Source organism: Kurthia huakuii LAM0618 (assembly GCF_000505545.1).
In the GTDB taxonomy this organism is placed as follows: Bacteria; Bacillota; Bacilli; order Bacillales_A; family Planococcaceae; genus Kurthia; species Kurthia huakuii.
Genome location: NZ_AYTB01000015.1, coordinates 115,343 through 230,685, shown reverse-complemented (window position 1 = coordinate 230,685; position 115,343 = coordinate 115,343). Strand labels below are relative to the sequence as shown.

Sequence of the window (115,343 nt, the reverse complement as noted above, 5' to 3'; positions counted from 1 at the left end):
ATACCAAATCGGATGAATGCTATAAATATCGTATGGGATATGGTATTTTTCAAAAATAATTTTCAACATTAATGGAATACTACTATAAATAATGAAAATTTGAATTAGAATTGGCGTGCCGCGCACAAATGATACGTAAACGCGAATGAGCTGTGAAATAACCGGAATATTGTGCACGCGAAGTGTCGCTAAGAAAAAACTTAATGGAAGCGAAATTAGTAAGGCGACAACGGTCACGCCGATCGTCACAGGAAGGCCGAGCAACGCAACGCGAATCGCTTCTCCTAGAAATTCACTATTAAAACTTGATTGCATTTAGGCCGCCTCCTTTTTACGCGTATACGCTGTATCCAATGTTTTTTTTCCTTTGCTAAACGTTTTTTCTAAGCCACTAAAGATTTTTTCAATAGTAATCGATAGTACCCAATAAATCGCGGCCAGTGCTAAATAAATTTCTAGCGCATGGGCATTCATATTCGCACCGATCATCAGATTCGCTTTACCGACAATGTCAATTAAACCAATTGTATATGCTAATGAGCCTTCTTGTAGCAAAATAATCACGCCATTGCCGATATTCGGTAATGCGACAACAAAAGCTTGTGGCACGATAATGCGGCGATACGCTTGAAATGGCGATAAACCGACGCTGACAGCCGCTTCATATTGCCCTTTATCTACCGCTAAGTAAGCACCACGCATAATTTCTGACATCATCGCTGTAAATTGCAGCGTAAATGTAATGATGACAAAGACGGCTGAATGGACGTTTTGTAAATCAATGTTCACGATTGCAAACAGCGCCGGTACGCCATAGTAAATTAAAAACAACAGCACAATCGATGGTGTACAACGAATAATGGTCGTATAGCCATTTGCTAGTGCTCGTAAAAATTTTGATTTTCCGAGCTTCATCGCCACTAATAAAACGGCAAATAGAATACCAAGCACAATCGATGAGCCAACTACTAGAAAGGTGACCCCTAAAAAGGGTAATAATTGCGGAAATGCATTCCATAAGTAACTACTGTCAAAATATTTATCCATGTCTTCACCTTCTTATATGTATAGATAGAAAAGGATTACCTCTAGATGTTTAACAATCCTTTTCATAGATTAGCGCTCGGCTTTATCTAATACTTTAAACAAATCGCGACCATAAAATTCTTCGCTTAACTGCGCTAATTTACCTTCGTCGCGTAATTCTTTAATCGCTTTGTCATATTCATCAGCCAATGTTTGTTGCTTCTTGTTGAATAAGGGCCATGTTTTAATAACGCCAAACTCATTGTAAACAACATCGTTTTTCAAGTTATGGTATGGTCCTTTTTCGCTCACAACTTGCTGCTCAAAAATTCCTTCAATCGTCACGCCACCATTTGCACGTCCTTCATTGACCCATTGCACAACATCTACTAAAAACTCATCGCCGGCTTTTAGTTTGACCGGATTGTCTGGATGCGCATCATTGTATTCTTTTACGACTGTATATTGCGCATTGTTTGCAGCAATCGGTGCTAATGTATAACCTTTATCTGCAAATTTTTCTAGAGAATCAATCTTTTTATCCGCTGTTTTTACTACTAAACCGATGCTACTTAATCCTAAGTATTCTTTAGGGAATAAAAACTTCGCTTGACGTTCTTCTGTAACGAAGGCATTTTTTACACCAACAGGAAACTTTCCTTGTTCAACGCCAATAAGTAAATCGTCGCTTGATGTGCCAACATATTCAAATTGATAATCTTTTAACTTTTCATCTACTAATTTCATAACTTCTACGTCATAACCCGTCGCATTGCCGTTGTCATCTGTGTAAGTCATCGGTTTGCTCGCCTGATCATATGCTACTTTGACAACTTGTACGCCTTCTTCAGCTGCTTGCCCTTTGTCATCTGAAGTACCGCATCCTGCAAGTACACCTGCTAATACAAACCCTGCTGCTAATCCGAAAAATTTACGTTTTTTCATCTATTCCATCTCCCTGCTTATGTATAATTTCTTAATTCCTATAATTCTGATAGGTTTTAAATTAAACAAAGTATATAATATTACTATGAATTAAACAAGACTTTTTTAAAATTTATTTTTACGCATAAAAAAGTCCCTCAGCGTTTCCACTGAGGGTCAAAGAGAAGAATATGAAAAGTACATTAATTATTTAACCTTTCCCTTCATAATTTAAACATATTTTCATTAAAAACATTATCTTTTATGAAATGAAATCGTTTTTTCTACTATATAATGAAAATATAAAAATTTTTCTGAAAATAAAAACTTTTATATTTTATGTTTCAAAAAAAATTCTACGGGAATACTATATATTGTTCACGTAAAAAATTTTTTACTACATACGAACAACCTCGAGTAACTATATTTTGTCGACAACAAAATCAGGATTTAAAAGATTGAGATTGTTGTTTTTCTTTTCCGCTATTTTATTTCCAACAATTTTATGCACTACATATCTTTTGCAATCCTCGAAAATAGCAAACCCAAAAGGAGCTGTTTAGAGAATATGCAACAACCCAATTTAGATATGGAGCCACAAGATATTAATATTGTGAGTTCCAAAAAGGCACGAAAAGCCGTCATCGCTACCGGTATAGGAAACGCGATGGAATGGTTTGATTTCGGTCTGTACGCGTACTTAGCTGTTATTATTAGTCAATTGTTTTTCGCAGGCGTTGACAATAGCAGTCTCCAGTTAGTCTTTACATTCGCTACGTTTGCCGTAGCGTTCTTAGTCCGTCCGATTGGCGGTATTTTCTTTGGTAAGATCGGCGATAAATACGGTCGTAAAATTGTCTTAAGTACAACGATTATCATTATGGCAATTGCTACATTATTAATCGGTTTATTACCTACGTATGAGCAAATCGGCATTTGGGCACCTATTTTATTATTAGTAGCCCGTATGATTCAAGGTTTCTCTACTGGTGGGGAGTACTCAGGCGCGATGGTCTATATTGCTGAATCATCTCCCGATAAAAAACGTGGGATGCTTGGTAGTGGTTTAGAAATCGGTTCATTATCTGGTTTTATTGCCGCTTCAGGTCTAGTTACCATTTTAACACTCGTTCTCTCAGATGCTCAAATGCTTGCATGGGGCTGGCGTATTCCTTTCTTCATTGCGGCACCAATTGGTCTTATCGGCTTGTATTTACGTCGCCATTTAGACGAATCGCCTATCTTTGAAGAAATGGAACAAACACAACAAGAAAGTGATGAAGAACCGTTAACATTTAAAGAAATTTTAAAACATTACAAAAAAGATATGTTATTAAGTGTCGTCATTGTCGCGTTCTTTAATATTACAAACTATATGGTGTTGTCTTATATGCCATCGTATTTAACCGAAGTCATTGGTATTGATAACACGACAAGTTTAATTATTTTATTAATTACGATGGTCTTAATGATGCCACTCGCTTTATTCTTTGGCCGTATGAGTGATAAGTTCGGGAACAAGCGTGTCGTGCAAATGGGGCTTGTCGGTCTAACATTTTTAGCCATTCCCGCCTTTATGTTAATGGGCATCGGTAGTATTGGTTTTATTTTTGCTGGCGTATTTTTATTAGGTTTCCTCTTAAGTTTCTACGAAGGAACACTGCCATCACTTCTACCAAGTCTCTTTTTCTCAGATGTTCGTTACCGTGCACTGGCATTAACATTTAACATTTCCGTTTCTATTTTTGGTGGTACAACACCACTTGTTTCTTCTTATTTAGTCCATGTTACAGGTGACCCACTTGCGCCAGCGTACTATTTAGCAGCCATTAGTGTCATTGGTCTCATTGTCTTTAGTGCGTTATTCGTTCAAACATCTGGTCGTGCTTTAAAAGGTTCATACCCGACAGTTGAATCAAAAAAAGAAGTACGCGAAGTTATGAAACAAGATCCCGAAGATGCCTTATGGTGGCATGAAGAAGCACCTGATATCGAGCTAGAAACATCTACCTCTTCTAAAACCATTTCACAATAAAGTCAAAAGTCGTGTCTACTAGGCACGACTTTTTTTCGTTGTAATCAAATCAAAAAAAAGACACCCAGGCGTCGGGTGTCTTTTTTAAAGGATAATGTACATTCATATGAACATACTTTCATTATTATATGGGAATACTACCAAAACTACATCGGTATGTACGCCTAATTTTCTATTTTAAAATAAGGTCATTTTACTTATTGCCATTATTTTTTGTAAAACCCGTGCAAATTCCATTGTTGGTCAAACATTTGAATCGTGTTCAAATAACTAAACGTCGCAATATCGGCTGGTAATGGCTCCCCTGTTCCTGCGACGAGTATATCAAAAGGCTCCGTCTGTAATTCGTTTGGGTCCACTAGCGCGTAAATATATACTTGGTCATATTGAAAGGCAATCGATAGTGGTTTGGCTCCGAGTGGTAACTTTACCGCCTCTCGTTTATTGACGCGCACTGGATATTTAAAAATTTTCATTATTTCACCCCTTTCGTACTATTTTTCCTCAATCATGCTCACTAAAACCTATTGTTTTTTTCCAATTTGCATAGTTCCTGTTAAAATAGAGTTATGCAATAACACTACACATTAAAGGATGTGACATATTGACGTATTTTTTCACGTATTTTTTTAAATCAGGCGCGTTAAGTGCGACGCTCCTAGCGATTAATATTATTCTCGCCATTACCATTATCTTTTTAGAGCGTAAAAAACCTTCTGCGGCGTGGGCTTGGATTTTCGTGCTATTCTTCTTACCATATGTCGGTTTCATTTTATACTTACTGATTGGTAAACCGTTGCGCCAAAAACATATGCAGCGATGGATACCAAAGAAAAGCATCGGTATTCAAGAAATGATTGACGATCAAAAACGTCGTGTCCTACAAGATGGCTTAAACATCGAAAATGTCGACAATGCACGTGAATTAATCCACATGAATTTACAAACAAATGACGCAGTAGTAACGAAAAACAACCATGTTGAACTGTTCGATGATGGCCGTGATAAGTTTGACTCCTTACTGCGAGATATTTCACGTGCAAATGATCATATTCATGTGCAATATTACATCTTCAAATTAGATGGCATCGGCCAACAAATCGTTGACGCCTTAACCGAACGTGCGAAAGCCGGTGTTGAAGTGCGCATTTTATATGATGCGCTTGGCTCGCGTAATGTACGCAAACGGCATTTTAAAAAATTATTGGATGCAGGTGGCGAAGTAGAAGTATTTTTTCCATCGATTTTACCACTCATCAATCCTCGAATGAATTATCGAAACCACCGAAAAATTGTTGTCATTGATGGACAAATTGGCTATCTCGGTGGCTTTAATGTCGGCGATGAATATTTAGGACTCGATAAAAAGTTCGGCTATTGGCGGGACACTCATATGCGCATTCAAGGTGCTGCTGTTCACGCCTTACAAGCGCGCTTTATGATGGACTGGAATCAAGCCGGAAACTCGCTTAATCTCGCATTTGCAACGCACTATTTCCCTGCGCATGACATTACAGGAGACGTGGCGATGCAAATTGTTTCTAGTGGACCTGATACGCATCATGCAAATATTGAAAACAGCTATATTAAAATGATTTTACAAGCAAAACGCTATGTTTATATTCAATCTCCCTACTTTATTCCAGATGATGCATTCCTAGAAGCAGTACGCATTGCTGTCTTATCAGGCATTGATGTACGCATTATGATTCCTGATAAGCCTGACCATCCATTTGTCTATATGGCGACGTGCTCTTATGCAGGTGATTTAATGGAATCTGGTGCGAAAGTATATCATTATGGCAATGGCTTTATTCATTCCAAAGTTGTGCTGATTGATGACCAAATCGCCTCGGTTGGTACAGCGAATGTTGATAATCGTAGTTTCCGTTTAAATTTTGAAGTGAATGGCTTTATTTACAATGAAAAGATAACAAAAGAATTAGCTGATATGTTCCATAAAGATTTAGAAGTTTGTATAGAAATGACAAAAGAATCCTATGAAGCACGCTCCCTATGGATTAAATTTAAAGAATCTGTATCGCGTATGCTATCGCCTATTTTATAACCTTTTCAAAGAAATCGTCCTACGGTGCGGTTTCTTTTTTTGTTTATTTCACTGTTTACCGGGCACAATGAATATAAGACGAAAAATAAAGGAGTTTTTCACTATGCAAAACGAACAACAGCAAATTATGAAAACATTAACGAAAATTATTGAGGATGCCGATATTGCGATGCTTGTAACCCAGCAGCAAGATGGGCGCCTCGTATCGCGTCCAATGCAATTGCAAAAAGTTGAATTTGATGGGGATATTTGGTTACTAACACGTACTGATACAGACAAATATGATGAAATTCATGTTCATAATCAAGTAAATGTCTCCATTGCAGGAAAATCCTATGCTTCGGTGAGTGGTACGGCAGAATTTGTAGACGACGAAGCACGTAAAAAAGAATTTTGGAATGCTGCTTACACGAAAATATTCGATATAGATTATACCGATCCACGATTGACATTAATTAAAGTTCATGCCGAATCTGCTGAGTATTGGGAAACCGGATCCATGGCTAAAAACGTCTATAATTTCGTGAAAAAAGTTGTCGGAAATGACGAAAAAGTGCAACCGTCTAAAGATATAAATCAATCGATCGATTTACCGTAACGCCTTACTGTTAACTGAAAATAAACACTATTTAAAATAGCGCTTATTTATTAAAAAATTTTACTTTTATCAAATTTATACTAAATACTTGAAAGTTAAGGTCCGTACCTCTACGATAATAGATGAAGCATTTCACAAAAATTAAATTGAGGTATCAACATGTCTATTTTAATCGGAATTTTAGGTTTAGCTGTCGTATTAGGCGCTGCTTACCTAATGAGTAACAACCGCAAAGCAATTGATTTCAAAGCGGTCGGTATTATGTTCGTGCTGCAAATCATTTTGACGTTAATTATGTTTAAAACGTCAATTGGGTTAACAGTAATCGAATCAGTAAGTAACGGCATTACAACCGTTATTAATTATGGTCGGGAAGGAATTTCATTCGTTGTAGACGGTTGGATTCCAGAAGGTGGTTCGCCATTTTTCATTAACGTGCTATTAATTATTATTTTCACATCGATGCTACTATCGATTTTGACGTATATTCGCGTCCTCCCTTTATTAATTAAATACGTCGGTGGATTTTTATCAAAAATCACAGGGGTATCGCCGGTTAAAACATTCCATGCGATCAACAATATCTTCTTTGGTCAATCTGAAGGTTTACTAGCAATTAAAGCGCAAATTTTGAAAATGGATGCCAACAAAGTCATCGTTATTTCCATTGCTTCAATGGCTTCTGTGTCTGCATCGATTATGGCTTCATACATTACGATGCTTCCTGCACAATATGTACTTGGCGCTATGGCGTTAAATGCGTTAACAAGTTTAATTATTGGCATTATTATTGCGCCAGATGTCGAAAAAGATGAAGAAAAAGTAGACGTGAAAGATGCTTCTCCTGCAAAATCATTATTTGAAGCAATTTCAATCGGGGCCTTAGATGGCGGTAAAGTAGCGCTCATCGTTGGTGCTATGTTAATTGCCTATGTTGGTTTAATGGCGTTAATCGATGGCGTATTCAACGCTGTTATCGGCATTTCGTTTACAGAAGTACTTGGCTATATCTTCGCGCCAATTGCGTGGCTGATGGGTATCCCTGCACAAGATATTTTAGTGGCAGGTCAAACGATGGGGACAAAATTAGCAACAAACGAATTTGTCGCCATGCTACAATTTAGAGAACATATGCCAGAGCTTTCTGAAAAAACAGTTGGGATTGTATCGGTATTCTTAATTAGTTTTGCAAACTTTAGCTCAATCGGTATTATCGCAGGCTCAATGCAAGCAATTAGTGGCGAAAAAGCTGCCATCGTATCAAAAAATGGCTTGAAAATCTTATTAGCTGCTACATTAGTATCGATTTTCACAGCGACATTAGTAGGTTTATTCCTTTAATGAGGAATCGGACAGTCTTTCAACAGGCTGTCCGATTTTTTTCTGTTCGTTCATTTCCAGTTCATGTAAAATACTATGTAGAGGAGGCGTATACATGAAAGAATTATCACTGGCGATGCTGCGAGCTGGCATTTTTGGCTTCGGTGGCGGTCCATCGGTGATGCCACTTTTCCGTCATGAGGCTGTGAAAAACTATCATTGGATGGACGATGATGAATTTAGTGAAATATTGGCGATTGCGAATGCACTGCCTGGGCCGATTGCAACGAAAATGGCCGGCTATCTTGGCTATCGGCTTCATGGTGTCACTGGCGCGATTTGGGGCATCATTTGTCATATTTTTCCGAGTTCGATTTTAATGATTGCGCTATTATCAATCGTCGGCTGGCTTAGCGGTTCAAAAGTCGTGCTCGGCATGATTGCAGCAGTAATGCCTGTTGTTGTCGTGATGCTACTAGAAATGGCCTTACAGTTTACGAAAAAATCGTTACAAGGACTTGGCATTGCCGCGAGTCTGTTATTCTTTGCACTTGCACTCATATTATTAGAAGTATTACATATTCATTCTGGTGTAGCGGTGCTATTATTTTTAGCATACGGGGCCGTTCACTTTAAACTACTCGCTCGACTGAAAAGGGGGAGCTCGTCATGATTCAGCTCTTTATCGGCTTCTTTATCGCCAATATTTTAGGCTATGGCGGTGGTCCTTCCACAATTCCGCTTATGTATGAAGAAATTGTCGAGCGCTACAAATGGCTCACGAATGAAGAATTTTCAAATGTGCTCGCGCTTGGCAATGCACTGCCGGGACCCATTGCGACAAAAATTGCCGCATTTGTTGGCTATGATACATACGGACTTGCCGGCGTACTCATTGCGCTAACAGCAACGATTGTGCCAACAGTTGTGCTGCTTATTATGTTAATGAATCTCTTGCAAAGACACCGTGCTTCACCGATTATTAAAGGTATGACACTTCTAATTCAGCCAATTTTAGCGATGATGATGTTCGTCATTATTATCCAAATGTCGCGTGATTCCCTGCAAACGATTGGTACGTTACAATTTCTCTTAATTGGTATCGTTGCCTATTGGGCACTGATGATGCGAAAGTTTCACCCAGCCTATGTCATTTTAGGTGCCTTTTTATATGGTGGCATCGTCCTACCATTTTTTATGAATTGAAAAAAGCTCCTAACTCGTATTTAAACGAGTCGGGAGCTTTTTTGGTTAATACGCTTCAAATACGGCGCGCGCATGTGAGAATGTTTTAAAGCCATGAATACCGTGGAAGTTACCAAGACCTGAATTATTGACGCCACCAAATGGCAACTCCATATACGTATTGTGCTGCACGATACCATTGATTGTCACACCACCTGATGATGTGTAGTGTAAGCAACGTTGTTGGAACGCTTCATCATCACTAAAAATATACATCGCAAGCGGTTTTGGGCGCTGCTGAATATACTGCAATACCCCATCAAGCGATGTATACGTTTTCAAAAATGTTAACGGACCAAAGATTTCCTCATGCGCGATATGCATATCCTCGGTTACATCGCCAAGTAGCGTCGGCTCAATCAAGCGATTGGCAACGTCAAATGTGCCACCACTTAATACGACAGCTCCTTTTGCAAGCGCATCATCATACAAATTCTTTAAGCGATTGAAATGCGCTTCATTGACAATTTGCGTACGCTCGGTTGTGCGAATTTCACCGTTATCATACAATAAACCTTGTGTTGTCGCGCGATATGCTGCCGCAAATACCTCGACATCATCCTCATGAACGAATAAGTAATCTGGACAAATACAGAACTGTCCACCCATCAGCACTTTTCCAAATGCTAATGACTGCGCTGCTTTTGCAACATCATAGCCTTTATCAATCACAACTGGTGACTTACCGCCAAGCTCTAATGTTACTGCTGACAAATGATTGGCCGCTTCTTTCATCACAATTTTGCCAACACGTGGACTTCCTGTGAAAAAGAAATGGCTAAATGGTAATTTTAATAGTTGCTCAGACGTTTCCGCTTCCCCTTGTACAAACGCCACTTGCTGCTCATCAAATGTCGCATCAACAATTTCTTGTAACACAGCATTATAATGAGGATTAAATTCACTTGGCTTAATGACTACGCAGTTCCCTGCCGCAAGCGCCTCTGTTAATGGATGAATTGTTACCGACATCGGTGAATTCCACGTGCCGAAAATGCAAACGGTACCGCGTGATTCGTATAAAATGTAAGCCCCTTTACCATCTGCTGGCTTTTCAACGCGCTCTGGCTTCATCCATTCCTCAACATGTGCACACGCATAATCAATCGCTTCGGTTGCGGCATAAATTTGATGCTCAGCCGTCAAACGCGGTGTTTTGTAATCTTGAATGCTTGCAGCAATTAAATCTTCTAAGCGCGCTAAAATATTCGCCTTTAAACGCTCCAGCATTTCAATGCGCTCAGTGGCGGTCGTTTGACGCATCTTCCATTGATGTTTCATTTGTTTATCAAAAATATCATGTATCTTTTCTACTGCAACTTGTATCATTTTAGCTCACCCTTTCCAATTGTTTAAATTTATTATAAAATAAAGAGAGTCGACTCTCAAGTTTTAACATACGAAAAGAGGTAAAAAAATATGACAACGAGACAACAAGCCAAAAATGTCCGTCACGAAAAAATTGTTGATGCGGCCTATACATTATTTTTGACGCATGGTATCGGCTCGGTGCAAATGCTTGAAATCGCGAAAGAAGCGGATGTCAGCAATGCAACGTTGTTCCGTTATTTTGCGAATAAATCAGCGGTGATTTTAGCAGTAATGGAGCGCTTTATGCAAGAAGCGGGACGCGATATGCAAAAAATTAAGGTGCTGCCACTGAGCGCATACGATAAACTCGAAAGAATGTTTAACTATTTTATCGCGACAACGCCCGAAATCACACAAAAGCTCGTGCGTTATTTAGAGGCTACGGAATATTTAGCTGCAGTTGAAGGATTAGATATACCAGCCTCTAGTGAATTATTTAGCGATGTTGTCGAGCATATTATTGATGCTGGTACGCGCGACCATTCGTTTAATACATCCCTTGATTTAAAGGTGTCGGTTCATACAGCCGTTACGACCTTTAGCTATATGAGTATGAAAGTCGCCAAGGATCAAACGCTCGCCTTTGCACAAAAAAACGCTCATTTTGACATTCAAATGAGCGCGTTAAAAGACATGTTATTGCGTGCATTAGCACCAATTAATTAATTGTAATATCAAAGCCAATGCGTTGCATCGCTAGTTTTTCAGCAATCATGCGTGAGCTAAAATTGTCCCATGATGTTGATTGAACTACCCCCACTTAGCGTTTTCACGAGCTCGCTTGAAATGAGGGATTCCTACGAACAGTGCCTGCTTGTTCCTACTTGCTCGAAACAGCGGCTTCACTTTTTTAGTAGGCGAGCCCCGTAGTCCCTACGGTTGGGTTGCTTCGAAAAGGCGTAATCCTTCTGCTAAAATGTTGCGACTCGCATTGATGTCGCGGTCGAGGGTCGTATGGCAGGATGGACAGACCCACTCGCGAATAGCTAATGGTTTTTTGCCATCACGGTGCCCACATACATGGCACAGTTGGCTTGATGGGAAGAAGCGATTGATTTTCACAATTGTTCGGCCATACCACTTCGCTTTGTACATCTGTTTTTGCACAAACGAAGACCACGACACGTCACGAATCGCTTTTGCTAGTTTGTGATTTTTCAGCATGCCTTTAGTGTTTAAATCTTCGACGCAAATGACATCGTACTGACGAATGAATGCCGTCGTCAACTTGTGTAAGAAGTCCTCTCGCTGAAACGCCACTTTTTCACGTAAACGCGCCACTTTGCGACGTTGTTTTTGGTAGTTCATGCAGTCACGTACATCCCGCTTGTCTTTTTTCGCTTGTTCGTAACGGCGTGAAAGTTTTCGTTGCGCGCATCATCCGTCCTTCGAGCGCGCGTGTTTGTTTGAATTTGACGCGTCCTAGTTTAGGTAACTTGATTTTGTTACCGACAATCGCGATATTGTCATTTGTATTTTTAGTCGTATAGCTTTGTACCGGGTTTTTCTTACTTTTAAAACGCGGATAACGGTTTTGTTTCTTGAAAAAACGACCGAATGCATCGATCAAATGTTCACAGGAAGTTTGTAAAGCCACACTATCTACATGGCGTAACCAGGCAGTGTCGTCTTGTTTTTTCAGCTTTGTCAGCATTTTAGACATACTGGAACGATTTAAGCCTTTTCCTTCTTCTTTATAGGCTGTATGCCACAATTCAAGAAAGTGGTTATAGACAAAACGACAATGGCCGTGCGTTTGATGAATCAACGCTTGTTGGTCTTTGTTCGGATAGAGACAGAATGGATACGCTTTGTAGAGCATGGCGAACACCTCCTTGTTTGTCATCTAGTTTAACACAAACAAACGTTCGTTATCCACTTTTAAGCACCGCAAAAATACGCATTCATACCCCACTTCAAGCGGATTCGTGAGCATGGCTAGTCGGAGGAAGTTATTTGTACTGAAAGAACAGAAAAAAACAGCTTAAAAAAGGAGAAATCGCTCATGTGGCGATTTCTCCTTTTTTTAATAAATAGCCGTTACGAGAATACTCGCAACAATAATAATCAGACCGACGATACTAATCGCACCCATCACCTTATTTTTCACGCGGAATTGATTCAATACAACAATCAATAGCACAAGCGCTAACACAATTTGTCCCCACATCGGCAGATTAAAGCCTTTTTGTAATGTGAAAAATGATACGACGACGTAAATCGTTAAAATGCTCATGAGTATGAAGCCAATTAGATTAAAAATTTTCATAAAATGCCTCCTTGCATGCGTATTCTACGAATGATGGCGAGGAAATGTTTCATTTTAAGCTCTTAAACACCAAAATGGATCATATATTGCTGCTTGCGCTGTGCCTCTATAATCATTGCTGACAATTCGCTCAGTTGCTTCACTGGCATAATAATATCTAAAAATGTCGCCAATGATGATGGTGGAATAATCGTTATTCCATAATAATTCAAACCAAGCCCTTCATGATGAAGTGCATGCGTATACGTTCGCATGATTGAGAATGACGTAATGATTGGTAGGATATTATCATCGTCCACTACAATACACTGTGGTTTTAGCTGTTCATAGCCTAACTCTGTCAAATCATCAATGATGCCAAACTCATGTACTAACGCCATTGCTGCCACTCCTCACGCAGTATACCCATGCGGATGGAATCATAATACTGCCCTTCATAATAACGTACTTTTCGAATACGTGCCTCTATTTGCATCCCTAACTTTTCACCGACACGAATCATTCGTTCATTACCAGACCATGTCGTAAAACCAACGCGCATCAGCGGCATTGTCTGAAACAAATGATTTATCCAAAGTTTCAATGTACGCGTGCCTAACCCTTGTCCCCAGTTTCCACTTTCGTAAAAAAGAATCCCCATCTCTAACCACTTGGATGGTTCATGCTCCCAATAATACGATACGGTGCCACATACGATACCATCGATTTCAATCGCAAAGCGCCGATCATGATGCACCCATTGTTCACGAGACGCTAAAAACGCGTCAAGTGACATCGTTTTATGCGGATAATACGGCGCATTCCACTTTTTCCATTCAGGATTTTGTTCTTTAAACTCTAATGCCCAAATACGTTGTAAATCCTTTTCTTCAATTGGACGAATGACTAAATTTTGATCGCGATACACACACTAACCTCCATGCTAAAATTTAAAAAAACAGATGTTTTCTTTTCTTCATAATTATCGATTACTAAAAATAAATCATCTGTCGCATCATGCAATGCCTCAAATAATGTTATCGCCTTCTCATAGACACGCGGCAAATAGCCGGACTCTTGATAAGACCTTCGCCGAGTTCAAAACACAACGCAAGCTCATTGTTGTAAAAAACAGCTCGTTGCAGCGTAACATTCGGTAGCTCTTCATGTTGAATTGTACGTTAAATCTTCCAGTAGAAAATCGCGTCCCAAATTAAATAGCCGCGTGGTCTGCGAAAAATCGTTGGAATTTTCGCCTTAAATGGTAACGGTTTCTCGACATCTTCTTTGTGTAAAATTGTAAAATGATGCTTCATGAACAAACGCTCCATTTTTTGTGCTAATTGTTTCAGCGACGTGGTCGGTAACACAAGTTCTGATGGCTCTGAAAGTATCGAATAACTTCCTCCTTCAAGCTCACCATCGTCTCCGTACAGCGTAATTTCTTCACCTTGACCAATTAACACAATAGGCGCAAGAAAGCTAATTAGTACATGAAGCCCATTAATCGTTTCTTCGCGCCCTACGACAATTTGGTGCTCATGTTCATAGCAGAGTAGTTGTACATAGGAAGCATAACTATCCCCAAAATGATTTTCTGATACACGACACTGGATACCGCTACGTGCCATTTCTGCTTGAATGAACTGTAAATAATTCACGAACGCTTGCTCATCTGCTGTATCATACGGATGCCGACTACTTATACGTTCACCGCGAATAAGCGCCTTCAATTGTGATTCTGTCAACATACACATCACTCCTTGTTTCTGTTGACCTTCACCCATTTACAATTATTCCCTTACAACTATAATAATGGAAACATGCGTTCGCAGTCAAGCGGCACATTATGAATAAACAAAAAAGACTACGCTTTCACGTAATCTCCGATGTCTACTGTACGCGCGCAAGCCCCATAATGTCGTACAATTTATCCATATCGACCGCTTGCTCAAATTGCTGTGCGGCAATATTATAGGCTTGTTCGCGCAGTTCTTTTTCCGATTGCACATCACTTGATAACGGTGCTAGACCCTTTTGTGTGCGCCACGCGTTAACCAGCTCGCGCGTAAAGTCGCGATTGTGAAAAACACCGTGGAAATATGTACCGAGCACATGGTCGCATACAGCGCCATCTGTACGTCCACCATCTAATAATAAAAATGGCGCGCAGTCTGCAATACGCTCGGTGCGCCCTAAATGAATTTCATAACCAGTCAGCACTTGCTCTGTGCCATAGCGCGTGCCGGACGTTTGAACGGTACGCTTTTCACCGACAAAGGTCGTCGTAATTGGCAACAAAGCAAGACCTGCCTCCTGTTGCCCATCGCCTTCAATCGCATCTGGGTCAAGTAATTGCTCACCTAACATTTGATAACCACCACAAATACCGATTGTTTGCTTTTTCTGCTGTGCATGATTTAAAATGCACGTTTCAAGCCCTTCTGCACGCAACCAGCGCAAGTCATCAATCGTACTTTTCGTACCTGGTATAATGACGACATCGGGCTTACCAAACGCAGCGGCCGTTTTCACAAAACGTACGCCAACGCCTGGCTCGTCCATTAACGGATCAATATCAGTAAAGTTTGAAATACGCGGCAGCTGAATAACTGCCACATCAATGTCAAATTCATCATGCTGCGGCTTTTTAAAACGCAGTGCCGATAACGCCAGTGAATCCTCCGCTTCAATTTGCACATTCATATACGGCACAACGCCAAGCACCGGAATCCCTGTATAATCTTCAAGCCACACAAGCCCATCATCAAGCAACTCTTTCATGCCACGAAATTTATTAATAATAATGCCTTTCACACGCGCTCGTTCGTCGGCATCAAGTAGCGCCAGCGTGCCAACAATCGATGCAAACACACCACCACGGTCAATGTCAGCAACGAGCAATACATCGGCATCCGCGGCATGTGCCATTTTCATATTCGCAATGTCGCGCGCCTTTAAATTAATTTCAGCGGGACTACCTGCGCCTTCTAGCACGATAACATCATAGTCCTGTTGCAAACGTTGAATGGCTGCCTCTGCAATCGGCAACGCCTCATCGACAAATCGATTGCGATAATCACTCGCCGTCATATCCACATAAGGCTTACCATGAACGATAATTTCTGACATCATATCATGCTTCGGTTTTAATAAAATCGGATTCATATCGGTCGTTGCATCGACGCGCGCCGCCTCTGCTTGTACCCCTTGCGCACGCCCGATTTCACCGCCCGTTGTTGTCACAAATGAATTCAGCGCCATATTTTGCGATTTAAACGGTGCGACGCGAAACCCAGCATTTGAAAAATGGCGACATAGTGCCGTCGCTAGCATACTTTTTCCGACATCAGATGAAGTCCCTTGTATCATCACTGCCTTTGCTGTCACGTGAATTCCCCCTTTAGAATTCGAGTCCTTTTACGGCTGGAATGCCTTCTTCATAATAATGCTTTGTCGCATCAATTGTCGAGACAAGGTCCGCTAAGTCGATAAGCTCCTGCTTGGCACTCCGCCCTGTCACAACCACATGCATCGACGCTGGGCGATTTTTAATGGCTTCGACCACTTCTGCCAGTGGCAATACATCATCAATTGGAAATTTTGAAATCGCTAGTGCATTGTTCAACTCATCTAGCACGAGTAAATCAATCGACTCATCCGCCAGCTTTTCTTTCGTAATCGCCCATGCTTTTTGAAGCGCTTCGCGGTGTTCCTCTGGCGTTTTCGTCCATGTAAAACCAATGCCCATCTGCTTCATATCGACGCCAAGCTTTTGGAGCGCGATTTGTTCACCATATGTACGTTGTGGATTTTTAATAAACTGTAAATATTCCACATGAAGACCTCGCCCAAGCGCACGTAACGTCACGCCAAGTGAAGCCGTTGTTTTTCCTTTGCCTTCGCCTGTGTAAAGTAACAATAAACCGCGTCTTACAGCCATGTCGTTTTTTCCTCAAATGGTGTACGCTTTGTTACTTTGACGTCGTCATCTGTCGGGTAGCCAATGAAAATTGTGCCGATGACTTTTTCATCACTATTCGCACCGATAAATTCAGGTAAACGCGCATCATGTACAAGCCCAACACCGCGTGTGCGCCACACAAAGCCAAGTCCTAATTCGCGTGCTGCAAGCCACATGGAATGTACCGCACAGCTCGTCGCAAAAATATCATCTTCGGTAGCATCTGCATCACCTTCTACTTGCTTTGCTGTTACGACAATAACCGTTGGCGTTGTAAGTACGACTTTCATTGAACTTTCAACAAGATGTGGTTTCGTTGGGAAACGTTCTTCTAAATACGTCGTTGCTAGTTTTTCATAAGCCTTTTTCTTGTCGGCACCGAGCACGTAAAAATGCCATGGCTCGCGTAAGCGGTCTGTCGGTGCATACGTTGCCACATCTAATAATTGCTCAATTTTTTCTTTTTCAACGCTGCGCTCGTCATAGTTACGAATCGCACGGCGTTGTTTAATTTCTTCAATGATGGACATAATTTGCTTCCTCCTCGACCCATGCCAATGTATCATGTAAGCTCGCAACCTCGCCAACAAGCACAAGTGCTGGGTTTTTAATGTGCTGCGCGACTGCTTCGTCTGCAATTTGTTCAAGCGTTGACGTAATCGTTCGTTGTTCAGCAGTCGTCCCTTTTTCAATAATTGCAACCGGCGTTGTACCAGCGCGACCATATGTCATTAATTGCCCAGTAATATAGCGTAAATTGCCAACCCCCATATAAAAGGCGAGCGTATCAATACCTGTCGCAATATGCTCCCATTTAATCGTATCTTGGCCTTTTGAATCACGTCCATGCCCGGTAATAATCGCAAAGCTTGATGCTAGCTCACGATGCGTCACTGAAATGCCCGCATAAGCTGGCGCCGCAATGCCTGCCGTAATGCCCGGCACGATCTCGTAGCGAATCCCTTCTGCGCGCAACACTTCCGCTTCCTCTGCACCGCGTCCAAAAACAAATGGATCGCCACCTTTTAAACGCGTCACCGTTTTGCCTTCTTTGGCCTTTTCAATCAGCAATTGATGAATTTCCTCTTGAATAAAATGATGACGCCCTGGTTCCTTACCGCAATAAATCAGCTCTGCATCAGCTTTCGCATGTGCTAGCAACTCCTTATTCACAAGGCGATCATATGCGATGACATCTGCCTGCTGAATACACTCTAGCCCTTTTACGGTAATTAACTTTGGGTCTCCCGGGCCTGCGCCAACTAAATAAACTGTTCCGTACATCTACTACTCCCCTTTTACGCAAGCACGAACAAAGCGCGCTGCAACTTCTGGATTCGAGGCAAAGTGGAAATGCGTATAACCTGCAACAAGATTAGGTTGCATATAGCCTTCCCCTGTCGCCTTAAATCGACTTTTTGTGTCATAAGCAAAATGCGCTTGTCCTTGCTCATATGTTGAATAATGGAATTCATGGCCCTTCGCTGTCATACCTTCATCAAGCAAGAAATTCCCGGCCTTGCCAAAAATCTCGCGATAGCCGAGTGCAACGCGCTTGCTTTGCATTTTCGTCGTTCCTGGAATCGCGCCAACCATATCAAAACGTCTACCATCGAGCGTTTCTATGGCTTCTGTTAAATACATAAAGCCGCCACATTCCGCAAAAACAGGCTTGTCTGCTGCGATAAATGCTTGAATCGATGCTTTCGCCTGTCCGTTCTCTGACAACGTCGTCGCAAATTCCTCTGGGAAGCCACCCCCGATATACAAGCCATCAGCCGCTTCTGGCACCGCTTCATTCGCAAGTGGTGAGAAATAAACAATCCGCGCGCCATTTGCTTGCAGTAGCTCGATATTTTCCTCGTAATAAAAATTAAATGCCGCATCATGGGCAACAGCAATCGTACAGCATGGTGCTTGCTGAGCATCAAAAACCGATGCCTCGACTGTCAAGTCACTCGCTTCTGTCAATGCAAGCAATGCTTCTAAATCAATCGTCTCGTTGACAAGTGCCGCAAGCTCATCAAAATACTTTTGCATCTCACCGCGCTCTAATGCTGGTATCAGTCCTAAATGACGGCTCGGCATATGAAGCTCACTATTTTTCTTTAAATAACCGATAACCGGTACACCACATTCCGCTTCAATCGCCTTTTTGACAATGTTAAAGTGGCTCGCACTGCCAACTTGATTAGCAATGACCGCGACGATGGTCGGCTTTTCCGATAATACTTGGAACCCTTTGACAATCGCCGCCGCACTGCGCGCCATCGCTGCGCAGTTAACGACTAACACGACGGGTGTTTCGGTTATAACGGCAATGTCTGCAGTCGAACCAACATCTGATAGCGGGTCCTTGCCATCGTAAAAACCCATGACCCCTTCGATGATGCCAACATCACTATCTTTTGTCGCGCGGCGCACAATATCGCGCACGACATTTGCTTCAAACATAAAGCTATCAATATTGCGCGATGGACGCCCGGTTACCGCTTTATGAAACGACGGGTCGATATAGTCCGGTCCGCATTTAAATCCTTGTACACGTAAGCCTCGTTGTTGTAATGCAGCCATTAAGCCGATTGTTAACGTCGTTTTACCGACACCACTGTTTGTTCCTGCAATGACAAAACGCTTCATCGTTAACTCCCCCTTAAAAATGGATTTCTGCGACCGAAATCGTCGTATTGCCTGATTTTTTCTTCACAAGTAATAGCTCATCATTGCCGCTATAAAGTCGGACGGCTGGTTCACTAACACCGTAAACACCTGTGTATTTAAACACCGTATCTGAAGGCTCTGTCACAAGCTGACTATTTAGCTCGTCCTTTGTGTACCATTTAAATTGCCAATCGTATTTTGACGTAATGTCATGAAAGCATGGCTCATCGCTTTTTAGCTCAAATGTAACAAGCGCCTTGACACTTTTAATCGATAAGCCAAGTTCTTGCAATGTTTCGCGAATAACGGTATCGACCTCTTCAGCCGATGTGCCGCGATTGCAGCCCATACCAATAACGAGTGATTTCGGACGATAAATGACGTGATTGTCAAGTAGCGTCGTCTCATCAATTAAACGATGACTAATAATGAGCGCGGCATCCGGCTTCGCAGCCATTGCCGCTTCAAGTGAGTCATATTCAATTAAACATGGCGGCATCGGTGTCTCATGCATCCACCAATCTTTTTCGCCCGCCTCTTGAATGATGGCCACGTGTTCCTCGTTGACAACCGATGCAGAAACCGGTGTTAATTGTTCCGCTGAATCCCATTGCCAACCAAATTTTGCGCCAAATAAATCGACCGGAATCGTTTTTTGTACGTCCGATGCCGTCGTAATAATCGCATTGGCATTAAGAGCTTCTGCGACGGTATGCGTTAACGCATTCGCGCCACCTAAATGACCCGACAGCATACTAATGACATTTTCGCCGCGGTCATCGATGACAACGATGGCTGGGTCGACTTTTTTATCGACGAGAAGCGGGCCAATCATGCGGACAACGGCGCCAAGCGAAATAATCGTAATGATGCCATCATACTGTTTGAACAGCGCTGGAAATAGCATGCGCACGCTATTTTTAAACAGCTGCACATTGTGCTCACGCTCATCCCCGCGCTCAAACTTACTCATATAATAAACGTCGGTGTTTGGAAAATTCGCATGTAAACGGCGCGCAATATCCACGCCATGCTTCGTAATCGCCACGACCGCATATTGATGCTTCACGTCAATTGGTGCTAGCATATCGTCGCGTAATTCGATAACCATTACTCTGTCACCGCTTTACGGAAACCATGCGTAAATGTTTTATCGTACAATTTTGAGCGATAATCTTTTTCATGAATATGCGGGTCAAGCGCCCAGCCAGCTAAAATCATCGCATGTTTACGGATACCATTTTTACGCATATCTTCGTCTAAATGAACGAGCGTTGTGCGGACGATTTTTTGGTCTGGCCATGTCGCACGTTGCACAACAGCGATTGGCGTATCATCGCGCCAACCAGCCGCTTGCAATTCCTTGACGATTTTTTTCGTTAGCGTCGCACTTAAAAATAATGCAATCGTACAATGATGGCTCGCTAAAGCTTTTAATTTCTCCATTTCAGGTACCGGTGTACGTCCCTCTGCACGCGTTAAAATGAGCGTTTGTGTTAAATCGGGAATCGTCAGTTCGGCCCCTACTGCTGCCGCTGACGCGAATACCGAGCTCACACCCGGAATAATTTCACATGTAATGTCATGCTGTTTTAAAATTGCCATTTGTTCCATAATGGCACCGTACATCGCCGGGTCACCAGTATGGACACGCGCCACGACTTTACCATCATTCACGCGGTCGACAATTGCTTGCACCATTTCATCCAAATGCATACCGGCTGTTTTGACAACTTCGGCTTCTGGTTTTGCTTTCGCAATCAACTCTTGGTTAACTAGTGAATCGGTATACATGACAACATCCGCCGTTTGAATCATCTTTAAACCTTTTACTGTTACTAAATCAGGATCTCCAGGACCTGCACCTACGATATAAATTTTCTTCATTATTTACGCACCACCATTAATGTTAAGTATTCAAGCTCGACACCATCAAGCTCCGATGTTTTCCAAATAACTTCCTCATCAGACGTCACTTTTGTCACAACATGTGCTTTGTCTAATAACTCCAAATCACGCAACACGCGCAACATTAAATCAATGACCTTCGCTACTTTAATAAAGACGACCGCATCATGGTCCTCAATCGCTTTACGCATTTGATCATAATCATCAACCGCTGGAATCATCGCGATATGGTCATCACCATCACCAAGCGCAATTCCTAGACGAGAGGCTGAGCCGTTGAATGATGAAATGCCCGGCACCATTTTAATGTCTACCTCTGAGTGGCGCTCCTGCATCAAGTTCATTAAATGAATAAATGTACTGTAAAGCATTGGGTCGCCCTCTGTTACAAATGCCACATCTTTCCCAGCTTTCAAGCGCGCATACACTTCATCGACTGCCTTATTCCATTCGCGATCTAGCGTTTCTTGATGCTTTGTCATTGGGAATACAAGCCCTAGCATTTCCTTCTCCATGCCACTAACATACACATCTACAATGCGCTGGGCATAACTTTTTTTGCCTTTCATCTTTTTCGGATACGCAATGACTGGTGATTCCTTCATAATGCGGAATGCTTTTACGGTAATTAATTCTGGGTCCCCAGGTCCTACCCCTAAGCCATACAATGTTGCCATGTTATTGTTCCTCCCTAACTGCTGTAATAATATAAATTGGGTTTAACGGTACGAAGCGTGTCATATTTAAAATCGGTTTACTACGCGCGATTTGCGCTTGCATAATCGACACGTGAAGTCCTAATTGTTTAAATGTTTCGACAGCTTTTGCTAAATTTTCAATCGTTGCTGCATTTAATACGATACGACCTTGTGGCTTTAAACGTGCTGCAATCGTCGCAAGTAAATCGGTCATATTGCCGCCGGTGCCACCAAGAAATACGGCATCAGGATTTGGAAATTCGTCCAAACGTTCCGGTGCCTTGCCATGAATCGCCGTCATATCAACGCGGAATTTACGCTGATTTTCGAGACAATTCGCTAAATCCGGCTCATTTTTTTCAATGGCATACACCGCACCATTTTTTGCGATACGCCCTGCTTCAATCCCCATCGAACCAGTGCATGTACCAATATCCCACACAATCGAATCGTCACGTAACTGAAGCTGCTGAAGCGACAACACGCGAATTTCTTTTTTCGTAATTAAGCCTTTATCGGGTTTTCGTTGTGAAAATTCGTCATCGTCAATGCCAAGTGGCCAGACTTTCGGTGCTTTCGTTGCGACTAAAATCACGACATTGAGCGGTGAAAATTCCGCCGTACGCATGTCCTCAAGTGACAGCGAACGACAGCGTTCATCAACCCCTTCTAAATTTTCGGCGACAAATGCCTCGTACTCATCAAAGCCAAAATCAATTAAATAATTAGCAATGGCATTTGGCGTATTCACGTCGTCCGTTAACAGGGCCACCTTTTTTTCGCCGTTGATTTTTTGAGCGAGTCCCTTTATCGGACGACCATGCAAGCTCACGACTGTCGCATCGTGCCACGCCAATTTACGGCGCGCGAATGCCAGCTGCACCGAGCTTACATGGGGATACACGTCAAGTGTCATTTTCGATGCTAAATAATGGCCAATGCCATAAAATAACGGGTCGCCTGATGCTAAAATGACGATGTTTCCTTGCGCCGCTAAAATTTCTGCGACGACCTGTTTTAAACCGCCTTTAATGACAATTTTTTTACCATGATATGTATTGAAGAACGCGAGAACACGCTCTCCTGCGACTAACACATCGCTCTGTTCGATGAATTGCTTCTTTTCTGCGCTTAATGATTCGACACCACTATCCCCGATGCCAATCAATTTGATCGATGTTGTCAATGTTCTCAGCCCTTCCTAGTTGTTCACCTTTCATTGAATAAATGAACGTGCTTAATTCGATGCCGCCGCCGACATGGTGAATCGCCGAGTAGCAGCACGCCTCGCATAGATGACTAAAAAAAGTATCGTAGCCATGTTCGGACATCATTTCGCCGACATGTGATGCGGTGTTGGCATCGCGTACTTGCTGCTGCAAATCTTCTGACACGCCAACATCACCGGCAAGCTCTGCAAGGAAATTAAAGTCGATTGGCGCGCTTTTTGAGTGCACCATCATAACCCCTTGTGCGACTTTTGAAAATTTCCCCATCATCCCAACGAGCGTTACTTTTTTAATGTCATGCTTTTTACAATGCTTTAGCGCATGACCGACAAAGTCACCCATTTCAATAAAGCATTCCTCAGCAAGTTCTGGAAATAGCGCCATCGCATAACGTTCACTGCGACCACCTGTTGTCAGCACTAAATGGTTTTGCCCTGCCGCATGCGCCACGCTAACCGCTTCAGAAATACTCGCCATATACGCGGCACTTGAAAATGGTACGACCGTGCCACGCGTACCGAGAATTGAAATACCTCCTACGATACCGAGGCGTCCATTCAATGTTTTTTTTGCTAATTCTTCACCCGCCGGTACAGAAATAACGACTTTGACGCCACGCTTGACGCCAAATTGTGCAAGTGTGTCATTTACGACTTCATGTAGCATCTTTCGCGGTACTGGATTGATGGCTGCCTCCCCTACAGGCACCGGCAAACCGGGCTTTGTCACGCGCCCGACGCCGATGCCACCATCTAGTACAACGTCCTCCCCATCAATAAATGATACGGTTGATTCGATAAGTGCTAAATGCGTCACATCCGGGTCATCACCGGCATCTTTAATCGTGCTGCATCGCACCGCATCCCCAACTTGTACGGTATGTTCCATCGTAAATGTCGCATGCTTGCCGACCGGTAAAAAAATCGTTACCGACTCTTGTTCCTCGCCCGTCAGTAGGGCAATCAGCGCCGCTTTTGTCGTCGCTGTTGCACAGGCGCCTGTCGTATAGCCAGAGCGCATATCCTTCGGGTCTTTTTTCTTGCGTTTTTCCACGTTAGTGTTGTCGATCCGCCAAAATTGAAATGGCATTTAGCGCCGCAACAGTTACCGTACTACCGCCTTTGCGCCCTAAATTCGTAATAAATGGTACTTCTGTTACTTTCGCAAGCTCTTCTTTTGATTCTGCAGCTGATACGAAGCCAACAGGCATACCGATAATTAAATCTGGTTTTGCGATGCCTTCACGAATTAAACGAATAAGTTCAAGTAACGCGGTTGGCGCATTGCCAATCGCATAAATGCCGCCCTCATGTAAGCGCGCCGCTTTTTGCATCGAAATAATGGCGCGCGTTGTATTATGTTCTTTTGCCATTTTTGAAACGTCGTCATCAGCAATGTGACAATACAAGTCGCCACCATGTTTTTGGAATCGTTTACGACCTGAACCACTTTGAATCATTTGCACATCGGCAATCACAGGACGGCCGGCACGAATCGATTCCACACCAGCGCGAATCGCATCCGGATGTAAAATCACGCTTTTCCCTAGTTCAAAGTCAGCCGATGCGTGGACGATACGACGGATAATCGACCATTCATCGTCGTTGTAGTCATGTGGGCCATACTCTTCTAAAATCGTTTCAAAACTAAATTCATAAATACGATTTGGCTCTACTGTTAGCGGCGTAAAATCGGTATTGAAGTTATCGGTATTTACGAATAATTCTTTTTCATCTGTATTGTTCGTCATGCAAAATTCCCCCTATAAATTGTTCGACGCCAATAAATGTGTCGAATGCGTTGTCATATTGAATTTTCGGTCTTGTAATCAGTACAACCTCGATGCCTAAGTCAAGCGCTGCCGTAATTTTTTCATCGACAGCGCCCGCTTTACCACTTTCCTTCGTAATCATCAGCGTCGTGTCAAATTGCTTGTAGAGCGCCTCATTTAAGTCACGTGAAAATGGTCCTTGCATCGCGATAATATTTTTTTGTTCAACGCCAAGCGCCGCACATTTTTCCATATTGTCTAAACGCGGTAACATACGCGCAATCATGCGAATGCCTTCGATACCGACTAATTTCTCAGCGAACACTTGTAGCGTCTTACTGCCTGTTAGTAGCATGACATTGCCTTTACGCGCCAGTGCCACCTCAGCCGCTTCGTCATATGTTTCAACCGGCGTAATGAGTGGATTTGCAAAATTTTCCGACGTCCGCTCATAGCGACAATACGGTACGCCGGCAAGTTTCGCGGCAGCTTGGGCATTTTTCGATGCTTCCTCTGCGAACGGATGACTCGCATCAACAATGATGCGGTCACCGCGTTCACGCACTTTCGTAGCCATTTCCTCGGCTGTCAAACGCCCAACAAATGTGGGAATTCCTTTGTCCGTTAAACTTTTTGCGGCCGAATCGGTCACAACCGTTGCGAGCACGTCATAGCGCGCTGCGAGACGAACGGCAAGTGCGCGTGCATCACTTGTTCCAGCTAAAAATAGCATCTTCTTAGCCTCCTAATCCCCACATGGTGCCGGGGCAATTTTAATTTTTGGTGTAATATCTTGATACGTAAAGTTGCCTAATTTTTTCACACGTTTGAAATATTTAAATAAACGTTCATTCGGATGCGCGTGCTCTTTATATTCAGCAATCAGCCCTTCAACCATTGGCACGAGCTGCTCTGTTGATAAGCCTTCGACAACTGGCTGCCCCGGGTGCGCTGTACGGCCAACTGGCTTGGCACCGATAAAGACATCAAAGGCACCCTTTCGGTAGACGATACCAATATCGTCCATGACGGCGCGGTAGCACGCCATACCACAGCCGTTAAAACCGATATTTAATTCTTTCGGTAACGCCATACCACCTAAGACATTCTGTAGCTCCTCTGCATATGGAATCGAATCGGCCTTTTCACCATCACAGAAATCACACGCCTTAATGCGTGCCACATCGCCATACGGTGCTACGAGCAATCCTACCTCTTTTAAGCGGTCGGTAATAAGCTCTGGTGCCGTCGTCGGAATACGCAAAATAAATTCATGCTCTGGCGTATATTCCATCGTCCCTTTGTCGCCCACAACGTCCGCTAGCGTCATCATTTGCTGTGGTGTAATTTTTTTATTGGCAACACCCGGACTCACAGCCAACTCAAAAATCGACTCCATTTTTTGATGGACATAGTGCTTTGGCTCAAATGCCTCGACACCTAAACAGCCTAATGCTTCCTCTGCTAAAGTCAGCGCATTTGCCGATTTAAGCGGCTCAGGCTTTTTTGGCAGTGGTGGTGCTAGTACTTGCTCATACGAACGCCCTGTTTCTTGGTCCATCGCCCATGGCTCCGCTTCTTTCTTCAAGCGTTGATGCGGTTTTAGCGGCTGCTTTTCCTCCCCTAACGTATATTTCTTTTGATAGCCACGCGGCGTAATCATTTTATTATCGTAGAAAAATGTAGAGGAATTCCCGATTACAACGGTCGTCAGCATACCAATGTCGTGCGTCAGCATTTCAGACAGCGTCGTCATCGTAATATGCTGTGAGTCACGATAGGCACTTTTCACTAGCCCCACTGGTGTATCCGGGTGCCGATACTCAAGTAAAATACGCTGTGCCTCGACGATTTGACGCGTACGGCGCCCACTTTTCGGGTTGTACAATGCGATAACAAAATCCGCCATCGCTGCCGCTTCAATGCGTTTTGAAATTAAATCCCACGGCGTTAAATGGTCACTTAAACTAATCGTGCACGAGTCATGCATGACCGGCGCGCCAAGTAGCGACGCGCAGGAGTTAATCGCGGAAATACCCGGTACGATTTCGACAGGTACACCGTTCGCCTCGGTCCACCCTTTTTCAATCAATACTTCATATACAAGCCCTGCCATGCCGTAAACACCGGCATCACCACTTGAAATCACCGACACAATTTGACCTGCTTCTGCTTGTTTTACCGCTTCTTGCGCACGCGATACTTCCTCGGTCATACCGGTACTGACAACTGCTTTTGCGGTAATTAAATCTTTAATTAAATCGACATACGTTTTGTAGCCGATCACGACATCACTCATTTTCAAAACATCGACGGCGCGATTTGTAATATGTTGAAAGTCCCCTGGTCCAAACCCGACGACAAATAATTTCCCTTGTGCCATGTTATGCCTCCATTTCTTATGTCACGCTATGTAAAAGGCCATAAAAAAAACCTTCTACTCCGGAGAGTAAAAGGCTGAACATACTGAAAATTCGCAAATCAATAAAAACTGCAAATAACGGTTGTCCAAAAGCTTCTCCCTCCGAAAAGTTTTGTCCGATTTTAAAAGCAGGTTTCCTGACTCGCGCGTTTGTGAGGCAATCCCTTCTCAGCGAAAGCCAATGGATTTGATTGTCTCAACACGCATACAGTAGCGGGGGCTGTAATGGCATCTCACCATTTTCCCTATTATCCTCTAAAGAGGCACTTTTAAAATATATCGTGAATATATAATTTTTTTAAAAATCTTGTTTTCATCATAGCGATAATTAAGTTACTTTTCAAATCTTTTTTTACTATGATGTTATAGTACAAAAGAAAATTCACAAAAATCGCTTGAAATCACAGCGTTTTCTCTGTATTGATACAGTTTTTTTAATTTCAAATAAATTGAAATAAAAATTGTTATTGGCAAATTTCCACGACAATGATAAGCTATTTTACGAAATGTCGAAAAATTATATACAATTTTACGGTGCGAATACTCAATTATTCGCTTAAAAGGGAAACTTGTGAAAAACAAGTGCTGTCCCGCAACTGTGATGCTGAGTTTCATTGCGTATGCCACTGTCTAAACGATGGGAAGGTGTAATGAAATGTTGACGCGAAGCCAGGAGACCTGCCGTAAAATCAATTCGGCCTACGAGGATAGGTGTACGAAAGACAAACTTAGATGAATGCTATGCTGTCTTTTTGTGCCTATTTCCGTTATGGAGATAGGCTTTTTTCGTACATTCCTCTACTTTTACAAGGAGGATTTCACATGAAGAAATTGTTAAAACTAATGTATTTCGCACCGATTCTACTACTTGTGCCAACGCGCGCTAACGCCATGCACATTATGGAAGGTTTTTTACCTGTAGAGTGGGCCATCTTTTGGTGGGTGCTTGCACTACCATTTATTATTTTAGGGATTCGCTCGATTTCAAAAACGATTAAAGAGCATCCCGAAACAAAAATGATGTTAGGGTTATCGGGTGCGTTCGCATTCGTGTTATCAGCATTAAAAATTCCATCGGTGACCGGTAGCTGCTCGCATCCAACCGGTGTCGGTCTCGGTACAGTGCTATTTGGACCACTCGCGATGAGTGTCATCGGCTCAATCGTCTTATTATTCCAAGCACTGCTACTCGCACATGGCGGACTCACAACACTCGGCGCTAACGCATTTTCAATGGCTGTCGTTGGGCCGATTATTGCGTGGTACGTCTTTAAAGGCGCACAAAAAGTTGGCTGGTCGTTTTCAGTAGCTGTCTTTTTAGCAGCAATGCTTGGCGACCTCGGCACGTATGTGATGACATCGTTCCAACTAGCACTAGCCTTCCCAGCTGAATCGGGTGGCATCGTCGCATCATTCAGTAAATTTGCGAGCATCTTCGCATTTACGCAAATTCCACTCGCTATTAGCGAAGGATTATTAACCGTTGTCATTATGAATTTCTTACGTAAATACAATGTTGCAGAATTAAACGCCTTGCATATGTTTAAAAAAAACAAGGAGGTCGCCTAGATGTTTAAAAAAAATCTTGTATTAATTGCGATTGTTATTATTTTGGCGATCATTCCGCTGTTCGTTCAAAAAGGCGCTGAATTTGGTGGTGCCGATGGTGAAGCAGAAGCGGCGATTACCGAAATCAATAAAGATTACGAGCCATGGTTTTCAAGTATTTGGGAACCGCCAAGTGGCGAAATTGAAAGTTTATTATTTGCACTACAAGCGGCAATTGGTGCAGGATTTATCGGCTATTTCTGCGGCCTCATGCGCGGACGCTCAAAAAAAGTAGACAACATCCATGATTCCCATTGATCAATACGCTTACGTTAATCGTTTAGCGATGGTGCATCCACTTGAAAAAATGGCATTTTCAGTTGTTTTTTTACTGTTTGCTATTACGACAAAAGATGTGCTAATTTCACTCATTACGTTTTTCGTAATGAGTGTTTTCATTTTAATTGCCGCAAAAATCCCGCTAAAAACGTATATCAAACTGTTATTGCTCCCTGGATTTTTCTTATTATCTAGCCTCGTGAGCATTTTACTCTCGTTCACAACAACTTCCGAACTGCCAAGTCACGTAGCACAGTGGCATATCGGCAATGTGACGATTTTTATTGGAACTGCTAGCATTGATACAGCGTACCATTTGTTTTTTTCTGTGCTTGCGAGTGTTAGCTGTCTGTATTTCTTAACGCTGACAACACCGATTACAGCGATTACGTACGCGATGCGCAAGCTAAAAATCCCAACGGTTTTCGTCGATTTATGCGACTTAACGTATCGCTTCATTTTCGTTTTTTTAACTAGTATGCAGCGAATTTATCAAGCACAGCAATCACGTCTTGGGTATCAACATAAAAAGCAGTGGCTCCAATCAGCTGGTTTTCTCGTCACCTCGATGTTTAAAGATGTTTTTAAACGAGCGCATGAACTTAACAACGCTATGCAATCGCGCTGTTATGATGAGTCGATTAGCGAGCCATTTTATCACTACAAAACATCAAGGCGCAATTGGTATGCGATCGCCGGCTGTTGTTGTTTATTACTGATTGTCTATTTCACATTAGGAGGGCTTTTGACATGACCATTTCATTTCAACATGTCACATTTCAATATGGCGATGGTACGACCGCGTTAGATGATTTATCACTCGACATTCCACAAGGGAAAAAAATCGCGTTGCTCGGCAATAATGGCGCCGGGAAATCAACATTATTCCAGCATATTAACGGCTTGTTGCGCCCAACAAGCGGCACAATTTCCTATAATGGCGCGCCGCTTAACTACAACCGCAAAGGACTGCAAACATTGCGGCAAAAAGTCGGTATCGTTTTTCAAGACCCTGATTCGCAATTATTTTCTGGTACTGTTGAGCAAGATATTGCATTTGGACCGACAAATCTCGGTTGGGACAAAGCGCGTATTCATGAAAAAGTGTCCGCAGTGATGGCGCTACTCGACATTGAAGAGCTGCGCAAAAAACCGCTTCATTTTTTAAGTCTCGGTCAGAAAAAACGTGTTGCCATCGCGGGTGTGCTCGCGATGGAGCCAGAATTTATGATTTTAGATGAACCATCTGCCGGACTCGACCGCTATTATACGAAGCAAATTATGACGATTTTATCCACGTTACGTACACCAGAGCGCACGATTATTTTATCGACGCACGACGTCAATTTTGCTTATGAATGGGCCGATGAAATTATCGTCGTGAGTGCTGGTAAACTGCTCTATCAAGGGGACCCCATCACGCTATTTACACAGGAGACAATCTTAGAGCAAGCCCATTTAGATGTGCCGTGGCTTTTTGAGACAACGATGGTGCTGCTTAACAAACAGATTATTGACACGCCTGACGTTTTTCCTCGTTCAAAGGAAGCGTTGTTTCATTTATTGCCGACTGCTCATGCGCCTGAAATTTGGGTATAGAATAAGTGAGGTGATGGCCGCATGAAAAACTTCCTTGCTGTGGCGTTGATAATGCCGCTACTTGCTAGTTGCACGACAACGCCAGCCGAAACGCCAACAACTGACAAACTCGCCTGGTATGATAGCCGCGAAGAAGCGTTGTTAAAAGGCTTAAAAAAAGAAGGCACGCGCAAAGAAAATATTTTAGAAACAATCCAACTAGGTTCGGAGCAATTTATTATTTATCGCGCGACGACAGCGCAAGGCGAAGGCATTGGCATTGCGGCGATGCAACACGAAAATGATAAAAAATTTGCATGGACGCGCGTCTCAAATAAACTAACGGTGCGCTTTATAGATGGGCAAACCGTCGATAGCCAGACGACATTCCGGAGTCCTGACGGCGTACATTATCGCTTGTATACCGGCATCATGCCTAAAAACAAAAAAACGCTGACGCTAAATGGTCACTCGATTCGACCAGTTATTGATGGCGAAACACGTATGTATTATTCCATTAAAAAAACTGCCCCTTAGCGGAGCAGTTTTTTTAAGTCGCCAAATCTCGGCGTCGATAGCCAACATAGCCAATCAACGCAAGGGCTAGCGCCACAACACTGACAACAAACGTGACACCCCAAGTCATGCTATCGACCGGCACATGCGGCAATACATTAAATACCGATAGCTGTTTGAGCGCATGTGGCATTTTTAATAAATCGCCCATATACATGACGAGAAAACAAAAAGCAAAATAGAGCCATACTGCTTGAATCGCGCGTGGCAACCACCCAAGTAACACGACGACCATACCCACAATAGACCAAATCGCTGGCAAATAAATGAGCGCGGCACCGACAACTGTCGCAAATGTCTCCTCTGGCGGTAGCGCATTTTTTCCAACTTGCCACATAACCGTTCCGATAATGAATTGGTTGACGATACTCCAAAGAACGCCCACGACTAAATACGTGCTAAGCATACGCCCACGCGACACCGTACGACTATACGCATGATCGATAAAATGCGATGTTTCATCATGATACAGGCGCAGCAACAATAAAATAATCGGAATCGTACTAATAAGCGCCATTATTTGCATTAATAACACGATAAACTGCGCCACAATGCCACCACTGACAACACCTAAAAATTCACGAATAAACGCCACTTTATCATAATAGCGTTGCAAATCGCCGAGCACCGAGCCATATGCGGCGGCAAGTACCGCTAATCCAAGCACCCACGCAATCATCGGCACGCGCTGCATCCGAAGCACGAGCCCAAGTGGTGTCGTCAAAGAGCGATGCGCCGATGCACGTCCTTTACGTGGTGCAATCAAACTTGCATCCATATCGCGACGCGCATAAAGCACAAAGCCCATAGCACAAAACGCGACGGCGCACACAAGAAGCGCTAGGACCGGCCACCAACGATTGTCCCAAAACACAACCGTTTTACTTAACCAACCAAACGGCGACAACTGGGATAACACCGAGCCATCGCGGTCTCCTACTGCGCGCACTAAATACGAGGCTAGCAATAAAAAAATGCTCCACATCAATGCACTACGCGCGGTTGCGACAAGTTGCGCTAACATAAATGTTACGCCGGCAAAAACAAAACCTAATGCCGCAAGCGCCGTACCATAAAGTAAACTACCTTGCCATGTAAAGCTCGCGTTCCCAACCGCATACAAACCGGTCGCTAACAAGAGCGCTAACAACACATCTACTACGACAACGACCGCTAATGCCGCAGCTCCTGGTGCAATCCGCCCTATTGCATGTGCGCGTAGCACTTCTAGTCGCCCGTCTTCTTCATCTGCACGCGTCATACGCACGATGAGCAAGCTATTCATCAGCGCAACGACAATCGCCGTAAATAACAACATTTCGTTCGCAAACACAACGGCGACTGATTGAATATAGGCCTTTAAAACATAGCCCGGGCCAAGCATCGCAATCATCGCTGGATTTTGCATCGTCATTTGCGCTGTCTGCCGTGCAATTGGGGTATCATAAACATTTGGGTAGGCGAGCGCGATAATTAATGTAACACCAACAATGCTCAGAAGCCAAATCGCGATTTTTAGACGCTGTTGTTTCATATAAAAGCGCCATAAAAAGAACCAATTGTGCATCGTCACACACCACCTTCATAGTGGCGTACAAATAATTCTTCGAGTGACGGCGGCTCCGTTTCCATCTGTGTAATACGAAGCGGTGCTAAATAACCCATCACTTGTGGCAAAGCATCTTTCTCTACATCAAAATGCCATACATTGCCTTGCTGCTCCACTGCAAACACACCGGCTAGTTGGTCGAGTTCAGAAGGCGATTCAACGGTTTCCACGCGCATCGTCACACGCGTCAAATGCCGCAAATCCTCTAACGTCCCCATCTCGACAATTTTACCATTATGAATGAGTGCAACGCGGTCACAAAGCGATTCAACTTCCGATAAAATATGGCTCGATAATAACACCGTTTTCCCTTCACGCTTCATATCGCGCACATATTCCTGGAACACACGCTCCATGAGTGGATCGAGCCCGGCAGTTGGTTCATCAAAAATATACAGTTCGACATCCATTGCGAGCGCAGCAATCAACGCCACTTTCTGACGATTCCCTTTCGAATACGTGCGACATTTTTTCGTAACATCTAGTTGAAAACGCTCAATCAATTGCTCACGCCGCTGCGGGTGATGTTGCCCATTCATGCGCATGAGCACATCAATAACTTCACCTCCCGTTAAATTTGGCCACAAACTCACATCCCCTGGCACATAAGCAAGCCGCTTATGAATCGCGACCGCATTCGCCCACGCATCTTCATCAAATAATAACGCTTCTCCCGAAGTTTTCCGCAGCATCCCAAGTAATACACGAATCGTCGTTGATTTGCCGGCACCATTAGGGCCAATAAAACCAAAAATTTCGCCTTGCTCTACCGCCAAATCGACGCCATCTAGCGCTGTCACATGTCCAAATGTTTTTGTCACATGATGCATTTCAATAATGCTCATAACGTGCACCTCCTTCACTATCTATGTACCCCAGAACGACAAAAAAACTACGCCGTGGCGTAGTTTCTGTTCATTTTAATTATTCTCTTACCCACGTCAAGCCAATTGTTCCTTCACCCGCATGGACACCTACTGCTGCTGATAACGGTGTTTTCACAAAATGAATGGCCGGATAACTCGCTTCAAGTTCAGCTTGCCATTTCGTCACTTCTTCATCATTATTACAATGAATAATCGCTACTTCTTTTACAGCCGATTTCGCAATCGCCGCATCTAATTTTTCCGTTACAGCTTTTTTTGCACGCTTCGTTGCGCGTACTTTATGAATCACATTGCAAACCCCTTCATCATCGTATGCAATGACTAATTTGACATTTAATAAGTTACTTAAAAACATCGCCGTACCAGATACACGCCCACTTTTATGCAGATTTTCTAAGCTTGCAGGAATAAATACTAGCTCTGAACGTGTCACCATATCTTCAATCGCTGCCACAATCGCTTCCGGTGTATGTTGTTTTTCCGCTAGCTCGATGCCGTATTCTAACATACGTTGCATTGGGTATGATCCAATTTTTGCATTGATTGGATACGTCTTAAAACCTGCTTGCTCTGCTGCCATCGTCGCACTCGCAAATGTACCCGATTGTTTTGCAGACGTATGAATAGCAATTGCACAATCATAGCCCTCTGCTTTTAATCGTTCGTATAATGCAACGTGCTCTCCAAAACTGGGCTGTGATGTTTTAGGGTGCTTTTTCGCCTCACGCAATTTCTCATAAAACTGTTGTTCCGTCATATCTACCGTTTCACGCAATGCCTCATTTTCAAAAACAACGTTGAGTGGTAACACGTTAATATGATGTTCTTCAATAAATTGTGCAGTCAAAAAAGCAGCTGTATCGGTAATCCAAGCAATTTTCATTTCATAATGCTCCTCGTATTCTCTAGTTACTTTCATCATATTTTCTGAAAGCGCTTTCCTATAGTGACAAATGTCATGTCATGTCATTTGTATATTTTTACCGTCATTTTTTAGACATTTTTAACGTAGCTATCGATAACTTCACAGCTCACAAAAAAGATCTATATTCAAAACGCTCATTCGTTCATGCTCATTTTTCATTCGCTTACAGCATTTTTTCGTTTGTTATGTACGTCAAGCGACAACTATGACAATTCTCTAAAAATTTCGACATGAAACAACTTCATTTCATGCACGAACTGATTTTTAAACGGCTGTCAGAAATGAGCGATTAGAAATTGCTTGTGAACCCAAGTAGCGTGTTTTCGATACAACATATTTAAAAATAAGGGACAATCCAAGACTATTGACCGGTACGTTTTCGCTATTTTTAACAACTATCACGTAAAAGCTGTCAACTAAACTTTTATTATGCGACAACAGCTCATATAACTATCATTTTTGATTCCCAAAAATGACTGATTTTGCGCAAAACGGGGTCTCTAACGGGCATTTTCTGTCCGAAATCGGCGGTTTTTTCACGTGAAATTGGCGCTATTTCTTAGGAACATGTCATTTATTCAAAAAAGAGTTTAATATACGCATTTTTTCTGTTGATCCGCTGCTGCACCACACAAAAAAGCTCATTTCACACGCTAAATGGGCAAAAAACACCCCTCAGAGCCGTAAAACAAGCCCATTTTTAGTAGCTTCTTTTGCAAAATTATAATAATTATCGACAAAAAACTTATAACTATCGCTCATTTTTATAACATAGCGCAAATAGATAGTAAAACTGTATGTCAATCAGCTTATAGCTTACGCTTATTACGAAATATGTTGTATCCAAAACACGCTTCATCAGCTTTTGTACGATTTCTACTAGCTGATTTTAAAATGGCGGTTAGAAATAGAAGGATGTATTGCTGTTGTATCAATTCGCTAGAGCAACAATCATTTGCTAATTAAAAAGCAGAAATCACTTACATGATTTCTGCTTTCATCGTGAACTTCATCTAATTTTTTTAGCAATAAACACAACATTTTCAGAATGTGCATCCGCCTCACGCCACGTAAAATCACCGTAGCATTCTACTTGAAAGCCCGCTTCCTCTAATGAAGCTTGCCACGCGTCAATTGGGCGGAAGCGTAGCTGAAGGTCGACCGCTTCGATTTCCGTTTCAGCGTCAAATACTGCTTCGTTGAATGAGAAAATATTATTTTTAAAGCCGCCATATGTCGTATGTACTTCATACGTTTTATCGTCTACATGCGCAATGTCTGGCGAGCTGTCGCGCATCCACTGCTCCCAAATACGCACATTCGGATTGCGCGTATCAAATGCAAAATGACCGCCCGGCTTTAGTGCACGATACGCATCGGCGACTACTTGATACCACGCCTCATCGGTTAAAAATACTTGCGATACATTGGCCGTCATGAGCACTAAATCATAGGCTGCTGTTTCAAGCGAGCGGCTATCCCCTTGAAGCCATGTCACGCGATCAGCGCCCGGTTTTTGTCTTGCAACTGTTAAAGCTGCCTTATTCGGATCTATGCCAACAACTTGTGCGTCGTCGGCAAATCGTACCGTCAAACGCCCCGTACCGCAGCCTAAATCAGCTACAGTTTCTGGTTCGTAACGTTTTACAAGCCCACTAAAAAAATCATCATCTTTTGCCCAGCGGTTGAGCACATCATATACTAATGGAATCATCGTCGAGCCCCCTTTGTTAGATTCTCCTTATTTTACAACATCACTCCCTTATTTTACAATTTTTAGAAATAAATTTAATCGTGTATTACCGCAATCACATATTGATGCACACGTGTCGCTTCGTCTGCATCATAATAAAATGTGAGTGCATCCGCGACACTTCTTGCTACTTCTTCAAACAAGGTCATCATCGTCGCCAAAGCTTGTTTTGTTTGCTCGCTTGCCTGATACGTTGCCATTAAACGCAGCCACCAATCAATAGATGTATAACGTGCTAAATATTTGTCATTTTTACCGACACTACATGAAAAGTTGGTTTCAATTCCAACATGCCAAACCATCATTAAGCGCACCATTTCGCGCAAGTCCTTTCGCGACATAGGTCGCAAGCCACCAAAATTCATTGCAACAATCATGAAACATCGGCACTGTCGGTTTTTTTACCCAATAGTCGCGGTCCGTTGGCGGGGGTAATGCCGGCAACGTACCATCTTTATCAAGTAAAATGACTGTTAAGCTATCTTCCACACAATAGCGCTCTTTTTCTTCTATTGGAATTAACATTAAATCGAGGCGTGTACCATCTTCAAATAACATTAAATAAGTGAAGCGACCACCGAGTTCTGGCGGAAATAATGTCATATTTTCCGGCGTTTGCATCATTATGCGTTTACCGAAAACTTCAACCCACGACTCATCTGCTAAAAAGCTTGCCATATCCGTTACTAAAAATACGATATCATAATCTTGAAAAGCATCACGCGGCGCATTGCGATTTGTGCGCGAGCCATTCATCGCAACGATGCGCACGCGGTCATCTGATTTGGCGATAGCTAAAACTTTTTCAATCATTATTTACAGTCGTTTCCCCTACAGTTGCATACATCATAACATGTCTTTCCACAACACTTTCTGCTATCTGTTGCCTAAGCAACAAAACGTGAGAGCTGTTCATTGCCGAAACGGAGAAAGCATTCTATAGTATAGCTATACAACAACTGTTGCTTATGTAAAAAAATAGAGGAGGCATTACACATGTTAGCTATTCAAACAATTCAATCAATCGCTCTACAACGTGGTGACGGACGCAATGTACGCTACGTTTTACAATTACGAGACCCGATGGAAAATGATCCATTTATCATTTTAGCTGATGATAAATTTGCGCATAACACATTTGCAGACCATCCACACAAAGGGATGCAAACGGTCACCTACGTATTAGAAGGCAGCTTGACGCATTATGATAGTAAAACAGGGACAGGTGGCAAGTTGTCAGAAGGTGATTTCCAAATTATGACGGCTGGGCGCGGCATTATTCATAATGAAAATCCCGATTACGGCAAAGAGGCGCGCGTGCTACAACTCTGGGTCAACTTATCACCCGAAAATAAAAAACAACCTGGTCATTATCAAGATTTACAAAATGCCCAAGCACCGGTAAAAGAAATTCCGGGTGGGCATGTGCAAGTATTTGCGGGTGACGTCGATGGGACAACCTCACCACTCGAACTCTTAACACCGTTTGTTTTTGCGGAGCTGCAGCTTGAAAAAGGGGCCACATACGACTTTCCTATTCATGCAGGCTTTAACACCTATATGTACGGTCTAAACGGGGCCTTTACGATTAATGGGGAGGCAGTCCAAGCATTTGATACGATTCATTTTGAAACGGTTGAACATGCAGAAACCATTTCAATCGAAGCGACTGAAAAGATGTCACTTGTTGTTTTTAGCGGCAAGCCGATTAAAGAACCAGTTGAAGCACAAGGTCCATTTGTAATGAATACGAAAGATGAGTTGCGCGAAGCATTTGCGAGCTATCGTAATGGCACATTTTTAGAAGGTGCCCCTTATTAATGAAAAAACAGGAATCGCGCTCGCGACTCCTGTTTTTTGTCGTTACATACCACCAAATGGCCCTTCTACATAATCAGCAGAAACATAGCCAATTTTTCCTTTATAGACGACTTGGTACCAATAGGGGTTATCGTAACTTGTGAGTGAAATCAATTGTCCATCTTTATATTTTCCAATGACTTTGTAGCCTGTCCCCGGACCTGAACGAATATTTAAGTTTGCCCCGCCCGTTCTGACATAGCCATTTGCGACAGCTACAGGCAAGCGCTTTACATACGCTTTACTCACATAACGTTTTGCCCCTTTATACGACACTTGATACCATTTAGAGCTATAGCTTTTCAGCACATTTACTTTGCTATTTTTATAATATTGACCGACAACTTTTGCTTTTGTACTAGGACTTGTACGAATATTTAAATAATCAACTTGCGAATACATGACGCTTGCTGCCTGTGCTTGCGTTACTGAGGACGGAGCGGCTGCTGTATAACTTAAACCAAATGCTGATGTTGTGAGCGTCGCTGCAACGAGCCACTTGCTAAACTTCTTCATGTGACACCCTCCTATAAAAATGTTAGTATTCCTTTTCCCTCTACACATAGAAGAAAACACATTTTTTATAGCATGCGATACATTAATATATCATCTACATAGTCATCATCTATTTTAAAAGCGCGCACTTTGCGGCCTTCTTGCTGAAATCCAAATTTTGTATATAATGCCATGGCGTCTAGGTTCGTTGAAAAGACATTCAATGCTATTTTATCGATTGTCGGATGTACTTCCACCCATTTTATAATGTGCGCAAGTAGCTGCGAACCTACACCTTTACCACGAGATGCGTGACAAACGACCATTGTTATATACCCCGCAACCGTCGAAGTCGTTTGAAATGATAACCACCCCATGATTTGTTGTGCATCTTCTGCCACAAAAACAATTTGTTGCGGTTTTTTAAGCCACTGCTGTATGGTAACGATTGTTTCTCGAAACTCTTCCGGCCTCGTAATAAAAGAATTTCCTTCGTCAATTGCTTCTTTATAAATATGTAAAATTTGGGCCGCATCTGTTAAATGTGCTTTTCGAATCATTATACCCATCACCTTCTAACCCTAATTTTACCTAAAATATAAATAAAAGTCACCAATAACCGATACTATGAGTAAACAAAGGAGGAGTTCCATGCTTACGAGTATTAACAGCACAAACCAGCTTTTTGCTAATCAGAATGTTTCCACGATAGAAACTAAAAAAAACAATGAAAATTTAGTAGAATCAGTTAAATCAGAGCAACCTGTAGAAGAGAAGAAAATTCAATATGACAAATATGGTCATACATATCTTGGGGGTATCAACTTAGGAAGATCTCTATTAGCCGATAAATTTTCTGAAGAAGATGTGGTCAGATGGAATGATATTGCTGAAAAACAAGGACCACTATTAACAGTTTTTGACCGTATTTGTTTCCCGCCATCTTCAAATCTTCCTAGTGGAACTATGTCAATGAACTTTTTTGACTTTATGTATCTCGTAGAAAAGGGAGATGTCGTCAATCCACAACAGGCATTAAGCGCAACAGATGCCAAGCAGCAAGTTGAAAATGGCAACTGGTCTACTTTTTTTAAGCATACGACGGTATATGGAAAAAATATAAATGCAGCGGAATATATGAAAAGTATTCCAATGATTCAACGTATTTATGAAATGGGCTTAGTAAAACCAAACGGCGGCTTAATGACTTCCGACGATATAACGTCATTACTGCAACAAAAAAAGGATGAAGAGCAAAAAATACGATTAGACCGCGCGCATATTTATCAAGTGGAAAAGCCTGTTATGGAAATGAATACGTCTGAAAAAATGAAGCAAGGGTATCGTAATTCAATTTAATGAACTAACTGATTTTATCTATATGAAAAATCCACAAACGTTGACAACGTTCGTGGATTTTTTTCGCTACATCGTTAATCAAATACAACTATTTCTCCAACATCGCTAAAGCCAAAACGTTTGTAAATGTTTTGGCCATCATCTGATGCTTATAAAACAACGGGTTTTTGTTTATCGGTTGTTTGTGTCAGCAAATAGTGAAACATTTCACTGCCATACCCTTTCCCTCTAAACCTTTCTTTTGTCATCACATCGTAAATTCCGTAACTTTCTGAGCTATCTATTAATAAACCTGTAGATACAGTTACTTCATCAACGCGCCCGATAAACATTTGCGCTGTAGAGCTGAGATTTTCTTCAGAAAATGTATTAAAGTATTGTGCTAACGCAATTTTTTCCATTGTACCTTCAAATAAACTTAAAAAAACCTCTTGATATTCATGAAATTCTTCAACATTTCTCACTGGCGTAATAATCAGTTGATGCGTTTTTCTGTCACCAACATGAAGTATATTTTCAAGTTTCATCATCGTATTACGTTCTGCTTCATTTAGCCTGTACTGCTGCATCAAATCTCGCCAACTAGTAGCCGTATTTTTTATAGGAGCAGCTTTTTTCAAAGGGACATTGAATGTATCCGTAGGTATTCCTGTATTTGCAAAAATAAAATCCGCTTCGTCTACAAGTTCCCCGTTCACTGCAGACGTGAATAGTTTTAATTTTTCTGCGAGATTATTTATCACTATTTGTTGATGGTTCATTATGGCTTGCTTCTTCCATATAGCACGGTTGCACAATATAAACAGTGTACATCGAGCGCTACACTGCGCTGCACACGCAGCATTCCATTATAACCTAGCTGTTATAAATAGCCCAGTATTTCACCTGTTTCATCTAAATAAACGGTAATTTTTTTCTTATTATTTTTCGGATTTATACCTTTAAAATCAATCGTTATGGTTTGAACATTTTTAATATCTTTTGTTTTTTTACCACGATCATCGTAAATTTTCCATTCAGAACCTGATTTAAAAGATGCAATTTTAGCGGTATCTTTATCAATACGTATATTTTCAGCAGTTAAATAATTTGAGGTTTTCGTAATTAATTCTTTTTCTTCTTTTGGAGTAAATGAAAAAACTTTAGACGTCACTTCGGTAGTTGAACACCCCATCATTACAACAGATGCCAACATAACGAACACTATTAAAAATGCGCTATTATTCAATTTCATTGTAATCATCCCTTCCGCTTGATTGACTTCTAACTAGAGCATTTAAGGTCAAATCTGTATGTATCTAGGCACGTTTATCATTTGATTCGGGAACCTTTTTTGAAATTATTTTGTAAACCTTATTAATTCTAATTTTTTCTCAACAGCATTTATTTTGTTCCAAAGTGCTTGACATTCCAAAGCATTGACTTCATATTTGTCTAACTCCAAAAACACGTTTATTAAAGTTTTTTTTGCTTCAATTACATTCGTCTTTTGAGTAGCTTCTCTATACATAATGAGATTTTCTTTGAAATTTTTTCGAGCCTCTTTCAGCGAATAATCTCCATTTGGGCCACCAAAAACTTTATGTGCATCTACATCACCTTGACCATCATCTTCCCAATCACAAAGTTCACATATTTCATAATAATTAAGCTCTTCTAATGTTGGAAATCCACAACAAGGACATTTTTCACAATCCATCCAAGTCCTCCTTAATTTTGTATATATTATTTAGTATGGTTAAAACCAAACAGACATAAAACTGGGATAAGGAACATCCGCCTTTTTAAAATCATTTGCGTCACATAAGGACGTAATTTCTTCCACATAATTGTACCTACTGTTAGTAAAAATAGGATAACAAACATTTCTGGATACACTAAAAAGAGTGTAATATCGCCCATCCCTAAAAGAATTTCTACTAATACCGCATAGCCCAGTAAACGTATTTTCCCTACATACAGTTGAATATTAAACCTTAATTTTATAAGCCATATTTTTATTTTCAAATTCAGCCTCCTGAAAATACAATATATACCATTTTATCACAGATACTGCAAGAAAGTGAAAATAGCGACAATTTTGCATATTTTTATGAATCATAATATTAATTAGAAAAGCCATGAGTATAGATCATGACTTCTTCGAATAATCCTAGACTTTGATTTGAGAACGTTATTTTAATACGAGGTGAATAAAATACACATAATTATTTAAAGTTAAATATTGACATAATACAAAATGTAAAGTATCCTTTACGTAAAGGATACTTTACATTGAGGCGGTGAATTATGAAGCATTGCATTAAAGAATTGCGTTCATCATTTGGTTGGACGCAGGAGCAATTTTCAAAAAGTATAGGCGTTTCAAGGCAAACCGTTATTTCGATTGAAAATGGTAAAACCCATCTTTAGAATTAGCATTTCGTATTTCAAAAGTATTTGGAAAGACAATTGAAGAAGTATTTATTTTCGAAGAAGGAAGTGGCGAATAATGAATTTGATGGCATTGTCAGGCATACTATTAGGAATTACTGGTGGTTTATTTGGATTAGTATATGGACGAAAAAAAGCAGCTCAAAGTAGAGGTTTAGATGAACGATATGAAGAAATCGCTAAAAAGGCGTTAGCTAATGGGTGGAAAGTAACTTTAGTTGCCATCTATGTATTTTGGTTTTTACTTGTAGTTGGTGTTCAAATTTCAGTAGCACAAGTTTTAGGACTATTATTATTAGTTCATATGATTGGCTGGGCAGGTTTTAGATTTTACTATCAATTTAAATATTAACATTTTCAAGAGGCTAGGACATAAGTGTAAAAACACCATCTCAGATGAGCATAAGAAAAACCGGAACCGCGCCACAGCGCGATTCCGGTTTTTTGTGGCGAACGCTAAAAAAGGAACATGAACTGTTTTGTCCCAGTCTCTTTTCGTTATCAAAGAGTCATTGGGAAACGTGAAACAAAATACTTATCTTAAATTGATAAAGTATTTAATTTCCATTTAAGTTCTTGAAGAGAGAGTTTATGATCTTTTACAATTTGATTATCCCAAAAATGATCATCACTATATCTTGGGATTAAATGAACGTGAAAATGTGTTCCTTCGTCCATAATTGGACCATTATTTTGAATGATACTTACACTTGTTATTGAAAAATGATTTTCCAGTATTTCAATTATTGATTTTTCCAGGTTCATCAATTCAATAAATTGGAGGTTATTTATTTCTCTTAAATCCATAATGTGACTTTTAGAGATAATGAGTAAATGACCTAATTGAACTGGGTCTATATCCAAAACAACTTTAAAATTTTTGGATTCTACAAGTATTTGTTCATATTTAATTTCATTACAAAATATACAATGCATACTAACACCTCTACATTAAATTCGAATAATGTTAAATTATACCATAAAAAATACCGAAGCGCTGTTTGGTAAACAAAAAGCAGCTGGACAATGTGATATCCTAGCTGCTTGATTTAATGTGCACAATAATTCATTTGGACGCGTTATTTATTTTTTAAAACTGTTATTACAAAAGATTTTCCATCAAGTGCTAATTATGAAATAACAATATATCATCAGTCAAATTCAATATCTCGAGTTGAAAAATTATATTTTAGCCCTTGAATAGATCTTTCGAACACCATTGATATTAAAACTCTATTTTCATCCGACGACCAAACAATATTATACCTTTCCCTATGATTAGATTCCATTAAACTAACATCAACTTTTTTAGTCTGCTTTGTTATTCCATCTTGTTTAAAATATATCTTAATCGTGTCTGAACCTCCAACAAAGTCATTTCCATACTCATTAATTACTACTTCACTTTTTCCTGAAGGAGATAACTTACTAGTCAATAAACTTTCTTCAAAAAAGCCCCAATAAACTACGTACGATAGTAAGATAAAGAATGCTACAAAAAATCCCAAAATCAACATTTTAAGAGTTTTCTTTATTCTTTTTTTTACATCTGCAACAATAAAATTTTCATTACTATTCAAATTATTCATAAAAACCTCCAAGTTATACTAAGACGTAATAAATTAGTGCTAGTTTCCAAAAGCTCTGTTTGAGAAACAAAATCACTCCAATTCCGTAACTACCGATCACACTTTTCCTTGGGTAGTTTCGTGAATCATAATGTTAACTAGAAAAGCCACGACTCATTGTTAAATCAATGAGTCGTGGCTTTTTTGATTGTCCCAAACTTTGATTTGGGAACGTTTTTTATTTAATATGGTTGAAACCAAACACAGTAATTCATAAAAATAAGACACGAAAACATACATAAAATTGGTGTAAGTAACATTCGTTTTTTTAAAATCATTTGCGTTAAACGGGGACGTAATTTCTTCCACATAACCGCGCCTAATGTTATTACGAAAAAAATAATAAACACTTCTGGATACACCAAAAAGAAAGCGACATCGCCTATTCCTACAAGGATCTCTAATAACACAGCATAGCCCAGTAAACGTATTTTCCCTACATACAATTGAATATTAAACATTAATTTTATAAACCACATCTTTACTTTCAAGTCCCATCCCCCAAATCAAAAAATATACAATATATACCATTTTATCATAGATACTGCAAGGGTGTGAAAGATATCCAAAGTTTCATTTGGAAACGTTATCTATATTTAGCTTGTATACTTTATAAACCCTTATTCCTCGTTGCTATTAATTAATGCCCATCTCGTGTGATCTTCCTATTTGCCATTTACTTTTATATATTTTTTAGAAAGACCTTCGTTTTCGAAGCCTAATTTACTGACAACTTTTATAGAAGCAGTGTTTATAGGTAAAATGGGTGCCTCGATTCTATGCAACTTTACTTCATCGAATACTACATCAATCGCTCGCTTTATCCCTTCTGTTATTAAGCCTTTATTGATTTCATCTTTGTCTAGTTTGTAACCTAAAATACAAGATTGTAGAACTCCCCGTACGATTAAATTAAATGTGATACACCCTATAATCTTTCGCTTATCATTTTTACTAGTAACCCATAATCTAAGTATTTTTCCGCTTTCATTAGCTTTAAAATCTTCTTGAAGAAAATTTCTTTGAAAATCCAGTGTATAAAATTCTTCCGAACGTTTTGGTTCCCAATCAGATAAGAAATGACGATTTCTATCGTAATATTGAAGAACTTCTTCTGACCAACTTTCGTCAATTTGTCTTAATATTAATCTTTGAGTTTCAAAAGATTTCAAACTATCCACTCCCTAAAAAAACTTCCCAAAGAATCCTTGGAAAGTTTTTTTGTTTAGTTATGTATATATTACTTGAAGTAAATAGAAAGTTTACATGCTCTCTATTACTGAATAAATAAGTAATATTACCAAAACGATACCTATTACATATTTAGAAAAATCTTTTAGTCTATCATTCTCAAATGTCTTAATTAACAAGTAAAAAAATCCAATTACCCAAATACCATTTTGAAAAAAAGTAACAATTATATTTCTAAACATATTGAAGTAAAAATATAAGTCCAATATTACACCCCTTTTAAAAAAAATGATCCATGACACTCTTTTATATTTGATTAATATTCCAAAATATAAATAGTGTCATTTTTTTGAATCCCTAACCCAAAATTCGCTACTATTATTAATAAAAGTAAAAATAACACCATCACTACTAATATTGCTAAATCTTTACTTGTAGAACCTATTTTTTTTCTCATTATTTCACTTTCCTCAATTTTAATTTTCTTTAAGCTAGGACACCCACAAACTTGCATTAAAAACCTTCCCAAAATTCAATTACTGGATAATTATAACATTATACGATATTTTAAATAAGCTCCCAAAAAATTGCAGGAAACTAAAACAACCAAATTCTGTAACTATTGCTAACGCTTTTTTGCGTACTTTCACGAATCGCCATAGGAACTAGAAAAGCCTTCGTTACTTTAAGTCAATAAAATCTAACTCTTTTGGTGTTTATTAACCTTATTTCTTAAATACGTTATCAATGAAAATAGCGCTACCTTTCAGAGTTCCAATTTCTTAATCCGTTTAAAATCTTTATTCATACAAGAAGTCTTTAATTTTCTATTTCTTAACAAACCTTTACTGTCAGAGATATTGTATGAGAGTTGCATATAAAAGTAGTTAATAAACTCTAAAATTGCAAAGATATATATAAAGAAGGCGATTGTTAAACCGCTTAATGGCAAAGATGGATACCATTCTATGAAATCAAAAGCAAATACAATGATCGTGCTTACAATTACAATTATATTCACTGTTTTTAAACTATGTAATTGTCGAACAACCTTAATGGGAGTTATAGGGTTATTCTCATTTCTTAATCTTTTAAGTTTTATATACCAATAAATCGTTCCTTGTAACAAAAGAAACTCTAAAAGGATAAAAGATACCCAAAATGAATATAGAGAATACAATTGTAGATTAGGAAATGCGTAATTTATTAGATAACTAGTAGGTACAAACATGATTAGAGAAAATAGTTCTCCTGAATATAAATAAGCCAACCTATTTTCTAACATTTTTTTCAAACTTACCACACACCTTTTTTCTTATTATTCAATCTACTTTTCTATATGAATTCACAATCTAAAAGTTACAAGCCTTCTAATTTTTTTTCTTTTCTTTAAGATAGTAAGAATGCCCTCAAAGCACTGGTTAGACCACAAAATCATTCCAATTCTCTAAGTGTTTTGCGTACTTTCACGAATCGCCATAGGAACTAAAAAAGCCACGAAGCAATAATCGTGACTTTTTTGATAGTCTCAAAACTCAATTTAGGGAACTTTTATTAAATTGAATTACGATACCCTTGCTTCATTTTTTCAGATGTATTCATTTCCATAACAGGCTTTTCCACTTGGTAAATATGCGCGCGGTCTAATCGTATTTTTTGCTCTTCATCCTTTTTTTGTTGCAGTAATGACGTCATATCGTCGAAGGTCATTAAGCCGCCATTTGGTTTTACTAAGCCCATTTCATAAATGCGTTGGATCGTTGGGAGACTCTTCATATATTCCGCTGCATTGACATTTTTGCCATACACCGTCGTATGCTTAAAAAAAGTAGACCAGTTGCCATTTTCAACTTGCTGTTTGGCATCTGCCGCATTTAATGCATGTTGTGGATTGACGACATCGCCCTTTTCTACGAGATACATAAAGTCATAAAAGCTCATCGACATAGTTCCACTAGGAAGGTTTGAAGAGGGCGGGAAACAAATACGGTTAAAAACGGTTGTTAGTGGTCCTCGACTTTCAAGAATACCCTTCCATCTGACCACATCTTCTTCAGAAAACTTATCGGCTAATACAGAGTTCGCTACGTTGATACCCCCAACATATGTATGACCATATTTGTCATATTGAATTTTTTTCTCTTCTACAGGTTGCTCTGATTTAACTGATTCTACTAAATTTTCATTGTTTTTTTTAGTTTCTGTCATAGAAACATTCTGATTAGCGAAAGGCTGGTTTGTGTTGTTAATACTCGTAAGCATGGAATTCCTCCTTTGTTTAATCATAGTATCGGTAAGTTTCTTTTTATGTTAAATGATTCCAATTTATGACGATATATAGGATATAGAAAGCGGTGATTTAAGTTGTTACAAAAGAAAACACTAGGAATTTTATTCGGCATACTCTTTACTATAAATTTTTCACTTAATTTATTTAATTTGTATGAAATTACTGTTGGTGCTGTATTCTTCATTGCCATCGTATCTTTTTTAATATCAGTAAGCTTAATTTTAGTAGTCTTATTTGTTTCGATTTTGTTTAGAAAAATTTCTAATTAATTCCATAATAAGGAATCTATTATGAAAAAGATTGGCTATGGTTGCTCTTTTTTCATTACCTTTTAACGTATCATATTTGTGCTTGCCCTGGTTAAAGTGCTATTTAAAAACAACTAATTCCTTCAACTTCCAATTACTATGCATTTTAGTTAAAAAAATTGCCACCTTTGATGGACATGTCTAACAAAGGTGGCAATTTTTAAATCAGTTCAAATTCTTGATACAACATCTCTTCATCATCCCATTGGCGTAATAACTCGTCCATTTCTGCCTCATTTAACATAATACTAGCCACGCCCCACTAATTCTTGACGCACAATTTCATACGCTTGCATAATGATTTGCTGCTGTTGTGGATTTCCTGTCACTAGTGCGTGTTGCATATCGCCGATTGTACGATAAGTTTCCGCTACTTGGTTGTTTAAAATCATTGCCCAAAATTGTTCTACATAAGTGCTTGTATTCATTCGTAAAACTCCTTGTTTTTTATTTAACATAAGCCAAACAAAAAACGCTATTTCAATAAAGAAATAGCGTCGGATTTTTATGCAAATTCAAATAAGCGGGGAAAAGCCCACTACAAATGTCGCACAAAACACCACCTATTTCCACGTAGGCATTTGGTGTGTACTAGAAACTGGCAGGTCTCCTGACTTCTCATCCACATCTTTTATGCCTTCCCAGAAATTCCAGTGGCTTCATATAAAAGACTCCGAATCACAGTTGCGGGACAGTGGCGGATTTTCACCGCACTTCCCTTTTAAGCATGCTCTCACACGCACCAGCTCATACACGTTATGTTATTAATTTTATTGTATCATATTTTTTCGTAAAATTTAAGTAAAAAAACACACACTAATGGGGTAATTAGTGTGTGCCTTTTAGGAGTGAGTTTTTTGTTATTTAACCGTTCATGTACGTTGGGGAGTTCATGTTCTGTAAATAATTATGCAAACTCAATTAGTAGATCATTTACCTCGATTGTATCCCCATTTTTCACAGGAATCGCTTTAACGAGGCCATTCATAGGAGCTTGAAGTGTTGTTTCCATCTTCATTGCTTCTGTAATCATTAACTGATCACCTTGTTTTACTTTTGTGCCTACATCAACTAAAACTTTCAACACCGTACCAGGCATTGTAGCACCGACATGATGTTTATTTTTTACGTCTGCTTTCGGCACAGCTTTTACATTTGATTTCACACGTTCATCCTTCACTTTTACAGAACGTGATTGACCATTTAACTCAAAATTAACATGGCGTGTTCCATCTGCTGCGGGTTCATCAATAGATAGTAGTTTAATAAATAATGTTTTTCCTTTTTCGATTTCGACGCTAATTTCTTCACCAACCTTCATTCCATAGAAGAATGTTGGTGTATCGAGACAAGAAATATCGCCGAATCGTTCATATGCCGCTTGATATTCAGTGAATACTTTTGGATAAAGCGCATAAGCCATTGTATCTTGCTCTGTTGGTACACTTCCTGTTTCCGTTGCTAGTTGCTTAGCCAAATCAGTAAAATCAACCGCTTCTAGCAACTCACCAGGGCGAACCGTAATTGGTTGCTTCCCTTTTAAAATAACTTGCTGTAATTGCTCAGGGAAACCACCTTCTGGTTGGCCTAAGTAACCGGCAAATAATTCAATAACTGAATCCGGAAAATCAATTGTTTGGCCACGCGTTAATACATCTTCTTCACTTAGATCGTTTTGTACCATAAATAGTGCCATATCACCAACAACTTTTGATGACGGTGTCACTTTAACAATATCACCAAATAATAAATTCACACGGCGATACATATCTTTTACATCATTCCAGCGCTCACCTAAGCCAACCGCTTTTGCCTGTTGACGTAAATTACTAAATTGACCGCCTGGCATTTCATGTTGATACACTTCAGTATTAGAAGCTTTTAAACCACTTTCAAAATCACTATAATACGTGCGTACATCTGCCCAGTAGTTTGAAAGCTTTTCTAATGATTGAATAGATACATCTGGTTGGCGTAAATTCCCTTCCAGTGCATAATACAATGATTGAATATTTGGTTGTGATGTCAGCCCTGAAAGAGAGCCAATTGCTGTATCAACAATATCGACACCTGCATCAATGGCTTCCTTGTATGTGATAATGCCATTGCCACTTGTATCATGTGAATGTAGGTGAATTGGAATATCTACTGTTTCTTTTAATTCCGTAATTAAGCGTTTTGCGGCAGTTGGTTTTAATAAACCTGCCATATCTTTAATGCCTAGAATATGCGCGCCTGCATTTTCTAGCTCTTTCGCCATTTTTTTATAATAAGCTAAATTGTATTTTGCACGTTTGGGGTCATTTAAATCCCCCGTATAGCAAATCGCTGCTTCAGCAATTTTCCCGGCATTACCTACTGCATCGATTGCGATTTCCATGCTTTTCACCCAATTTAAGCTATCAAAAATCCGGAAGACGTCAACGCCAGATGCTGCAGATTGTTTAACAAATTGCTGAATGACATTGTCTGGATAGTTTTTATATCCAACTGCATTTGATGCGCGCAGTAGCATTTGCAATAGCGTATTAGGTGCTAGTGCGCGAATCGCTTCTAATCGCTTCCATGGATCTTCTTTTAAGAAGCGATAGGCGACATCAAATGTTGCACCGCCCCATACCTCCATTGAGAATAGGTTTGGTAATAGCGTAGCAGTTGGTTTTGTTACATCAATTAAATCCTTTGAGCGAACACGGGTAGCAAGTAACGACTGATGCGCATCTCGGAATGTTGTATCGGTCACAAGTACTTTCTTATTCATTTGAACGAGCTTCGCAACCGCATCTGCACCTTGTTCATCTAAGATTTGCTTTAAATTTGGAGAAAAAGTAGCTGTAACCTTCGATGGTGGAATAATCGGCGTTTCAAAATGCGGCTTCTCGCGCTGCTCGATACCTGGGAAGCCATTGACCGTTACATTCGCAATGTACGATAACATTTTCGTACCGCGGTCCTTACTTTCCGCAAAATCGAATAATTCTGGTGTAACATCGATAAATGATGTGTTGTAAGCGCCACTTAAGAAGTCATGATGTTGTACCACATTTTTTAAAAATGGAATATTTGTTTTAATACCACGGATACGGAATTCACGTAAATTACGCAACATTTTACGTGCTGCTTGTTCAAATGTTGTCGCATGTGTCGAAACTTTTACAAGTAATGAATCGTAATACGGTGTAATCACCGCACCTTGGAAAGCATCGCCTGCATCGATTCGAACACCAAAGCCACCACCTGAGCGGTATGCTGAAATCTTCCCTGTATCAGGCATGAAATGATTTAATGGATCCTCTGTTGTAACACGTGATTGGATTGCAAAGCCATGCGTACGAATATTTGCTTGCAATGGGATGTTAATAACATCGCCATGTAATGAATACCCTTCCGCAATTAAAATTTGTGTTTGAACGATGTCGATATCGGTAATCATTTCGGTAATTGTGTGCTCAACCTGCACACGCGGGTTTACTTCAATGAAGAAAAACTCATCGCCCGACACTAAAAATTCAACTGTTCCTGCATTTACATATGCAACATTTTCAGCAAGTTGTACAGCTGCTTGGCAAATACGTTCACGTAATTCTAAAGATAAGGACACAGATGGTGCGATTTCTACAACCTTTTGGTGACGACGTTGCACCGAGCAATCACGTTCATATAAATGCACGATATTCCCGTGTGTATCAGCAATAATTTGTACTTCAATATGTTTTGGATTGTGTACAAATCGTTCAACATATACTTCATCACTACCGAATGCAGATTGTGCTTCAGATTTAGCACGTGTATAAGCTTCTTCTACTTCTGACGCTTCATGTACAATACGCATACCACGACCGCCACCGCCTAGTGCTGCTTTAATGATAATTGGATAACCGTGTGTAGTAGCAAATGCCATTACATCATCTAGCGAACTGACAGGTCCGTCACTCCCTGGAATGACAGGGATGTTCGCTAATTTCGCTTGTTCTTTTGCTTTCACTTTATCACCAAACATGTCTAAATGATCAACACGTGGCCCAATAAAAATGATGCCTTCTTCTTCACAACGTTCTGCTAAGTGAATATTTTCTGATAAAAATCCGTACCCTGGATGAATGGCATCCGCATTACTTTGTTTGGCAATACGAATAATATCATCAATATCCAAATACGCATCGATTGGTTTTTTATGTTCCCCGACTAGATATGCTTCATCTGCTTTATAACGATGATAAGAACCGGTATCCTCCTTCGAGTAAATAGCGACAGTCGCAATTTCTAGCTCCGTGCACGCACGGAAAATTCGTATTGCGATTTCGCCTCTATTTGCGACTAATACTTTTTTAATGTTTTTCATAGTTACCACCCATTCTATTCATTGAAGTCTAAGAGAATACCGTTATCTCGTTTATTGGCCTTGCTTTAGTACCGTTTTGGAAATAGTTGAATCAAGCGCCTCAAAATCATCATACGAAATCGTATCGTATAATTCGCTACGCGGCTGCATATCATTTAATGCTTCTTTTTGTGTTCCTTGTTCTTTAATTAAACCAAAGACACGTTCATATGCCTTTGCTGCTACACGCATTGACGTTACAGGATAAATAACCATGCCATATCCCATTGCTTCAAATTCTTCCGCTGTGTAATACGGTGTTTTACCGAATTCCGTCATATTTGCTAACAATGGTACATCAATTTCTGTCGCAAATTTTTTGAATTCTTGTTGATCTTGTAATGCTTCTGGAAAGATGGCATCTGCACCTGCTGCGATATAGGCTTTTGTACGAGTAATAGCTTCCTCTAAACCTTCTACTGCACGTGCATCTGTACGAGCAACAATAACAATCGATGGAGCTACTTGTTTAATCGTTTTAATCTTTTGGACCATCTCTTCTTGTGTCACTAATTTTTTACCGTTTAAATGACCACACTTTTTCGGTAAGTCCTGGTCTTCAATTTGTACAGCTGCAACGCCGGCCTCTTCCATTTCACGTGCGGTACGCGCAACATTCAACACACCTCCAAATCCTGTATCAATATCTACAAGAATCGGTAAATTTGTTGCACGAATAATTTCGCGTGCGCGGTCTGCTACTTCATTCGAGTTGACAATCCCTAAATCTGGGAGTCCACGACTAGCTGTATAAGCAGCACCTGATAAATATAATGCCGAGAAGCCCGCACGTTTTGCCATTAAACCTGCCATTGCATCATGGGCACCAGGAATTTGTAAAATTCCAGGTTCTTTCACTAATGAGCGAAATTGTTCTGCTAGTTCTTTTTGTGAAACCGCTGATTCTACCACCCAAGCCATTCCTATTCCCCCTTATAATGTGAATAAATCAACGAATTCGTTGACGTTCATTGATTCAACAAGCTCTTTATCAAGGCAAACTTGTTCAATTTGAGTTAATTGTTTTGTCGCAAATTGTGTCGCCATGTTTTCTTTGAATTTTTTAACAATTAATGGGAACGCCTCATCACGACGGAAGCGGTGTCCTAATGGGTATTCACATTCCACCAATTCAGATGTCGTGCCATCTTTATAGAAAACTTGTACAGCATTAGCAATCGAGCGTTTATCTGAATCTAAATAATCGATTGTATATTGTTCTTTTTCCACTGTGTACATTTTATCGCGTAGTGCATCAATACGTGGATCCTTCGCTGCTTCGTCCTCATAATGGTCTGCGGTCACATCGCCGAATAATAAACCAACAGCTGTAATGTATTGAATACAGTGATCACGGTCAGCAGGATTATTTAAAGGACCTTCCTTATCAATAATGCGGATAGCTGATTCGTGTGTTACAATTTGAATTTTTTCAATATCCTCTAAACGCTCAATTACTTCGTCATGTAAAGCAACTGCACATTCAGCAGCTGTCTGTGCATGGAATTCTGCAGGGAACGACACTTTAAATAGAACATTCTCCATTACATATGAACCAAGCGGACGGCCAAGTGTTAATTCTTTACCTTTGAATAAAACATCTTGGAAGCCCCAGCCTGGTGCAGATAAAGCTGTTGGATAACCCATTTCACCTTTCAATGCTGTTAATGCTAAATGAACAGCACGACTTGTTGCGTCACCAGCAGCCCATGATTTACGAGATCCTGTGTTTGGCGCATGACGGTACGTACGTAAGCTTGAATTATCAATCCATGCATTCGATAAAGCATTAATGATTTCTTGACGAGAACCACCAAGTGCTTTTGTAACAACAGCTGTTGTTGCTACTTTTACATATAACACGTGGTCAAGACCAACTCGATTTAAGCTATTTTCTAATGCTAGAACTCCTTGAATTTCATGTGCTTGAATCATCATTTCTAATACGTCACGAACCTTTAAAGGTGAACGCCCTTCTGAAACGTTGACGCGGCTCACGTAATCCGCCACCGCTAAAATACCACCTAAGTTATCTGAAGGGTGTCCCCATTCTGCAGCTAGCCATGTATCATTGTAATCAAGCCAACGAATCATACAACCAATATTGAAAGCTCCTTTAACTGGGTCTAAAACATATGATGTTCCTGGTACACGCGTGCCGTTTTGTACAACAGTGCCTGGTACAACAGGTCCTAATAATTTTGTACATTCAGGATATTGAAGTGCTAAAATACCACAACCTAATGTATCAAGTAATACATAACGCGCTGTTTCAAATGCTTCTTCACTAGTAATGTCTGTATTTAATACATAATCCGCAATATCTTCTAATAATTGATCTGTTTTTGTAATATCATTTGTTTTAATCATAGACACTCTTCCCTTTTTCAGTATTTTTCTTTATAATGAGTATTCGATATATGTTCTAGACCAACATATATCGGTGGGCGGGCCTTGTAAATCACCCTTTGTGGTTAATGCTGTTAAGGTATTAAGATTTATAGCGCTCGCCTGTATAATTTACGCGAGGTCGGAATAATCTGTTATTTTCATGCTGTTCGATAACATGTGCACATAAACCTGCTGTTCTTGAACTGAAGAAAATTGGTGTATACAATTCAATTGGTAATCCAAGCATGTAGTACACTGGCGCTGCATAGTAGTCTAAATTTGGATATAAACCTTTTTCTTGCTCCATAATAATTTCGCCAGCTTCACACATGCGATACAGTAAATCATCACCTTTTTCATCACACAGTTTACGCAAGGCTTGCTTCATGATTAATGCACGTGGATCCATTTTCTTCATGTACACACGATGGCCAAAGCCCATAATTTTTTCTTTATTTGCTAATTTTTCTTGCAGTAATACTTTAAAACCTTCAACCGTTTTTGCCTCGAGTAACATATACATTACTGCTTCATTTGCACCGCCATGCAAGCTACCTTTTAGTGAAGCAACAGCGCCTGTTAATGCACCGTATAAATCTGCCTGTGTAGAAGCGATAACGCGAGCTGCAAACGTTGAATTCGGCATCTCGTGCTCAATATACATCACAAGTGATTCATCAAAAATTTGTTCTTCTAGTTTCGTTGGCTTTTTCCCTGTAATCATGTAGTAGAAGTTTGCACTATACGATAGTGATGTATCTGGCTCAACAATTTCTTGGCCGTTAATAACACGATAGCTGTTTGCTACAATATTTGGCATATTCCCTAACAAGCGATATGCACGTGCTAAATTTTCTTCAGGCGAACGATTTTCGATATTTTCATCGTATCCAGCAAGTGAAGAAATTCCTGTACGTAAGCCATCCATTGGGTGCGTTGTCTTTGGCAATAGTTTGAATATTTCAAATATTTCGTTTGGAACTTCATAATATTGCTTAAATGCATTTTCCATCGTTGTTTTCTGCTGTGCAGTTGGTAATTCATTATGATAAAGCAAGTGAACTAAATCTAAGTAACTATTATTTTGTGAAAGCTCGATTAAATCATAGCCACGAATAACAATTTGACAATCTACTGTATCAAGTAGTGAAATCTTTGTTTCTGCTGCAATGATGCCATCTAATCCTGGCGAATAAACTTTGTCCATACTTCTATCCCCTTTGTTAAAAATTAAAAGTAAGCGTTTTCAAATAGAACATTACAATTTCCACTTTTATCATTTTGAAGTACAAAAAAACAACTTCCATCCCCTTTAGACGAAGTTGTTCAGTAGTTAATAATTAGGCAATACAAAATAAACATACACTAACACATATTTGTATACGACAAAATAAATTGTGCATAGTATGACAATGGCCCTCTCGTTAACACCTCCCTATCCTCGTAGGTTAAATTGATGCTCATTCAAGGGCAGGTCTCCTGACTTATGATCATCATCTATAAATCCCTTCCCATTCTCCTTACAAGAGAACAGTGGCGTTTTACTTATAGACTCCCAAATACAGTTGCGGGACAGTGCCTGATTCTCACAGGCTTCCCTTTTAAACAACATCGATTATGTAGACATCGTATGCTGTACCATCGAATGTGGCGTATTCAATTTTACATAACTAACACTATCAGACAATTTTTAATTAAGCAATACCATTAATTTTCTGTCTTTTTTGAATTTTACAAGAAAAATAACATGAAAGATGAAAAATACGACAAATAAAAGTATTTTTTTTATGAAATTTTTCTGAAAATTTTTAACCATTTGTCCAGGTTTGTTATAATACACCTGTATCCTCATATGAAACACACCTTATTATAGACGCGCGACTTTTCGTCCACTAGAAAGAATCTTGAAATAACTTTCCATTTATACCCAAATGCAAACCGAACGATCGGCCTTTTACGCATCGAAAAACATACGTTCAACTTAATATTAATATGAAGAAGATCTTATTGATACTCTTCTCAAAAGAGTGCAAACTATTTTTTGGAAATAATCTAGACTTTATGATTTCAAAAGTTATAATCAGGAGATTAAAAGATGAAGAAAATAGTCAAAGTATGCTCTGCCATTCTTCTTTTATCGTTTTTTCGCAGAAGACACCCTCCTCAATGAGTAGAGCAAGTAGGAACAAGCATGCACTGTTCGTAGGAATCCCCCACTTCAAGCGAGATCGTGAAAACGCTAAGTGGGGGTAGTTGAAAGAGTTTGTTAAATAAATACAACATGTCTCCTGCAGCTTATAAAGTACAGCATCAAGGCATGTCAGAAGAACAGGCACTACGCTCAACGCCTGATGCAATGAAAACTTCGGGTGAAATGCAAATCGGTTATATCAAATACGGTATTGAATAATAGCCATAAAAAAAGGAATCGCCGAGGCGATTCCTTTTTTCTATGCGATTGTTTTTACAAAGCGTGGATCTTGCCATTGTTGTTTCCACTTCATCGCAGAAGCAATGACAATGACGACGCCAAGTGCGAGCATAACGCATGATAAAACGCCGTTTAAAACATTGAAGCCACTTGCAGCTCCGTTCCAATAAACGTTTTTCACCATCCAGAAGCCTGCCACATTAACCGTCACATATAAATACACAAGTGGAATAAAGCATGTTAACGCGTAAATGCGTTTGTCTGCTACTTTCAACACATACGTCACACCACAAGCCAAACCAATCGATGCCATCAGCTGATTGGAAACGCCAAATAACGCCCAAACAGAGGCAATATCACCTGAATTCAGTAAATATCCCCACATGATACAAGCTAGCGCGCTCGCAAAAATAGCGCCGGGTATCCAGTCTGTTTTCTTCAGTGGTTTGTAGACATTGCCTAAGAAATCTTGAATTAAATAGCGTGCTGTACGCGTCCCTGCATCAATCGCTGTTAAAATAAATACGGCTTCAAACATAATAACGAATTGATAGAAATACCGCGTCAAATGACTAAACCATTCAACTCCTGCAAAAACAGATGCCATACCAACTGCGAGTGTCACCGCACCACCTGTACGCCCTTCTAAATCCATGCCAACTGCTGCTGCGAGTTGTGGCAAATCAACCGTTGTCATACCAAGTGTTTGGAAAACTTCTGGCGACGAGTTAATCGCAAAATAATCTCCTGGATGTAGTACAGTCGCCGCAATCAAGGCCATAACACCAACTAACGACTCGACAAGCATCGCGCCAAAACCTACAACGCGAATATCTTCCCAGCGGTCCAACATTTTCGGTGTTGTCCCTGAACCAACGAACGCATGGAAGCCAGAAATTGCGCCACACGCAATCGTAATCGACACGAACGGCCACACAGGACCCGCCACGATTGGACCGCCACCATTAATGAAATCTGGAATAATAGCTGGGAATTGAATTGCGGGATTGATAATAAAAATCCCAATAATAAGCGCAATAAAAACACCGATTTTCATAAAGCTACTTAAATAATCACGCGGCGCTAATAAGAACCAAACTGGAAGTGCTGCCGCGAAAAATGCATAAATCGGTAAAATAATAGATAACGTCGCTTTGTCTAACGTTAAAATATTGCCTAACCACGTGCCTTCGATATAAGGCCCATAAAATACCGCCGCTACTAAAAGCGCAATCCCGATAACAGTCGGAATCCATAAATTATTCATCACACGCTGCATAATCCCCATAAGCATCGCAATTGGAATCGTTGCCGCAACCGCAAATGTGCCCCACGGATTTTCAGCTAATGCACCTAAAATAACCATTGATAAACCGGCCATCGTAATCGTAATAATAAATAACATCGCAAGCCCTGTGCAAAATCCAGCGACCGGCCCAAGCTCCTCACGCATGACTTCTGATAACGATTTACCACCTTTCATCATCGATGCAAATAGTACAACCGCATCATGTACAGCACCGCCAATAACAGCACCAATTAAGAGCCACAAATAGCCTGGTAAATAACCAAATTGCGCTGCTAAAATAGGCCCGACAAGTGGTCCTGCTGCCGCGATGGCTGCGAAATGGTGACCAAACGCTACCCATCTGTTCGTCGGCACATAATCTTTACCGTCATTTTTTTCATGTGCTGGTGTCGGCGTATCATCATTGATTTTCAATACTTTTTTCGTAAAGAAAATGCCGTACAAACGATATGCTATCGCTAGCACACAGATTGCTCCAATTACAAGTGTAATTGCATTCATGTTTCATCCTCCTAAATATATGTGGTCTTATGCACAGAATTTTCTGATAAATATATGTAAAAAATAAAATAGCTATAGCTATCTGTACATGTCCACATCATGTTGTGAACATGTTTATTTTAACTAAAAAATACAAAAAAAAGATACCCTTTACTTTAAAATCAAGCATTTTTTGTTATATAACAGATGAACTGTGTCATTATCGCAATGTTTTTCAAAAACCTATTAAAAATCACGAATTCCTATCGTTTTCTTTTAAAAAATTAGCGCTTCTGCCGGCTATATTTGGACGTTTTCTCCTGTTACGCTAGAAGGAAAGGAGGGTTTATTCATGAAAAAATTTATCGCAGCAGCGGCGATTGTTTCTATTGCCGCTTCGACTATCACGACACCCGCGCAAGCCGCAAGCTATAAAGTCGTCAAAGGCAAGCTCGTCGATGCCAAAACAGGCAAGGTTGTCAAAAAAACGACGGTCTTTAAAAAGAAACTGTACCAAAAAGGGGTGCTCGCAAAAGGGACAGTGCTCTACAAAGGCACACTTTATGTAAAGGGATCGATTCCAAAAGGTTACACATTGTATAAAAAGACGCTGTATTCCAAAGGGAAAAAACATCATGGCGTCAATACATACAAAAAGAAGCTGTATGTCGATGGTATAGAGAAAGAGAAAAACGCGCTCTTTGTACACGATGAGAAATTGCATCAAGGCGAGCCATTATTCCAGGGCATGAAACTATATGAGGGTTTTCTGTACTCAAATGGCTACCGTTATACAGGTGTCTACAACCAACATTATTATCATGAAGGAAAAGATATTTACGATGGCTCGTTAAATGATTCGATGGTAACTGTCCGCTATACAGATGACCAATCAGCCATTGTACGCGTCTCTGGCATTCCTGGAAACATTAAAGAAACGTCTGCACAAACCGTCATTTCCACACAAGGCAGCCCTGCTACATGGAAATTCGAAAAAGGAGCTGGCCAACTAGGTGATTTAGTATTCACCTTTACAGGCATTCAATCAAATGGCTCGTTTAACGTGACCATTTCATCGCTCTTTTACGGGGAAGGTCGCGGTGCGCTTAACTTCAACAATAAAACGTTCTCATTCAAATCCTTACTACAATTAAAATCTAACGCCGATTTTAATCAATTATTGAACGACGTCGAAAAATTAAAACAAGTGGACGCCGATCAAGGGAAATGGTTTGTAGCAGAGAGTGACGCGCTAACGGAACGCGCGAGCCGCTACGAAAGCCTATTCGGTGACAACGGCTCGACAGCACAAAGCAATGCAGCCCTTTATTATGCGGCGCATCAGTTAAACAATGACTTTAAAGCATTGAAAAAGAAATATGATGGGAAGTATTTTAAGTAAATGAACAACTTTTTGAACATAGGAGGGAAAGACCTTCTCAAAAAAACACTTATAATGGCCAGCTTTCCGCAAGCAATACCGGTCGTTCTTTTAAATGAACTCGCTGAACAGTATGATTCTCCGCATCGTAGAAAGAAGAATATTTCAGATTTGTCTAAAGACAATGTAGAGCCTGGTGTCGGTTCGTTAATTTACTGCGAATTATTTAAAATGGAACACTCCGGCATCTACATGGGCGATCATCGCATTGCGCAATTAAATGGCAAGGGAAAAATTGAAATTGTCACACCAGACATTTTCACCGCAAATCCAACGACGCTTGATTGTGATATTTTTATTCCTGTAAACGCCGATGGACAGCCGATTACGTATTACCATGCAAGCGAAAATGCCAAACGGGTCATTGGACAAACACGAAAATACAATTTAATTTTAAACAATTGTCATCAATTTTGTTCAGGTTGTATTACAGGCGAGTACGAAAATAACAATAAGCTGTTAATGCTGACGAAAAAAGCATTTTCTAGTGCCGTGCAACAAAAGGTGCTCTGGCAGCGCTGGGATTGGCAAAAAGAATAATAATTGATGAAAAAAACACGCCATAAGCAGCGTGTTTTTTCCATTTCTGTTATTTTTTTCGCTTCGCCTCTAAAAAAACCGGCGCTAGATTGATGGCAATCGCAAGCACGGTTAACACCCAGAGTGCTGTTTCCATACTAGGTACGACATCCATTAAAGCTGTCCAATCCTCCGCTTTTACCCAATCTGATACAAGTGTATATTCTGCACATACTGTTAAAGCCGTAAACGACAACCCAAGCGCCATTGCGATTTGATAATCTTTACCTTTCACATACAAATAGAAATTGAAAAATGTCGCAACGAGGGCTAACACGCCAAATAAAATCCACATCGTCCTCACCCTTTCATCATAATTAGAACGGGTAGGGCGCTAAATAGTTTCAATTAATTGAAAAATTTTACAGCACATTCTTTTTCGTAATCGCAAATGTTACAAAAAAGTAAATTCCGTAGATTACGAGCATAACCGCGACAATCATCGCCGATAATGCGTACATCGTGAGTTCCTGATGAAAGCCTAACAACTGCACAAACTGCTCTGCAATAAGCGCTGTCGGAATCGTTAATAAGATTGGAACGAACACCGGAAAGGCGAAAAATAATAGTAATTGTTTGGCTAATGTGGTAGTTTGTAAACTTTTTGATACACCGATGCGCGCTAAAATGCGACTTTCATTTTTCGTTAACTCGATTGTTTCACCATGATAACACACTTTCAAATTAGCGATATCTAGCTGAAGCTCGCGCACTGTGCTCACCGTAGACGTTTGTCGCGTTAGCAACCGTTCCATACGCGCTAATAAAATCGCGGAATTGTACGGCTTATGAATATAATCATCCGCCCCAATCCGAAAGCCAATCAACTCATCTTCTGCCGCATCTCGCGCCGTCAAAAAAATAATCGGTATGTCAGACGTTTCGCGTATCGTGCGTGCGATTTCAAAGCCATTTTTCCCAGGTAAATTCACATCTAACAACGCCAAATCACAAGGGAAATCTGTCACTGTCTCATACCCTTGCAAACGCAAAAGAAATTGCAATTCTTCATAAATCACCGGGTCATCTTCCATTACTAAAATTTTATACATTTTATCACCATCACTATCCGTTCTATGTCATCTATTATAGCGAAAGGGCAGGTGATGTTGAAGGACGTACAAAAAACAGGAACGATCGTAACTTTCTCTACGGTATAATGATGTAAAAATACGTAAAAGAAGGTGCTCTTATGGAAAAAATTTCGATTGTACTCGCCTTTTTACTATTTAACGTCATATTATATGTCGATTTTTTCGGCAGTCACGTGAGTCTATTCTTCGCTATGGCGATATTAGTTGTACTACTATTACTAAGTTATGCATTTTCACGACACGAAAAATACGCGTGGACACTCTCTAAAAAAAATAGGGCCCTCTTATCAATGGTCGCAATAACCATCCTTATGTTACTAACGGTTATTTTCTACTTGTTTGGTGGTCGCTCGCAACATGGCCTAAATCCCACAGGCATCGTCATTTGGTTTGTCTACCTATTGTCGATGTGGCAAGCCTTTAAAACGTTGAAGAAAGATTCAGACCCTCAAAATTGAATAATTGTACGAAACCTTACGCCAACTGTAAGAATAATTTTCTTATTTTTTATAGTAAGGTATTACTAAGATTTAAAAAATAGGGGGTTCGTGATAATGCATACTTCGAAAAAAGTACTTGAAGTAAAAGAACTACATAAGATTTTTGGGAACGGACAAAGTGAAACAAAAGCATTAAATGGGATCACATGTGATGTTTTAGAAGGGGAATTTCTCGGTATTATGGGCGCTAGTGGCTCAGGTAAAACGACATTGCTCAATATTATCGCCACTATGCTCAAGCCGACATCTGGTAAAATCATATTAGACGGACAAAATATTTCATCGTTTAAAGGCTCACAACTTGCTGCGTATAGAGGCAACCAGATTGGCTATTTATTTCAGCAATTTGAACTGATTGATAATTTAACCGTCAAAGAAAACATTCTATTGCCTTTAGCCATTCACGGCAACAATTTAAACACGCAACAACAAGCTTTGCAACAGCTCACCACACAATTGGATATTGACGAGTTATTACACAAATTTCCGTCACATTTGTCTGGTGGTCAAAAACAACGAGTAGCTGCAGCAAGAGCTCTTATTTCAAACCCACGCATTGTGTTAGCTGATGAACCGACCGGCGCATTAGATACGAAAAATGCTAAAATTTTAATGGAAAAATTAACGGAACATAATCAGCAACACGCATCGACTATTTTGATGGTGACGCATGATGCGAATGCAGCAAGTTATTGTTCAAGAATTTTATTTATCCAGGACGGCGTTATTTTTCATGAATTACGAAAAAATAAACCTGAAGAATCGAATAGTACGTTTTATGAACGCATTGTGATGGTCATGGCACAACTTGCTGGAGGTAGTAGCAATGTTCTTTAACCTTGTGAAGCGTAATAGTCATCAATTACGAAAAGAAAATGGCGTATATTTTGCGTCACTTATTGTAGCCATTGTCGCTTTTTACGCGATTTTATCTTTAGGTGAACAAGATGTGATGCGCTATTTAAAAACCATTGAAAGTCATGCCGTAGAGCGCTTATTATTATTAATTCCTGTACTCTACATGGTTTCTTTAGTGTTTGTATTCTTTCTAGTGTATTTTGCAAACCGCTACCAGTTACAGCAACGTAGCCATGAACTCGGCTTATACTTATTAATGGGTATGAAACAACAAAAGCTATCCCTTATGCTTATAAGCGAAACGATGTGGAACAGCATCATCGCGTTAGTCATTGGCTTACCAATTTCGTGGTTTTTAACCGAGTTAATTAATTTAGCAACTGCCCGGTTAGTAGGACTAGGGATTATCGGCCATGTGTTACGCATTTCCTGGTCAGGCATGGCGCTAACTATTATTGGATTCTTTGTTGTACAACTGTTGGCGATGCTTCTTTTAAGCGCTAAATTGAGTAGCAAAGAACCGCTCGAACTACTCCATGAAGATAAAGCAAAAGCACAGCAACTGACCACACCTAAACATGGTATTATCAGCATATTATCAGGATTTTCTTTACTACTAGGTATGACTGCTTTATGTATTGCTTATGGCATGTCGATTTTATATTTGCGCGAGCTTCATTATCTAACATTTGCATTGATTTTATTTGTTGGCATAAGCGGAACATTTTTATTATTCCACGGCTTAGGAAATATCATAGGCGTTTATGTAAAGCGAAAAAGTACTTCTTCAACAGGGTTAGCGATGTTCACAGCAAGACAGCTACAAGAAAACGTTTTGTATCAGTGGAGTTCCTTAGCCATTTCTTCTTTATTAATGCTAGTTGCTATCATATGCTTCACATTCGGAACATCAATAGCACTAAATAATACGCCGGCGGAAAATCGCACAGTCGATTACACATTTAGCGGGACACAACAAGAAATGGAAGCGTTAGTAACGTCCGATGCCATAGCGCCTTATGTAGATCACTATTATGAGATGGCGCTACATAATTTCTATATCCCCGAAGAAAAAACAACTACATTAAGTTATCAATTTTCGTGGGATGGTTTGATACAAGCTGTCGAACAACAACCTGCGTCAGAAATCAAAGAGAATTTAGTAAATAATTTATCAATGGCTGGCACACCGTATTTCATTTCGCTAGCGAGTTATAATGCGATGCTTGAAACCGCTGGAAAAAAACCGCTTCAGTTGGCATCAAATGAAGTCGCGCTCTATACAAGTGATGCTAGAACATTTCCTTATAACTTATTAAAGCAAGCATTGAAAAAACAACCTACCCTGGAAATTGCTGAGCAACACTATACATTATCAGAAACCTTGTATTCCGTTCCAATCGTAGCTGACCGAGCGATTCAATTATCGTACGCCTTAATTGTTCCAACTGATTTATTCGATCGCTATTTTTCTGCTGACGAAAATAACTTTTGGAATATGACATTAAAAGAGGCATTTATTGAGGAAAAAGGGCTTATGCAAGCGATGTTTGAAGTCGATCAACAACTCGATTCACTCGGGGTGGATTATGAAAGTTATTTAACGAATATGGGTCGCCAACTCTTTTATACAGTCGCGGGAAGTTATACGACCTTTTATTTAGGCGTACTCTTTTTAATCGTTGCCAATACTGTCTTAGGGTTAAACTTTTTAATGCAACAACAACGCACGCGCCAGCGCTACGAAACACTAGCGATGCTTGGTAGCGACGTCGAACAAATTTGTGCATCTGCACGACAACAAATTTGGCTCTACTTCATGTTAGCCATTTCAGTCGCATTCATCAGTAGCATCGTTGGCATTTGGTCACTCGTAACACTCATGCCAACAACTGTGGTTAACTTACAAAGCGGCATTACTATGAGTCTAGTCATGCTGTTAGTTATCGGCATTGAAATAAGCTACATTCGAATCATCCAACGAAAAAGTAATACAGAAATTAGAAAATTAAATGAAATTGAGTAAAGGTGTTGATATCGTGAATATTGTCATTGTAGAGGATGACATTTTCCTACGTGAAGAATTACAAAATATTTTACAAAAAGAGGGGTACTCGGTAGAGAGTATCTCTTCTTTTGATACACCGCTTGAAGCGATTATCGCTTGCAAACCCGGTCTCGTGTTATTAGATTTAAATTTGCCAAACTTATCCGGCTTTCAAATTTGCCGACACTTAAAATCCAAAGGCATCGGTCCTATTCTTGTTTTAACAGCACGCAATCAAATTCGAGATGAACTTCATGCGCTAGAATTAGGCGCCGATGATTTTTTAACAAAACCATGTCATCCAAAAAGATTGCTTGCTCGAATAAAAAAATTGCAGCAACTATATGCGAAAATGCCCGTTCTTTTAAAGTCTGGGATGTTTCAATTGGATTTAAAAACACATGAATTATACGTTGCTGAACAATCTCTTTTATTATCTGAAAATGAAAGTACAATGATGAAAGTCTTAATGCAAGCTGCTCCAAGTATTGTAAAGAAAGAACAGCTTTTTTATGAATTATGGGGAAGTAGTGCTTATGTCGATCAAAATATACTCCAAGTAAATATGACGCGACTTCGCAAAACATTAGCTAAAATCGAAATGGCGCATCACATCAAAACCATTCGTGGTGTTGGCTATCAATTAGCAGGTCATGATTCATGATAAAACAATCATATTGGGTTTTATTACTTTGTTTAAATAGCGGGTTTTTCATTTTTTTAGCATGGCTAGCCTATCCTGAAACCTTTAAGTTATTAGTATTAACCATGTTGATGTTCACGTTTGGCACCATTTTTCTAGGCATCGTTGTGACAAAAAAACAGCAACGAACACAACATAAATTATTTTATCAATTGTTAAAAGAGCCTTCTGTCGAACATGAAATGAAGCTGCAACAAACGGTAAAGAAAATACATAGCGCACCACTGCATGATTTAGCAGTGCAATTACGTCAATTACATGACGCATTACAAGAGGCCAATTACCAATCCTCTGAGTATGAAAGCTTCATAGAGAGCTGGGTTCATGAAATCAAAACGCCACTGTCATTAAGTCATTTTATTTTGCAAAATCGCCAGCACGAAATGTCACCGTTCGTTTATCAGCGGCTAAATCGAGCCAACATCACGATTCATGATTATGTCGAACGTATTTTATTTTATGCAAAACTGCAAGCTACACATGTTGATTATAATTTGAAAGCTATTTCGACTACGGAATGCCTAGAAGATGTGTTACTAGAGCTCGATTCTTTAGTAGAAGAGCAGCATGTACACGTCCAAACAAACATGGAGGACCTCCCAATTATTTCAGATGACAGAGCTCTCCATTTCATTCTCACCCAGCTATTTGTAAATGCCATCAAATATCAAAACACGCACATCGACAGTTATATTTGGATAGACACAGGCTTTGATGATTCAAAAGGTTGTTATTATATTCAAGTCGCTGATAATGGTTTAGGTATTTTACAAGCTGATTTACCATTTATTTTTGATAAAGGCTTTACAGGGAATGCGCCTCATCAAAAACAAGCGACGGGTATGGGTTTATTTTTAGTAAAAAAATTGTGTGATGATTTGCAAATTGAGATTGAATTTGATTCACGTTATAGAGAAGGTTTTACAATTCAATTGTTCTTTCCAAAAGTCAATCGCTAATCTTTTTTTAAGGTTTAATGAGATATTAAAAAAGCCATGAACGCTGTTAAATCAACATTCATGGCTTTTTTCGTATCTTCTTTGGAATGTTTGTTCATTTATCGATGTATGACTATACAGGATTAAGCTTGTTGCACTTTCCATTCTTCTCGTAAAATGCCCATTCTAATGGAATCGTAGTAATTTCCCTCATAATAACGAACTTTACGAATACGAGCTTCTAATTGCATTCCTAATTTTTCACCTACACGAATCATCCGTTCATTTCCAGACCATGTAGTGAAGCCAACACGAACTAAAGGCATCGTATTGAATAAGTGATCAATCCAGAGTTTTAAAGTTCGAGTACCAAGCCCTTTTCCCCAGTTTTCACCTTTGTAAAAAAGAATGCCCATCTCTAACCATTTCGAAGGTTCATGTTCCCAATAATAAGATACTGTTCCACATAAAATACCGTCTACTTCGATTACCCAAACTTTTTGTTGACTCACCCACCCTCTTCCGATAGGTAAAAATTCATCGAAAGATTTTGTTTCATGCGAGTAATACGGTGCATTCCATTTTTTCCATTCAGGTTTTTCTTCGTTAAATTCTAATTCCCAAATACGATGTAAATCTGTTTCTTCTATTGGACGGATTATTAAGTTTTGATCTTTATACAAGTTGCAATTCCTCTTTTCAAAATAAAATCGTTTTAAATATGGCAACTCATTATAACAAGCTCACCTTTTTATAACAAGCTCACCTTTCCCTCCCATTTTCCTCATATCTTTATCAACATAGTCACACTTTTCCCAAAGAGTAATTTGGGAACATTTATTTGAATGTCTTTGTATGAAAATTATGTAAATTATCTTCCAGTTAATCCGATATTAAAAATATTAAAGATGGGAAGTGTGAGTTATATGATTCAACAAGTTGGCGGCACTGGGCAAAGTACGCAAGTTTTCAGTAAGAAAATTAATCAAGCAACAGAAGATAATTTTTCAAAGGTATTAACCTCATCTACAGATAAGCTCGAAACAAATGAAGTGGATGAATCGATTTATGATGATATTGCAAATAAATATGACGTACGCAATATGACTTTTGAAGAATTAAAAGAAGTCGCACAAGAACTATATGAAGCGGGTGCTATTACTGGAAAAGAAGTTATGACAATGACGTTCGACTATGGTCGTGCAACACAGTCTATAAAGCAAGCAGCAAACGGATTAGCTGCACCTAACTTTTCAATATATGAAACAAGTGCAGACGCATTTGGACGCAGAGATTGGATTGCTGAATTTGCAGCACGTGCTGCAAAAGATAGACAATACGGAAACTTAATTGGTAATGCAAATAAAACAAAAATCATGAGTATTCTGCAATTATTAGACCGAGAATAGGAGATTTACCTAAAAGGAGTGTCGCTCAATTAAAGGACATTCCTTTTTATTCTGCCCATCTATTCACAAGCAATCAAAATACCCCCTCTTCAATTGAATAAGGGGGTATTGGTTACCAAAGTGGCATTTGGGAAGGTTATGTTAGTTTCTAACAAACTTATACGACTCACTTAACTCATAGCGTACTGTATTTTCCTCACAGAATAGTATTAAGTCTTGGTAGACTGTAGTAGGTTTAAACAACGAAACTCGAATAGAAGGTCCTTTGTTTAATTGAATAATGGCTGATTTTGCTTTCCAGCCGCTTCTTTTAAAAATGATTTTTTCAATATCTGTTATCTCTATGTTTTTAGCATAAATCTTTATACTAAATATCCGCATTTCATAAGCAATCCCAGATTTTTTTATCCAAAACGAATAGCTTATAAAAGACATTAAAATGCATATGATACACATTGCTAAAGCAGTCCATTTCAAGATTGATATATCTTTGTTTAAAGTACCTAACAATAAACATAATAATGCCAAACATAGTATTAAGCTGCGTTGAGCATTTGCCGTATATTTCATATGATAATTCCTCTTTCATAATTAGACTTTATCATCTAATTCTCTCAGTTTAGTGATAACGCTTATAACGCTGCAACCTTTTCAAATATCTCTTTGTACAGGCTATTTACATTCTTATCATTGTTTAAATAAAAATACCAAACATCCTCACTATTTTGGTTTAAATGTGGCATATAAACTGTCGTATGAGCATCATTTTCTAATGCTGCACTATCAGCCGTTTCATAAGTGATACCATCGTTCAAAAACGGTAAATGTCTCTTTTCTGAATCAAAAAAGACAATCGGTATTTCAAGATCTTGATAAACAGCTATCAATGAATCATTTGAAGCTTCTTCAAACATTGATGGCGTAATCAAAACCCCATCAAACTGCTTTGACATCTTTTTAGAATCATCTCTAAGCGTTTCTAATGTAACTTGATTAAAATATACCTTTTCGCTATGTATGTCAGGTATATCTCCTATCACAGCAATTCTTAAAGATGCTCCTTCATAATGCACATTCTCATTTGAACATGCACTTAAAATAAATAAGCCCATTATGCATACAACACTTAACATCACTTTAAACTTCACGATATCCCTCCTAATTTTCCCCTTATATTTCTAGACATAAACCGGAAATACCTTCAAAAAAAGAAAACCAAACCTGTATTTGGGAAACAAAATCTCTCCAATTCCGTAAGTACCGATCACACTTTTCCTTGCGTACTTTCATAAATCATAATGTTAACCAGAAAAGCCTAACTGCGGACGTGATTTTTCGTCTACACCAGGATTTTTTTTATATGTTTTTTTATTGGCCATCGTGGTGCTCTTTGCCATGATCGGCTAACAAAAAAAGAAACTTTTATTAAATTGAATTACGATACCCCTGCTTCATTTTTTCAGACGTATTCATTTCCAAAACAGGCTTTTCCACTTGGTAAATATGCGCGCGGTCTAATCGTATTTTTTGTTCTTCATCCTTTTTTTGTTGCAGTAATGACATCATATCATTTGTATCCATCAAGGAACCATTTGGTTTTACTAATCCTATTTCATATAAATGTTGGATGGTTGGAAGACTTTTCATATATTCCGCTGTATTGATACTTTGTCCATACACTGTCGCATGCTTAAAAAAAGTAGACCAGTTGCCATTTTCCACTTGCTGCTTGGCATCTGCCGCATTTAATGCCTGTTGTGGATTAACGATGTCTCCCTTTTCTACAAGATAAAAAAAGTCAAATAGACTCATAGATTGTCCACTTGAAAATTCATCAGGAAATCCATCAGATGATAATCCACATAAGCGATCATAAATCATTTTCAGAGGCCCTTCATTATCTTGAATATCCTTCCATCTGACCACATCTTCTTCAGAAAATTTATCGGCTAATAAAGCTCTTCCTACGTTGATACCCGCAACATATGTATGACCATATTTGTCATATTGAATTTTTTTCTCTTCTACAGGTTGCTCTGATTTTACTAGGTTCTGTCTAAAAACTATTTCCACCCCATGATATAATGGTGTAAATCAGAAAATGGGGTGGATGAAATGGCGCCAAGTCGTTACGAATTAACAGATGAACAGTGGAAACAAATTGAAGGGTTCTTCCCACCGTACACAACCGGTCGTCCTTCAAAACGAAGTAACCGTGAGATGTTCAATGCGATGCTGTGGGTTGCGCGTAGTGGCGCACCTTGGCGTGATCTGCCAGAACGCTATGGCTTTTGGAAAACGGCATATGCGCGCTTTTGTAAATGGCGCAATGACGGGACACTCATTTTGATTTTTCAGGCGCTTCAAATCGAACCTGATTTTGAAAACGTAAGCATCGATTCAACAAGCGTTCGCGCTCACCAACATAGTGCGGGGGCAAAAAAAACGCCATCGATACCGAAGTTGCCCAACACATCGGTGTAAGTCGTGGCGGAAAAACAACGAAAATCCATGCCATTGTGGATGCGTTAGGCAACCCATTGTTATTTCAACTAACAGCTGGAAACGTGCATGATAGCCAACCTGCTTGTGATATGTTCGACCAACTTCCAATCGCGGGCAGTAACGTATTAGGTGATAAAGCGTACGGTACAAAGGCGATTCGCGACAAACTGACAAGTAAAGGCGCACATTATACGATTCCACCACGTACGAACGCCAAAGAACCGTGGTCTGTCGATTGGTATCTCTACAAAGAGCGTCACGTAGTCGAATGCTTTTTCAATAAAATCAAACACTTTCGCCGAGTGGCAACCCGTTACGACAAATTAGCCACTTCTTTTTTGGCATTCGTTTATATCGCTGCGATTTTCAAATTGACGCAATAAGGTAGAGTTTTTAGACACGTCCTAAATTTTCATTGTTTTTTTTAGTTTCTGTCGTGGAAACATTCTGATTAGCGAAAAGCTGGTTTGTGTTGTTAATACTCGTAAGCATGTAATTCCTCCTTTGTTTAATCATAGTATCGGTAAGTTTCTTTTTATGTTAAATGATTCCAATTTATCATTTAAAACGACAATAAACGGAAGATTTTCAGTTTTTAAAACTAAATGAATTAAAAAACCACTTCAAAAATTTGAAGTGGCATTTTCAAAAGTAGATTTATTTAAAACTTCGACCAAGCACTTCTTTGTCCTGCTCATCTAAGTAACAACTAAATTTCAAGTTTTGGATAGCGGTATCTGTGAAAGTAACCGCAGCTTCACTTTTTTTAGTGGGCGAACCCCTGCTTGTTTGCACCCTAGTTTAACAAAAACAGATGTTCTTCACCCGCTTTTAAGCACTGCAAAAACATGCATGCATCACTCACCTACTCGTTCCACTCATTGACGAGGACGTCTTCTGCGAAAAGATCACAAACTTTTCGCGACAATTGAACGGTAATAACGCATCGTTAAGAATGCAAATAATAAATACAGCACGATATAAATCGCGAGCACCGTCATAAATGGCTTTTCATAGCCAACGCCAAATAAAATCCAACCAGCTTTAATGGCGAAGAAGCTATGACAAATCCCAATTAATAATGGGAACCCAAAGTTGAATAATTGCTTGTAACGCACACCGCGCATCAATTCTTGCTCAGTAAAACCAATTTTACGCAACATCGCAAATTGTGGTGCTTCGTCTTCCGCTTCGCTCATTTGTTTAAAGTACAAAATACTACCTGTCGTTAATAAAAAGGCTAATCCTAAAAATGCGGCGACGAAAATAATAATGCCCATCATCTCAAGTAATGCGCGATATTCTTCGTCTTGTGTCGATAGCGTCATGTCAAAGCCATCATCTCGTTTAAATTGGCCATCTGTCACTTCATAATAAATTTTTTGTGCTTGTGCTAATTGTTTTTTGTCCACTAAATTATAGCCAGTGAATACGGTAATCGATGTTTTTTCTTGTTGATGCTTTTTCAACTCATGATAAAGGCTATCAGATGTCACCATAACCGGCATGCCATAGCTAAATAGTGATGGTAATAAGCTTTGATCATGTAAGGACACCAGTTTAACTTTTTGTTTGAGTGCTGATAACTCAAAAGTTTTCTGTTCTTCTAATGGCAACATAAATTCAGTTATTGTACTGTAGCCAAAAATAGCTGTTTCATCTTCTGCAAGTGTCACATCAGGCGCTGCTTTTTTCACTTGCCCTTCTTTTAATACATAAAGAGAAGTATCTGGATTTTCTTGGAGCACTTCTGGCAATTGACGACCGAGCGCATCCGTCAAATTAACATCCGCACGAATTAAATCAAACTGATATTTTTTGTAGCCAATCCCCGCTTCATCAAACGCTTTGTCTAGCGCTGTATGCTGTTTATTCACAACGCCCATATCAAATGGCATACTTTCTTTCGAACGTACTTCTGCAGAGGAATACGAGATATACGATAATGTCAGGACACCGATTGCTAACGCTGTTAAGGTCGTAATTAACGCAAGGGATAATGCATTGGTTTTCATGCGATGCATGATCGGTGAAATGGCCACGATATCAACAATCTTCACATGCCCTTGGCGTGCTTTACGCTGAATATTTAAAAGCGCTGCGACACTAAAGCGGAAAAATAAATACGTCCCGATAATCGTCGATGCTAAAATCGTGAGCATCGCTGTATATAAGCCCGTTGCCGTCTTCACAATATCTTCATTGAACAGCTGTGTCGATAAGTAATACCCTAGAGCAATTAAACCAATTCCCATAAAGCCAATAACCATGCTTCCCCAAGAAAAGCGTTTTACACGCTGTTCTGCTTTTGCAGACACATGAAATAAATCAATAAGCTTTGTACGACTCATATGCACGAGAGACTGCAAATACATGATCATAAATAAAATGACAAAAACAAACAGTGTTTGCAGCAAGGCGGACACCGAAAAGTCAATGATGACCACACGTTCTACGTCAACAACTTTTAAAAATAACAGTGCAAAGAAGCGACTAAATATGGCGCCAAGCCCGACTCCCACTGCAATTGCAGCGAGCCACATAATACTGTTTTCAAGCAATAACATGCGAGCAATGCGACTCTTTGGTAAGCCAATGAGTTGATATAACCCAAATTCTTTACTACGACGTTTCATGAAAAGCTGATTCGCATACAAGACGAAGAAAAAGACAATAACGACTAAAATAACCGAACCGGCTTTAAACGCCGCGCCTGCTTTTACACTCGTTGTATTCATTTCAACAACGCTTGGATTGGCAGCTAATGTTAAAAATGAAAAGTATAAGCCGCTACTAAAAATTAACGCAATAAAATAAAGGCCATATAAGCGGCTATTTTTCCACATAGTACGAAATACGAGTGTGCTAAGCTTCATAGCCATCACCGCCCAAAATTGCTTGCGTATTTAAAATATTTTCAAAGAACTGCTTACGGGTTTGTTCCCCCTTATAAAGCTCGGTATAAAGCTTGCCATCCTTTAAAAATAATACGCGACTACAATAGCTTGCAGCTACCGCATCATGCGTCACCATTAAAATCGTCGTCTTTTGCGCTTCATTTAATTCCGATAATTTTTCAAGGAGTGCAGCAGCGGCTTTTGAATCAAGCGCGCCAGTTGGTTCATCACCAAAAACGATCGCTGGTTGAACAATCAATGCCCGTGCCGCTGCCGTACGTTGTTTTTGCCCACCACTAATCTCATTTGGATATTTATGTGCTAGCTCTTGTATCGCTAACTCATTCATTAAATGGTGTACGCGCATTTCGGCTTCTTGTTTGGAAACATTACTTACCGCCAGTGGCAGTAAAATATTTTCTTTCACCGTTAGCGTCTCAAGTAAATTATAATCTTGAAAAATAAAGCCCATTTGCGTACGGCGAAAAGTTGCGAGTTTTTTGCTTGAGAGTTGCGCCAAGCTTTGCCCATTAATCGCTACATCTCCACTTGTCGGCTGATCGATAGAGCATAGTACATTAAGTAGCGTCGTCTTCCCTGACCCAGATGGCCCCATAATGCCAACAAATTCGCCTTCATCTGCTTGAAAGCTAATACCTTTTAACACTTCAACTTGATTGCGACGCTTGCCATAGGTTTTATGCAAGTGCGTTGCGTTTAAAATTTCCATAGTTGATTCCCCCACATTTCGTAATACGTTTAGTTTACGCATTATCGCGAGAAAAATCGTTCGATTCACATGACAGCAACGTGACAAATTCGTCACATACGCACTTTTGAATACGTGTTTTCCTCTGGAAAGTGAATGACCATATCCGTACCGTCACTAGAAAAGGCCTCCAATGTAAGACCGAGCTTTTTCGCTGTTTGATTTGCTAAATATAGGCCCATCCCTGTTGAGGCAGATTGTTTACGCCCAATTGAACCCGTAAACCCTTTTTCAAATACGCGAGGTAAGTCTGCCATCGTAATCCCGATACCATCATCATGAATGACAAGCTGCTGTTCTGTATAACGAATCGTAATGACCCCACCAACCTGACTATATTTCACAGCATTCGATAACAGTTGGCGGACGATAAAACGCAGCCATTTTTCATCGGTCACAATCATGTCATCGCCAACGTCCAATTCAATTTCTAAATCTTTTAAGAAACACCAGTTTTGCAATTCTTGTACTTCCTTGATAATGGCGCGGCGAAGCGGTACCTTTTGGAACAATAAATCTTGTTCGGTAGCAGAAAGTCGCAATGTATGAAGCGATTGATCAACGAGTAAATGAATGCGTAGCCACTCGACTTCGAGTTGCTGCTTTGTGTCGCCATACGGCAATTCATCTAATAGTAAACGCATGGCCGTTAGCGGCGTTTTCACTTCATGCACCCATGCTAGTTGAAAATCGCTTGCTTCCCTAATTTCCGCTTGTGTCTTATGCAATAAGCGCACCGCGTCGAGTTCGACTTGTTCGGCTTGCGCGTTGTATAACTCTAAATAGCTCGTCGCCTGTTGAACGTTTATATTGTGCAAGCGTTTATAATCGCGGAAAAAGCGATACCCAACAAACAGCGCGAAAAAAAAGAGCAACGTCGCATTCAAATAAATAACAGCAACACTTTTCAAATCGATTTCAAGCGCTAGTAACCCATTCATCCAAAGAAAGCAAAATAAGAAAAACAGCCACATTGCGCGGTGCTCACGCCAAAACAATTTAAACATCGTGCGTCACAGCCATATAGCCAAGCCCCTTTTTCGTCACAATTACATCAACAAGGCCAAGCTCCTCTAATTTACTACGCAAACGATTGACATTAACCGTCAGCGTATTGTCATTGACAAAGCGTGCATCATCCCACAAGCGTTTCATCAAATTATCACGCGATACAATTTCATCGGGTGATTCAAGTAACACTTTCAAAATAAATTGCTCATTTTTCGTTAACTCAATGACTTGTGCCTCTTTTGAAATCGTGCTCGCCGCATAATCTACATGCGCATTATGAAATGTCGTTATTTCCTCTTTCGTCTCTTGATAGTCATACGTGCGGCGCAAAATCGCCTGTACTTTTGAGCGCAATACATCCATATGAAATGGCTTTTGCACGTAGTCATCGGCGCCCATTTGCATCGCCATCACCATATCTAGTGGCTGGTCACGCGATGATAAAAATAAAATCGGCACCGTTGAAATCGCTCGGATTTGACGACACCAATGAAAGCCATCAAATGCCGGCAATTGAATGTCAATCATAACAAGCTGCGGAGCTACTACTTCAAAGTCATGCAACACATCATGAAAGTCTGTTGGCGTCACAACATGATAATTCCACGCCACAAAATCTTTTTGTATTTGTGATGCAATAACCGCATCATCTTCAATTAATAATATGTTCATTTTTTCCACCTCATTCTCTTCAAGCATAAAAAAACAGCTTGCTTTACGCAAGCTGTTTCGACATTAATCAAATTTTTGTTGATACAAAATCGATGTATTAAAGCGGAATTTTTTTAGTAATGCCGCGTCCACTTCGACATAAACCATTGAAGAATCGAATAACCATACGTCATTTTTCTTCACTAGATTATTTAACCACAAATGTTGTCTGCGCTCACCTTTCTCGGTAAAATGAACCGTTGTCACATACACTTTACGCTGTTCATTAATCGAAAAATGCGCGACATTTACGAGCTCCACCTGTTCATGTTCATGATAATGCTTAAATAATTTTTCTAACTCACACAGCGCCTGCTCACGTTCATAACGCGTTTCTTGTGAGCAAATAGTCGTTATAGTAAATTGCTCCGTACACTGCGCTACCCATGCTTTAAAATCTTCACTAGAAAATGTTTTTTGTACGTTGTTGCCAATCGACTGAAAGTTCATTCAAACGCCTCCTCATATTCTATCTCAAAAAAATATCATTTATAGCATGTACTTCTTTTCATTTTAATGAAATTTTACAAAATAAGGTAGTGTTTTCGACAAATAGATGAAAAAAGTACAATTCTACGATTAATTTTGGTATTTTTACGTGAAATTTATTATTTTTTCGTATTTTAGGGAATAGTTTATCGAAGGAGTGATGACAATGGATACAAAAGAACAAGCACTAGAAATCTTATCGCTACAACCATATGGCGTCATGGGCACTGTTGCACAAACAAAGCCTTATGCGCGCATTATGACATTTATCCATGATGAAAATTTGAAGCTTTATACAATCGCGCCAGAACACTCTACTATTTTAAGGCAGCTAGAAAGTAAACCCTTTACGCACATTCTTTATGGCTACAAAGATTCTGATGATGATGTTTTCCTTGAGATTGAAGGACATGTAGACATCACAGATGATGACGTGAAAAAGGATGAGATTTTACAAACATTTAATCATATCCACCACAATACGTTTAATGATGAGCACAATGTATTATTGTGCGTCACACCTGTACGCATGCGTATTATGCATACAACACAGAACGAACCACGCGATGTTATTATCCATTAGGGAGTGATTTTATGACGATAGAAGAACATATTCGACTTGTATTAGACCGCGCTTCGATTGGTACATTATATACCGTTCATGAAGGAAATCCATATGGGCGCTATATGACATTTCGCAGTGATGGTGCGACATTATACACTGTTACCGATAAACATTCTGCCAAATTAATGGACATTGAAAAAAATCCACATGTTCATGTGCTATTAGGTTACCAACCAGGCACTGAAAATAACTATTTAGAATTTGAAGGACAAGTTACCGATGTCATTGATGATAATTTACGCATGAAAATGCGAAATTTTTTCCGTTTAGTATTTCAAAAGGATGCTACGGAAGTTACGTTGTTAAAAATCGAGCCGTCCGTTATTTATTTGCATACACAAGATGGCTCTCCAGCGCAAAAACTTGTCTTGCCAGCTGATTTATAAACGATGAAAAAAGCAGGAACCCCACTCGGGCCCCTGCTTCTTTTATGCTTGTACACAATTTCTACCGCTAGCTTTTGCTAAATATAATAATTCATCTGCTTTGTTTACTAACTCATCAGCAGTCGTTTCATTCGTATACGTCCTCACGCCAAAACTTGCTGTCACTTGCTTTACCTTACGACCTAAATGCGCTAACTTTGCCTCTTCAATATGCTGCCTTAACATTTCAGCAAATGCTTTGGCCTCTACAGCATTATGTGCTGTCACAAGCACAAATTCTTCCCCACCATAACGCGCAAACAATACGTGTTGTGGCAATACTTCATTGATTAGGGCAGCAAATTTTTTCAGTAATCGATCTCCTGCTACGTGACCATAGTAGTCATTGTATTGCTTGAATTCATCGACATCGAGCATAATCAGCGACAAATTTTCCCCAGACTGTTGTGCATATTGAAAGCGCTCATCAATTTTTTCATTAAAATAACGGCGATTTGCAATTCCTGTTAAGCTATCTTGCCATGCGATTAACGCCAGCTGTTCATTTTTTTCTTCTAATTGCTTCGTGCGGAGCGCCACTTCTTCATCAAGCGATGTGTTCAGCTTAATCAGTTGTGTACGCCCTTTCGCAAAATCTTTTGCAATCGCAATTAACTGCAACAATAAATAAATAGACACAGCAGGCATCGTCATCTCTAACGGAACCGTAATGATGCCACTACCTTTTAAATAATCTAAAATGACACCGCTAAAAACAATTGCTGCACCAATCATATGAAGCCGCGACACCCATTTACTCGAGCGTACCGAGCACATCATAATATATAATAAATAGCCAAATACCGGCAGCATCGTCCATGACAATTTAAAAAATAATGTTTGGAAAACAACAGGTGGTGTCGTTAATGTCATTAACATTAAAAAGCCACAAATCGACCAAACGCCATGTACAATCCATTTTGAAAAACGCTGTTCATAATACAATTTCATTAAATAAATAAAAATCGCGAAGCAAAGCAACGTCCAAAAATATTCCATTTTCGTTGCCCAAACGTATGAAATACTCGTTATTTTTTCATAGAGGAATGGCACAGCGAAAAATGAACGTGTTGCAAAGCTCAAGCAAAACAAACCAAAAACAAAAAACTCTCGTAAGTCTTTTAAAAACCACGCAAAAATCAGCATCAATAATCCCATCATAAACATCAACCCGGTCATAATAGCGTTGCGGTAAAATTGCGCGTTGACATGGCGATCAATTGCCGTTTGATTGCCGATATAAATAGAGTTTTCAAAGCCACCTCGAATATGGTGGAAACTCGACATTTCCATTTGGAACGTCACGCTGCTCTTAGTCGGTGTAAAATAAGCGGTACGCGCGGCGAGCATTGTTTCATGCTGTCTCTCCGGCCCAACTTGCCCTGCTTCAACAAGTTTTTCACCGTCCACATAAAAAGCATAGGCACTATATTCAAATGGAATATGAACGGCTAAGCGATGATTTCGCCACTCTTTAGGAACTTGCCACGTCCGAACGTATGTCCCGTATGTGTTTTTTATACCTATTTCTTTTTGAAATGAACTTGGTATTTGGACACTCTTCCCTTGTTCAAATATTCCTTTTGACATCAGTTTTTCATGATAAAACACCCATTCCCCATCTAATGAAGAAGGTTGATTTTCTGGCGACAATGTATGGGCAGAAACCGAAAAACTACTGCTCATGAACGTGATAACTACCACGATGATTGCAATTAATTGTTTCATAATCTTTTTACCTCAAACTGTTTTTCTTCTTATAACTACTATATTAGCATTAAATAAGACATTCGTTAATTTTAATTATAACCACTTCATAAAATTGTTATTTTTTTGATTTAGCGGGTACGGTAAACATAACGAATTAAACAGGAGGTTGCTTATGACAACGGTAAAAATTTATGAACTTCCACCGATTCATCGCCTGTTAACGATTATTGCCTGCGTACTTTTTATGCTTGAATTAGTGGTCATGTTCCTGATGCCTATTTCATGGATTACCCAACTTTTGATAGCAGTTGAAGCCGTTCCTTTTATTATCACAACTTTCCTTTATGTCACAAAAGGTTCCGTTACAGCGATTCCATCCACTGCGCTCACAAGCATTGTTTATATGGCTTTGGACAGCTATTATCAACGTTTTCAAACGGAACGCACATTATTGCGCTTACTCGTCGTACAACAAGAAGCACCACTGACAAACGACAAAATTGCCCCGCTATTACGACACTACCCCGAAATCATTTACACATATCGCCTCATGCAACTGCTTGGCAAAGATTCACTTGCGCGCAAGAAACATGTCAAAGAATTTTATAAAGATGCCTTTCAATCATGCGATGCTCAAGATTTAAAAATTTTAAATGATTTTGGAATTTCCGCAAAAATGATTATCAATTTATTAACAAATGGCCATACAAGTGTTGTTGTATATCGCACGCTCTACAAAAAAGAAATCGCCCATTGGTATAATGCACTCGAAGAAACATTAGCGCGCTAGGTGAAAAAACGAGGTCTGCACATCTATGCAGTATCTCGTTTTTTTAACGCCTTATACATTTTCCATAACAACTTGAACTACCCCCACTTAGCCGTTCTGATGAACGCACTTGAAGTGGGGATTCCTACGAACAGTGCATGCTTGTTCCTACTTGCTCGAAACAGCGGCTTCACTTCTAACAAATGTTCCATTCCTACTTTTAAGCACCACCTTCATCCCTCACCTACTCGCTCCACGCGTTGAGGAGGGTGTCTTCTGCGAAAAAATGATAAAACCATTGATGTGCATCTTGATAGGTACGTAAAAACTGACCTTCTAAAAGAGCAATGTCCTGCGCTACATCTGCAATTAAAATTTCATTAAAAATAACTTTTTTATCATATTTTAACAAAAAAAGACAAATAAAAAGCATAATACTAATAAATGTTGGGTATATAACCATCAGAACAATCCAGAATCTATTTAACCAGAAATTTAAAACTACTTAATACCTAGGAGGAACTTAATTCATGAAAAAAGAACTGATTACGACGTTTATCGCAACAGGAGCTATGACAACTTTTTTTACCACAACAGATAATGCAAGTGCCACATCAACCTACACTGTAAAAGCCGGTGATAGCCTCGCAAAAATCGCAGCAGCACATAATACAACAACTACTAAACTAAAAAAATTGAATCACCTAAATGGACTTTACATTTATGTAGGTCAAAAATTAAATGTTACAGGCTCAACAGCAACATCACATAAAACACCGAACTCCTCGAGTACATACACCGTCAGGTCAGGTGATTCATTGAGTATCATTGCTACAAAACATGGCATTTCAACACATGTATTAAAATCGCTAAACCATTTATCATCTGATGTAATTTTTGTTGGCCAAACATTGAAAATAAAAGGCAAGGCGAACTCAACAACAATCGCTGCTTCATCATCAAAAAAGCCAAGTAAAAATACCACTTCAACCTATGTTGTTAAAGCAGGTGATTCACTCGGTTTAATCGCTAGTAAAACAGGTGTTAGTATGGCTGAATTAAAACGCATCAATGGCCTTACATCAAATATGATTCATCCAAACCAAACGTTAAAACTATCTGGAAAAACGCCCCCTGTTTATGCTAGTAAACCATCACAAGTGACGAATGATGTAGAGACAGATGCCTCAAATAGTGGTGGTATCGTCGACCTTGCACTCAAGCAACAAGGCGTTCCCTATTTATGGGCAGGCTCCACACCAGACGGTTTCGATTGCTCCGGCTTCATCTATTATGTCTTTAAAAATAATGGCTACAATGTTGGTCGTACATCGGTTGCTGCTTACCGTGCACAAGCAAAATCGGTTGCCACTAACTTATTACGCGCCGGAGATCTTGTCTTTTTCCAAAACACGTATAAACAAGGCTTGTCACACGCGGGCGTTTATATTGGCAATGAGCAATTTATTCATGCAGGTTCAAGTGGTATTCAAATTTCAAGTGTCCAAGATGGTTATTGGTCGAAACATTTCCATAGCTACGGGCGCATGTAAAAAAAGGCAGGAAACGCATCGATTGCGCTTCCTGCCTTTTGTGTTAAATTTCGTATTCAATACTCATAGCTTGGCTATTACTAATATTCGGTGATGGCTGTGAATTGTAGACACGAGAATACGGTACAATCGAATGTGTCAGCCAAATATTCGAACCTAAAATCGAGTCATGGCCAATTTTCGTTTTGCCCCCTAAAATAGTTGCCCCAGCATAAATCACGACATTATCTTCAATATCTGGGTGACGTTTAATACCTTTGATTGGATTGCCATTTTCATCAAGTGGGAAGCTAAGTGCTCCTAGTGTCACACCTTGATAGATTTTCACATTATTCCCAATCGTACACGTTTCACCAATAACAACACCTGTACCGTGGTCAATAAAGAATGAATGCCCAATTGTCGCACCCGGGTGAATGTCGATACCAGTTAAATCATGCGCATGTTCTGACATAATACGCGGGATAATTTTGACATCCATTTTATACAACTCATGTGCAATACGGTGCGCGCATACAGCTTGAATAGATGGATAGCTTAATAAAATTTCTTCTAATGATACAGCTGCCGGGTCACCATTGTATGCTGCTTGAATGTCCGATTGAATCATTTTACGAATTGCCGGGAATTTATTTAATAAATCCATGACAATCTGATCGGCACACTCACGCGCATCTGTTGGACAATCTTTTTCGTTGCTATAGACTAGTACTTTTTCAACCATGTCACGTAAATCAACAGCCGCTTTACGCAAGTTGTTGCTAACAGCCATGTTCAGGCGTACTTCATCCATTTTCTTTTGGTCATAGATTCCTGGGAACAGTGCCATACGGAAGCTTTCTAACACTTTCACGATGCGGTCGCGTCCTTTAAATCCAATCGAATTTTCTGTATCGAAATGCTCGCGGTTAATTTCTGTTAATTCACGCGCAATCGACGGTACTTTATTATCTAGCCATTCATGTAATTCCATAATTCTTGGTGGCCTCCCTTAGCTATGTTACTTTTCCTATCAGAATTCTTAATCACTCTATTTTAGCGTATTTTGCGTGGACTTCCAACTAAGAAAACTTAAAAAGGGATATTTTAACTGAACATTCGGTATGTACTTAAAAAATCAACCTACAGTTGCATTTATCTACAAAATGCTACAATTACTCGCTAGTAAATTTCACGTTGAAACTATATGCTATTTGTAGGAGGTGGTGTTATGAATCTACAGTTTTCAACGATTTTTACGACTCGCCGAAAAGAGCTTAACATGACACAAGAACAAGTGGCACAGTACATCGGTGTGTCGCGGGCAGCCGTTTCAAAATGGGAGAAAGGCCAAAGTTACCCTGATATTACAATACTGCCAAAGCTTGCGACCTATTTCAATTTATCAATTGATACATTACTTGGTTATGAGCCGCAGTTGACGAACGAACGCATCATTGCGCTCTATAAAGAACTGTCAACAGCGTTTCACGAGCAGCCATTTCATGAAGCCGAAGTAGCAGTAGAAGCACTTATTCATGATTATTATTCTTGCTTTCCATTTTTATTGAAGATGGCGCAGCTCTATTTAAATTATGCGGCGCTCGCTGATAATCCCGTGACGATAGCGGTACGCATTGAGCAACTCTGTTTACGTGTCGAGCAATATAGCGATGATTTTGATTCCTTAAATGAAGCGCGCATGATTGGCAGTCTAGCGCTCCTCATGCAGCAACGCGCTAGTGACGTCCTCGAAAAAATCGGCAACCGCGTGCAAATCCAATTTAATGAAGACCAAGTAATTTCACGGGCACATCAATTACTCGGCAATATCGAGCAAGCAACAGAAATTTTGCAAGCGAGCACATATCAGCATCTCTTTCTCGTCATTTCTACATGTACCGACAGCTTATTATTAGAAGAAGCCACTCATTTTGATGAAACCATTAAACGCGTCACACAGCTCATTGACACGTGGAATATCCAAGCGTTAAATCCAAATACGAGTCTTGTGTTTTATTTAACGGCAGCAACGGGCTATATGCAGCAACAGAAGCACGATGAGGCGATTGTGATGCTAAAAGAATATGCGAAGGCATGTACTAAGTTATCATTTCCGCTTCAGCTATGTGGTGATACCTATTTTAACTTAATCAATCACTGGCTTCATTCAACGATGCAACTGGCGACTGTCACACCACGCGATGAAGCTTCTGTACGCCGCGATATTGTGTCATCCATTACACAGCACCCTGCATTTGCACCACTACATGAACGCGATGATTACAAGCTACTTGTCCAAACAATTCACCATACGTTAGAGAGGGAGTCATGACATGGATACTCTAAACTGGGCACTTATCGCCCCACTGATTGTTATTCAATTTGTACTTATGATTATGGCATTAATTGATATTAAACGCATCCACGCCACAAATGGACCAAAATGGGCATGGATTCTCGTCGTTATTATCGTCAATACAATTGGGCCGATTGTGTACTTCATTTTCGGACGTAAAAACGTATGATTGCAACTCATTTAACGAAGCAATTTGGCGCACATATCGTCGTCAATGATGTTAGTTTTACATTAGAACCACATACAGCAACTGCGCTCATTGGTCCAAATGGCGCAGGTAAGACGACGATTTTATCGATGCTCACAGGTTTATTGAAACCAACAGCGGGCACAATCACAAATAATGATGTTCAAATCGGTTTCCTTCCGCAATATCCGCAATTTTATCCGTGGATGACAGTACTAGAGTTTACAGAAATGGCCGCGCGTCTAAGTGGTTTATCAACAAAAGAAGCGCGCAGCCGAGCACATGAAGCGCTATCATTTGTTGGACTAGAGGAAGTGCTAACGAAAAAAACAGCCGCATTATCAGGTGGTATGAAGCAACGCCTCGGCATTGCACAAGCTATTGTTCATCGCCCAGCCATTTTATTATTAGATGAACCAGTCTCGGCACTCGACCCATTCGGGCGTCGCGATATGATGAGTTTATTAAAAAAATTGCAACAGACGACAACCATTTTATATTCAACACATATTTTAAATGATGCAGAAGAAATGACTGACCAAATCCTCTTTTTAAAAGATGGTGCGCTCATTGAACAAGGGACTTTACCATCGATTCGCGCGCGTTACATGGACCCTCGTTTTGCGGTGACATTTTGCGAGCAAGCAGATGCCCAAGCATTTAGTACACAACATCAAGTTGAGCTAATTGAAAAAACAGTGTTCGTGCCAATGACAAGTTATCCAACGATGCAACACTTACTCTCTTTTTTAAGTACAACATATGCACCAATTGTTAAAATTGAACAGCATACGTCCTCTCTTGAAGAGATTTTTATGAAGGTGATGAGCCTATGATAATTTTATTGAAAAAAGAATGGCTTGAAATGCTGCGCAGTTATCGTATTGTATGGCTACCACTATTGTTTATTTTGCTCGGTATTAGCGATCCGCTCACGAACTATTATATGGAAGATATTTTAGCGACTGTTGGCAATATGCCAGACGGTTTTTCTATGACGATGCCAGAACTTGCGCCAAGTGATTTACTAATCGCCTCACTCGGTCAATTTCAAATGATTGGTCTCATCGTTATCGTCGCAATCACAGCTTCGATGATTAGTCGCGAACGCCAAAACGGCACCGCAACACTCATTTATGTACGCCCTGTCTCTAATTTCTCGATTTATATGAGTAAATTGATCGCGATGGCACTGCTAACACTTGTGTGCACAATTGCCGGTTTTGGTGCATCGATGTATTACACGTATCTATTATATGGTGGCGTCTCAACGACTGCTTTTTTATTGTTGATGCTCTTTTATTGGCTATGGTTACTCATGGTAATCGCCACGACCATAACATTTAGCGCATTGTGGACAACGTCGATTGCAATGACTGTTGCAATCGTGCTGTTTCCACTTGGCATATTACTCGATTCTGTCATTGGTGCTTATTGGCATTATAGTCCATACAAATTGGCTCTATATGGCGCCTCTTGGCTAACGACACAGAGCGATTACTTATGGGGCACCTGTAGCATTGTTGTTGCATGGACGATTTTTGTTAGTCTACTTGGTATATGGGCTACTGGTTGGAAACGTAGCACAACGAAAATTTAACCGATTAAAAAATAGGAATGACGGGGTTGTGTCATTCCTATTTTCATGTCCTCATTATTCTTTTTACGATTAAATTTTCACATCATTATAAAATGCGCTATCCTCAAATTTCTTCACAACATATGGACAAATCGCCTTCATCTTGTAATCGTGGGCGCGCGCATACTCTACCGCCTTATTCAATAATTTTCCAGCGATACCTTGCCCACGCAACACTTCATCTGTATACGTTCCAGTCATTTGCATCACGTTATCCTCAACATACCATTCAATACGCGCAACACTTTTCCCTTGCTGGAATAATTCATAACCTTTTTCTGTCAATTCAAATTCCATAGTAATCACCTCATAATTACTATACCCACTTTTCGTCTAATGAAAAAAGAGGCCGGGACAAAACAGTTCATGTTCCTTTTTTAGCGTTCGCCACAAAAAACCAGAACCGCGCCACAGCACGATTCCGGTTTTTCTTATGCTCATCTGAGATAGTATTTTTACACTTATGTCCCAGCCTCTTTCTACCTTTTCACTAAACGGGGAGTTTTGTGTTAACTATATTATAAAAAGGTTTACCATAAGTGCAAATTTTTTTAACAGCTTGCTTGCTGTAATGGCGTTAAATCAATTTCAAACCCTAATTGCTCTAACATTTTTTTATCATCATCGCCAGGTTGGCCATCTGTCGTTAAATAATCACCAAGGAAAATTGAATTAGCCGGGTATAAACCGAGTGGTTGCATATGCCCTAAATTAACTTCTCGACCACCCGAAACGCGAATCTCTTTCGTCGGATTAATGAAGCGGAATAATGCTAATACTTTTAAACAGTAACGTGGGTTCAGTTCGTTTGTGCCTTCTAGTGGCGTACCGTCAATGGCATTTAAAAAGTTAACCGGAATCGAGTCTGCATCTAATGCATGCAAACTACGTGCCATATCCACCACATCTTGCTTCGTTTCCTTCATTCCAACAATGACACCTGAACATGGCGAAATTCCGGCTTCTTTTGCACGTTCAACCGTTTGTACACGATCGTCGTATGTATGTGATGTTGTAATATTCGTATGATTACGAGCAGACGTATTAATATTATGATTATAGCGATCTACTCCAGCCTCTTTTAACCGTTGTGCTTGTTCAGGCTTTAAAATTCCTAAACACGCGCAGACTGTCATTTCAGGATGGTGCTCCTTAATTTCCTTCACTGAATCTACTACAATATCAATTTCTTGATTACGCGGACCACGGCCACTTGCCACAATACAATAGGTCCCAACTTGTAGTGATGCCGCGCGATTCGCCCCATCAATAATTTCTTGTTGTTTCATCATTGGGTATTTTTCAATCGGTGCTGTTGATACAATCGATTGCGAACAGTACCCACAATTTTCTGGACATAAGCCCGATTTCGTATTAATAATCATATTCAGCTTTACTTTATTCCCATAATAATGGTAGCGGATACGATAGGCAGCATCTAATACAGCTAATAGCTCGGTATCTGGACTTTCTAAAATAGCCAATGCTTCTTCATCTGTTATCACATAACCATCGATAACTCGTTGTGCTAATTGTTGATAATTCATGTTAGTTTCCCACCTTTATAACGTGTCGTAATCGAAATGCAAATAAGCCAGCTAGTATAGCCAACACAATATCTTTCGGTAGCGGTGGCAACATCCATGCCCACGCCATCCAATAACTAAAACCTTCCGGTGCAGCAGCCCATAATTTATAGGCGGCATACAACCAATTTGTACCAAGTAAATAACTAATCATCATGGCGACAAGTCCTGCTGCAACATACATTGCTTTTGTTGAACGTACTTCAATCATTTTTCCAGCGATGTAGGCCGACAAAATAAAAACAATAATAAAGCCAAACGTAGGACTCAATAATTGACTAATGCCACCGCTAAAACGTGCAAAAACAGGTGCCCCTGCTAAGCCGACACACGCATAAACAGCTACCGCAATCGCCCCGCGTTTACTACCGAGCACAAGTCCTGCTAATATTGCAAAAAATGCTTGCAATGTAATGGGTACCCCTCCGACTACCATAAATGGCATAAATGATGTAATGTTTGCCCCTATCATCATCAATGCCGCAAACATGCCACAATACACAACATCATACGCAGTAAATCGTGCACGTACCCTTGTGTATGTCGTCATCTCTTTCCCCCCTCTCAACTATGAACGTTTTTTACTATAATCCATCCATTTATTTTAGTCAACCATTTTTAATTTTAAGTTAACTATTATGTGACATCATTCATAAACGCTCGAACAACGCAGGCGTTATCGTGCGGCCCAGCACAATTTTTTTAAATTGGAAACAGCCAAGAAACTTTATCAACAAATATTGTCATTGTAATCACTTGCGATTCTTATCAAAAATCGTTAGAATTAAATAATTGTTAACGCATTTGTCAATGTATAGTCAGTTGGATTCCAGCTGACTTTTTCTATGAATAAAAAATGACTAATGAAGGAGGGTTTGGATGGGTTCTTTAGATTTAGAAATGTACTTTGAACACCTTGTTTTAGCGAATGAGCTGAATGCTTGGCGTTTGCATGATTTAGAAGAGTTTAAGCTTTATACATGCGCAGATGATCTAGCGATTCAACGCGACCTCGCACACAATGCGGTGTTATACATGGATGAACGATTACTCATGCCCGAACAGGAAGATCTCACGCTTCTTCCTCTTTACGAGCAAGCTTACTTAGAAACACTTGAAAAGCATTGCCAAGTTTTAGCACATTATAAAACGACAGCTGACGATGGCACACCACTTTATCAAGTATCAATCGCTCTAGCGGTATCAGAAACAGAATCAATTGCAAATATTGTGAATGAAGCGACTACACTGCGTCACTTTATCCGCAACGAGATGATGTACGCATTCCGCCGCGAGCAAATTCGTCTACAAAATAGCACCAAAAAATCATGCTGAACAACACAATTCTTGGCGAATAAATACAGCAGGAATGGCGTCATTACGCGATTCCTGTTTTCATTTTCTTATGCAATAGCGTTTTAGCTATCGCATCTACATATAAACTTGTTTACATTTTTACAGAAAGAAGGGAATTCAATGCCTTATGATGGATTTGTACTTGATTTTAGTGAAACCATTCATGTGCTAAGCGCATTTCATCGCGATTTAGACGATCTACCAATTTCACCTGAGGAAAAATTTCGACTATTAAAAGAGCTTGACCGTAACCCGTATGAGCCAAATGGGGCACTCTTACAAACTACTGCACAATATGATTTTTTAGAACAAGCATTACGCGCTGCACAACATAAAAATAATCGCTAGTCTGGACTAACCTAAAAACAGTGACAATATAACAAAAGAAAGACACTTCTAAGGTATTAAAACTTTGGAAGTGTTTTTTGATGGACAAAACAACGGTATTCGATTGAATGTTCTTCATTTCTTTAACTATTTTTTAAAAAATGAAACTTTCTTGAAGCTAAGTCGTATAAGTAAGTGACTAGTATTTACGCTAGCATATTTCCATTTCATAAGGACGGTGAAGTTTTTTATGGGTATCAATCTTCAAAAAGGCCAACGCGTTGACTTAACAAAAGGTCATGCCGGTCTTAGCAAAATCCAAGTAGGACTTGGATGGGACCCTGCTGAAAATAAAAGCAGTGGCGGTTTCCTAGGGGGCTTATTTGGTGGCGGTGGCAGCAAAAGCGGCAACGTTGACTGTGATGCTTCTGTTATCATGCTAAAAGACGATCGTGTGACATCAAAAGAAGATGTTGTCTTTTTCGGAAACTTACGCAGTAAAGATGGTTCCGTTCAACACTCAGGTGACAACTTAACAGGTGTTGGCGATGGCGACGATGAAGTGGTTTCAATTGATTTACAAGCGATTCCAGCAGAGTTCAATCGCCTTGTATTCGTTGTCAACATTTATGATGCGGTCAATCGCAAACAACATTTCGGTATGATTCAAAATGCGTATATCCGCGTATATAACGCTAATAATCGTGAAGAATTAATTCGCTATAACTTAACAGATGATTATTCTGGTAGCACAACATTAGTGACAGGTGAAATTTATCGACATGGTACAGAATGGAAATTCGCTGCAATTGGCAATGGCACAACAGATGCTAACTTAAGTGCTGTTGTAGCAAGCTATCAATAAGGAGGAAAAAACATTATGGGTATTTCATTACAAAAAGGTCAAAAAGTAGATTTAACAAAAGGGAATCCTGGTTTATCAAACATCGTCGTAGGTTTAGGCTGGGATACAAACAAATATGATGGCGGTCAAGATTTCGACTTAGATTCATCTGTTTTCTTACTTAATGAAGCAAGTAAAGTAGACGATCCTGCAAACTTCGTATTCTACAACAATACAGTTGGCGGTAACGGCTCTGTTGAACACTCTGGTGATAACTTAACAGGTGTTGGTGATGGTGATGATGAAGCAGTGAAAGTAGATCTTCAAAACGTCCCTCAAAACGTAAGCCGTATTGCTTTCACAGTAACAATTCATGATGCAGATGCACGTGGTCAAAACTTTGGTATGGTATCCAATTCATTTATCCGCATTATCGATGCTGCATCAAATACAGAATTAATTCGCTACGACTTAGGCGAAGATTTCTCAATCGAAACAGCAATCGTTGTTGGCGAACTTTACCGTCATGGCACTGAATGGAAATTCAACGCTGTAGGTGCTGGTTACCAAGGTGGCTTAGCGGCACTTGCTACAGACTACGGTTTAGATATTAACTAATTTACCGCATAGGACATATTGTCTGCGCATAAACACAACGAGAAACCGCGCAATTGCGCGGTTTCTTTGTCGTTACATAGGTAGAATCTCAAAATCTCATTTTTATGACGCATCTGCACATTAGTTGGATGTGATTTCCATGATTCTCATAAAAGTGTCGTGTCTACCCAATAAAAGATTAAAGCTACCTATATGTGGTACAGTATTAGAAGCACTGAAGGGGGCCTGAACTAATGAATCAACTGACGATTACACCTCTTCCATGGAAAGACACCGATGACTGGCTACATTACTTTCTATTAGCTAGTACGGAGCGCCCTCGCTACAGTCTAACCGAGCAAAATCTCACATTTGAGCGCGTTGCTATACGAGTGCTTGGTGTTCCATTGGATGATGTCGAATACTTTAATACACTCTATGAATGGCATACAAACAGTACTGTTCACGTATTGAGTGAAGAATTAAATAAACAAATAGATAGTGCAGATTTTCAATTGCTCCAAAATATTTTACAACAGCACAAAGAGCTACCAAAAGGCTTATCCATTAATCGCCTTGTTGCGATGATGTACGGCTCACGTCTTGTGCCACAACATAGCAACCCACAACTCAATCGCCATCTACAAACAACGCTTATCCGCGTCATTGAAACATTCAGACAGCAACAAGCACAAGGGTTATTATCGAATGATTTTCGTCGTTTTCTCATCGACCTCGTCAAATGGATGAAAAATCATTGGATTGTATGGATGAAAGAGGCAACACCTGAAACGCCATTTCCAAAAGTTGTTTGGTATGGCGAGACGACGCAAAGCCAGCGTTATTTCTTATTACTACTTATGTGGTTAGGTTGCGATGTATTATTGTTTAATCCAACAGGTCAGGATGATTTTCAAGCTCTTGACCCACATAATGAGGAATCAACTATTTATCGTTACGGCGATACAGCGCCGCTGCAACCATTCCCAACGCAAACTCGTGAAGTACAAGCTACGGTGGGCTATCGCTCAACACAGCAGCTAGAACGCCTTATAGAAGACGAACAAGGTGTTTATCGCCCGTGGCAATACCAACACTATGAGCCACATAATGTCATGTTACAGCACACATATGATGATATTTTCATTTATGCGAAAGAACCTGCGATGATGCGCCCTGGCTTTAAAGCGCAAAAACCAACGGTCTATATTCCAACAATTTTTGCTAAAGTGAGCGGCATGTCACGTGACAAACAACATTATTGGGAAAAAATACACAGCCTTACGGAATTGCCAAATACATTATTAATTCAACAATTTCCGTATGCCAAAGAATCGAAAGCCAATTTCCAATTCCATTACGATAAAATTTTAGTTGGTGGTAAATTAGATGCTGACCGTATGCTCGAAACATCGTGGTGGCAATATAAAGAGCTCACACCTGAGATTCAACGCGCCATTGCACGCATTGTCATCGATTGCTGTGAAAATCCAACGGTTCAAAAGCTTCATAATGAAACCGAACGTGATTTAGCGATTACAACATTAAAACAATTATCGATGGTACCAACAGAAATTTTACGTTTTATGCAAAGCTTTGATTATGCGCAACAGCTACCAAAAATTATCGTCTTTTACGATGAATCACTTGGTCACTTCACACGTGCAGATGCCATTTTATTTAGCTTCTTAAATCGTTATGGCTTTGATATTATTTTTTATACACCAACCGGTAAGCAAGAAATCGAAAATTACTTAGAATCTCATATTTTTACGGTTCATCGCTTAGAGGACATGGTCTTTGATGTTCACTATGAAGAACCGACAAAAACACAATCATTTATACACAAAATTCGTAAACGTTTTTTTGACTAAGGAGGAATACTAATGTCTGAATTAATCCCATTACAAAAAGAAGGCTTAACAGAACAATCAGCAAATGAAACACGCTTAGCACTACGTAATGACCCCGAAGTAACATCGATTATTAAAGCAGTTGACTGGCGTGATGCAAATGATATTTTAATGCTCGGTAAAGAGCCTTCACAAGAGTTGTCACGCTTTACTGATAAGATTTTACATTCGATGACATTATCAAAACTAGATGACTCTAGCGCCCTTTTAAAACAACTTGAAAAGGTCATGAATAAGTTTGATAAAGATGAAATTTTAAAGGAACCAAGCTTCTTTGGTAAATTATTTAATCGTGCTAAAAAAAATATTGATTCTTTATTTGCAAAATACACATCACTTGGCGGTGAAATTGATAAAATCCACCAACAGTTTATTATCATAGAAGATGAATTAAAGAAAAATAATGTTGATTTAGAAGGTCTTTATCAAGAAGACATTCAATACTATTTAAATCTTGAAAAATACGCTGTAGCCGCTGAATTAAAACTAGAAGAATTACGCCAGCAAGACATTCCTCACTTAGAATCTCAAGTAGCTGAAGGTAATCAAATGGCACGCATTCAACTAGAAAATTTACGCACAGCAGAAGAAATCTTAGATCGCAAAGTAGATGACTTAGAGAAAGCACGTATGGTAGCAGTGATTGCTGCTCCTCAAATCAAAACAATACAGCGAGGCAATAATGACCTCATTGCTAAAATCAACAGTGCTTTTGTTACAACAATCCCAATTTTTAAAATGGGTATCATTAATGCAGTTAATGCTAAACGTCAAAAACTTCATGCAGATTCTATTAATGCTTTCGAAGATCGTGCCAATGAAATGCTACGAGATACAACAAAAGACATTATGAATCAAAGTGTTGATATTGCACGTAGAACAGGCACTTCAAGTATCAAAATGGATACCATTGAAGATATGTGGGATACAATTACTCATGGTATCGACGAATACAAACAAGTAAAAGACGAACAAGTTATACAGCGCCAACAAGACCGTAAACGTTTAGAAGAAATTCGTAACGAAGCGAAAGATGTCTTTGGTCGTTAATTCTTTAAAGCACAGTGATTGCTAAATGGCTGTGCTTTTTCTATGCCTAGATATAGATATGTAATGGCACTGTGGACCATTTAAGAGTATCCTTCGTTTATGTTGTAGTTCTTCTAGTAATAATGTGCGTGCAGAAGAAGCATCACATACTGTTATCGCATGAATGCACGTTGTTATAAAGGCTGCATAGATTTTTGTAGAGTGCTGTTTTTTAGCTTGATACAATGCGGTCATTTCCTCGATAAATAATGCACGTGTCGTAAAACCTGTCATTGCACCGCGTCCTTTCCCAAATGTGCGCGTTAAAATGACGTTAGAACGCTTTAACAGCTTGTTTAACGTGCTTTTTGGGATTCCTAATGCATCGCATAGTGCACGTTGTGTAGTCCATAAAAAGCCATCTTGACGTGGCTGTGTCTCGATATATGTAATAATATCTTGTTCCCATTCACATAAATGGCTACGTGTGCGATCTGCGCGTTCTTTTTTATGCTTATACCAACCTTTATAATTCACATATGGTTTTACCGATGTATAGGTTTCCGTTAGTTGCTCAATATAAAAACGTTCAGGGCCTTGGTAGCGACCACTGTAGGCAGATTTTAAAATAGCATGAAATTCGCGTGTTGATAGCGGCTGAACAAGTTGTGCGTTAAACGTAGCTAATGTGCACATAGCATCGGAAAATGAGATTTGGTCAGCATAACATGCAAGTGCAAGCGTAAACAACGTGTTATTGCGCCCTAACATGCCTTTATCGCCGTGAATATGTGGCGTTTGTAATAATGCTTTAAACCATGCTTGTTGCGTTAAAGATTGACGTTGTGTGCACTTCGACACAAAAAATGAGATTGTGTCATCTTCTTGATGCTGTGACCAATCAATGAATTGCGCGATGGCATACGTTTGTGTCAAATCTACCCACAAAACGTTTTCTGGCGATGGCATACGGAAAAAACCAAAGTCGTTGCAAAAAATATCTGCCCCAACACATTCAAGGCTACGCTTTAGTTGCGTAGCAATTTTTTTTGCCACAGTTAAACCAACCCCTTCTTTTTTCAAATGAAGCGGTTTTTCTAACATAAAATACAGTTGATAACCTCTTGGCGATGCTAGTAATAGCGTAGGAGTACCGATGCTATGATCTAAGCAAGCAAGGAAGATGTCTTGTGGCGAATAATTTTTTGTATCAATATCAATCACAAACGTATTGATTTGCATTAAATTTTGCTCTTCAAAGCCTTTCACATATTCCTTATAGCCATTTGTATAACGATATTGTAAATAAGGATTTGGCGTAAAGTGAGAATAGCGTGCTGCTTGTTCGCATAATTGCTTTTTTGACGTAATAATATCCCCTTGTACCCCATAAGCTGTTTGTAAATGTTCTTTCTTCTCAACAGCAAAAATGCCGCCTTGACGGTTAGCGCTTTGTTCTAGTTGTGGTGTTGCACGTAAGCTGTCATGAAATAGTGTGTTAATAAATTGTTCAATGTGAAATGGCATATGCACCCTCCTCTCGCTTCATTTTTTTAGTATAAGCGAAGAAAAAAGTAACTTTTTACACTATCTCATTTTTTAAAACAGCTATAAACGTTGATATAACAGCGTTTATCTATAATTGTGAACAACCTCTTACACGTCAAAGTGTGCAACATACTACCGCAAAAATGAGATTTTGAGATTTAAAAATAGTGGGTTCAATGGCCATCTGCGTTGCTATAAAACGTTTTTATACAAAAGTCTAAATTTTTATTGGGTAGATGCAACCGCAAAAAATAATTTATTGGGTAGATACCACCGCTGTTTTGTTTGTAATAAAAATACATATTTTATCGATTAACAATAAAATAAGGCCGAAATATCATAATTTATTGGGTAGATACCACCGCAAAAAAATTTTTAGGAGTGTATCCATTTTCTCGTCAAAAAAAGTGAGAGCAAAATAGCCCAAAAATCGGCATTTTCCATCGTATTATGACGTTATTTTAGAATTATTGGGTAGATGCAACACCTAAAATGAGATTCAATATGAAAAGTGAGATTTCTTGTAAAGCTAGTTATATCAATGGATTCAAGAATTGTCAGAATTTTTTATTGGGTAGATGCAGCATAGAAAATGAGATTTTAAAGCGCTTATTGGGTAGATACCACCGCAATTTATTGGGTAGATACAGTAAAAAAGTGAGATTTCATGAGATGAAACGGGTTATTGGGTAGACAGTGCATGGGAATGAAATTTTATAGAATGCTTTAAATTCAATGATTCTTTAATGATTAATTAAAATTATTGGGTACATGATGTACAAAAATGAGATTATATAGAAATTACGGTATATGTATTGGGTGCATCGTGCTGATGAATGAATAATCGTGTGTTCGATGTGCACAATAAGCTATTGGGTACATGATGTACAAAAATGAGATTATAAGATTTTATTTCGTGGATTTGTTATACTTTTAATAAATACGATTATTTATCGGGAGACGTAGCTAGTAAACATGATGCTGTGTCACAATTTAGTTAAGCAATGGCATTGTTTACGAAACATAAACTCAACGGAAATTGAGTAGAAACTATAAAATAATAAAGCGAGGTGAAACTGCTACTTCAACAATCGGCAAAAACAAAGTTGTCGAGTACACAATATACATCGAACATTAGACTAAGTTTTGAGTGAAACTCTAAAAAAAGAAGGCAACAAATAGTAGGCGTAGTTTAGATGAAGGCCTATTTCGTTATTCGAACATGGTGCTAGAAAGAAGCTAAGATGTATATGTTTTAAGTAGCAGGCTGTATCCCCTATGGATTATTCAGCAATGCTTGATAATGTCTATTTAACAAAGGATTTACAACCACTCGCAATTTGTGAAGCGGTACAACCGTTATATATCGATGAATTTGAGCATGTGGCCGAATGGACGACCGATGTCATGATGATGCAACAACAGTCAGATTATACGCCGTCGAAAAGCTTCCAAAAACTTTTAAATTTTGTGCAGCTCATTATGCTCGATAATCGTGCATTCCGTAAAATTGATTTACGTGAAAAACTAGCCGATGATGTGCAGCGCCATTTACTAGACCAAGTTATGCGCCCTGTTCTTCAAGAAGCTATCAGACCTACACCGGATAACAAGAAAAATACAGCACCTATAAAAAAAGTAACGCCACCAAAAAAAGAAGAGTCGGCACGAACTAAGCGACCACTTGATGATTTCATTATTGTTGAACATAAATCGGAAGAGCAGATGTCTTTAGAAATTCCAGATATTAATACGGAACAAATTGTCTCAACGATTAAAGACCAGGAATATTTAATTACAAATGCAAGTCATAGTTATCAAGCATTGCGCGATTTAGTGACGAAAAAAGATTTTGAAGAAAATGAAGATGGCGGCTTACAAAAGGAAATTGTTGTAGATGGTGTTAAACAAGGGACTGCTGAAATTCGCACAGATGAAGAAATTCAGCGTCTTCCAGCAGATACATTAGAAAAGCAACGTATTTGGTTTTCATTACTAGAATCGACAAATTCAGCGCTTGATGAATTGTCGGCGGATTTATTCGATTTAATTGCTTTTTCTTGGATGAAACAACCGAAAAATGATTATGGTTATATCCATTTTGATAGTGATCAAGCGTTACGTTTGAAATTTGAAGACCCCTATGAAAAATCGTTTCGTGTGCGCGAGAAAGAACGTTTCGATATTATGCAACGCGTTGCAACACTTGCGTCCGTTTGGATTGCGATGGACAATGACGATTTTATTGTTATCAATCCTGAAACAGAAGATATTGACCGTGAAAATTATGAATTTGCGGATTTTCACCCACTCTTTCAAATTGGTTCGATTGAGATGGCCTACGATAAGAAAACAAAAAAAGCGAAGGGAATTTATTCTGTGACGATTAAACCCTCGCCGCTCATCGATCGTTTGCTTATTCATAACGATCAAGCCTTTGCCTATTTAGATTACAAAGTGTTCCAATATAATTATTATAAACATCGTCAGCATAAACGTTTAGTGCGCTTCTTGAATTCGGAATGGAAAAATCAACGCAACTCAGAAGCAACTACATTCCGCGTCGGTCATTTAATCGAAATTATGGACTTTGGAAAAAATAGCGTGCACGGTGCGCGTTTGCGTGAGCGTGTTGAACGTGTGCTCGATGATTTATTAAATGATGCGGTTATTAAAGCGTGGAAGTATACTGAGCCATTTGAAGAAATCGAAACAGCCAAACGATTATGGTATTTACATGTGTGGGAAAACTTAGAGATTTCGATTACACCACCAGACCAACTTGTCGTTGAAAATAAACGAATTGCTGAATTAAAGTTAGCAACAAAAGTTATTGATGTACCACATGAACCAATTATTGAAGAAGAACAAGAGTTACCATTAATGGACCAAGTTGCGTTTATTATTGAAGAACGCGGCATTACGATTAAAGTCGCTGCAGAGGAAGCAAATATTTCATATAGTACATTACATCGCTATTTAAAAAATCCTCCGAAAAAAATATCCACGAAAAATCGCAAGCCATTAGAAGTATATTGTGAAAAATGGTATTCACTTGTGCAAATGAATCAAAATAGTTAATAAGTAAAAATGTTTACAAGTAAACTCCATTCGGATGAATGGAGTTTCTTCTATTATATAGAACATTCTTGTAAGCAGATTGATAGGAAAATGCGCATAGAATTGCTAGTATAGAAGTAATCTTGTAAAAGCAGAAAGAAGGCTATCACATGAAACTTAGTATACTCGATCAAATTCCAATTGCTAAAGGGATGACAGCGCAACAAGCATTACATAATAGTGTGGCATTAGCGAAGCAAGCAGATGATTTAGGTTATGAGCGATTTTGGCTTGCAGAGCATCATAATACGCGGACATTAGCAAGCAGTGCCCCAGAAATTACCGCGTCATTTATCGCTGGTCAAACAAAGCGCATTCATGTGGGTACAGGTGGCATTATGATGATGCATTATTCGGCATTAAAAATTGCAGAACAGTTTAATACATTGAGTGCCTTTGCACCGGGGCGTATTGATTTAGGATTGGGCAGAGCACCTGGTGGCGATTATGCAGCAACTTATGCACTTGCACAAGGCAAGCGTCCTTTTGTTGATGAACAATATAATAAATTAATGGCTATACAGCAATTAATGGCGGGAGAGCGAGCAGAAGATCAAGCTTACACAAATGTAGTGACAACACCGGCAAAAGTTCCATTAGCTAATATGTGGCTGCTTGGCTCAACTGGACAAAGTGCAGCGAAAGCAGCAGAGTATGGTGTAGGTTATTCCTTTGCACAATTTTTTAATGGGCAAGCAACGAAGGAAATTTTTGATTTATATCGCCAACGTTTTATCCCTTCTGACTTTATGGAAACGCCTCAAATTATCGTTAGCTATGCGGCGACTGTGGCAGAGACAGAAGATGAGGCAGAATATCGTGCAAAATCAATTGATATTTCACGGTTACAATTAATGCGTGGAGAGCTACAACAAGCATTAACGCCAGAAGAAGCGCAAGATTATCCGCTATCAGAAATGGATTTAGCAACGATTGCACAAAGTCGTAAACTTCATTTAGTAGGTACGAAACAGCAAGTTGCAGAACAATTGCAACGAGATCAAGAGCAGTATGGTTTTGAAGAAGCAATGATTAATTCAAACCAATCGATTTTTGAACATCGCTTGGAAAGTTATCGCCTATTGGCCGAAGAATTAATTAAATAACTACGTGAAACGGAATCGTTGTAAGGTTCCGTTTTTATTTTTCATGAGGAAGAAAGGACACGCGTAGCAATAGTTGAACGCAATGTTCCACGTGAAACATTGGTCATATTGTAATCATGTAAACATTTTTACTGTTTTATTTATTTACTAACTTCATGTATAATAAAAGCAAGGATGACATAGGGAGGGCTTTTAGTGACAAGAATTATTACGTTTGCGAATTTTAAAGGTGGCACAGGGAAAACAACAAATGCTGTGTTGTTTGCCTACACTTTAGCAAAACAAGGTTACAAAGTATTAGTTGTCGATAAAGATCCGCAAGCGAATGCGACAACATTTTTATTGAAAACATATATGGCTGAACGAGATGAAACACCTGTCGTTTCAAATTATATGCTTGATGGTGTAAAAGCTGGGGATTTAGCTTCAACAATTTTTACGATTCATAACAACCTCGATTTAATCCCAAATACGCCAACATTCCATTTGTACCCTAAATTTTTGCAAAAGAAATTTACAGGTATGACGGACCAAGCAGAACGCGAACGTATTTTTTACTTCCGCGAGTTGTTAAAGCCGATTCAGCATAATTATGATTTTATTTTAATTGATGTGCCACCGACTATTTCAGATATTACCGATGCAGCTCTTGCAGCGACGGATTATGTCGTTTTAGTACTTCAAACGCAGGAAGCTTCATTAGATGGTGCGGAAGTATTCATTAATTATTTACAAGATTTATTAGATGAAGATAAAGCGCAATTAGAAATCGTTGGTATTTTACCGGTCATTTTAAAAGCCGATTCACGTGTAGAGCAAGCAACGATGCAAAATGCTATCGCTATTTTTGGCGAAGAAAATCTATTTGAACACCATGTAAAAACAATGGAGCGTATTAAACGTTTTAATTCGGTTGGAATTACAAATGATGATATGCATGACCGACGTGTACATAATTTGTATGATGAAATTATTGATGAATTTATTAATCGTATTGTTGAAATTGAGGAGGATGAATAATGGCAAAAAAATCATTATTGCGCCATGATCGTGCATTACCCGATCATTTAAAATATAATAAAGATGAAGTAAGTGAAGAAATTAAAAGCGTCAAATCGGTACAACATAAAGCAGCAATGTTACGCGTTGATGAACAAACTAAAAATCGTATTTCCAACTTAGTAAAAGTGTGTGACTTTAAAAGTGCAAATGATTTAGTAAATGATATGATTGATTCATATATGAAATCATTAGATGAAGAACAACGTCGCGATGTAGAAGTAATGAACCGCATTTTAAATAAGTAAAAATGTAAACAAATATACATGTAAAAAGACTTTTTTATTGTGCGCACAATAGAAAAGTCTTTTTTATCATTTTTTCGCAGAAGACACCCTCCTCAACGCGTGGAGCGAGTAGGTGGGCGATGAATGCTACAAGGCATTAAGTTTTGACTGTAAATCAGCTTGATTTTAGACAGTAATAATCATTCAGTGTTCTCATTGAATTACCACTTAGTTTTAGTCGTCAAATACCGAAAAAAAGTATTTAATGATGAGAAATCAACTTACGCAAAAGCTATTTTTAAAAGAATAGGAAGCAACTACAACCTCTCTTTAATCGAATGGCACCATGATAAAGACCATGTTCACATGTTATTTAAAGCATACCCTAATACCGAACTTTCAAAATTCATCAATGCATATAAATCAGCAAGTTCGCGATTAATAAAACGAGATTTTCCAGAAATCAAACAGTAATTATGGCAAGGAATGTTTTGGTCTAAAAGCTACTGTCTTGTAACAACTGGTGGCGCGCCAATAGAAACGATTATAAATACGCGTTTGGGCATGTACAAAAACGCTCATTTAACCATGTACATTTTTGATTTCCAATGTATATTACAACTTTATATAGAGAAATGAATATGATAGCCTTTGCAGATGAGCCAGCCTTATCATAGCTGCGTTTTTGGCTCAAAAATCATATGAATAGCGGCTCTATGTCAAGTTGTAATTATGCAGTAATTTGAATAGTGATAGCCATTATGAGCATGATTGTACATACTTAGATGCGCAAAAATGTACCTAACCATGTTGACATTTATAACGATTAAAAAATACATTCAGTCTCAAGGGCATAAATAAGTAAGTAGAAAGAGGTGATTGTCATGCCACATAAAGCCTACAAATTCCGTATCTACCCCACTAAAGACCAACAAGCATTCATTCATCAAACACATGGTCATTGCCGTTTTGTGTACAACCATTTCCTTGAACGTTGGAATACTTCTTATAAGAAAGAAGGAAAAGGGTTAAATCGTTCCAGTATGTCTAAACTACTGACCAAATTTAGAAACAAGATGATACCGCGTGGTTACGCAACGTAGATCGCGTAGCCTTACAAACTTCCTGTGAACAGATTGTGGATGTGGATGCATTCGGGCGTTTTTTCAAGAAACAAAACTGTTATCCTCGTTTTAAATGAAGAGTGAGACACCAGCGGAGACATTTTCGTTAGAGGATTTAAAAATTTCAATCCACTCACTCAATAAAGAGTGAGACTATTGGGAATACTACAAAAATAAGCAGACAGATGATATTTCAATCCACTCACTCAATAAAGAGTGAGACTATTGGGAATACTACAAAAATAAGCAGACAGATGATATTTCAATCCACTCACTCAATAAAGAGTGAGACGTATATTCCTAATGTAGACAAAGAAACAATAACTATTTCAATCCACTCACTCAATAAAGAGTGAGACTCAACGCTTGAACTCGTAGAAGATGATGACAAAGATTTCAATCCACTCACTCAATAAAGAGTGAGACACTATAACAAAGACCTTATCATCGAAGCTATCAAGATTTCAATCCACTCACTCAATAAAGAGTGAGACTTTTTGAGTTCAAACGTTACACCTCTGTTAGTTATTTCAATCCACTCACTCAATAAAGAGTGAGACTGTGATAAGGAGTCCCGGGCACTTTACTAAGCGGCATTTCAATCCACTCACTCAATAAAGAGTGAGACGCTACGTTATCAATTAAATTTTGTGCGTTCATTTTATTTCAATCCACTCACTCAATAAAGAGTGAGACATAAATATCAATCAGCTATCCTTGATCGTCTAATGATTTCAATCCACTCACTCAATAAAGAGTGAGACCCGAAGCTCGTAACACGCGATAAAAACTTATCGATAATTTCAATCCACTCACTCAATAAAGAGTGAGACTGCAGCTAGAAAAAAGACAAGGTTAAGTCAAAGCATTTCAATCCACTCACTCAATAAAGAGTGAGACAGGTAGTGTCAAAGGCTATAAGATTTTTATTTTTATTTCAATCCACTCACTCAATAAAGAGTGAGACCAAAATCTAAGTAAGCGATAGGAAACAACGAGCCATTTCAATCCACTCACTCAATAAAGAGTGAGACCCAAGCTACAAACAAAGCAGCAAATTGTATACAGATTTCAATCCACTCACTCAATAAAGAGTGAGACATGGTTGGGCCCTTCGCCTTCATTCCTTTGAAATATTTCAATCCACTCACTCAATAAAGAGTGAGACAATTGATTTGAGTTTTGCTGGCTTATCCATCCCTTTATTTCAATCCACTCACTCAATAAAGAGTGAGACGTCGTAAAATTACGTTTGCCAATATGCTCGTCGTAATTTCAATCCACTCACTCAATAAAGAGTGAGACGATAACATGGCTAAAGGTGCTATGAATCAAGTTGAATTTCAATCCACTCACTCAATAAAGAGTGAGACAAACCGCTTCATTTTCTTCGTGTTGGATAACCGTATTTCAATCCACTCACTCAATAAAGAGTGAGACTCATGCGAGATATACCGCATAGTGTAAATGTTTTAATTTCAATCCACTCACTCAATAAAGAGTGAGACGGGGAACAAGTTCGGAAACGGAGTTAAAACCTTCTATTTCAATCCACTCACTCAATAAAGAGTGAGACGTTTGGGTGTTGAGCAAAGCAACTTACGAGCGTATATTTCAATCCACTCACTCAATAAAGAGTGAGACCGCTTTGGCGATTGGACAGGGAGCCATTTTAGACATTTCAATCCACTCACTCAATAAAGAGTGAGACAAACGTTTAAGCAAGTTTAAGGAAAACAGCGAAATTTCAATCCACTCACTCAATAAAGAGTGAGACGGCGAACGCTTAATAAATTCAGCTGAATTTATCATGAATTCACTATTTCTTTCTAAACTTTTTCTATTTAAAGAGAACAAACATGATTTCTTTCTTTAAACAGTGAAAAAACGGGTGCGAATACACCAGGAAATATATGAGCGCTTCCTATTCGCACCTTTTTACCTATTATACAATGTACGCCTTCTTTTTCCTAACCTCTTCCGAAGAAATGGCTTTCGCAATATGAGTCCTCCACTAAGTAACATTTAAAAATCGAATCCCCTCTCACAAATTAGCTCTCACCTCAAGAAGCGTGTTTTCGATACGACATATTTCTGAATATGCGTCACGTTTAAGTAGATACGCCTAGAAAAAAGCGAATCATTTGCTGATTGTTGTCATTTTCTCAAATAACTACTACTTGTGTGGCGATAGTTACGACAACTTTGTAACGTGGCCTCCTCAAAAGCGGACAAAAAATGCCCGTTACGATTCATTTTTGACCCCATTTCTACCGATAACGGGCTTTTTCCGCACAAACACTTTGCTAGATCGAGTGCAGCGTGTCGCATTTTTTATTTTTTTGAATAAATGACAGCATTTTTTCAAACGCGCAATTTTTCGTGCGAAAACCGACCGTCAGAGCGCCAAAATCGACCGCTTTTGGCCTGTTTCGGGCAAAAACAGCACAAAATGATTTCTTAAAAATTGCAAGCATTTGTTTTTTTATCGTAAATAAAAATTTACGTTGACAGCTTTTTGCATGATGCTTACTAAAATCCCTTTTTTTCGTGCGTAAATAGACTTTGTTTGGCACTTATTTTCAATTATGTTGTATCCAAAACACGCTTCTTGGGCTCCTAGCTATTTTCTGATGAGCGATTCGTGAGCAGACATATCAAAAATAAATCGCCGCTTCGGAATGTGCAATCTTGCCAAGCGTATTAAAAAAACAAACAAAAAAAATAAATCGCCTACATAAGCGATTTATTTTTTGTAAACAGTTTTACTAATTTACTTTTAAACAAAGGAGCTGGTACAACGAAGTTAGCGCAAATTAGATTTTGCCACAAGAAACGCAACGACGGTCAGGGTCATCTTCACCATATAGGCGTAACTCTTTTACAACGCCACAGCTTTCACAGCGTCCCATTGAGATTTGAGGTAATATACCTTGGCGTGCTAGCGGTAGCCACTCAGTCATATACATTTCATAGGTCATACCATAGTCGATAAGCATAAGTTTACCTTCTTTATTTAATGCATAATTGCTGCTGTCAAAAATATCATAGCAATCCATTTCATCTTTTAATAAATGAATTGCTTGGCGTAAAGAATCGGTGACACGAGGGTCCGTTTCAAAGTCAATTGCATAATTGCCAAGGTCAGCGGGCACAGGGCGATAGTATGGTTGTACACATACATTCTCATCCATATGTAAAATAGGTGCCACGTTTGCATGCAAGTTTTCTTGATATAGGCGCTCGTACATTTGCTGTTCTAAATGACTTTGTTTTTCACCAAGCGGGTGTAAAAAGGTCTTTACGACAAACTGGTCAAAGCGATCCACTTTACGTGTTGACCCCAGACCGATGAATTTTCCTACTGTTTTTGGTGTTACGTGTAATAGTTGAATCATAGATAACCAGCTCCTTTAATTGTTCTATAATTTATCCTATTATATAACAGATATAAATAAAATCAAGTAGTTATAGAACAAAAAATAGATTTTTTGTATAAAGTAGTTAAAAAAATAAAAAAAGAGCTACATTTAACATGTAACTCTGTTATATATCAGATTAACTATTCATAATTAAATTGCCATTCAATATCATATTTATCGCGAAGAGAACCATACAGTGGGCTGAAGAACATTTCTTGTAACTCCATAAAGACTTCGCCCTCTTCAGCAAGTTTGGCGAAAGCTTGGCGCATAAATTGTTCATCATTTGAAATGACTGCGAGCGTGACATTATTGCCGATTGTTGTTGGAGTACCATTAAATGTATCAGAAAACATAATTTTTTCGCCAGCCACTGTTACGTAGCCATGCATAACTCGATTTTCCGCGTTTTCTGGTAAGGGATGTTCTGGGTTTTCAGGAGCTTCACCAAATGTCATAATAGAAGTATCGGTACTTTGGAAAACGTCTGCATAGAAAGAGATTGCTTCCGTTGCTTCGCCATTAAAAATTAAATAAGGTGTAATCAGAAAAATTCCTCCTTAAATATAAGATAGTATATTATTCCCGTTTAGTAGTAAAATAATCGATGAAGGTGATAAAAATGGATACAGAAAATATGACGGAACAACAATTTATTGAATGGTATCAAGCCCATGAAAAAGGGAAATATGAAACGCCTAGTATGACAACAGATATGATTATTTTGGCAAATAAAGAAGAAAAATTACAGTTGCTATTAATACAGCGTAAGCAACATCCTTTTAAAAATAGTTGGGCATTTCCTGGAGGCTTTGTCGATATGGATGAAGATTTAGACACAGGTGCAGCGCGCGAATTACGTGAAGAAACAGGTCTTGAAAATGTATATGCTACGCAGTTGTATACTTGGTCTGATGTTGAGCGCGACCCACGAATGCGTGTAATTAGTACGTCTTATTTAGCATTAGTTGAGCGTGATGCGTTATTGACTGCAAAGGCGGCAGATGATGCAGCAGATGTAGCACTGTTTACAATAACGTTACCGCTTGTGAAAAAGCAGTTAGGCACGCAACAAGTGACACTGCATTTAAGCCATGCTGAAAAAGGACAATTGTCAGCGGAACTTGCCATCACCTATACACAAGTCGGCAAACAATGGCATGAAGAATTAACTATCCTCGACAAGCAAGGAATAGCATTCGATCACGCAAAAGCAATTGTTTATGCAGTTTTGCGCTTACGTGAGCGTATTCATTATTCACCCATTGCACTTGAATTATTACCACAACAATTTTCTTTTGAACAATTGAAGCAAGCTTATGAGGCGATTGCATACGAACAACTAGCAAAACCAACCGTTTTACAATTTGTAGAAAAGGTAGCGATGGACACGTATCAAGCGAAACAAGTTTAAATGTTTACAAATTTACTTGTTTCAGCTGATTATACGATTAAAAAAGAAGAGGCTGGAACAAAACATTTCATTTTCTTTTTTAGCGTTCGCAACAAAAAACCAGAATCGCACCACAGCGCGATTCCGGTTTTTCTAATGCTCATCTGAGATGGTGTTTTTACACTTATTTCCCAGCATCTTATTTTGTTTACATGTAAAAAAGTTTATTGATTTACGAACTGCGTTTACGGTACATCATATAACCATTTAATGAAACCGTTGAATTATCGAATAGGGTTGCTCCGCGTTCATTAGCACGTTTAGGCGCCACTTGGCATTCTGTTAATACCGCTTCACTATTCCCTTCCAAATAAAATTCATCTTTTTCATGTTGTTTAAATGTACTGTTTGTAAACGTAATTTGACTTGATTTGCCACGAACGCCATAATCAGCTCCGCCAGCAATCAAACATTTTTTTCCGATGATTGTACTTTGGTCTACAATCATTGTTGGGTATTGATGATCTACGCATGTTACAAGATTGAACGTAGCATTTACTTTATTTGTTAATGTAAATGCCGTACCGCCGCGATTGAAGTGAACTTGTTGTAATTGTAATGTTGAGCGCGTCGCTTCAAATTGTGTCGCAGTATTTTGTGAAAATAACACATCTAATAAATTAAATGAGCTACTTACAGCAGAAATACCATGCTGTTTATTGTTGGATAATTGACCATCATTTAATGTGACCGTTGCACCTTTTGTATAAATGCCACTACCATTATTAATAAACTGTGTATGTTCGAGTGATAGTGTACAATATTCACTTGCAAGTCCATATTGTTTTGCACTACTAAATTTTCCTTTGTTGAGCAATAAATGACCATTTTCAATACAGCGAATGCCATCGAGTTGTTGATTTTCACATTCTATTGTATTGATTGTTAATTTACTATTATTCGCATAAATCCCATATGTGCCGTCGTAAAGTGTTATATTTTTCAAAATAGCTTCACTGTTTAAAATATCAATATTACAATCTTGATTGCTATGGAATGATAAATTTTCAGCCGTGCCGCTACTACGGTCATTGATTTGGAGTGCAACAGCACGTGCATTTGAAATTTGTAAGTTTTCAATTTTAAATTGTGTTTGGGACAAGAAGATGGATGGAAAATCAGATGGGTGTCCCATTACTGAAATATCTTGTAAGTGAACAGCACTGTTTTTGGCGTTAATATCATTCCCGCCACAGCGATCAAAGCGGCAACGCGCAATCATTACGTCACATTGTGCTGCAACTGTAATATGATTTTTTGCTGCAATGATAAATGCACAATCTTCAATTGTCGCTGTTGCTTGCTCAGCTAATAACAGCGCGCTCGCTAATTCAGCTTGGAATTCAGCATTTGCTATTGTCAACTGTCCACCAACTACTTCTAGTTGTACACTGCGATGTGTTATAAAATGAGCGTTTTGAATAGTCAGCGTTGAGTGCATTGCAAGAATCGCACGATGACTGCCGCGATAAAAGGTAGTATTGTCGATATGTAATTGACAATTGTCTAATTGAAGCTGTGCTTTGTCTTTTCCTTTATGCTCCATAACTTTACAGTTATCTAAATAAATGGCGCTCTCTTGCGCTAAAATGGCATGACTTTCTCCATGAGTTAATTCACTATTCGTTGCGCGGAATGTTGAGTTTTGAGACGCTACTATTTGACTGTCTGCTGTTTGTGTGAAAAATGATGACGAAACGACTGCTTGACTATCCAATAATGTTACATGTTTTTTTGCTTTTTGTAGTTGACAATTTGTTAATACTATCGATGATTGCGCCAATTCAATTTGTGTGCCCGTTGTATGATCAGAGAAGTAGCTTGCAGAGACGTTAAGCGTTGTTTTGGTTGTGGCAACAATGGCTTGAACGGCATGTTGAAAGCGATTATGCGAACTAATAATATGACTTTCTTCTGCATGAAGCTGTGTTTTTAACTGATTTTTGAATAAAGTATGCTCAATTGTAAGTTGGCATGTTTTTGCAAAAATCGCATAATACTTGCCAGTGAACTGACATTTTGAGATTGTCGCCGTTGTTTGTGAAAGCTTTAAAAAAGCTTTATTCACGTCTTTTGCAGCGCTTTCAAAATGGCAATCACTAAAGTGCAACTCGGCTTGCTGTGCCATAATTGTATGTGCTGTGTAACTACTAGCAAAACGGCAATTTTCAAAGTGTGCCGTCGCTTCTTGCATTTCAATTACGTTCTCAAATTGTACATTTTGAATGGTAATTGCAATGTCAGGAGCTACAACGATATCCCCGACAATACTCACCGCGCCATGACCATGAATTGTCACCGATTTGCGTAGGACGAGTACTTCATCGTATGTCCCCGCTGAAACTTCTATGCAGTCATTGTCCTCTGCATGCTCTAAAGCTTCTAATAATGAATGATAAGCTTCATCTTTATAAGGTGAAACGTATAATACCGCCATCGAAACTCCTCCTTTTGTTTATTATACAAAATATTTACAGAAAGTGATAATGCTATTCTATTCATTAATTATATACATATAGTAAATTATGTGCATAAAAAAAACGCGATTTTATTCGCGCTATCGATTATTTTTTAATATGTGATGTTATCGGTGACTTTTTTTTAATTTTCTTTGGCTGTGCGTCTATTAAAAATGCAAAGATGCCTAATTCTTTGCGAATATTTAATGGTTGTGTCGCTAAATTGCTCATATTAATCGCCTCGTTTAATAAATTTTTTAATAATGTTCCTGTTCATAACAGTATATAACCTTTTGTTCATCAGATTATAAGATTTTTGTTGAGAAATTGTAAATTTACAAAATACTTCATTTGAAACGGTCAAATATCCCGAAATGTGTAACTATTTTTTCAAAAAAATTCAAAAAATTACAAATAAAACATATTAAATTTGGAAAATTTGTTATAATTAATATGTATTTTAGGAATATAGATGAATCGTCTGTTCTATTTTTTAAAGTACAGTACTATTTACGAAGATTAATTGAAAAATTGTCGTAAATAGAATAGCCAACACTGTCGCAGGGGTGTGACGAAAAGTGTTGAGCGAATTTATATTAGGAGGGTTTTATATGCGTTTAGAGAACAAAGTAGCCATTATTACTGGCGCTGCAAATGGTATTGGGGAAGCAGCGGCGAAAAAATTTGTGGCTGAAGGAGCAAAAGTCGTTGTGGCGGATTTTGCTGATCACGGTGAAGAAGTAGCGAAAAATCTTGGGGATTCTGCTCGCTTCTTCAAAGTAAATGTTTCGGATAGAGAAAGTGTTGCTGCAATGGTGAAGTTTGCAATTGATCAATTTGGGACGGTTGATATTCTTGTAAACAATGCTGGTATTACGCGCGATGCGATGCTACACAAAATGTCAGAAGAGCAGTTTGATCAAGTAATGAATGTCAATATTAAAGGGGCGTTCAACTGTACGCAAGCTGTGTATCCAATTTTAAAAGAAAAACAATATGGTCGTATCATTTCTACATCTTCAGTAAGTGGTATTTATGGCAACATCGGGCAAACAAATTATGCCGCTTCAAAAGCTGCAATTGTTGGCATGACAAAATCATGGGCAAAAGAATTTGGTCGAAACGGTGTGACAGCAAATGCTGTAGCACCAGGATTCATTAAAACGGCCATGGTTGCGGCAATGCCTGACAAAGTTATTGCTAAGATGGAAGCAACAATTCCATTGCAAAAATTAGGAGAGCCAGAAGATATTGCAAATGCCTATGCATTTTTAGCATCAGATGAAGCTAAATATATTACAGGGCATGTATTACATGTAGATGGCGCAATTATGATGTAGGAAAAACCCTACCATATTTTAAGTAAAAGGTGAAATTGCATTTATTGCGATTTCATCTTTTTTATTGTCGAAAATAGCCCTTAAGTTGCAATTTTTTGATTAAAAAAATTCACAATGGGTATAGTTTAACAATAGACATAAATAGCTAGAAAACGTTGGATGCGCTCAATCATTTCATATTGTTGATAAAGAAAGGTGGAAAAATCATGAAAGCAATTATGAAAAAAATTGAACGAGATGCTATTGTGTTAGAATTGAACGGACAAGAATGTAAATTAATAATGGGAAGCGACATGAATCGCTTTTTACATGACATTATGAATGAAGGGTTATATGTTGAGGCAGTCCATTCCGATAAACAACGTGACTTATTAATGGCATCAGATAATCCGGATGCAGAAAAAATGTTAAATAAAGTTATGTCAGATACAACTAAGTGGCCAGATGTTTACCAATAGGTACTAGCGCATAATACGATAGCTACAAGTGTCTCAATATAAATTGAAAGAGGCGGTGAGTATGAATAGCCATCCTATTACATGTACAAAATGCAATCGGATTTTAAATTTACAAGACCGTATTGAAATTGATCATGGTACGTTTACAGCATTGCACCACCCGACATATGTTTATACATGCCCACATTGTGGACATATTGAAGCGAGCCATGATGACTTTGAAGAGAATGAACACTCTCTGTCATCGTGATAGAGAAAGAATCGTGCACGATGCGCGATTCTTTTTTTAATAGTAAAAATGTTTACAAGTAAATATTTTTACTTGTAGTCGAAACATTTTTAAAAATGAAACGTAGTACATATAGCCATAGAAAGGAGGGGGTTACATGCGCATGATTACAGCCGAAGATGGCTCTAAAATTTATTACAATATGTATGGAGAAGGAAAAACGATTGTTTTACTACATGGGAATTTTCAACATCACCGCTTTTTTGCAAAACAAATAAACTTTTTTTCACAGTACTATCGTGTTATTGCAATGGATACAAGAGATCAAGGGCGTTCTACGAATGAAGCAGCACAGTTAACATACGAATTAATTGTTCAAGATATTGCTCAAATTTTACAACAAGAAAAAATTGAACGCTGTGCAATTGTCGGATTCAGTGATGGAGCAAATATTGCATTAGCATATGCTTGTGCATTTCCTAAAAGTGTACCGAAGTTAGTATTATGTTCGGGAAATTTAACATTTGATGGATTATTAAAATCAAAACAACGGTCGTTAAAAGTGTTGGATTTTACATGTGAGCGAATTTTTCGATGGAATCGAGGGCATCGAATTTTACAATTAGCGATGCTCCCGGTTCCGGTAACGCCTGAAGCTGTGCGTGCGCTTGTTGATACGGAAGCATTTGTTGTCGTTGGTGAACAGGACATTATTAAGCAAGAGCACACAAATCAGTTAGTTAGGATGTTACCAAATGTACGGTACCATACAATGTTAAATCGTGGTCATACGATTCGGACCGTTGATGCTGAAATGATCGTCAAATTTTTAGAAGGGGGTGTGTAGTGTGGAGAAGAAGCGTAAAACGTGGATACCATATGTAAAGATCATTTTTCTTATTTCAGTCATCGTATTAGTAATGCGAGAAGTCCTTATCATTTCAAAACAAACGAACTTTACAAAATTGCAAACGACGATTCAAGATATTCCATTCATCTATTTAATAGGGATTGTTGCAGTCGGATTATTGGCAACTGCCATGATGCTAGGGTATGATTTTGTGTTAAATCGTATGCTCAATACAACGTATACAACAAGTTATATTTTAAAGTCTAGTTGGATTATTAATTCATTTAATAATTTGTTAGGTTTTGGTGGGCTTATTGGAAGTGGCTTGCGTTCAGAATTTTTTAGCCATAATGATACAGAACAAAAAGTAGTGTTAAAAAAAATTTCTTCTATCTTAGTATTTGCTTTATCAGGCCTCTCTATTTTAGCGATGATTGCGCTTGTCCTTGTATTAACAACGCTACATAATGGTTTTGTTGAACGTTATATTTTATGGCTTATCGCGGGGAGTTTATATTTCCCAATTGTTTATATTATGACAACACGCGCATCATGGATGAAAGAAATAACAGCAAAAGACCGCATACAATTAGTTAGCATTTCACTTGCTGAATGGTTTATGGTGCTTGTGACATTTTTAGTAGTAGGGGAAATATTACAGCAAGAAGTGCCATTACTCGAAGTGAGCGCTGTATTTGTCGTTTGTTCGATTATTGGTATTGCATCACTTGTACCTGGTGGATTAGGTAGTTTTGATGTTTTAATGATTATTAGTTTGCGTGCAATGGGTGTCGATAATGAAACGGCAGTCTCTTGGATTTTACTATATCGCGTTGCGTATTATTTCATTCCATTTGCACTTGGTACTAGCTTATTTGCAGGAAATTTAGGAACGCGTTTGAACAATCGTTTTGCGGGAATTCCAAAACAAGTCATTGAATTTAGTACAAAAAAATTATTAAGTGGGATGTTATTTTTAGCAGGTATTGTCCTTATTTTATCAAATACAGTACCCATTAATTTATATGTCAAAGAAAGTTCGTTCTCAACGGAGTTTGTGAGTACGATTATCGGAATTGTTGTCGGCTTTCTTTTAATATTATTTGGGCGAACATCGATTATGCGGCTGAAAAAATCATTTTGGCCGATGTGCTCAGTATTAGTCATCGGGATTGTTTATTGTGCGGTTGAAGATTATTCTTGGTTTACAGTCACGTACTTTATCGTGTTGCTATTGTTTGCATGGTTATCACGAAGTCGATTTACAAAGAACGATTTTGTTTACTCATGGGAGGCGCGCTGCTTTGATGGTATGATTTACGGGGCGCTCGTTATTTTGTATTTATTGATTGGGTATTTAATTAGTCCAAATATTCATTTTAAAAATCTACCGTTGAAAAACTTTACATGGGATTTCTATTTATTCCCATCAGAGCGTCTATGGTTTTATGGATTACTCGTTATTGCAGTCACGCTTGGTGCTGTATTACTGATGATGCGCTATTTAAAAGATTCGCCACAACAAGAGCCGGTATTTGAAGAACAACGCGTGCGACATGTGCTAGAGACATATGGTGGTACGGTCACGAGTCATTTAGCTTTCGTGCGCGATAAACAATTTTTCTTTTATCAAGAAGATGGTGAAGATGTGTTGTTTATGCAGTATCAGCGATTTGCTGATAAATGTATTGTGATGGGGGACCCTGCCGGGAAGCAGACAGCTATAAAAGCAGGGTTACAAGCAATGAAGCATGAAATGGCTAAACAAAATGTCAAACTCGTATTTTATGAGGTAGAACAGAAAACGGTTATGCAGTTGCATGAACTAGGTTTTGACTTTATTAAAATGGGTGAAGAGGGACACGTATATTTACCAGATTTTACGATGTCGGGGAAAAAGCGCAAAACGCTACGTGCAGCGATGAATAAAATTGAACGTGAAGGGCATACATTCGAAGTACTTATGCCACCCTTTACAGCAACTTTAATAGAGGAATTAAATACAATTTCAAATGAATGGTTAAATGGCCGTACAGAAAAAGGCTATTCAGTTGGGAGTTTTGATGTCTATTATTTGAATCAGGCACCGATTGGTATTGTAAGACGCAACGACGGGCGCATTGAAGCGTTTGTTACATTGATGCCGGCCCAGACGAATGCCATCATTTCCATTGATTTAATGCGCCATCGAAAAGATGCTGTTTCTGGAATTATGGATTATTTATTTACATCATTATTCACTTATTCACAGCAACAAGGCTATCGCTATTTTAATTTAGGAATGGCACCATTTTCTGAAGTAGGTGCATCAAGTGATAGCTTTATCGAAGAACGTTTAGCCTATTTTGTGTATCAATATGGTAACCGCTTCTATTCATTTAAAGGGTTGCGTTCCTACAAAGAAAAGTATGCTAACCATTGGCAGTCACGCTATACGGTTTATCCGAAACATTCTTCGTTAATTTTTGTCATGATTCAACTGCTCGTGTTAATTAATCGTGACCGTAGTTAATAAGTAAAGATGTTTACAAATAAACATGTAAAAAAGAATCCCGATGCAAGAGCATTAGGATTCCTTTTTTTATTGATAGTAGCGCAGTAATGATTGTGTAAAAATAAGCGCAATTGCAATGACAAAAATGGCTAATATAACATAACTTGTGCGCCATAAAAGTCGTTGTTGTTGTTCACGTTGTTCTAATAATGCATTTTCTTCTTCCTCTGTTAAACCATCGAGTGCTAATTCAACCTTGTCAGCAAATAAGTATGAGAAGAGGGCAATCATTAAAAATGCGCTAATAAATGCGATAATACCGAGAAGATACATGTCCGCACACCCC

The 115,343-nt window shown here is 39.1% G+C and carries 117 protein-coding genes, 5 pseudogenes, 1 CRISPR repeat array and 4 riboswitches (1 of these 127 cut by a window edge); of the genes and pseudogenes, 52 read left to right on the top strand and 70 right to left on the bottom strand.

Annotation, left to right across the window (positions count from 1 at the left end; all coding sequences use genetic code 11):
* The 3 genes from V514_RS0112900 to V514_RS0112890 all read right to left on the bottom strand — a co-directional run.
* A protein-coding gene (locus V514_RS0112900; protein ID WP_029500337.1) for an amino acid ABC transporter permease crosses the window boundary here: on the bottom strand, positions 1 to 315 show its beginning. The gene continues 393 nt to the left of window position 1, outside the view; only the first 315 of its 708 coding nucleotides appear in the window; it begins with the start codon at positions 313 to 315; its stop codon lies off the left edge, out of view.
* Positions 316 to 1,047 (bottom strand): amino acid ABC transporter permease, encoded by a 732-nt coding sequence (locus V514_RS0112895; RefSeq protein WP_029500336.1) that lies wholly within the window; start codon positions 1,045 to 1,047, stop codon positions 316 to 318. It lies immediately after the preceding gene.
* A 69-nt stretch (positions 1,048 to 1,116) separates the two neighbouring features.
* The gene (locus V514_RS0112890; RefSeq protein ID WP_029500335.1) at positions 1,117 to 1,971 is read right to left on the bottom strand and encodes a transporter substrate-binding domain-containing protein; all 855 of its coding nucleotides are present in this window, start codon (positions 1,969 to 1,971) and stop codon (positions 1,117 to 1,119) included.
* A gap of 547 nt (positions 1,972 to 2,518) precedes the next feature.
* Here V514_RS0112890 and V514_RS0112885 point away from each other — a divergent pair.
* Entirely contained in the window at positions 2,519 to 3,985 is a 1,467-nt protein-coding gene (locus V514_RS0112885; RefSeq protein ID WP_029500334.1) for an MFS transporter, read from the top strand.
* Positions 3,986 to 4,191: 206 nt separating this feature from the next.
* Here the strand turns inward: V514_RS0112885 and V514_RS0112880 are convergent, their stop codons facing one another.
* The gene (locus V514_RS0112880) at positions 4,192 to 4,461 is read right to left on the bottom strand and encodes a DUF7352 domain-containing protein (protein WP_029500333.1); all 270 of its coding nucleotides are present in this window, start codon (positions 4,459 to 4,461) and stop codon (positions 4,192 to 4,194) included.
* A 128-nt stretch (positions 4,462 to 4,589) separates the two neighbouring features.
* On the opposite strand from V514_RS0112880, the gene cls reads away from it, so the two are divergent.
* The 5 genes from cls to V514_RS0112855 all read left to right on the top strand — a co-directional run bounded on the left by cls (position 4,590) and on the right by V514_RS0112855 (position 9,177).
* Positions 4,590 to 6,053 (top strand): cardiolipin synthase, encoded by a 1,464-nt coding sequence (gene cls, locus V514_RS0112875; protein ID WP_029500332.1) that lies wholly within the window; start codon positions 4,590 to 4,592, stop codon positions 6,051 to 6,053.
* A gap of 103 nt (positions 6,054 to 6,156) precedes the next feature.
* Positions 6,157 to 6,651, top strand: coding sequence for a pyridoxamine 5'-phosphate oxidase family protein (locus V514_RS0112870; RefSeq protein ID WP_029500331.1), 495 nt, complete (start codon positions 6,157 to 6,159; stop codon positions 6,649 to 6,651).
* A gap of 159 nt (positions 6,652 to 6,810) precedes the next feature.
* Positions 6,811 to 7,992, top strand: coding sequence for a NupC/NupG family nucleoside CNT transporter (locus V514_RS0112865; protein WP_029500330.1), 1,182 nt, complete (start codon positions 6,811 to 6,813; stop codon positions 7,990 to 7,992).
* Positions 7,993 to 8,086: 94 nt separating this feature from the next.
* Entirely contained in the window at positions 8,087 to 8,644 is a 558-nt protein-coding gene (locus V514_RS0112860) for a chromate transporter (RefSeq protein WP_029500329.1), read from the top strand.
* Positions 8,641 to 9,177 (top strand): chromate transporter, encoded by a 537-nt coding sequence (locus tag V514_RS0112855; RefSeq protein ID WP_029500328.1) that lies wholly within the window; start codon positions 8,641 to 8,643, stop codon positions 9,175 to 9,177. The genes V514_RS0112860 and V514_RS0112855 overlap by 4 nt, the downstream gene beginning before the upstream one ends.
* 45 nt (positions 9,178 to 9,222) lie before the next feature.
* On the opposite strand, the gene V514_RS0112850 is transcribed toward V514_RS0112855, so the two are convergent.
* Positions 9,223 to 10,545, bottom strand: a complete 1,323-nt coding sequence (locus V514_RS0112850; RefSeq protein ID WP_029500327.1) for an aldehyde dehydrogenase family protein — start codon at positions 10,543 to 10,545, stop codon at positions 9,223 to 9,225.
* Positions 10,546 to 10,635: 90 nt separating this feature from the next.
* On the opposite strand from V514_RS0112850, the gene V514_RS19810 reads away from it, so the two are divergent.
* A complete protein-coding gene (locus V514_RS19810) occupies positions 10,636 to 11,253 on the top strand; it encodes a TetR/AcrR family transcriptional regulator (protein ID WP_029500326.1) in 618 nt (205 codons plus the stop codon).
* A gap of 207 nt (positions 11,254 to 11,460) precedes the next feature.
* Here V514_RS19810 and V514_RS20970 read toward each other — a convergent pair.
* The 20 genes and pseudogenes from V514_RS20970 to cobJ form a co-directional block, all read right to left on the bottom strand.
* A pseudogene (locus V514_RS20970) lies at positions 11,461 to 11,901 on the bottom strand (RNA-guided endonuclease TnpB family protein); the annotation flags it as partial.
* Positions 11,900 to 12,409, bottom strand: a complete 510-nt coding sequence (locus V514_RS20965; protein WP_456073048.1) for an RNA-guided endonuclease TnpB family protein — start codon at positions 12,407 to 12,409, stop codon at positions 11,900 to 11,902. The pseudogene V514_RS20970 and the gene V514_RS20965, both read right to left, overlap by 2 nt.
* A gap of 204 nt (positions 12,410 to 12,613) precedes the next feature.
* Positions 12,614 to 12,856, bottom strand: coding sequence for a hypothetical protein (locus tag V514_RS0112830; RefSeq protein WP_029500325.1), 243 nt, complete (start codon positions 12,854 to 12,856; stop codon positions 12,614 to 12,616).
* A 62-nt stretch (positions 12,857 to 12,918) separates the two neighbouring features.
* The gene (locus V514_RS0112825) at positions 12,919 to 13,236 is read right to left on the bottom strand and encodes a hypothetical protein (protein WP_029500324.1); all 318 of its coding nucleotides are present in this window, start codon (positions 13,234 to 13,236) and stop codon (positions 12,919 to 12,921) included.
* On the bottom strand, positions 13,227 to 13,763 hold the full coding sequence (locus V514_RS0112820; RefSeq protein WP_029500323.1) for a GNAT family N-acetyltransferase: 537 nt from the start codon (positions 13,761 to 13,763) through the stop codon (positions 13,227 to 13,229). The genes V514_RS0112825 and V514_RS0112820 overlap by 10 nt, the downstream gene beginning before the upstream one ends.
* Positions 13,742 to 13,906 (bottom strand): annotated as a pseudogene (locus V514_RS20960) (DUF3885 domain-containing protein); the annotation flags it as partial. The gene V514_RS0112820 and the pseudogene V514_RS20960, both read right to left, overlap by 22 nt.
* 110 nt (positions 13,907 to 14,016) lie before the next feature.
* Positions 14,017 to 14,586, bottom strand: a complete 570-nt coding sequence (locus V514_RS0112810) for a hypothetical protein (protein WP_029500322.1) — start codon at positions 14,584 to 14,586, stop codon at positions 14,017 to 14,019.
* Between the two features lie 142 nt (positions 14,587 to 14,728).
* Positions 14,729 to 16,225, bottom strand: a complete 1,497-nt coding sequence (locus V514_RS0112805) for a cobyric acid synthase (protein ID WP_029500321.1) — start codon at positions 16,223 to 16,225, stop codon at positions 14,729 to 14,731.
* A gap of 13 nt (positions 16,226 to 16,238) precedes the next feature.
* Complete coding sequence (locus tag V514_RS0112800; RefSeq protein ID WP_029500320.1) at positions 16,239 to 16,778, bottom strand: cob(I)yrinic acid a,c-diamide adenosyltransferase; 540 nt, start codon at positions 16,776 to 16,778, stop codon at positions 16,239 to 16,241.
* Positions 16,769 to 17,329: a nitroreductase family protein gene (locus V514_RS0112795; protein ID WP_029500319.1), complete on the bottom strand. Its 561-nt coding sequence runs from the start codon at positions 17,327 to 17,329 to the stop codon at positions 16,769 to 16,771. Before V514_RS0112795 ends, V514_RS0112800 begins: the two co-directional genes overlap by 10 nt.
* Positions 17,316 to 18,083 carry a uroporphyrinogen-III C-methyltransferase gene (gene cobA / locus V514_RS0112790; protein WP_029500318.1) on the bottom strand — a complete coding sequence of 256 codons (768 nt, stop codon included), beginning with the start codon at positions 18,081 to 18,083 and terminating at the stop codon, positions 17,316 to 17,318. Before cobA ends, V514_RS0112795 begins: the two co-directional genes overlap by 14 nt.
* A gap of 3 nt (positions 18,084 to 18,086) precedes the next feature.
* Complete coding sequence (locus V514_RS0112785) at positions 18,087 to 19,439, bottom strand: cobyrinate a,c-diamide synthase (protein ID WP_029500317.1); 1,353 nt, start codon at positions 19,437 to 19,439, stop codon at positions 18,087 to 18,089.
* A 13-nt stretch (positions 19,440 to 19,452) separates the two neighbouring features.
* The gene (locus V514_RS0112780; protein WP_029500316.1) at positions 19,453 to 20,571 is read right to left on the bottom strand and encodes a cobalt-precorrin 5A hydrolase; all 1,119 of its coding nucleotides are present in this window, start codon (positions 20,569 to 20,571) and stop codon (positions 19,453 to 19,455) included.
* Positions 20,571 to 21,347, bottom strand: a complete 777-nt coding sequence (gene cobM / locus V514_RS0112775; RefSeq protein WP_029500315.1) for a precorrin-4 C(11)-methyltransferase — start codon at positions 21,345 to 21,347, stop codon at positions 20,571 to 20,573. Before cobM ends, V514_RS0112780 begins: the two co-directional genes overlap by 1 nt.
* A complete protein-coding gene (gene cobI, locus V514_RS0112770; protein WP_029500314.1) occupies positions 21,347 to 22,045 on the bottom strand; it encodes a precorrin-2 C(20)-methyltransferase in 699 nt (232 codons plus the stop codon). Before cobI ends, cobM begins: the two co-directional genes overlap by 1 nt.
* A gap of 1 nt (position 22,046) precedes the next feature.
* Positions 22,047 to 23,252, bottom strand: a complete 1,206-nt coding sequence (gene cbiE / locus V514_RS0112765; protein WP_081715057.1) for a precorrin-6y C5,15-methyltransferase (decarboxylating) subunit CbiE — start codon at positions 23,250 to 23,252, stop codon at positions 22,047 to 22,049.
* Positions 23,215 to 24,348 carry a cobalt-precorrin-5B (C(1))-methyltransferase gene (locus V514_RS0112760; protein WP_029500312.1) on the bottom strand — a complete coding sequence of 378 codons (1,134 nt, stop codon included), beginning with the start codon at positions 24,346 to 24,348 and terminating at the stop codon, positions 23,215 to 23,217. Before V514_RS0112760 ends, cbiE begins: the two co-directional genes overlap by 38 nt.
* A gap of 1 nt (position 24,349) precedes the next feature.
* Positions 24,350 to 25,045 carry a precorrin-8X methylmutase gene (locus V514_RS0112755; RefSeq protein ID WP_029500311.1) on the bottom strand — a complete coding sequence of 232 codons (696 nt, stop codon included), beginning with the start codon at positions 25,043 to 25,045 and terminating at the stop codon, positions 24,350 to 24,352.
* Positions 25,026 to 25,799, bottom strand: a complete 774-nt coding sequence (gene cobK / locus V514_RS0112750; RefSeq protein WP_029500310.1) for a precorrin-6A reductase — start codon at positions 25,797 to 25,799, stop codon at positions 25,026 to 25,028. Before cobK ends, V514_RS0112755 begins: the two co-directional genes overlap by 20 nt.
* A gap of 12 nt (positions 25,800 to 25,811) precedes the next feature.
* Complete coding sequence (gene cobJ, locus V514_RS0112745) at positions 25,812 to 27,449, bottom strand: precorrin-3B C(17)-methyltransferase (RefSeq protein WP_029500309.1); 1,638 nt, start codon at positions 27,447 to 27,449, stop codon at positions 25,812 to 25,814.
* A 149-nt stretch (positions 27,450 to 27,598) separates the two neighbouring features.
* Positions 27,599 to 27,774: riboswitch (cobalamin riboswitch) on the bottom strand.
* Between the two features lie 229 nt (positions 27,775 to 28,003).
* Positions 28,004 to 28,188, top strand: a riboswitch (cobalamin riboswitch).
* Between the two features lie 122 nt (positions 28,189 to 28,310).
* On the opposite strand from cobJ, the gene V514_RS0112740 reads away from it, so the two are divergent.
* From V514_RS0112740 to V514_RS0112720, 5 genes are read left to right on the top strand one after another with little or no spacing between them, the layout of a single operon-like run.
* Complete coding sequence (locus V514_RS0112740; protein WP_029500308.1) at positions 28,311 to 29,057, top strand: energy-coupling factor ABC transporter permease; 747 nt, start codon at positions 28,311 to 28,313, stop codon at positions 29,055 to 29,057.
* Positions 29,058 to 29,354 (top strand): energy-coupling factor ABC transporter substrate-binding protein, encoded by a 297-nt coding sequence (locus V514_RS0112735; protein ID WP_029500307.1) that lies wholly within the window; start codon positions 29,058 to 29,060, stop codon positions 29,352 to 29,354.
* Positions 29,341 to 30,129 carry a cobalt ECF transporter T component CbiQ gene (gene cbiQ / locus V514_RS0112730; protein ID WP_029500306.1) on the top strand — a complete coding sequence of 263 codons (789 nt, stop codon included), beginning with the start codon at positions 29,341 to 29,343 and terminating at the stop codon, positions 30,127 to 30,129. The genes V514_RS0112735 and cbiQ overlap by 14 nt, the downstream gene beginning before the upstream one ends.
* A complete protein-coding gene (locus V514_RS0112725) occupies positions 30,126 to 30,974 on the top strand; it encodes an energy-coupling factor ABC transporter ATP-binding protein (RefSeq protein WP_029500305.1) in 849 nt (282 codons plus the stop codon). Before cbiQ ends, V514_RS0112725 begins: the two co-directional genes overlap by 4 nt.
* A gap of 21 nt (positions 30,975 to 30,995) precedes the next feature.
* Positions 30,996 to 31,490 (top strand): hypothetical protein, encoded by a 495-nt coding sequence (locus tag V514_RS0112720; protein ID WP_029500304.1) that lies wholly within the window; start codon positions 30,996 to 30,998, stop codon positions 31,488 to 31,490.
* 13 nt (positions 31,491 to 31,503) lie between these two features.
* Here V514_RS0112720 and V514_RS0112715 read toward each other — a convergent pair whose 3' ends face one another.
* The 5 genes and pseudogenes from V514_RS0112715 to V514_RS19250 all read right to left on the bottom strand — a co-directional run bounded on the left by V514_RS0112715 (position 31,504) and on the right by V514_RS19250 (position 37,459).
* Positions 31,504 to 33,096 carry an ABC transporter permease gene (locus tag V514_RS0112715; RefSeq protein WP_029500303.1) on the bottom strand — a complete coding sequence of 531 codons (1,593 nt, stop codon included), beginning with the start codon at positions 33,094 to 33,096 and terminating at the stop codon, positions 31,504 to 31,506.
* Positions 33,097 to 33,098: 2 nt separating this feature from the next.
* Entirely contained in the window at positions 33,099 to 33,983 is an 885-nt protein-coding gene (locus V514_RS0112710; RefSeq protein WP_029500302.1) for an ABC transporter ATP-binding protein, read from the bottom strand.
* A 79-nt stretch (positions 33,984 to 34,062) separates the two neighbouring features.
* Complete coding sequence (locus tag V514_RS0112705) at positions 34,063 to 34,908, bottom strand: DegV family protein (protein WP_029500301.1); 846 nt, start codon at positions 34,906 to 34,908, stop codon at positions 34,063 to 34,065.
* A 1,051-nt stretch (positions 34,909 to 35,959) separates the two neighbouring features.
* Positions 35,960 to 36,664 carry a class I SAM-dependent methyltransferase gene (locus V514_RS0112700; protein ID WP_029500300.1) on the bottom strand — a complete coding sequence of 235 codons (705 nt, stop codon included), beginning with the start codon at positions 36,662 to 36,664 and terminating at the stop codon, positions 35,960 to 35,962.
* 74 nt (positions 36,665 to 36,738) lie between these two features.
* Positions 36,739 to 37,459: pseudogene (locus tag V514_RS19250) on the bottom strand (aminoglycoside 6-adenylyltransferase).
* A gap of 240 nt (positions 37,460 to 37,699) precedes the next feature.
* Here V514_RS19250 and V514_RS0112690 point away from each other — a divergent pair.
* Positions 37,700 to 38,524 (top strand): pirin family protein, encoded by an 825-nt coding sequence (locus V514_RS0112690; protein WP_029500299.1) that lies wholly within the window; start codon positions 37,700 to 37,702, stop codon positions 38,522 to 38,524.
* Between the two features lie 42 nt (positions 38,525 to 38,566).
* Here V514_RS0112690 and V514_RS0112685 read toward each other — a convergent pair whose 3' ends face one another.
* Together V514_RS0112685 and V514_RS0112680 are read right to left on the bottom strand one after the other, a co-directional pair.
* Positions 38,567 to 39,079: an SH3 domain-containing protein gene (locus V514_RS0112685; RefSeq protein ID WP_029500298.1), complete on the bottom strand. Its 513-nt coding sequence runs from the start codon at positions 39,077 to 39,079 to the stop codon at positions 38,567 to 38,569.
* A gap of 65 nt (positions 39,080 to 39,144) precedes the next feature.
* The gene (locus V514_RS0112680) at positions 39,145 to 39,618 is read right to left on the bottom strand and encodes a GNAT family N-acetyltransferase (protein WP_051392475.1); all 474 of its coding nucleotides are present in this window, start codon (positions 39,616 to 39,618) and stop codon (positions 39,145 to 39,147) included.
* A 91-nt stretch (positions 39,619 to 39,709) separates the two neighbouring features.
* On the opposite strand from V514_RS0112680, the gene V514_RS0112675 reads away from it, so the two are divergent.
* On the top strand, positions 39,710 to 40,417 hold the full coding sequence (locus tag V514_RS0112675) for a hypothetical protein (protein ID WP_029500296.1): 708 nt from the start codon (positions 39,710 to 39,712) through the stop codon (positions 40,415 to 40,417).
* A 149-nt stretch (positions 40,418 to 40,566) separates the two neighbouring features.
* Here the strand turns inward: V514_RS0112675 and V514_RS19245 are convergent, their stop codons facing one another.
* From V514_RS19245 to V514_RS0112655, 4 genes are all read right to left on the bottom strand, one after another.
* Entirely contained in the window at positions 40,567 to 41,178 is a 612-nt protein-coding gene (locus V514_RS19245; RefSeq protein WP_235073358.1) for a GNAT family N-acetyltransferase, read from the bottom strand.
* A gap of 101 nt (positions 41,179 to 41,279) precedes the next feature.
* A complete protein-coding gene (locus V514_RS0112665) occupies positions 41,280 to 41,660 on the bottom strand; it encodes a hypothetical protein (RefSeq protein ID WP_161630206.1) in 381 nt (126 codons plus the stop codon).
* A 96-nt stretch (positions 41,661 to 41,756) separates the two neighbouring features.
* Entirely contained in the window at positions 41,757 to 42,116 is a 360-nt protein-coding gene (locus V514_RS0112660) for a CPCC family cysteine-rich protein (protein ID WP_029500294.1), read from the bottom strand.
* A 26-nt stretch (positions 42,117 to 42,142) separates the two neighbouring features.
* Positions 42,143 to 42,424 carry a hypothetical protein gene (locus V514_RS0112655; protein WP_029500293.1) on the bottom strand — a complete coding sequence of 94 codons (282 nt, stop codon included), beginning with the start codon at positions 42,422 to 42,424 and terminating at the stop codon, positions 42,143 to 42,145.
* A gap of 282 nt (positions 42,425 to 42,706) precedes the next feature.
* Between V514_RS0112655 and V514_RS20045 the strand changes: the two are divergent.
* Together V514_RS20045 and V514_RS0112650 are read left to right on the top strand one after the other, a co-directional pair.
* Positions 42,707 to 42,909 (top strand): annotated as a pseudogene (locus tag V514_RS20045) (helix-turn-helix transcriptional regulator).
* A complete protein-coding gene (locus tag V514_RS0112650) occupies positions 42,909 to 43,202 on the top strand; it encodes a DUF3796 domain-containing protein (protein ID WP_029500292.1) in 294 nt (97 codons plus the stop codon). The pseudogene V514_RS20045 and the gene V514_RS0112650 overlap by 1 nt, the downstream one beginning before the upstream one ends.
* Positions 43,203 to 43,390: 188 nt before the next feature.
* Here V514_RS0112650 and V514_RS0112645 read toward each other — a convergent pair whose 3' ends face one another.
* From V514_RS0112645 to mmgD, 11 genes are all read right to left on the bottom strand, one after another.
* Positions 43,391 to 43,786 (bottom strand): HIT family protein, encoded by a 396-nt coding sequence (locus V514_RS0112645; protein ID WP_029500291.1) that lies wholly within the window; start codon positions 43,784 to 43,786, stop codon positions 43,391 to 43,393.
* A gap of 215 nt (positions 43,787 to 44,001) precedes the next feature.
* A complete protein-coding gene (locus V514_RS0112640; protein ID WP_029500290.1) occupies positions 44,002 to 44,439 on the bottom strand; it encodes a hypothetical protein in 438 nt (145 codons plus the stop codon).
* 704 nt (positions 44,440 to 45,143) lie between these two features.
* A complete protein-coding gene (locus tag V514_RS19240; RefSeq protein WP_035944849.1) occupies positions 45,144 to 45,650 on the bottom strand; it encodes a GNAT family N-acetyltransferase in 507 nt (168 codons plus the stop codon).
* Between the two features lie 335 nt (positions 45,651 to 45,985).
* Complete coding sequence (locus V514_RS0112620) at positions 45,986 to 46,183, bottom strand: hypothetical protein (RefSeq protein ID WP_029500287.1); 198 nt, start codon at positions 46,181 to 46,183, stop codon at positions 45,986 to 45,988.
* 252 nt (positions 46,184 to 46,435) lie between these two features.
* Positions 46,436 to 46,963 carry a hypothetical protein gene (locus V514_RS20685; protein WP_029500286.1) on the bottom strand — a complete coding sequence of 176 codons (528 nt, stop codon included), beginning with the start codon at positions 46,961 to 46,963 and terminating at the stop codon, positions 46,436 to 46,438.
* A 260-nt stretch (positions 46,964 to 47,223) separates the two neighbouring features.
* Positions 47,224 to 47,877 (bottom strand): hypothetical protein, encoded by a 654-nt coding sequence (locus tag V514_RS0112610; RefSeq protein ID WP_152528982.1) that lies wholly within the window; start codon positions 47,875 to 47,877, stop codon positions 47,224 to 47,226.
* Between the two features lie 638 nt (positions 47,878 to 48,515).
* Positions 48,516 to 48,695, bottom strand: coding sequence for a hypothetical protein (locus V514_RS0112600; RefSeq protein ID WP_029500284.1), 180 nt, complete (start codon positions 48,693 to 48,695; stop codon positions 48,516 to 48,518).
* 155 nt (positions 48,696 to 48,850) lie between these two features.
* Positions 48,851 to 49,029, bottom strand: a riboswitch (cobalamin riboswitch).
* A 145-nt stretch (positions 49,030 to 49,174) separates the two neighbouring features.
* Positions 49,175 to 52,609 (bottom strand): pyruvate carboxylase, encoded by a 3,435-nt coding sequence (pyc, locus tag V514_RS0112595; protein WP_029500283.1) that lies wholly within the window; start codon positions 52,607 to 52,609, stop codon positions 49,175 to 49,177.
* A gap of 51 nt (positions 52,610 to 52,660) precedes the next feature.
* Positions 52,661 to 53,569: a methylisocitrate lyase gene (prpB, locus tag V514_RS0112590; RefSeq protein ID WP_029500282.1), complete on the bottom strand. Its 909-nt coding sequence runs from the start codon at positions 53,567 to 53,569 to the stop codon at positions 52,661 to 52,663.
* 12 nt (positions 53,570 to 53,581) lie between these two features.
* Entirely contained in the window at positions 53,582 to 55,018 is a 1,437-nt protein-coding gene (gene prpD, locus V514_RS0112585; RefSeq protein WP_029500281.1) for a 2-methylcitrate dehydratase, read from the bottom strand.
* A gap of 121 nt (positions 55,019 to 55,139) precedes the next feature.
* Positions 55,140 to 56,246, bottom strand: a complete 1,107-nt coding sequence (gene mmgD, locus V514_RS0112580) for a citrate synthase (RefSeq protein WP_029500280.1) — start codon at positions 56,244 to 56,246, stop codon at positions 55,140 to 55,142.
* A gap of 245 nt (positions 56,247 to 56,491) precedes the next feature.
* A riboswitch (cobalamin riboswitch) is annotated at positions 56,492 to 56,697 on the bottom strand.
* A 623-nt stretch (positions 56,698 to 57,320) separates the two neighbouring features.
* On the opposite strand from mmgD, the gene V514_RS20785 reads away from it, so the two are divergent.
* The gene (locus tag V514_RS20785; protein WP_268744218.1) at positions 57,321 to 57,449 is read left to right on the top strand and encodes a hypothetical protein; all 129 of its coding nucleotides are present in this window, start codon (positions 57,321 to 57,323) and stop codon (positions 57,447 to 57,449) included.
* A 40-nt stretch (positions 57,450 to 57,489) separates the two neighbouring features.
* Here V514_RS20785 and V514_RS0112565 read toward each other — a convergent pair whose 3' ends face one another.
* Positions 57,490 to 59,280 (bottom strand): carbon starvation CstA family protein, encoded by a 1,791-nt coding sequence (locus V514_RS0112565; RefSeq protein WP_029500279.1) that lies wholly within the window; start codon positions 59,278 to 59,280, stop codon positions 57,490 to 57,492.
* Positions 59,281 to 59,611: 331 nt separating this feature from the next.
* On the opposite strand from V514_RS0112565, the gene V514_RS0112560 reads away from it, so the two are divergent.
* Together V514_RS0112560 and V514_RS19230 are read left to right on the top strand one after the other, a co-directional pair.
* Positions 59,612 to 60,661, top strand: a complete 1,050-nt coding sequence (locus tag V514_RS0112560; RefSeq protein WP_029500278.1) for a hypothetical protein — start codon at positions 59,612 to 59,614, stop codon at positions 60,659 to 60,661.
* Positions 60,662 to 60,715: 54 nt separating this feature from the next.
* Complete coding sequence (locus tag V514_RS19230; protein WP_029500277.1) at positions 60,716 to 61,240, top strand: lecithin retinol acyltransferase family protein; 525 nt, start codon at positions 60,716 to 60,718, stop codon at positions 61,238 to 61,240.
* A 49-nt stretch (positions 61,241 to 61,289) separates the two neighbouring features.
* Here the strand turns inward: V514_RS19230 and V514_RS0112550 are convergent, their stop codons facing one another.
* Entirely contained in the window at positions 61,290 to 61,574 is a 285-nt protein-coding gene (locus V514_RS0112550) for a hypothetical protein (protein ID WP_029500276.1), read from the bottom strand.
* 67 nt (positions 61,575 to 61,641) lie between these two features.
* Positions 61,642 to 62,331 carry a response regulator transcription factor gene (locus tag V514_RS19225; RefSeq protein WP_029500275.1) on the bottom strand — a complete coding sequence of 230 codons (690 nt, stop codon included), beginning with the start codon at positions 62,329 to 62,331 and terminating at the stop codon, positions 61,642 to 61,644.
* A gap of 140 nt (positions 62,332 to 62,471) precedes the next feature.
* On the opposite strand from V514_RS19225, the gene V514_RS0112540 reads away from it, so the two are divergent.
* The 5 genes from V514_RS0112540 to V514_RS0112520 all read left to right on the top strand — a co-directional run bounded on the left by V514_RS0112540 (position 62,472) and on the right by V514_RS0112520 (position 67,440).
* Positions 62,472 to 62,831 carry a hypothetical protein gene (locus V514_RS0112540; RefSeq protein WP_029500274.1) on the top strand — a complete coding sequence of 120 codons (360 nt, stop codon included), beginning with the start codon at positions 62,472 to 62,474 and terminating at the stop codon, positions 62,829 to 62,831.
* A 96-nt stretch (positions 62,832 to 62,927) separates the two neighbouring features.
* Positions 62,928 to 63,710 (top strand): ABC transporter ATP-binding protein, encoded by a 783-nt coding sequence (locus tag V514_RS0112535; protein ID WP_029500273.1) that lies wholly within the window; start codon positions 62,928 to 62,930, stop codon positions 63,708 to 63,710.
* Positions 63,700 to 65,757, top strand: coding sequence for an ABC transporter permease (locus tag V514_RS0112530; RefSeq protein ID WP_029500272.1), 2,058 nt, complete (start codon positions 63,700 to 63,702; stop codon positions 65,755 to 65,757). Before V514_RS0112535 ends, V514_RS0112530 begins: the two co-directional genes overlap by 11 nt.
* Complete coding sequence (locus tag V514_RS0112525; RefSeq protein ID WP_035944812.1) at positions 65,744 to 66,442, top strand: response regulator transcription factor; 699 nt, start codon at positions 65,744 to 65,746, stop codon at positions 66,440 to 66,442. Before V514_RS0112530 ends, V514_RS0112525 begins: the two co-directional genes overlap by 14 nt.
* A complete protein-coding gene (locus tag V514_RS0112520; protein WP_029500270.1) occupies positions 66,439 to 67,440 on the top strand; it encodes a sensor histidine kinase in 1,002 nt (333 codons plus the stop codon). Before V514_RS0112525 ends, V514_RS0112520 begins: the two co-directional genes overlap by 4 nt.
* Positions 67,441 to 67,562: 122 nt before the next feature.
* On the opposite strand, the gene V514_RS0112515 is transcribed toward V514_RS0112520, so the two are convergent.
* Positions 67,563 to 68,102: a GNAT family N-acetyltransferase gene (locus tag V514_RS0112515; RefSeq protein ID WP_029500269.1), complete on the bottom strand. Its 540-nt coding sequence runs from the start codon at positions 68,100 to 68,102 to the stop codon at positions 67,563 to 67,565.
* Between the two features lie 243 nt (positions 68,103 to 68,345).
* Here V514_RS0112515 and V514_RS0112510 point away from each other — a divergent pair, with 243 nt between their 5' ends.
* The gene (locus tag V514_RS0112510) at positions 68,346 to 68,828 is read left to right on the top strand and encodes a hypothetical protein (protein ID WP_029500268.1); all 483 of its coding nucleotides are present in this window, start codon (positions 68,346 to 68,348) and stop codon (positions 68,826 to 68,828) included.
* Positions 68,829 to 68,969: 141 nt separating this feature from the next.
* Here the strand turns inward: V514_RS0112510 and V514_RS0112505 are convergent, their stop codons facing one another.
* The 3 genes from V514_RS0112505 to V514_RS0112495 form a co-directional block, all read right to left on the bottom strand.
* Complete coding sequence (locus V514_RS0112505) at positions 68,970 to 69,398, bottom strand: hypothetical protein (RefSeq protein ID WP_029500267.1); 429 nt, start codon at positions 69,396 to 69,398, stop codon at positions 68,970 to 68,972.
* 62 nt (positions 69,399 to 69,460) lie between these two features.
* A complete protein-coding gene (locus V514_RS0112500; protein WP_029500266.1) occupies positions 69,461 to 69,976 on the bottom strand; it encodes a type 1 periplasmic-binding domain-containing protein in 516 nt (171 codons plus the stop codon).
* 277 nt (positions 69,977 to 70,253) lie between these two features.
* On the bottom strand, positions 70,254 to 70,901 hold the full coding sequence (locus V514_RS0112495; protein WP_152528981.1) for a hypothetical protein: 648 nt from the start codon (positions 70,899 to 70,901) through the stop codon (positions 70,254 to 70,256).
* Between the two features lie 42 nt (positions 70,902 to 70,943).
* Here V514_RS0112495 and V514_RS20040 point away from each other — a divergent pair.
* Positions 70,944 to 71,716, top strand: a protein-coding gene (locus V514_RS20040; protein ID WP_152528980.1) for an IS5 family transposase whose coding sequence is annotated in 2 segments (ribosomal slippage) — positions 70,944 to 71,259 and positions 71,259 to 71,716 — 774 coding nt in all. Because the reading frame shifts where the segments join, the coding sequence is not laid out codon by codon here.
* Between the two features lie 525 nt (positions 71,717 to 72,241).
* Here V514_RS20040 and V514_RS0112475 read toward each other — a convergent pair.
* From V514_RS0112475 to V514_RS0112455, 5 genes are all read right to left on the bottom strand, one after another.
* Complete coding sequence (locus tag V514_RS0112475; RefSeq protein ID WP_081715056.1) at positions 72,242 to 74,215, bottom strand: ABC transporter permease; 1,974 nt, start codon at positions 74,213 to 74,215, stop codon at positions 72,242 to 72,244.
* Positions 74,199 to 74,960, bottom strand: coding sequence for an ABC transporter ATP-binding protein (locus V514_RS0112470; protein ID WP_029500262.1), 762 nt, complete (start codon positions 74,958 to 74,960; stop codon positions 74,199 to 74,201). The genes V514_RS0112475 and V514_RS0112470 overlap by 17 nt, the downstream gene beginning before the upstream one ends.
* A 92-nt stretch (positions 74,961 to 75,052) precedes the next feature.
* A complete protein-coding gene (locus tag V514_RS0112465) occupies positions 75,053 to 76,006 on the bottom strand; it encodes a sensor histidine kinase (RefSeq protein WP_029500261.1) in 954 nt (317 codons plus the stop codon).
* Positions 75,999 to 76,682: a response regulator transcription factor gene (locus V514_RS0112460; protein ID WP_029500260.1), complete on the bottom strand. Its 684-nt coding sequence runs from the start codon at positions 76,680 to 76,682 to the stop codon at positions 75,999 to 76,001. Before V514_RS0112460 ends, V514_RS0112465 begins: the two co-directional genes overlap by 8 nt.
* A 63-nt stretch (positions 76,683 to 76,745) precedes the next feature.
* Positions 76,746 to 77,171 (bottom strand): hypothetical protein, encoded by a 426-nt coding sequence (locus V514_RS0112455; protein WP_029500259.1) that lies wholly within the window; start codon positions 77,169 to 77,171, stop codon positions 76,746 to 76,748.
* 205 nt (positions 77,172 to 77,376) lie between these two features.
* Here V514_RS0112455 and V514_RS0112450 point away from each other — a divergent pair, with 205 nt between their 5' ends.
* Together V514_RS0112450 and V514_RS0112445 are read left to right on the top strand one after the other, a co-directional pair.
* Positions 77,377 to 77,793 carry a pyridoxamine 5'-phosphate oxidase family protein gene (locus V514_RS0112450; RefSeq protein WP_029500258.1) on the top strand — a complete coding sequence of 139 codons (417 nt, stop codon included), beginning with the start codon at positions 77,377 to 77,379 and terminating at the stop codon, positions 77,791 to 77,793.
* Between the two features lie 11 nt (positions 77,794 to 77,804).
* A complete protein-coding gene (locus V514_RS0112445; RefSeq protein ID WP_029500257.1) occupies positions 77,805 to 78,221 on the top strand; it encodes a pyridoxamine 5'-phosphate oxidase family protein in 417 nt (138 codons plus the stop codon).
* Between the two features lie 42 nt (positions 78,222 to 78,263).
* Here V514_RS0112445 and V514_RS0112440 read toward each other — a convergent pair whose 3' ends face one another.
* Positions 78,264 to 79,988 (bottom strand): sensor domain-containing diguanylate cyclase, encoded by a 1,725-nt coding sequence (locus V514_RS0112440; RefSeq protein WP_029500256.1) that lies wholly within the window; start codon positions 79,986 to 79,988, stop codon positions 78,264 to 78,266.
* A 154-nt stretch (positions 79,989 to 80,142) separates the two neighbouring features.
* Between V514_RS0112440 and V514_RS19220 the strand changes: the two genes are divergently transcribed.
* Positions 80,143 to 80,760 carry a hypothetical protein gene (locus tag V514_RS19220; RefSeq protein WP_035944811.1) on the top strand — a complete coding sequence of 206 codons (618 nt, stop codon included), beginning with the start codon at positions 80,143 to 80,145 and terminating at the stop codon, positions 80,758 to 80,760.
* 509 nt (positions 80,761 to 81,269) lie between these two features.
* Positions 81,270 to 82,292: a C40 family peptidase gene (locus V514_RS0112425; RefSeq protein WP_029500254.1), complete on the top strand. Its 1,023-nt coding sequence runs from the start codon at positions 81,270 to 81,272 to the stop codon at positions 82,290 to 82,292.
* Positions 82,293 to 82,335: 43 nt separating this feature from the next.
* Here V514_RS0112425 and epsC read toward each other — a convergent pair whose 3' ends face one another.
* Positions 82,336 to 83,265, bottom strand: a complete 930-nt coding sequence (gene epsC / locus V514_RS0112420) for a serine O-acetyltransferase EpsC (protein ID WP_029500253.1) — start codon at positions 83,263 to 83,265, stop codon at positions 82,336 to 82,338.
* A 237-nt stretch (positions 83,266 to 83,502) separates the two neighbouring features.
* Between epsC and V514_RS0112415 the strand changes: the two genes are divergently transcribed.
* The 4 genes from V514_RS0112415 to V514_RS0112400 are packed head-to-tail and all read left to right on the top strand — an operon-like array spanning position 83,503 to position 86,417.
* A complete protein-coding gene (locus V514_RS0112415) occupies positions 83,503 to 84,606 on the top strand; it encodes a helix-turn-helix domain-containing protein (protein ID WP_029500252.1) in 1,104 nt (367 codons plus the stop codon).
* Between the two features lies 1 nt (position 84,607).
* Complete coding sequence (locus tag V514_RS0112410) at positions 84,608 to 84,799, top strand: PLD nuclease N-terminal domain-containing protein (RefSeq protein WP_029500251.1); 192 nt, start codon at positions 84,608 to 84,610, stop codon at positions 84,797 to 84,799.
* Positions 84,796 to 85,653, top strand: a complete 858-nt coding sequence (locus V514_RS0112405) for an ABC transporter ATP-binding protein (RefSeq protein WP_029500250.1) — start codon at positions 84,796 to 84,798, stop codon at positions 85,651 to 85,653. The genes V514_RS0112410 and V514_RS0112405 overlap by 4 nt, the downstream gene beginning before the upstream one ends.
* On the top strand, positions 85,650 to 86,417 hold the full coding sequence (locus V514_RS0112400; protein WP_029500249.1) for an ABC transporter permease: 768 nt from the start codon (positions 85,650 to 85,652) through the stop codon (positions 86,415 to 86,417). Before V514_RS0112405 ends, V514_RS0112400 begins: the two co-directional genes overlap by 4 nt.
* 69 nt (positions 86,418 to 86,486) lie before the next feature.
* Here V514_RS0112400 and V514_RS0112395 read toward each other — a convergent pair whose 3' ends face one another.
* The 3 genes from V514_RS0112395 to V514_RS0112385 all read right to left on the bottom strand — a co-directional run bounded on the left by V514_RS0112395 (position 86,487) and on the right by V514_RS0112385 (position 88,592).
* Complete coding sequence (locus tag V514_RS0112395) at positions 86,487 to 86,753, bottom strand: GNAT family N-acetyltransferase (protein WP_029500248.1); 267 nt, start codon at positions 86,751 to 86,753, stop codon at positions 86,487 to 86,489.
* Between the two features lie 254 nt (positions 86,754 to 87,007).
* Positions 87,008 to 88,003: a biotin synthase BioB gene (gene bioB, locus V514_RS0112390; protein WP_029500247.1), complete on the bottom strand. Its 996-nt coding sequence runs from the start codon at positions 88,001 to 88,003 to the stop codon at positions 87,008 to 87,010.
* Position 88,004: 1 nt separating this feature from the next.
* Positions 88,005 to 88,592 carry a biotin transporter BioY gene (locus tag V514_RS0112385; protein WP_029500246.1) on the bottom strand — a complete coding sequence of 196 codons (588 nt, stop codon included), beginning with the start codon at positions 88,590 to 88,592 and terminating at the stop codon, positions 88,005 to 88,007.
* 329 nt (positions 88,593 to 88,921) lie between these two features.
* Between V514_RS0112385 and V514_RS0112380 the strand changes: the two genes are divergently transcribed.
* The 6 genes from V514_RS0112380 (at position 88,922) to V514_RS0112355 (ending at position 94,129) form a co-directional block, all read left to right on the top strand.
* Complete coding sequence (locus V514_RS0112380) at positions 88,922 to 89,377, top strand: hypothetical protein (RefSeq protein ID WP_029500245.1); 456 nt, start codon at positions 88,922 to 88,924, stop codon at positions 89,375 to 89,377.
* 141 nt (positions 89,378 to 89,518) lie between these two features.
* On the top strand, positions 89,519 to 89,746 hold the full coding sequence (locus tag V514_RS0112375; protein ID WP_029500244.1) for a hypothetical protein: 228 nt from the start codon (positions 89,519 to 89,521) through the stop codon (positions 89,744 to 89,746).
* Between the two features lie 229 nt (positions 89,747 to 89,975).
* Positions 89,976 to 90,590, top strand: coding sequence for a TerD family protein (locus V514_RS0112370; RefSeq protein ID WP_029500243.1), 615 nt, complete (start codon positions 89,976 to 89,978; stop codon positions 90,588 to 90,590).
* Between the two features lie 15 nt (positions 90,591 to 90,605).
* Complete coding sequence (locus V514_RS0112365; protein WP_029500242.1) at positions 90,606 to 91,187, top strand: TerD family protein; 582 nt, start codon at positions 90,606 to 90,608, stop codon at positions 91,185 to 91,187.
* Between the two features lie 233 nt (positions 91,188 to 91,420).
* Positions 91,421 to 93,040, top strand: coding sequence for a YceG family protein (locus tag V514_RS0112360; protein ID WP_029500241.1), 1,620 nt, complete (start codon positions 91,421 to 91,423; stop codon positions 93,038 to 93,040).
* Between the two features lie 12 nt (positions 93,041 to 93,052).
* Entirely contained in the window at positions 93,053 to 94,129 is a 1,077-nt protein-coding gene (locus V514_RS0112355) for a toxic anion resistance protein (RefSeq protein ID WP_029500240.1), read from the top strand.
* A 21-nt stretch (positions 94,130 to 94,150) separates the two neighbouring features.
* Here the strand turns inward: V514_RS0112355 and V514_RS0112350 are convergent, their stop codons facing one another.
* The gene (locus tag V514_RS0112350) at positions 94,151 to 95,635 is read right to left on the bottom strand and encodes a primase C-terminal domain-containing protein (RefSeq protein ID WP_029500239.1); all 1,485 of its coding nucleotides are present in this window, start codon (positions 95,633 to 95,635) and stop codon (positions 94,151 to 94,153) included.
* Between the two features lie 1,299 nt (positions 95,636 to 96,934).
* On the opposite strand from V514_RS0112350, the gene V514_RS0112345 reads away from it, so the two are divergent.
* From V514_RS0112345 to V514_RS20930, 6 genes and pseudogenes are all read left to right on the top strand, one after another.
* A complete protein-coding gene (locus V514_RS0112345) occupies positions 96,935 to 98,737 on the top strand; it encodes a helix-turn-helix domain-containing protein (RefSeq protein WP_029500238.1) in 1,803 nt (600 codons plus the stop codon).
* Positions 98,738 to 98,886: 149 nt separating this feature from the next.
* Positions 98,887 to 99,882 carry an LLM class flavin-dependent oxidoreductase gene (locus V514_RS0112340; protein ID WP_029500237.1) on the top strand — a complete coding sequence of 332 codons (996 nt, stop codon included), beginning with the start codon at positions 98,887 to 98,889 and terminating at the stop codon, positions 99,880 to 99,882.
* Between the two features lie 195 nt (positions 99,883 to 100,077).
* The gene (locus V514_RS0112335; protein ID WP_029500236.1) at positions 100,078 to 100,902 is read left to right on the top strand and encodes a ParA family protein; all 825 of its coding nucleotides are present in this window, start codon (positions 100,078 to 100,080) and stop codon (positions 100,900 to 100,902) included.
* Positions 100,902 to 101,189, top strand: a complete 288-nt coding sequence (locus tag V514_RS0112330; protein ID WP_029500235.1) for a DUF5388 domain-containing protein — start codon at positions 100,902 to 100,904, stop codon at positions 101,187 to 101,189. The genes V514_RS0112335 and V514_RS0112330 overlap by 1 nt, the downstream gene beginning before the upstream one ends.
* A gap of 159 nt (positions 101,190 to 101,348) precedes the next feature.
* Positions 101,349 to 101,807: pseudogene (gene tnpA, locus V514_RS20035) on the top strand (IS200/IS605 family transposase).
* Positions 101,808 to 102,052: 245 nt separating this feature from the next.
* Entirely contained in the window at positions 102,053 to 102,271 is a 219-nt protein-coding gene (locus V514_RS20930; protein WP_029500234.1) for a helix-turn-helix domain-containing protein, read from the top strand.
* Positions 102,272 to 102,413: 142 nt separating this feature from the next.
* Positions 102,414 to 104,069: a CRISPR direct-repeat array (repeat unit 33 nt; unit sequence ATTTCAATCCACTCACTCAATAAAGAGTGAGAC).
* A gap of 1,039 nt (positions 104,070 to 105,108) precedes the next feature.
* Here V514_RS20930 and V514_RS0112315 read toward each other — a convergent pair.
* Positions 105,109 to 105,690, bottom strand: a complete 582-nt coding sequence (locus V514_RS0112315; RefSeq protein ID WP_029500233.1) for a hypothetical protein — start codon at positions 105,688 to 105,690, stop codon at positions 105,109 to 105,111.
* 164 nt (positions 105,691 to 105,854) lie between these two features.
* On the bottom strand, positions 105,855 to 106,259 hold the full coding sequence (locus tag V514_RS19215) for a VOC family protein (RefSeq protein WP_327059469.1): 405 nt from the start codon (positions 106,257 to 106,259) through the stop codon (positions 105,855 to 105,857).
* Between the two features lie 77 nt (positions 106,260 to 106,336).
* Between V514_RS19215 and V514_RS0112305 the strand changes: the two genes are divergently transcribed.
* A complete protein-coding gene (locus V514_RS0112305; protein ID WP_051392473.1) occupies positions 106,337 to 107,128 on the top strand; it encodes an NUDIX hydrolase in 792 nt (263 codons plus the stop codon).
* Between the two features lie 211 nt (positions 107,129 to 107,339).
* Here the strand turns inward: V514_RS0112305 and V514_RS0112295 are convergent, their stop codons facing one another.
* Together V514_RS0112295 and V514_RS20780 are read right to left on the bottom strand one after the other, a co-directional pair.
* Positions 107,340 to 109,604: a right-handed parallel beta-helix repeat-containing protein gene (locus V514_RS0112295; RefSeq protein ID WP_029500230.1), complete on the bottom strand. Its 2,265-nt coding sequence runs from the start codon at positions 109,602 to 109,604 to the stop codon at positions 107,340 to 107,342.
* A gap of 127 nt (positions 109,605 to 109,731) precedes the next feature.
* The gene (locus V514_RS20780; protein ID WP_268744217.1) at positions 109,732 to 109,857 is read right to left on the bottom strand and encodes a hypothetical protein; all 126 of its coding nucleotides are present in this window, start codon (positions 109,855 to 109,857) and stop codon (positions 109,732 to 109,734) included.
* Between the two features lie 380 nt (positions 109,858 to 110,237).
* Here V514_RS20780 and fabG point away from each other — a divergent pair, with 380 nt between their 5' ends.
* The 5 genes from fabG to mprF all read left to right on the top strand — a co-directional run bounded on the left by fabG (position 110,238) and on the right by mprF (position 115,015).
* Positions 110,238 to 110,966: a 3-oxoacyl-ACP reductase FabG gene (gene fabG / locus V514_RS0112285; protein WP_029500229.1), complete on the top strand. Its 729-nt coding sequence runs from the start codon at positions 110,238 to 110,240 to the stop codon at positions 110,964 to 110,966.
* A 179-nt stretch (positions 110,967 to 111,145) separates the two neighbouring features.
* On the top strand, positions 111,146 to 111,424 hold the full coding sequence (locus V514_RS0112280; protein ID WP_161630205.1) for a hypothetical protein: 279 nt from the start codon (positions 111,146 to 111,148) through the stop codon (positions 111,422 to 111,424).
* A 61-nt stretch (positions 111,425 to 111,485) separates the two neighbouring features.
* A complete protein-coding gene (locus V514_RS0112275) occupies positions 111,486 to 111,674 on the top strand; it encodes a hypothetical protein (RefSeq protein ID WP_029500227.1) in 189 nt (62 codons plus the stop codon).
* Between the two features lie 136 nt (positions 111,675 to 111,810).
* Positions 111,811 to 112,500 carry an alpha/beta fold hydrolase gene (locus V514_RS0112270; protein ID WP_029500226.1) on the top strand — a complete coding sequence of 230 codons (690 nt, stop codon included), beginning with the start codon at positions 111,811 to 111,813 and terminating at the stop codon, positions 112,498 to 112,500.
* A gap of 1 nt (position 112,501) precedes the next feature.
* Positions 112,502 to 115,015 carry a bifunctional lysylphosphatidylglycerol flippase/synthetase MprF gene (mprF, locus tag V514_RS0112265; RefSeq protein ID WP_035944804.1) on the top strand — a complete coding sequence of 838 codons (2,514 nt, stop codon included), beginning with the start codon at positions 112,502 to 112,504 and terminating at the stop codon, positions 115,013 to 115,015.
* A 69-nt stretch (positions 115,016 to 115,084) separates the two neighbouring features.
* Here the strand turns inward: mprF and V514_RS0112260 are convergent, their stop codons facing one another.
* Positions 115,085 to 115,330, bottom strand: a complete 246-nt coding sequence (locus V514_RS0112260) for a hypothetical protein (protein WP_029500224.1) — start codon at positions 115,328 to 115,330, stop codon at positions 115,085 to 115,087.
* Between the last annotated feature and the right edge of the window lie 13 nt (positions 115,331 to 115,343).

What these genes read in the sequence shown, in the direction of transcription:
- V514_RS0112450 (WP_029500258.1), top strand. Translation starts at nt 77,377, where the DNA reads ATGGATACAAAAGAACAAGCACTAGAAATCTTATCGCTACAACCATAT.
- V514_RS0112410 (WP_029500251.1), top strand. Translation starts at nt 84,608, where the DNA reads ATGGATACTCTAAACTGGGCACTTATCGCCCCACTGATTGTTATTCAA.
- V514_RS0112685 (WP_029500298.1), bottom strand. Translation starts at nt 39,079, where the DNA reads ATGAAGAAGTTTAGCAAGTGGCTCGTTGCAGCGACGCTCACAACATCA.
- V514_RS0112880 (WP_029500333.1), bottom strand. Translation starts at nt 4,461, where the DNA reads ATGAAAATTTTTAAATATCCAGTGCGCGTCAATAAACGAGAGGCGGTA.
- V514_RS0112865 (WP_029500330.1), top strand. Translation starts at nt 6,811, where the DNA reads ATGTCTATTTTAATCGGAATTTTAGGTTTAGCTGTCGTATTAGGCGCT.
- V514_RS0112825 (WP_029500324.1), bottom strand. Translation starts at nt 13,236, where the DNA reads ATGGCGTTAGTACATGAGTTTGGCATCATTGATGATTTGACAGAGTTA.
- V514_RS0112275 (WP_029500227.1), top strand. Translation starts at nt 111,486, where the DNA reads ATGAATAGCCATCCTATTACATGTACAAAATGCAATCGGATTTTAAAT.
- V514_RS0112740 (WP_029500308.1), top strand. Translation starts at nt 28,311, where the DNA reads ATGAAGAAATTGTTAAAACTAATGTATTTCGCACCGATTCTACTACTT.
- V514_RS0112810 (WP_029500322.1), bottom strand. Translation starts at nt 14,586, where the DNA reads ATGTTGACAGAATCACAATTGAAGGCGCTTATTCGCGGTGAACGTATA.
- V514_RS0112395 (WP_029500248.1), bottom strand. Translation starts at nt 86,753, where the DNA reads ATGGAATTTGAATTGACAGAAAAAGGTTATGAATTATTCCAGCAAGGG.
- mmgD (WP_029500280.1), bottom strand. Translation starts at nt 56,246, where the DNA reads ATGGACAAAGTTTATTCGCCAGGATTAGATGGCATCATTGCAGCAGAA.
- V514_RS0112540 (WP_029500274.1), top strand. Translation starts at nt 62,472, where the DNA reads ATGGAAAAAATTTCGATTGTACTCGCCTTTTTACTATTTAACGTCATA.
- V514_RS19225 (WP_029500275.1), bottom strand. Translation starts at nt 62,331, where the DNA reads ATGTATAAAATTTTAGTAATGGAAGATGACCCGGTGATTTATGAAGAA.
- V514_RS0112780 (WP_029500316.1), bottom strand. Translation starts at nt 20,571, where the DNA reads ATGGTTATCGAATTACGCGACGATATGCTAGCACCAATTGACGTGAAG.
- V514_RS0112525 (WP_035944812.1), top strand. Translation starts at nt 65,744, where the DNA reads ATGAAATTGAGTAAAGGTGTTGATATCGTGAATATTGTCATTGTAGAG.
- V514_RS0112600 (WP_029500284.1), bottom strand. Translation starts at nt 48,695, where the DNA reads ATGAATACAAGCACTTATGTAGAACAATTTTGGGCAATGATTTTAAAC.
- V514_RS0112650 (WP_029500292.1), top strand. Translation starts at nt 42,909, where the DNA reads ATGAATTTGATGGCATTGTCAGGCATACTATTAGGAATTACTGGTGGT.
- prpB (WP_029500282.1), bottom strand. Translation starts at nt 53,569, where the DNA reads ATGGCTTGGGTGGTAGAATCAGCGGTTTCACAAAAAGAACTAGCAGAA.
- V514_RS0112665 (WP_161630206.1), bottom strand. Translation starts at nt 41,660, where the DNA reads ATGATTACAATGAAATTGAATAATAGCGCATTTTTAATAGTGTTCGTT.
- V514_RS0112785 (WP_029500317.1), bottom strand. Translation starts at nt 19,439, where the DNA reads ATGAAGCGTTTTGTCATTGCAGGAACAAACAGTGGTGTCGGTAAAACG.
- V514_RS0112520 (WP_029500270.1), top strand. Translation starts at nt 66,439, where the DNA reads ATGATAAAACAATCATATTGGGTTTTATTACTTTGTTTAAATAGCGGG.
- V514_RS0112345 (WP_029500238.1), top strand. Translation starts at nt 96,935, where the DNA reads ATGGATTATTCAGCAATGCTTGATAATGTCTATTTAACAAAGGATTTA.
- V514_RS0112330 (WP_029500235.1), top strand. Translation starts at nt 100,902, where the DNA reads ATGGCAAAAAAATCATTATTGCGCCATGATCGTGCATTACCCGATCAT.
- V514_RS0112370 (WP_029500243.1), top strand. Translation starts at nt 89,976, where the DNA reads ATGGGTATCAATCTTCAAAAAGGCCAACGCGTTGACTTAACAAAAGGT.
- V514_RS0112705 (WP_029500301.1), bottom strand. Translation starts at nt 34,908, where the DNA reads ATGAAAATTGCTTGGATTACCGATACAGCTGCTTTTTTGACTGCACAA.
- V514_RS0112890 (WP_029500335.1), bottom strand. Translation starts at nt 1,971, where the DNA reads ATGAAAAAACGTAAATTTTTCGGATTAGCAGCAGGGTTTGTATTAGCA.
- V514_RS0112870 (WP_029500331.1), top strand. Translation starts at nt 6,157, where the DNA reads ATGCAAAACGAACAACAGCAAATTATGAAAACATTAACGAAAATTATT.
- V514_RS20780 (WP_268744217.1), bottom strand. Translation starts at nt 109,857, where the DNA reads ATGAGCAATTTAGCGACACAACCATTAAATATTCGCAAAGAATTAGGC.
- V514_RS0112385 (WP_029500246.1), bottom strand. Translation starts at nt 88,592, where the DNA reads ATGACGACATACACAAGGGTACGTGCACGATTTACTGCGTATGATGTT.
- V514_RS0112455 (WP_029500259.1), bottom strand. Translation starts at nt 77,171, where the DNA reads ATGAACTTTCAGTCGATTGGCAACAACGTACAAAAAACATTTTCTAGT.
- V514_RS0112800 (WP_029500320.1), bottom strand. Translation starts at nt 16,778, where the DNA reads ATGGCTGTAAGACGCGGTTTATTGTTACTTTACACAGGCGAAGGCAAA.
- V514_RS0112315 (WP_029500233.1), bottom strand. Translation starts at nt 105,690, where the DNA reads ATGATTCAACTATTACACGTAACACCAAAAACAGTAGGAAAATTCATC.
- V514_RS0112535 (WP_029500273.1), top strand. Translation starts at nt 62,928, where the DNA reads ATGCATACTTCGAAAAAAGTACTTGAAGTAAAAGAACTACATAAGATT.
- V514_RS0112830 (WP_029500325.1), bottom strand. Translation starts at nt 12,856, where the DNA reads ATGAAAATTTTTAATCTAATTGGCTTCATACTCATGAGCATTTTAACG.
- V514_RS0112380 (WP_029500245.1), top strand. Translation starts at nt 88,922, where the DNA reads ATGGGTTCTTTAGATTTAGAAATGTACTTTGAACACCTTGTTTTAGCG.
- V514_RS0112735 (WP_029500307.1), top strand. Translation starts at nt 29,058, where the DNA reads ATGTTTAAAAAAAATCTTGTATTAATTGCGATTGTTATTATTTTGGCG.
- V514_RS0112405 (WP_029500250.1), top strand. Translation starts at nt 84,796, where the DNA reads ATGATTGCAACTCATTTAACGAAGCAATTTGGCGCACATATCGTCGTC.
- cobM (WP_029500315.1), bottom strand. Translation starts at nt 21,347, where the DNA reads ATGAAGAAAATTTATATCGTAGGTGCAGGTCCTGGAGATCCTGATTTA.
- V514_RS19230 (WP_029500277.1), top strand. Translation starts at nt 60,716, where the DNA reads ATGGCCAGCTTTCCGCAAGCAATACCGGTCGTTCTTTTAAATGAACTC.
- V514_RS0112415 (WP_029500252.1), top strand. Translation starts at nt 83,503, where the DNA reads ATGAATCTACAGTTTTCAACGATTTTTACGACTCGCCGAAAAGAGCTT.
- V514_RS19810 (WP_029500326.1), top strand. Translation starts at nt 10,636, where the DNA reads ATGACAACGAGACAACAAGCCAAAAATGTCCGTCACGAAAAAATTGTT.
- V514_RS0112610 (WP_152528982.1), bottom strand. Translation starts at nt 47,877, where the DNA reads ATGACAGAAACTAAAAAAAACAATGAAAATTTAGTAGAATCAGTTAAA.
- V514_RS0112715 (WP_029500303.1), bottom strand. Translation starts at nt 33,096, where the DNA reads ATGCACAATTGGTTCTTTTTATGGCGCTTTTATATGAAACAACAGCGT.
- pyc (WP_029500283.1), bottom strand. Translation starts at nt 52,609, where the DNA reads ATGAAAAACATTAAAAAAGTATTAGTCGCAAATAGAGGCGAAATCGCA.
- V514_RS0112470 (WP_029500262.1), bottom strand. Translation starts at nt 74,960, where the DNA reads ATGGAAATTTTAAACGCAACGCACTTGCATAAAACCTATGGCAAGCGT.
- V514_RS0112465 (WP_029500261.1), bottom strand. Translation starts at nt 76,006, where the DNA reads ATGTTTAAATTGTTTTGGCGTGAGCACCGCGCAATGTGGCTGTTTTTC.
- cobI (WP_029500314.1), bottom strand. Translation starts at nt 22,045, where the DNA reads ATGGCAACATTGTATGGCTTAGGGGTAGGACCTGGGGACCCAGAATTA.
- V514_RS0112850 (WP_029500327.1), bottom strand. Translation starts at nt 10,545, where the DNA reads ATGATACAAGTTGCAGTAGAAAAGATACATGATATTTTTGATAAACAA.
- V514_RS0112260 (WP_029500224.1), bottom strand. Translation starts at nt 115,330, where the DNA reads ATGTATCTTCTCGGTATTATCGCATTTATTAGCGCATTTTTAATGATT.
- V514_RS19220 (WP_035944811.1), top strand. Translation starts at nt 80,143, where the DNA reads ATGACAACGGTAAAAATTTATGAACTTCCACCGATTCATCGCCTGTTA.
- V514_RS0112895 (WP_029500336.1), bottom strand. Translation starts at nt 1,047, where the DNA reads ATGGATAAATATTTTGACAGTAGTTACTTATGGAATGCATTTCCGCAA.
- V514_RS0112640 (WP_029500290.1), bottom strand. Translation starts at nt 44,439, where the DNA reads ATGAATAATTTGAATAGTAATGAAAATTTTATTGTTGCAGATGTAAAA.
- V514_RS0112855 (WP_029500328.1), top strand. Translation starts at nt 8,641, where the DNA reads ATGATTCAGCTCTTTATCGGCTTCTTTATCGCCAATATTTTAGGCTAT.
- V514_RS19245 (WP_235073358.1), bottom strand. Translation starts at nt 41,178, where the DNA reads ATGAACCATCAACAAATAGTGATAAATAATCTCGCAGAAAAATTAAAA.
- prpD (WP_029500281.1), bottom strand. Translation starts at nt 55,018, where the DNA reads ATGATTAAAACAAATGATATTACAAAAACAGATCAATTATTAGAAGAT.
- V514_RS0112795 (WP_029500319.1), bottom strand. Translation starts at nt 17,329, where the DNA reads ATGTCCATCATTGAAGAAATTAAACAACGCCGTGCGATTCGTAACTAT.
- V514_RS0112720 (WP_029500304.1), top strand. Translation starts at nt 30,996, where the DNA reads ATGAAAAACTTCCTTGCTGTGGCGTTGATAATGCCGCTACTTGCTAGT.
- V514_RS0112365 (WP_029500242.1), top strand. Translation starts at nt 90,606, where the DNA reads ATGGGTATTTCATTACAAAAAGGTCAAAAAGTAGATTTAACAAAAGGG.
- V514_RS0112660 (WP_029500294.1), bottom strand. Translation starts at nt 42,116, where the DNA reads ATGGATTGTGAAAAATGTCCTTGTTGTGGATTTCCAACATTAGAAGAG.
- V514_RS0112860 (WP_029500329.1), top strand. Translation starts at nt 8,087, where the DNA reads ATGAAAGAATTATCACTGGCGATGCTGCGAGCTGGCATTTTTGGCTTC.
- V514_RS0112445 (WP_029500257.1), top strand. Translation starts at nt 77,805, where the DNA reads ATGACGATAGAAGAACATATTCGACTTGTATTAGACCGCGCTTCGATT.
- fabG (WP_029500229.1), top strand. Translation starts at nt 110,238, where the DNA reads ATGCGTTTAGAGAACAAAGTAGCCATTATTACTGGCGCTGCAAATGGT.
- V514_RS0112620 (WP_029500287.1), bottom strand. Translation starts at nt 46,183, where the DNA reads ATGCAAGTTTGTGGGTGTCCTAGCTTAAAGAAAATTAAAATTGAGGAA.
- V514_RS20785 (WP_268744218.1), top strand. Translation starts at nt 57,321, where the DNA reads ATGTCTCCTGCAGCTTATAAAGTACAGCATCAAGGCATGTCAGAAGAA.
- V514_RS0112360 (WP_029500241.1), top strand. Translation starts at nt 91,421, where the DNA reads ATGAATCAACTGACGATTACACCTCTTCCATGGAAAGACACCGATGAC.
- V514_RS0112400 (WP_029500249.1), top strand. Translation starts at nt 85,650, where the DNA reads ATGATAATTTTATTGAAAAAAGAATGGCTTGAAATGCTGCGCAGTTAT.
- V514_RS0112505 (WP_029500267.1), bottom strand. Translation starts at nt 69,398, where the DNA reads ATGAAATATACGGCAAATGCTCAACGCAGCTTAATACTATGTTTGGCA.
- V514_RS0112270 (WP_029500226.1), top strand. Translation starts at nt 111,811, where the DNA reads ATGCGCATGATTACAGCCGAAGATGGCTCTAAAATTTATTACAATATG.
- V514_RS0112710 (WP_029500302.1), bottom strand. Translation starts at nt 33,983, where the DNA reads ATGAGCATTATTGAAATGCATCATGTGACAAAAACATTTGGACATGTG.
- V514_RS0112690 (WP_029500299.1), top strand. Translation starts at nt 37,700, where the DNA reads ATGTTAGCTATTCAAACAATTCAATCAATCGCTCTACAACGTGGTGAC.
- cobA (WP_029500318.1), bottom strand. Translation starts at nt 18,083, where the DNA reads ATGTACGGAACAGTTTATTTAGTTGGCGCAGGCCCGGGAGACCCAAAG.
- V514_RS0112725 (WP_029500305.1), top strand. Translation starts at nt 30,126, where the DNA reads ATGACCATTTCATTTCAACATGTCACATTTCAATATGGCGATGGTACG.
- V514_RS0112425 (WP_029500254.1), top strand. Translation starts at nt 81,270, where the DNA reads ATGAAAAAAGAACTGATTACGACGTTTATCGCAACAGGAGCTATGACA.
- epsC (WP_029500253.1), bottom strand. Translation starts at nt 83,265, where the DNA reads ATGGAATTACATGAATGGCTAGATAATAAAGTACCGTCGATTGCGCGT.
- V514_RS0112295 (WP_029500230.1), bottom strand. Translation starts at nt 109,604, where the DNA reads ATGGCGGTATTATACGTTTCACCTTATAAAGATGAAGCTTATCATTCA.
- V514_RS0112755 (WP_029500311.1), bottom strand. Translation starts at nt 25,045, where the DNA reads ATGACGAACAATACAGATGAAAAAGAATTATTCGTAAATACCGATAAC.
- bioB (WP_029500247.1), bottom strand. Translation starts at nt 88,003, where the DNA reads ATGAATTATCAACAATTAGCACAACGAGTTATCGATGGTTATGTGATA.
- cbiQ (WP_029500306.1), top strand. Translation starts at nt 29,341, where the DNA reads ATGATTCCCATTGATCAATACGCTTACGTTAATCGTTTAGCGATGGTG.
- V514_RS0112440 (WP_029500256.1), bottom strand. Translation starts at nt 79,988, where the DNA reads ATGAAACAATTAATTGCAATCATCGTGGTAGTTATCACGTTCATGAGC.
- V514_RS0112675 (WP_029500296.1), top strand. Translation starts at nt 39,710, where the DNA reads ATGCTTACGAGTATTAACAGCACAAACCAGCTTTTTGCTAATCAGAAT.
- V514_RS0112350 (WP_029500239.1), bottom strand. Translation starts at nt 95,635, where the DNA reads ATGCCATTTCACATTGAACAATTTATTAACACACTATTTCATGACAGC.
- cobJ (WP_029500309.1), bottom strand. Translation starts at nt 27,449, where the DNA reads ATGGCACAAGGGAAATTATTTGTCGTCGGGTTTGGACCAGGGGACTTT.
- V514_RS0112565 (WP_029500279.1), bottom strand. Translation starts at nt 59,280, where the DNA reads ATGAATGCAATTACACTTGTAATTGGAGCAATCTGTGTGCTAGCGATA.
- V514_RS0112475 (WP_081715056.1), bottom strand. Translation starts at nt 74,215, where the DNA reads ATGGCTATGAAGCTTAGCACACTCGTATTTCGTACTATGTGGAAAAAT.
- V514_RS0112460 (WP_029500260.1), bottom strand. Translation starts at nt 76,682, where the DNA reads ATGAACATATTATTAATTGAAGATGATGCGGTTATTGCATCACAAATA.
- V514_RS0112700 (WP_029500300.1), bottom strand. Translation starts at nt 36,664, where the DNA reads ATGATTCCATTAGTATATGATGTGCTCAACCGCTGGGCAAAAGATGAT.
- V514_RS0112375 (WP_029500244.1), top strand. Translation starts at nt 89,519, where the DNA reads ATGCCTTATGATGGATTTGTACTTGATTTTAGTGAAACCATTCATGTG.
- V514_RS0112305 (WP_051392473.1), top strand. Translation starts at nt 106,337, where the DNA reads ATGGATACAGAAAATATGACGGAACAACAATTTATTGAATGGTATCAA.
- V514_RS0112560 (WP_029500278.1), top strand. Translation starts at nt 59,612, where the DNA reads ATGAAAAAATTTATCGCAGCAGCGGCGATTGTTTCTATTGCCGCTTCG.
- V514_RS20930 (WP_029500234.1), top strand. Translation starts at nt 102,053, where the DNA reads ATGCCACATAAAGCCTACAAATTCCGTATCTACCCCACTAAAGACCAA.
- V514_RS0112645 (WP_029500291.1), bottom strand. Translation starts at nt 43,786, where the DNA reads ATGCATTGTATATTTTGTAATGAAATTAAATATGAACAAATACTTGTA.
- cobK (WP_029500310.1), bottom strand. Translation starts at nt 25,799, where the DNA reads ATGCTATTTTTAGCTGGAACAAGTGATGCACGCGCACTTGCCGTTCGT.
- V514_RS0112530 (WP_029500272.1), top strand. Translation starts at nt 63,700, where the DNA reads ATGTTCTTTAACCTTGTGAAGCGTAATAGTCATCAATTACGAAAAGAA.
- V514_RS0112885 (WP_029500334.1), top strand. Translation starts at nt 2,519, where the DNA reads ATGCAACAACCCAATTTAGATATGGAGCCACAAGATATTAATATTGTG.
- V514_RS0112355 (WP_029500240.1), top strand. Translation starts at nt 93,053, where the DNA reads ATGTCTGAATTAATCCCATTACAAAAAGAAGGCTTAACAGAACAATCA.
- V514_RS0112340 (WP_029500237.1), top strand. Translation starts at nt 98,887, where the DNA reads ATGAAACTTAGTATACTCGATCAAATTCCAATTGCTAAAGGGATGACA.
- V514_RS0112510 (WP_029500268.1), top strand. Translation starts at nt 68,346, where the DNA reads ATGATTCAACAAGTTGGCGGCACTGGGCAAAGTACGCAAGTTTTCAGT.
- V514_RS0112550 (WP_029500276.1), bottom strand. Translation starts at nt 61,574, where the DNA reads ATGTGGATTTTATTTGGCGTGTTAGCCCTCGTTGCGACATTTTTCAAT.
- V514_RS0112680 (WP_051392475.1), bottom strand. Translation starts at nt 39,618, where the DNA reads ATGATTCGAAAAGCACATTTAACAGATGCGGCCCAAATTTTACATATT.
- V514_RS20965 (WP_456073048.1), bottom strand. Translation starts at nt 12,409, where the DNA reads ATGCTCTACAAAGCGTATCCATTCTGTCTCTATCCGAACAAAGACCAA.